At 60.0% G+C, this 110,729-nt stretch carries 114 protein-coding genes, 3 tRNA genes and 3 pseudogenes (1 of these 120 running past the window's edge); 68 read left to right on the top strand and 52 right to left on the bottom strand.

All coding sequences use genetic code 11. The annotated features are described in order from the left end of the window. The 3 genes from ppnN to NR126_RS19440 form a co-directional block, all read right to left on the bottom strand. A protein-coding gene (ppnN, locus tag NR126_RS19450) for a nucleotide 5'-monophosphate nucleosidase PpnN (RefSeq protein ID WP_027620695.1) crosses the window boundary here: on the bottom strand, positions 1-1,126 show its 5' portion. It extends 248 nt beyond the left edge of the window; 1,126 of the gene's 1,374 nt are visible here — the first part of the coding sequence; its start codon is at positions 1,124-1,126; its stop codon lies off the left edge, out of view. Between the two features lie 123 nt (positions 1,127-1,249). After that, the gene (locus NR126_RS19445; protein ID WP_027620694.1) at positions 1,250-1,651 is read right to left on the bottom strand and encodes a hypothetical protein; all 402 of its coding nucleotides are present in this window, start codon (positions 1,649-1,651) and stop codon (positions 1,250-1,252) included. 52 nt (positions 1,652-1,703) lie between these two features. Beyond that, complete coding sequence (locus tag NR126_RS19440) at positions 1,704-2,417, bottom strand: murein L,D-transpeptidase catalytic domain family protein (RefSeq protein ID WP_027620693.1); 714 nt, start codon at positions 2,415-2,417, stop codon at positions 1,704-1,706. A 145-nt stretch (positions 2,418-2,562) separates the two neighbouring features. Here NR126_RS19440 and NR126_RS19435 point away from each other — a divergent pair, with 145 nt between their 5' ends. After that, the gene (locus NR126_RS19435) at positions 2,563-4,134 is read left to right on the top strand and encodes a murein L,D-transpeptidase (RefSeq protein WP_027620692.1); all 1,572 of its coding nucleotides are present in this window, start codon (positions 2,563-2,565) and stop codon (positions 4,132-4,134) included. Positions 4,135-4,140: 6 nt separating this feature from the next. Here the strand turns inward: NR126_RS19435 and pcsA are convergent, their stop codons facing one another. Next, positions 4,141-4,860 (bottom strand): phosphatidylcholine synthase, encoded by a 720-nt coding sequence (gene pcsA / locus NR126_RS19430; protein WP_027620691.1) that lies wholly within the window; start codon positions 4,858-4,860, stop codon positions 4,141-4,143. Positions 4,861-5,101: 241 nt separating this feature from the next. Here pcsA and NR126_RS19425 point away from each other — a divergent pair, with 241 nt between their 5' ends. The 4 genes from NR126_RS19425 (at position 5,102) to NR126_RS19410 (ending at position 7,796) form a co-directional block, all read left to right on the top strand. Beyond that, positions 5,102-5,800 carry an AzlC family ABC transporter permease gene (locus NR126_RS19425; protein ID WP_027620690.1) on the top strand — a complete coding sequence of 233 codons (699 nt, stop codon included), beginning with the start codon at positions 5,102-5,104 and terminating at the stop codon, positions 5,798-5,800. Further along, on the top strand, positions 5,800-6,111 hold the full coding sequence (locus NR126_RS19420) for an AzlD domain-containing protein (RefSeq protein WP_177327289.1): 312 nt from the start codon (positions 5,800-5,802) through the stop codon (positions 6,109-6,111). Before NR126_RS19425 ends, NR126_RS19420 begins: the two co-directional genes overlap by 1 nt. 85 nt (positions 6,112-6,196) lie before the next feature. Continuing rightward, the gene (locus NR126_RS19415; protein ID WP_256830868.1) at positions 6,197-6,904 is read left to right on the top strand and encodes a tellurite resistance TerB family protein; all 708 of its coding nucleotides are present in this window, start codon (positions 6,197-6,199) and stop codon (positions 6,902-6,904) included. Between the two features lie 106 nt (positions 6,905-7,010). Continuing rightward, the gene (locus NR126_RS19410; RefSeq protein WP_027620687.1) at positions 7,011-7,796 is read left to right on the top strand and encodes a sulfite exporter TauE/SafE family protein; all 786 of its coding nucleotides are present in this window, start codon (positions 7,011-7,013) and stop codon (positions 7,794-7,796) included. Between the two features lie 43 nt (positions 7,797-7,839). Here the strand turns inward: NR126_RS19410 and NR126_RS19405 are convergent, their stop codons facing one another. Continuing rightward, positions 7,840-8,886 (bottom strand): methyltransferase domain-containing protein, encoded by a 1,047-nt coding sequence (locus tag NR126_RS19405; RefSeq protein ID WP_105754747.1) that lies wholly within the window; start codon positions 8,884-8,886, stop codon positions 7,840-7,842. A gap of 488 nt (positions 8,887-9,374) precedes the next feature. On the opposite strand from NR126_RS19405, the gene NR126_RS19400 reads away from it, so the two are divergent. Beyond that, positions 9,375-9,911: a DUF4174 domain-containing protein gene (locus NR126_RS19400; protein ID WP_105754767.1), complete on the top strand. Its 537-nt coding sequence runs from the start codon at positions 9,375-9,377 to the stop codon at positions 9,909-9,911. A 198-nt stretch (positions 9,912-10,109) separates the two neighbouring features. Here NR126_RS19400 and NR126_RS19395 read toward each other — a convergent pair whose 3' ends face one another. The 3 genes from NR126_RS19395 to NR126_RS19385 are packed head-to-tail and all read right to left on the bottom strand — an operon-like array spanning position 10,110 to position 12,712. After that, complete coding sequence (locus tag NR126_RS19395; RefSeq protein WP_256830867.1) at positions 10,110-11,291, bottom strand: acetyl-CoA C-acetyltransferase; 1,182 nt, start codon at positions 11,289-11,291, stop codon at positions 10,110-10,112. A 26-nt stretch (positions 11,292-11,317) separates the two neighbouring features. Next, positions 11,318-11,977 (bottom strand): CoA transferase subunit B, encoded by a 660-nt coding sequence (locus NR126_RS19390; RefSeq protein ID WP_027620682.1) that lies wholly within the window; start codon positions 11,975-11,977, stop codon positions 11,318-11,320. A 36-nt stretch (positions 11,978-12,013) separates the two neighbouring features. Beyond that, entirely contained in the window at positions 12,014-12,712 is a 699-nt protein-coding gene (locus NR126_RS19385; RefSeq protein ID WP_027620681.1) for a CoA transferase subunit A, read from the bottom strand. Between the two features lie 150 nt (positions 12,713-12,862). Between NR126_RS19385 and NR126_RS19380 the strand changes: the two genes are divergently transcribed. Beyond that, positions 12,863-13,750 carry a LysR family transcriptional regulator gene (locus NR126_RS19380; RefSeq protein ID WP_027620680.1) on the top strand — a complete coding sequence of 296 codons (888 nt, stop codon included), beginning with the start codon at positions 12,863-12,865 and terminating at the stop codon, positions 13,748-13,750. Positions 13,751-13,901: 151 nt separating this feature from the next. Here NR126_RS19380 and astA read toward each other — a convergent pair whose 3' ends face one another. Next, positions 13,902-14,945, bottom strand: a complete 1,044-nt coding sequence (gene astA, locus NR126_RS19375) for an arginine N-succinyltransferase (protein ID WP_051550596.1) — start codon at positions 14,943-14,945, stop codon at positions 13,902-13,904. Then, on the bottom strand, positions 14,942-15,958 hold the full coding sequence (locus NR126_RS19370) for an arginine N-succinyltransferase (protein ID WP_256830866.1): 1,017 nt from the start codon (positions 15,956-15,958) through the stop codon (positions 14,942-14,944). The genes astA and NR126_RS19370 overlap by 4 nt, the downstream gene beginning before the upstream one ends. A gap of 197 nt (positions 15,959-16,155) precedes the next feature. Between NR126_RS19370 and NR126_RS19365 the strand changes: the two genes are divergently transcribed. Both NR126_RS19365 and cobF read left to right on the top strand, forming a co-directional pair. After that, complete coding sequence (locus NR126_RS19365; RefSeq protein WP_256830865.1) at positions 16,156-16,737, top strand: histidine phosphatase family protein; 582 nt, start codon at positions 16,156-16,158, stop codon at positions 16,735-16,737. A gap of 2 nt (positions 16,738-16,739) precedes the next feature. After that, a complete protein-coding gene (gene cobF, locus NR126_RS19360; RefSeq protein ID WP_256830864.1) occupies positions 16,740-17,507 on the top strand; it encodes a precorrin-6A synthase (deacetylating) in 768 nt (255 codons plus the stop codon). 12 nt (positions 17,508-17,519) lie between these two features. Here the strand turns inward: cobF and NR126_RS19355 are convergent, their stop codons facing one another. Both NR126_RS19355 and xthA read right to left on the bottom strand, forming a co-directional pair. Next, complete coding sequence (locus NR126_RS19355) at positions 17,520-18,857, bottom strand: substrate-binding domain-containing protein (protein WP_105754743.1); 1,338 nt, start codon at positions 18,855-18,857, stop codon at positions 17,520-17,522. A gap of 94 nt (positions 18,858-18,951) precedes the next feature. Then, positions 18,952-19,764 carry an exodeoxyribonuclease III gene (gene xthA / locus NR126_RS19350; protein ID WP_027620675.1) on the bottom strand — a complete coding sequence of 271 codons (813 nt, stop codon included), beginning with the start codon at positions 19,762-19,764 and terminating at the stop codon, positions 18,952-18,954. Between the two features lie 230 nt (positions 19,765-19,994). Between xthA and NR126_RS19345 the strand changes: the two genes are divergently transcribed. The 7 genes from NR126_RS19345 (at position 19,995) to NR126_RS19315 (ending at position 31,103) form a co-directional block, all read left to right on the top strand. Further along, entirely contained in the window at positions 19,995-20,645 is a 651-nt protein-coding gene (locus tag NR126_RS19345; protein WP_027620673.1) for an N-acetyltransferase, read from the top strand. A gap of 65 nt (positions 20,646-20,710) precedes the next feature. Further along, entirely contained in the window at positions 20,711-22,438 is a 1,728-nt protein-coding gene (locus NR126_RS19340; RefSeq protein WP_027620672.1) for an autotransporter assembly complex family protein, read from the top strand. Further along, complete coding sequence (locus NR126_RS19335) at positions 22,435-26,106, top strand: translocation/assembly module TamB domain-containing protein (RefSeq protein WP_256830862.1); 3,672 nt, start codon at positions 22,435-22,437, stop codon at positions 26,104-26,106. The genes NR126_RS19340 and NR126_RS19335 overlap by 4 nt, the downstream gene beginning before the upstream one ends. A 248-nt stretch (positions 26,107-26,354) precedes the next feature. Then, a complete protein-coding gene (locus NR126_RS19330) occupies positions 26,355-26,828 on the top strand; it encodes a MarR family winged helix-turn-helix transcriptional regulator (RefSeq protein WP_105754742.1) in 474 nt (157 codons plus the stop codon). Beyond that, positions 26,825-28,294, top strand: coding sequence for an efflux transporter outer membrane subunit (locus tag NR126_RS19325; RefSeq protein WP_256830861.1), 1,470 nt, complete (start codon positions 26,825-26,827; stop codon positions 28,292-28,294). The genes NR126_RS19330 and NR126_RS19325 overlap by 4 nt, the downstream gene beginning before the upstream one ends. Before the next feature lie 10 nt (positions 28,295-28,304). After that, positions 28,305-29,507 (top strand): HlyD family efflux transporter periplasmic adaptor subunit, encoded by a 1,203-nt coding sequence (locus NR126_RS19320; protein ID WP_027620668.1) that lies wholly within the window; start codon positions 28,305-28,307, stop codon positions 29,505-29,507. Between the two features lie 66 nt (positions 29,508-29,573). After that, the gene (locus NR126_RS19315) at positions 29,574-31,103 is read left to right on the top strand and encodes a DHA2 family efflux MFS transporter permease subunit (RefSeq protein ID WP_027620667.1); all 1,530 of its coding nucleotides are present in this window, start codon (positions 29,574-29,576) and stop codon (positions 31,101-31,103) included. A gap of 3 nt (positions 31,104-31,106) precedes the next feature. Here the strand turns inward: NR126_RS19315 and NR126_RS19310 are convergent, their stop codons facing one another. Further along, positions 31,107-31,535 carry an N-acetyltransferase gene (locus NR126_RS19310; RefSeq protein ID WP_027620666.1) on the bottom strand — a complete coding sequence of 143 codons (429 nt, stop codon included), beginning with the start codon at positions 31,533-31,535 and terminating at the stop codon, positions 31,107-31,109. 319 nt (positions 31,536-31,854) lie between these two features. On the opposite strand from NR126_RS19310, the gene NR126_RS19305 reads away from it, so the two are divergent. Further along, a complete protein-coding gene (locus NR126_RS19305; RefSeq protein WP_105754740.1) occupies positions 31,855-32,046 on the top strand; it encodes an SPOR domain-containing protein in 192 nt (63 codons plus the stop codon). Positions 32,047-32,082: 36 nt separating this feature from the next. Here the strand turns inward: NR126_RS19305 and NR126_RS19300 are convergent, their stop codons facing one another. After that, positions 32,083-32,283, bottom strand: a complete 201-nt coding sequence (locus NR126_RS19300) for a hypothetical protein (RefSeq protein ID WP_027620664.1) — start codon at positions 32,281-32,283, stop codon at positions 32,083-32,085. 94 nt (positions 32,284-32,377) lie between these two features. Beyond that, positions 32,378-33,091, bottom strand: a complete 714-nt coding sequence (locus NR126_RS19295) for an SOS response-associated peptidase family protein (RefSeq protein ID WP_033866419.1) — start codon at positions 33,089-33,091, stop codon at positions 32,378-32,380. A gap of 145 nt (positions 33,092-33,236) precedes the next feature. Between NR126_RS19295 and NR126_RS19290 the strand changes: the two genes are divergently transcribed. Together NR126_RS19290 and NR126_RS19285 are read left to right on the top strand one after the other, a co-directional pair. Continuing rightward, entirely contained in the window at positions 33,237-33,686 is a 450-nt protein-coding gene (locus tag NR126_RS19290; protein ID WP_027620663.1) for a GNAT family N-acetyltransferase, read from the top strand. A gap of 44 nt (positions 33,687-33,730) precedes the next feature. Further along, positions 33,731-34,027, top strand: coding sequence for a hypothetical protein (locus tag NR126_RS19285; RefSeq protein ID WP_256830860.1), 297 nt, complete (start codon positions 33,731-33,733; stop codon positions 34,025-34,027). 94 nt (positions 34,028-34,121) lie between these two features. On the opposite strand, the gene NR126_RS19280 is transcribed toward NR126_RS19285, so the two are convergent. The 4 genes from NR126_RS19280 to NR126_RS19265 all read right to left on the bottom strand — a co-directional run bounded on the left by NR126_RS19280 (position 34,122) and on the right by NR126_RS19265 (position 37,070). After that, the gene (locus NR126_RS19280; RefSeq protein WP_027620661.1) at positions 34,122-34,487 is read right to left on the bottom strand and encodes a hypothetical protein; all 366 of its coding nucleotides are present in this window, start codon (positions 34,485-34,487) and stop codon (positions 34,122-34,124) included. Continuing rightward, a complete protein-coding gene (locus tag NR126_RS19275; protein ID WP_105754738.1) occupies positions 34,484-34,846 on the bottom strand; it encodes a P-II family nitrogen regulator in 363 nt (120 codons plus the stop codon). Before NR126_RS19275 ends, NR126_RS19280 begins: the two co-directional genes overlap by 4 nt. Then, positions 34,843-36,627: a DUF1538 domain-containing protein gene (locus tag NR126_RS19270; protein WP_256830859.1), complete on the bottom strand. Its 1,785-nt coding sequence runs from the start codon at positions 36,625-36,627 to the stop codon at positions 34,843-34,845. Before NR126_RS19270 ends, NR126_RS19275 begins: the two co-directional genes overlap by 4 nt. 355 nt (positions 36,628-36,982) lie before the next feature. Next, positions 36,983-37,070 (bottom strand) — tRNA-Ser (locus NR126_RS19265). Between the two features lie 124 nt (positions 37,071-37,194). Here NR126_RS19265 and NR126_RS19260 point away from each other — a divergent pair. Beyond that, a complete protein-coding gene (locus NR126_RS19260; RefSeq protein ID WP_027620659.1) occupies positions 37,195-37,866 on the top strand; it encodes a Bax inhibitor-1/YccA family protein in 672 nt (223 codons plus the stop codon). 59 nt (positions 37,867-37,925) lie between these two features. Here NR126_RS19260 and NR126_RS19255 read toward each other — a convergent pair whose 3' ends face one another. Beyond that, complete coding sequence (locus NR126_RS19255; RefSeq protein WP_027620658.1) at positions 37,926-38,363, bottom strand: Lrp/AsnC family transcriptional regulator; 438 nt, start codon at positions 38,361-38,363, stop codon at positions 37,926-37,928. Positions 38,364-38,495: 132 nt separating this feature from the next. Between NR126_RS19255 and NR126_RS19250 the strand changes: the two genes are divergently transcribed. Further along, positions 38,496-39,389 (top strand): DMT family transporter, encoded by an 894-nt coding sequence (locus NR126_RS19250; RefSeq protein WP_027620657.1) that lies wholly within the window; start codon positions 38,496-38,498, stop codon positions 39,387-39,389. Between the two features lie 7 nt (positions 39,390-39,396). On the opposite strand, the gene NR126_RS19245 is transcribed toward NR126_RS19250, so the two are convergent. After that, on the bottom strand, positions 39,397-40,473 hold the full coding sequence (locus NR126_RS19245; protein WP_177327285.1) for an FUSC family protein: 1,077 nt from the start codon (positions 40,471-40,473) through the stop codon (positions 39,397-39,399). 30 nt (positions 40,474-40,503) lie between these two features. Continuing rightward, complete coding sequence (locus NR126_RS19240) at positions 40,504-42,129, bottom strand: NADP-dependent glyceraldehyde-3-phosphate dehydrogenase (RefSeq protein ID WP_027620655.1); 1,626 nt, start codon at positions 42,127-42,129, stop codon at positions 40,504-40,506. A 333-nt stretch (positions 42,130-42,462) separates the two neighbouring features. On the opposite strand from NR126_RS19240, the gene NR126_RS19235 reads away from it, so the two are divergent. The 3 genes from NR126_RS19235 to NR126_RS19225 all read left to right on the top strand — a co-directional run bounded on the left by NR126_RS19235 (position 42,463) and on the right by NR126_RS19225 (position 45,545). After that, on the top strand, positions 42,463-42,849 hold the full coding sequence (locus NR126_RS19235; RefSeq protein ID WP_033866417.1) for a cytochrome c5 family protein: 387 nt from the start codon (positions 42,463-42,465) through the stop codon (positions 42,847-42,849). Between the two features lie 84 nt (positions 42,850-42,933). Next, complete coding sequence (locus NR126_RS19230; protein WP_256830888.1) at positions 42,934-44,262, top strand: D-arabinono-1,4-lactone oxidase; 1,329 nt, start codon at positions 42,934-42,936, stop codon at positions 44,260-44,262. A 74-nt stretch (positions 44,263-44,336) separates the two neighbouring features. Next, on the top strand, positions 44,337-45,545 hold the full coding sequence (locus tag NR126_RS19225; protein WP_256830883.1) for a DSD1 family PLP-dependent enzyme: 1,209 nt from the start codon (positions 44,337-44,339) through the stop codon (positions 45,543-45,545). Between the two features lie 39 nt (positions 45,546-45,584). Here the strand turns inward: NR126_RS19225 and NR126_RS19220 are convergent, their stop codons facing one another. Continuing rightward, on the bottom strand, positions 45,585-46,868 hold the full coding sequence (locus NR126_RS19220; RefSeq protein WP_256830858.1) for an FAD-binding oxidoreductase: 1,284 nt from the start codon (positions 46,866-46,868) through the stop codon (positions 45,585-45,587). Positions 46,869-47,052: 184 nt separating this feature from the next. Between NR126_RS19220 and NR126_RS19215 the strand changes: the two genes are divergently transcribed. Beyond that, positions 47,053-47,129, top strand: a tRNA-Val gene (locus NR126_RS19215). A 198-nt stretch (positions 47,130-47,327) separates the two neighbouring features. Here the strand turns inward: NR126_RS19215 and NR126_RS19210 are convergent. Both NR126_RS19210 and NR126_RS19205 read right to left on the bottom strand, forming a co-directional pair. Continuing rightward, complete coding sequence (locus tag NR126_RS19210) at positions 47,328-47,540, bottom strand: hypothetical protein (protein ID WP_051550593.1); 213 nt, start codon at positions 47,538-47,540, stop codon at positions 47,328-47,330. A gap of 43 nt (positions 47,541-47,583) precedes the next feature. Next, complete coding sequence (locus NR126_RS19205) at positions 47,584-48,345, bottom strand: SDR family NAD(P)-dependent oxidoreductase (RefSeq protein ID WP_256830855.1); 762 nt, start codon at positions 48,343-48,345, stop codon at positions 47,584-47,586. A gap of 325 nt (positions 48,346-48,670) precedes the next feature. On the opposite strand from NR126_RS19205, the gene NR126_RS19200 reads away from it, so the two are divergent. Continuing rightward, positions 48,671-48,922, top strand: coding sequence for a hypothetical protein (locus NR126_RS19200; protein ID WP_027620623.1), 252 nt, complete (start codon positions 48,671-48,673; stop codon positions 48,920-48,922). Positions 48,923-48,955: 33 nt separating this feature from the next. Then, complete coding sequence (locus tag NR126_RS19195; RefSeq protein ID WP_051550592.1) at positions 48,956-50,158, top strand: GGDEF domain-containing protein; 1,203 nt, start codon at positions 48,956-48,958, stop codon at positions 50,156-50,158. Here NR126_RS19195 and NR126_RS19190 read toward each other — a convergent pair. The 6 genes from NR126_RS19190 to NR126_RS19165 all read right to left on the bottom strand — a co-directional run bounded on the left by NR126_RS19190 (position 50,152) and on the right by NR126_RS19165 (position 55,277). After that, positions 50,152-50,673, bottom strand: coding sequence for a hypothetical protein (locus NR126_RS19190; RefSeq protein WP_027620622.1), 522 nt, complete (start codon positions 50,671-50,673; stop codon positions 50,152-50,154). The genes NR126_RS19195 and NR126_RS19190 overlap by 7 nt on opposite strands. A gap of 89 nt (positions 50,674-50,762) precedes the next feature. Beyond that, positions 50,763-51,284 carry a methylamine dehydrogenase light chain gene (locus NR126_RS19185; protein WP_027620621.1) on the bottom strand — a complete coding sequence of 174 codons (522 nt, stop codon included), beginning with the start codon at positions 51,282-51,284 and terminating at the stop codon, positions 50,763-50,765. Between the two features lie 18 nt (positions 51,285-51,302). After that, a complete protein-coding gene (gene mauD, locus NR126_RS19180) occupies positions 51,303-51,923 on the bottom strand; it encodes a methylamine dehydrogenase accessory protein MauD (protein WP_027620620.1) in 621 nt (206 codons plus the stop codon). 5 nt (positions 51,924-51,928) lie between these two features. Continuing rightward, positions 51,929-52,468, bottom strand: a complete 540-nt coding sequence (locus tag NR126_RS19175) for a MauE/DoxX family redox-associated membrane protein (RefSeq protein ID WP_027620619.1) — start codon at positions 52,466-52,468, stop codon at positions 51,929-51,931. Between the two features lie 11 nt (positions 52,469-52,479). Continuing rightward, entirely contained in the window at positions 52,480-53,628 is a 1,149-nt protein-coding gene (locus tag NR126_RS19170; RefSeq protein ID WP_256830853.1) for an amine dehydrogenase large subunit, read from the bottom strand. A gap of 167 nt (positions 53,629-53,795) precedes the next feature. Beyond that, positions 53,796-55,277, bottom strand: coding sequence for a sensor histidine kinase (locus NR126_RS19165; RefSeq protein WP_027620617.1), 1,482 nt, complete (start codon positions 55,275-55,277; stop codon positions 53,796-53,798). Between the two features lie 364 nt (positions 55,278-55,641). Between NR126_RS19165 and NR126_RS19155 the strand changes: the two genes are divergently transcribed. From NR126_RS19155 to feaR, 9 genes are all read left to right on the top strand, one after another. Then, entirely contained in the window at positions 55,642-56,811 is a 1,170-nt protein-coding gene (locus NR126_RS19155; protein ID WP_105754730.1) for an acyl-CoA dehydrogenase family protein, read from the top strand. Positions 56,812-56,840: 29 nt separating this feature from the next. Further along, positions 56,841-57,212: a hypothetical protein gene (locus NR126_RS19150; protein ID WP_027620615.1), complete on the top strand. Its 372-nt coding sequence runs from the start codon at positions 56,841-56,843 to the stop codon at positions 57,210-57,212. Positions 57,213-57,215: 3 nt separating this feature from the next. Beyond that, on the top strand, positions 57,216-57,686 hold the full coding sequence (locus NR126_RS19145) for a nuclear transport factor 2 family protein (protein ID WP_027620614.1): 471 nt from the start codon (positions 57,216-57,218) through the stop codon (positions 57,684-57,686). Continuing rightward, positions 57,683-58,804, top strand: coding sequence for an amidase (locus NR126_RS19140; protein ID WP_256830852.1), 1,122 nt, complete (start codon positions 57,683-57,685; stop codon positions 58,802-58,804). The genes NR126_RS19145 and NR126_RS19140 overlap by 4 nt, the downstream gene beginning before the upstream one ends. A 48-nt stretch (positions 58,805-58,852) precedes the next feature. Next, positions 58,853-60,136, top strand: coding sequence for a Rieske 2Fe-2S domain-containing protein (locus NR126_RS19135; RefSeq protein ID WP_027620612.1), 1,284 nt, complete (start codon positions 58,853-58,855; stop codon positions 60,134-60,136). Beyond that, on the top strand, positions 60,133-60,633 hold the full coding sequence (locus tag NR126_RS19130; RefSeq protein WP_256830851.1) for an aromatic-ring-hydroxylating dioxygenase subunit beta: 501 nt from the start codon (positions 60,133-60,135) through the stop codon (positions 60,631-60,633). Before NR126_RS19135 ends, NR126_RS19130 begins: the two co-directional genes overlap by 4 nt. Before the next feature lie 10 nt (positions 60,634-60,643). After that, the gene (locus NR126_RS19125; protein ID WP_027620610.1) at positions 60,644-61,384 is read left to right on the top strand and encodes an SDR family NAD(P)-dependent oxidoreductase; all 741 of its coding nucleotides are present in this window, start codon (positions 60,644-60,646) and stop codon (positions 61,382-61,384) included. 96 nt (positions 61,385-61,480) lie between these two features. Then, entirely contained in the window at positions 61,481-62,431 is a 951-nt protein-coding gene (locus NR126_RS19120; protein ID WP_027620609.1) for a PDR/VanB family oxidoreductase, read from the top strand. 151 nt (positions 62,432-62,582) lie between these two features. Continuing rightward, positions 62,583-63,503, top strand: coding sequence for a transcriptional regulator FeaR (gene feaR / locus NR126_RS19115; RefSeq protein WP_027620608.1), 921 nt, complete (start codon positions 62,583-62,585; stop codon positions 63,501-63,503). 164 nt (positions 63,504-63,667) lie between these two features. Here feaR and NR126_RS19110 read toward each other — a convergent pair whose 3' ends face one another. Then, positions 63,668-64,297 (bottom strand): response regulator transcription factor, encoded by a 630-nt coding sequence (locus NR126_RS19110; protein WP_027620607.1) that lies wholly within the window; start codon positions 64,295-64,297, stop codon positions 63,668-63,670. A 259-nt stretch (positions 64,298-64,556) separates the two neighbouring features. On the opposite strand from NR126_RS19110, the gene hpaC reads away from it, so the two are divergent. Continuing rightward, positions 64,557-65,069 (top strand): 4-hydroxyphenylacetate 3-monooxygenase, reductase component, encoded by a 513-nt coding sequence (gene hpaC, locus NR126_RS19105; protein ID WP_027620606.1) that lies wholly within the window; start codon positions 64,557-64,559, stop codon positions 65,067-65,069. 193 nt (positions 65,070-65,262) lie between these two features. On the opposite strand, the gene NR126_RS19100 is transcribed toward hpaC, so the two are convergent. From NR126_RS19100 to NR126_RS19080, 6 genes and pseudogenes are all read right to left on the bottom strand, one after another. Next, on the bottom strand, positions 65,263-66,279 hold the full coding sequence (locus NR126_RS19100) for a phosphotransferase enzyme family protein (protein ID WP_105754726.1): 1,017 nt from the start codon (positions 66,277-66,279) through the stop codon (positions 65,263-65,265). 9 nt (positions 66,280-66,288) lie between these two features. Continuing rightward, complete coding sequence (locus NR126_RS19095) at positions 66,289-67,569, bottom strand: aspartate aminotransferase family protein (RefSeq protein ID WP_256830882.1); 1,281 nt, start codon at positions 67,567-67,569, stop codon at positions 66,289-66,291. Continuing rightward, complete coding sequence (locus NR126_RS19090) at positions 67,562-68,881, bottom strand: amino acid permease (protein WP_105754725.1); 1,320 nt, start codon at positions 68,879-68,881, stop codon at positions 67,562-67,564. Before NR126_RS19090 ends, NR126_RS19095 begins: the two co-directional genes overlap by 8 nt. A 227-nt stretch (positions 68,882-69,108) precedes the next feature. Further along, a pseudogene (locus NR126_RS29015) lies at positions 69,109-69,708 on the bottom strand (methyl-accepting chemotaxis protein); the annotation flags it as partial. A gap of 255 nt (positions 69,709-69,963) precedes the next feature. After that, a pseudogene (locus NR126_RS29010) lies at positions 69,964-71,016 on the bottom strand (HAMP domain-containing protein); the annotation flags it as partial. A gap of 272 nt (positions 71,017-71,288) precedes the next feature. Then, positions 71,289-72,611, bottom strand: a complete 1,323-nt coding sequence (locus NR126_RS19080; RefSeq protein WP_027620601.1) for a hypothetical protein — start codon at positions 72,609-72,611, stop codon at positions 71,289-71,291. A gap of 904 nt (positions 72,612-73,515) precedes the next feature. On the opposite strand from NR126_RS19080, the gene NR126_RS19075 reads away from it, so the two are divergent. From NR126_RS19075 to NR126_RS19045, 7 genes are all read left to right on the top strand, one after another. Further along, complete coding sequence (locus NR126_RS19075; protein ID WP_256830847.1) at positions 73,516-74,358, top strand: McbB family protein; 843 nt, start codon at positions 73,516-73,518, stop codon at positions 74,356-74,358. Then, a complete protein-coding gene (locus NR126_RS19070; protein WP_256830846.1) occupies positions 74,355-75,158 on the top strand; it encodes a SagB/ThcOx family dehydrogenase in 804 nt (267 codons plus the stop codon). The genes NR126_RS19075 and NR126_RS19070 overlap by 4 nt, the downstream gene beginning before the upstream one ends. Then, the gene (locus NR126_RS19065; RefSeq protein ID WP_256830845.1) at positions 75,145-76,344 is read left to right on the top strand and encodes a YcaO-like family protein; all 1,200 of its coding nucleotides are present in this window, start codon (positions 75,145-75,147) and stop codon (positions 76,342-76,344) included. The genes NR126_RS19070 and NR126_RS19065 overlap by 14 nt, the downstream gene beginning before the upstream one ends. Before the next feature lie 44 nt (positions 76,345-76,388). Then, positions 76,389-77,099 carry an ABC transporter permease gene (locus NR126_RS19060; protein ID WP_256830844.1) on the top strand — a complete coding sequence of 237 codons (711 nt, stop codon included), beginning with the start codon at positions 76,389-76,391 and terminating at the stop codon, positions 77,097-77,099. Next, a complete protein-coding gene (locus NR126_RS19055) occupies positions 77,099-77,836 on the top strand; it encodes an AAA family ATPase (RefSeq protein WP_105754719.1) in 738 nt (245 codons plus the stop codon). Before NR126_RS19060 ends, NR126_RS19055 begins: the two co-directional genes overlap by 1 nt. A gap of 217 nt (positions 77,837-78,053) precedes the next feature. Next, entirely contained in the window at positions 78,054-78,443 is a 390-nt protein-coding gene (locus NR126_RS19050; protein WP_256830843.1) for a cytochrome c family protein, read from the top strand. Between the two features lie 37 nt (positions 78,444-78,480). Then, a complete protein-coding gene (locus NR126_RS19045; RefSeq protein ID WP_027620598.1) occupies positions 78,481-79,971 on the top strand; it encodes an aldehyde dehydrogenase family protein in 1,491 nt (496 codons plus the stop codon). Positions 79,972-79,992: 21 nt separating this feature from the next. On the opposite strand, the gene NR126_RS19040 is transcribed toward NR126_RS19045, so the two are convergent. Both NR126_RS19040 and NR126_RS19035 read right to left on the bottom strand, forming a co-directional pair. Continuing rightward, a complete protein-coding gene (locus tag NR126_RS19040; RefSeq protein WP_256830842.1) occupies positions 79,993-82,368 on the bottom strand; it encodes a DUF3772 domain-containing protein in 2,376 nt (791 codons plus the stop codon). Positions 82,369-82,626: 258 nt separating this feature from the next. Next, positions 82,627-83,679 carry a hypothetical protein gene (locus tag NR126_RS19035; protein WP_256830841.1) on the bottom strand — a complete coding sequence of 351 codons (1,053 nt, stop codon included), beginning with the start codon at positions 83,677-83,679 and terminating at the stop codon, positions 82,627-82,629. Between the two features lie 347 nt (positions 83,680-84,026). Between NR126_RS19035 and NR126_RS19030 the strand changes: the two genes are divergently transcribed. Further along, entirely contained in the window at positions 84,027-84,212 is a 186-nt protein-coding gene (locus NR126_RS19030) for a hypothetical protein (protein WP_027620595.1), read from the top strand. Positions 84,213-84,378: 166 nt separating this feature from the next. Next, positions 84,379-84,630, top strand: a complete 252-nt coding sequence (locus NR126_RS19025; protein ID WP_105754714.1) for a Pathogenicity locus — start codon at positions 84,379-84,381, stop codon at positions 84,628-84,630. Here NR126_RS19025 and gltS read toward each other — a convergent pair. After that, entirely contained in the window at positions 84,625-85,839 is a 1,215-nt protein-coding gene (gltS, locus tag NR126_RS19020) for a sodium/glutamate symporter (RefSeq protein ID WP_027620593.1), read from the bottom strand. The genes NR126_RS19025 and gltS overlap by 6 nt on opposite strands. A gap of 142 nt (positions 85,840-85,981) precedes the next feature. After that, positions 85,982-86,524, bottom strand: coding sequence for a hypothetical protein (locus tag NR126_RS19015; RefSeq protein WP_256830839.1), 543 nt, complete (start codon positions 86,522-86,524; stop codon positions 85,982-85,984). 268 nt (positions 86,525-86,792) lie between these two features. Here NR126_RS19015 and ppk2 point away from each other — a divergent pair, with 268 nt between their 5' ends. Continuing rightward, positions 86,793-87,614 (top strand): polyphosphate kinase 2, encoded by an 822-nt coding sequence (ppk2, locus tag NR126_RS19010; protein WP_105754712.1) that lies wholly within the window; start codon positions 86,793-86,795, stop codon positions 87,612-87,614. A gap of 356 nt (positions 87,615-87,970) precedes the next feature. On the opposite strand, the gene NR126_RS19005 is transcribed toward ppk2, so the two are convergent. Both NR126_RS19005 and NR126_RS19000 read right to left on the bottom strand, forming a co-directional pair. Further along, positions 87,971-88,210 (bottom strand): hypothetical protein, encoded by a 240-nt coding sequence (locus NR126_RS19005; RefSeq protein WP_033866411.1) that lies wholly within the window; start codon positions 88,208-88,210, stop codon positions 87,971-87,973. Between the two features lie 60 nt (positions 88,211-88,270). Beyond that, positions 88,271-88,483 (bottom strand): hypothetical protein, encoded by a 213-nt coding sequence (locus tag NR126_RS19000; RefSeq protein ID WP_146118219.1) that lies wholly within the window; start codon positions 88,481-88,483, stop codon positions 88,271-88,273. Positions 88,484-88,768: 285 nt separating this feature from the next. Between NR126_RS19000 and NR126_RS18995 the strand changes: the two genes are divergently transcribed. Beyond that, positions 88,769-89,224: a DUF2214 family protein gene (locus NR126_RS18995; RefSeq protein ID WP_027620590.1), complete on the top strand. Its 456-nt coding sequence runs from the start codon at positions 88,769-88,771 to the stop codon at positions 89,222-89,224. A gap of 194 nt (positions 89,225-89,418) precedes the next feature. Here NR126_RS18995 and csrA read toward each other — a convergent pair whose 3' ends face one another. Continuing rightward, complete coding sequence (gene csrA, locus NR126_RS18990) at positions 89,419-89,610, bottom strand: carbon storage regulator CsrA (protein WP_008028241.1); 192 nt, start codon at positions 89,608-89,610, stop codon at positions 89,419-89,421. A 246-nt stretch (positions 89,611-89,856) separates the two neighbouring features. Between csrA and NR126_RS18985 the strand changes: the two genes are divergently transcribed. Further along, complete coding sequence (locus tag NR126_RS18985; RefSeq protein WP_105754711.1) at positions 89,857-90,222, top strand: penicillin-binding protein activator LpoB; 366 nt, start codon at positions 89,857-89,859, stop codon at positions 90,220-90,222. 95 nt (positions 90,223-90,317) lie between these two features. Here NR126_RS18985 and NR126_RS18980 read toward each other — a convergent pair whose 3' ends face one another. The 3 genes from NR126_RS18980 to NR126_RS18970 all read right to left on the bottom strand — a co-directional run bounded on the left by NR126_RS18980 (position 90,318) and on the right by NR126_RS18970 (position 92,575). Then, positions 90,318-91,007, bottom strand: a complete 690-nt coding sequence (locus NR126_RS18980) for an endonuclease (protein WP_027620588.1) — start codon at positions 91,005-91,007, stop codon at positions 90,318-90,320. Positions 91,008-91,011: 4 nt separating this feature from the next. Further along, positions 91,012-91,293 carry a DUF1654 domain-containing protein gene (locus NR126_RS18975; RefSeq protein WP_306218920.1) on the bottom strand — a complete coding sequence of 94 codons (282 nt, stop codon included), beginning with the start codon at positions 91,291-91,293 and terminating at the stop codon, positions 91,012-91,014. Between the two features lie 193 nt (positions 91,294-91,486). Further along, positions 91,487-92,575 carry an asparaginase gene (locus NR126_RS18970; RefSeq protein ID WP_027620586.1) on the bottom strand — a complete coding sequence of 363 codons (1,089 nt, stop codon included), beginning with the start codon at positions 92,573-92,575 and terminating at the stop codon, positions 91,487-91,489. A gap of 347 nt (positions 92,576-92,922) precedes the next feature. Here NR126_RS18970 and NR126_RS18965 point away from each other — a divergent pair, with 347 nt between their 5' ends. The 8 genes from NR126_RS18965 to NR126_RS18930 all read left to right on the top strand — a co-directional run bounded on the left by NR126_RS18965 (position 92,923) and on the right by NR126_RS18930 (position 100,549). Continuing rightward, positions 92,923-93,357, top strand: coding sequence for a hypothetical protein (locus NR126_RS18965; protein ID WP_027620585.1), 435 nt, complete (start codon positions 92,923-92,925; stop codon positions 93,355-93,357). A gap of 220 nt (positions 93,358-93,577) precedes the next feature. After that, complete coding sequence (locus NR126_RS18960; RefSeq protein WP_027620584.1) at positions 93,578-94,534, top strand: sugar ABC transporter substrate-binding protein; 957 nt, start codon at positions 93,578-93,580, stop codon at positions 94,532-94,534. Between the two features lie 57 nt (positions 94,535-94,591). Continuing rightward, positions 94,592-96,145, top strand: coding sequence for a sugar ABC transporter ATP-binding protein (locus tag NR126_RS18955; protein ID WP_027620583.1), 1,554 nt, complete (start codon positions 94,592-94,594; stop codon positions 96,143-96,145). Beyond that, a complete protein-coding gene (locus tag NR126_RS18950; protein WP_027620582.1) occupies positions 96,142-97,119 on the top strand; it encodes an ABC transporter permease in 978 nt (325 codons plus the stop codon). Before NR126_RS18955 ends, NR126_RS18950 begins: the two co-directional genes overlap by 4 nt. A 3-nt stretch (positions 97,120-97,122) precedes the next feature. Continuing rightward, positions 97,123-98,142, top strand: a complete 1,020-nt coding sequence (locus NR126_RS18945) for a LacI family DNA-binding transcriptional regulator (protein ID WP_027620581.1) — start codon at positions 97,123-97,125, stop codon at positions 98,140-98,142. A 23-nt stretch (positions 98,143-98,165) separates the two neighbouring features. Further along, entirely contained in the window at positions 98,166-99,083 is a 918-nt protein-coding gene (gene rbsK, locus NR126_RS18940; RefSeq protein WP_027620580.1) for a ribokinase, read from the top strand. Further along, positions 99,080-99,484 carry a D-ribose pyranase gene (gene rbsD / locus NR126_RS18935; protein ID WP_027620579.1) on the top strand — a complete coding sequence of 135 codons (405 nt, stop codon included), beginning with the start codon at positions 99,080-99,082 and terminating at the stop codon, positions 99,482-99,484. The genes rbsK and rbsD overlap by 4 nt, the downstream gene beginning before the upstream one ends. Positions 99,485-99,520: 36 nt before the next feature. Beyond that, positions 99,521-100,549, top strand: coding sequence for a nucleoside hydrolase (locus NR126_RS18930; RefSeq protein WP_027620578.1), 1,029 nt, complete (start codon positions 99,521-99,523; stop codon positions 100,547-100,549). 8 nt (positions 100,550-100,557) lie between these two features. Here the strand turns inward: NR126_RS18930 and NR126_RS18925 are convergent, their stop codons facing one another. After that, entirely contained in the window at positions 100,558-100,770 is a 213-nt protein-coding gene (locus NR126_RS18925) for a hypothetical protein (RefSeq protein WP_256830838.1), read from the bottom strand. 132 nt (positions 100,771-100,902) lie between these two features. On the opposite strand from NR126_RS18925, the gene NR126_RS18920 reads away from it, so the two are divergent. Then, positions 100,903-101,208 (top strand): hypothetical protein, encoded by a 306-nt coding sequence (locus tag NR126_RS18920; RefSeq protein WP_027620576.1) that lies wholly within the window; start codon positions 100,903-100,905, stop codon positions 101,206-101,208. A 170-nt stretch (positions 101,209-101,378) separates the two neighbouring features. Then, positions 101,379-101,693, top strand: a complete 315-nt coding sequence (locus NR126_RS18915) for an I78 family peptidase inhibitor (RefSeq protein WP_027620575.1) — start codon at positions 101,379-101,381, stop codon at positions 101,691-101,693. A 71-nt stretch (positions 101,694-101,764) separates the two neighbouring features. On the opposite strand, the gene NR126_RS18910 is transcribed toward NR126_RS18915, so the two are convergent. Next, the gene (locus NR126_RS18910) at positions 101,765-101,977 is read right to left on the bottom strand and encodes a cold-shock protein (protein ID WP_003179963.1); all 213 of its coding nucleotides are present in this window, start codon (positions 101,975-101,977) and stop codon (positions 101,765-101,767) included. 292 nt (positions 101,978-102,269) lie between these two features. Further along, entirely contained in the window at positions 102,270-102,569 is a 300-nt protein-coding gene (locus NR126_RS18905; RefSeq protein ID WP_027620574.1) for a hypothetical protein, read from the bottom strand. A 384-nt stretch (positions 102,570-102,953) separates the two neighbouring features. On the opposite strand from NR126_RS18905, the gene thrS reads away from it, so the two are divergent. The 9 genes from thrS to NR126_RS18860 all read left to right on the top strand — a co-directional run bounded on the left by thrS (position 102,954) and on the right by NR126_RS18860 (position 110,406). Continuing rightward, positions 102,954-104,876, top strand: coding sequence for a threonine--tRNA ligase (gene thrS / locus NR126_RS18900; protein ID WP_027620573.1), 1,923 nt, complete (start codon positions 102,954-102,956; stop codon positions 104,874-104,876). Then, the gene (gene infC, locus NR126_RS18895; RefSeq protein WP_170947229.1) at positions 104,876-105,427 is read left to right on the top strand and encodes a translation initiation factor IF-3; all 552 of its coding nucleotides are present in this window, start codon (positions 104,876-104,878) and stop codon (positions 105,425-105,427) included. The genes thrS and infC overlap by 1 nt, the downstream gene beginning before the upstream one ends. A gap of 60 nt (positions 105,428-105,487) precedes the next feature. Further along, complete coding sequence (gene rpmI, locus NR126_RS18890) at positions 105,488-105,682, top strand: 50S ribosomal protein L35 (RefSeq protein WP_027620572.1); 195 nt, start codon at positions 105,488-105,490, stop codon at positions 105,680-105,682. Positions 105,683-105,710: 28 nt separating this feature from the next. Further along, complete coding sequence (rplT, locus tag NR126_RS18885) at positions 105,711-106,067, top strand: 50S ribosomal protein L20 (RefSeq protein WP_027620571.1); 357 nt, start codon at positions 105,711-105,713, stop codon at positions 106,065-106,067. Between the two features lie 109 nt (positions 106,068-106,176). Further along, entirely contained in the window at positions 106,177-107,193 is a 1,017-nt protein-coding gene (pheS, locus tag NR126_RS18880) for a phenylalanine--tRNA ligase subunit alpha (RefSeq protein WP_027620570.1), read from the top strand. A 26-nt stretch (positions 107,194-107,219) separates the two neighbouring features. Further along, a complete protein-coding gene (pheT, locus tag NR126_RS18875; RefSeq protein ID WP_027620569.1) occupies positions 107,220-109,598 on the top strand; it encodes a phenylalanine--tRNA ligase subunit beta in 2,379 nt (792 codons plus the stop codon). A gap of 3 nt (positions 109,599-109,601) precedes the next feature. Beyond that, on the top strand, positions 109,602-109,904 hold the full coding sequence (gene ihfA / locus NR126_RS18870) for an integration host factor subunit alpha (RefSeq protein WP_002553164.1): 303 nt from the start codon (positions 109,602-109,604) through the stop codon (positions 109,902-109,904). Beyond that, positions 109,885-110,241 (top strand): MerR family transcriptional regulator, encoded by a 357-nt coding sequence (locus NR126_RS18865; protein ID WP_027620568.1) that lies wholly within the window; start codon positions 109,885-109,887, stop codon positions 110,239-110,241. The genes ihfA and NR126_RS18865 overlap by 20 nt, the downstream gene beginning before the upstream one ends. Positions 110,242-110,329: 88 nt before the next feature. Further along, positions 110,330-110,406, top strand: a tRNA-Pro gene (locus NR126_RS18860). Positions 110,407-110,576: 170 nt separating this feature from the next. On the opposite strand, the pseudogene NR126_RS18855 reads toward NR126_RS18860, so the two are convergent. Then, positions 110,577-110,729 (bottom strand): annotated as a pseudogene (locus NR126_RS18855) (amino acid ABC transporter substrate-binding protein); the annotation flags it as partial.

Below are 110,729 nucleotides of genomic sequence, written 5' to 3'. Positions count from 1 at the left end.
GCAGGCTTGCCATGTTTTCGTGGGTCGGATCGAATGGACGCTGGAAGCCCTCGTCGATCTTCAGCAGCCAGTTGAAGTGGAATGCGTCGTTGCGCTCGCGGCGGAACTGCTTGACCGCCTTGAGCCCGGCGACCATCTGCCGGGCCACTTGGGCCGGGTCGTCGATGATGATCTCGTAGTGTTTTTGCGCTTCCTCGCCCAATGTCGCGCCGATGAACATGTGCAATTGCTGCAGGTAGGGCTCGGCACTGCGCGGACCGGTCAACACCACCGGGAACGGCAGGTCACGGTTGTCCGGGTGCATGAGGATCCCCAGCAGGTAGAGGAACTCTTCGGCAGTACCGGCGCCGCCCGGGAAGATGATGATGCCGTGGCCGACACGGACGAAGGCTTCCAGGCGCTTCTCGATGTCCGGCAGGATCACCAGCTCGTTGACGATCGGGTTGGGTGCCTCGGCGGCAATGATTCCCGGTTCCGTCAGGCCCAGGTAGCGGCCGTTGGTGATGCGCTGCTTGGCGTGGGAGATGGTCGCGCCCTTCATCGGGCCTTTCATCACGCCAGGGCCGCAACCGGTGCAGACGTCGAGACTGCGCAGTCCCAGTTCGTGGCCGACTTTCTTGGTGTATTGGTACTCCTCGGAGCTGATCGAGTGACCGCCCCAGCACACCACGATCTTCGGTTCGACGCCCGGGCGCAAGGTGCGTGCGTTGCGCAGCAAGTGGAACACGTAGTCGCTGATACCCTGGGAGTTGCTCAGGTCGATGCGCTGGCTGTCCAGCTCGTTCTCGGTGTAGACGATGTCGCGCAGGGCGCTGAACAGCATCTCGCGGGTGCTGGCGATCATTTCACCGTCGACGAAGGCGTCGGCCGGTGCGTTCAGCAGTTCCAGGCGTACGCCGCGGTCCTGCTGGTGAATGCGGATTTCGAAGTCGCGGTAGGCTTCGAGGATGGTTTTGGCGTTGTCGACGTGGGCGCCGGTATTGAGGATGGCCAGGGCGCACTGGCGAAAAAGAGAGTAGATGCTGCCTGTACCCGCGGCGCTCAGCTGTTGGACTTCGCGTTGGGACAGTGTTTCCAGGCTGCCTTTCGGGCTCACCGATGCATTGATTACTTGTCTTGCTGTCATTCTAAATTCCCTGAGAACGATGATCGCGAGCCTGCTGGGCTCAATAACATCAGGATAGTCAGCGCCGAAGCGATCGTGCTGCGCCATCTTCCAGACGCACGCGCATGAATGCAAATCTGCGCGTCATGCGTCGCGCAGCAAGTCGTGGGCATTGAGCAGCTCGTAGGCGATTTGCGGGTGGTTTTCCAGGCCTCGGCGAATCGCTGCGGGAATCGCTTGGCGGGTTTTGCGGCACAGTCCCGGCTGGTCCAGCAAGCGGATGCCGATGCCGCGCATGCTCTTCACTTCGTGGAAACTGGGGGTGATTTCCACGCCTATGCCCAATTGCTCGCGCATGCGTTGTTGCAGGTGCTCGAGGTCGCTCAGACTCTTGAGATTTTCCAGGCGTTCGAGCAGGCGCTTTTCCTCCTGGCGGGTCAGGTAGAGGATGCGCGGGTCGGCGCCGGGCAGTTCGAGTAACGACTCGCGTCCGCAATCACAGGCGCCGGGGGGGCAGGGTTGGCGTATCGGCAAGGAAGCAGTCATGCCTTTGAGCATAGCCAGCGCGGGGCGCTTTTGCTTGCCTTGCCGGGTGAATCTAGCCTTTGTTGGCGCTGAGGATGCTGGCCACCTGGCGCGGCTGGCAGTTGAGATAAGGCGAGGATTTCAGCCAGCGCTGGTCCGGATACCAGGAAAACATGAACTGACCGTCCTTGAGCTTGTCGATTACCTGGCGCGCCACCTGTGGACGTACTGCCGGGCAACCCTGGCTGCGGCCAATTCGGCCCTGGCGTTCGCTCCACAACGGATTCACATAGTCGGCGGCATGGATCACGATCGCCCGGTCACGCGCCAGATCGTTGAAGCCGGGTTCCAGGCCATCCATGCGTAACGAATAGCCGTGGGCGCCCTGATAGCTTTCCTGGGTGCGGAACAGGCCCAGGCTGGACTGGTAGCTGCCCACGCGGTTGGAGAATTGGGTGGCAAAGTTTTCCCCGGACATTTGCCCGTGGGCCACCAGGTCGCGCAGCACCAGGGATTTTTTACGCAGGTCGAAGATCCACAAGCGGCGTGCGGTAGAAGGTTGCGAATAATCGATGACGGCCAGGTGCTCGGCGCGCTGTGCACCGCCGTTGACGGCACATTGCATGGCGCTCAGGGCGCTTTTTAACGCTTGGGGATTGAGTTCCGGGGCTGCGTGGGCGAGGCTGTTGTACAACGCCTGATTGCTGGTGCTGGCGGCGAATGCTGGAGCGCTGATGGCGCCCAGAGTGGTCAGGGCCAGGCAAAGCCGGCGCAAAAGGGTAAGCATGCGTAGAGAGTCCTCAATACTATCGTTGGCTCCCGACTTCCTGTCGCCCCCCGGCCACCCCGATATGGGCTAGCCTGAAGGCTTGCCGCAGCGGGTGCAGAGGTCGACCGTCAAATCGTGACGGCCATGGATTGGAGTAAAGCAGTTGTTCAAAAAGCACGCATATTACTTGAGCCTTTACCTGCTCGCAGTGCCATTGGTCGCGACTGCCCAGAATGAGCTGGCGGATCATGCCAGCCCTTTGCCATTGGCGGCCAGCCAGGTACAGGTCGATTGCCCCGGCCTCAAGCTGCGCCCGGATGCCTCGGCGCAGGCCTTGCTGCAAGCGTTTTACCAGCAGCAGGACAATCTTCCGGTGTGGACCGACGAGGCGCGTGTCAAGGCATTGCTCGGGCAATTCCAGTTGCTGGTCGATGACGGCCTCGATCCCGAACGCTACCGCTTGCCGCCAGCCGATCCGGTGGGCGGGCCGCTGTGCAGCGACATCGGCATCAGCCTGCGTTACCTGCAAGCGCTGCGTGAACTGCGCTATGGCCGCCTGCAGCAAAGCCGCTTCGAGCCGCTTTGGCACGCACAGCCACCGGCGCTGGATCGCAATGCCGAGCTACTGGCGATTGCCAGCCCTGGCCTGCATGACCTGGCAGCCGCCTTCGACGCCGCGCGCCCGCACCTGGAGCAATACCGCAGCCTGCGCCAGGTCTACGCCGGGCAACGCCAGCAACAGCTGCCTCACTGGCCGTTGCTGCCGGACGGCCCGCTGTTGCGTCCAGGCATGCAGGACGCGCGGGTTCCCGTCCTGGCCCAGCGCCTGCTCAATGAAGGCTACCTGACAAATCTGCCAGCCAAGGTCGGCACCGAGTACAACGCGCAACTGACCAGCGCGGTGAAAAGCTTCCAGCTTGACCATTCGCTGCAAGCCGATGGGGTGATCGGCGCCGGCACCCTGGCCGAGCTGAACATCAGTCCAACAATGCGTCGCGAGCAACTGCGGATCAACCTCGAACGCTTCCGCTGGATGGCCCCGGACATGGAACCCGATGGCCTGCTGGTAAATATCGCCGCCGCGCAACTGACGGTGCTGCAGGGCGGCGTACCGGTGTGGCAAACGCGTACCCAGGTCGGGCGCGCCGAGCGGCAAACCCCGCTGCTCAAGTCCCACGTCACGCGTCTGACCCTGAACCCGACCTGGACCATACCGCCGACCATCATGCGCGAAGACAAGCTGCCGCAGATTCGCCGAGACCAGTCCTACCTCAGTCGAGGCGACCTGCAGGTGCTGGACCGCAACGGCAACCCGCTGTCGGCCGACGAGGTCGATTGGGACAATCCCGGCAACATCCTCCTGCGCCAGAGCGCCGGGCCGCGCAATCCGCTGGGGCAGATGGCGGTGCGGTTTCCCAACCCATTCTCGGTGTACCTGCACGATACGCCCAGCCAGGCGCTGTTCCAGAAAGGTCCACGGGCGTTCAGTTCAGGTTGCGTGCGGGTCGAACACGCCTTGCAGCTGCGCGACATGCTGGTGAGTCCGGCGGAACGGGTGCGCACCGACGAGCTGTTGGCCACCGGTCGCACCCATGAATTCCGCTTGTCGGCGCCGGTGCCGATCCTGCTCGGTTACTGGACGGTGCAGGCCGACAGCCATGGGCGCTTGCTGTATGCCCCGGACATCTACAGTCGCGACCCGGTGCTGCTCAATGCACTGGGCATCACCTTGTAGGCGCAATCAACGGCGGTGCTGGTCGAAAGCTTCGGCGAGGGTGCGCCAGATGCAGATCCCGAGGAAGTAGGCCGACATCGCCAGCCACAATCCCATCACCCAGGGATTCAGGCCCGGATGGCCGAGCACCAGTGACAGGCTGCAGAGCAGCCAGATGGCGGTGACGGCGATATTAATCGGCATGAAGCGGCGCACGCGAAACGGGTGGAGGAATTTCATCCGGGTCACTGTGAGCAACGCCAAGGCAATGATACTCAACAGGGTGACCCAGGCAGACGGGGCAATGATGTACAGGCTCAGGGCGACCACGTTCCAGGCAGCGGGGAAACCGACGAAGTAGTTGTCCTTGCTCTTCATGTTGACGTTGCAGAAGCAATACAGCGATGACACCAGGATCACCGAAGTCATCAGCAGCGGGGTGTAGGCGGGCAGGTCGATATAGCGGTAGATGAACAGCGCCGGGATGAACACGTAGGTCAGGTAGTCGATTACCAGGTCCAGCACCGAGCCATCGAACTGCGGCAGCACCGTCGACACATTGACCTTGCGCGCCAGCGAGCCATCCACGCCGTCGACGATTAGCGCCACGCCAAGCCACAGCAGGCAAGCCTTGGGCTGGTTGTCGAACAATGCCAGGGTGGCGAGGAACGCGGTGACCACGCCGGTCGCGGTGAAACCATGGGCACCCCAGGCTTTGAGCGTGGCCATGTGTCGAGTCGAGATCAAGGGCGTTCTCCAGCAAATGAAACGGACCAGCAACGAGCGCTAACCCGAGGTGGGTTGAACGTATCGACCGGAAGCTGCACGAGAAGGTTCACCGGGCGAGGTCTGCGGCGACCTCGCTGTTCCAGTAAAAATAGTTCATCTGCCGAGGGGCCGCCTTGCTGTGCAAGTGCGCAAGATCGTACAAGACAGCCGACAAGCGGGCTGGCACATTCAGTTCCCCTTTTTCCTGTTGTAGAACCCTATGTCCGAGACTCTTTTGCCGCGCAGTGCGTTCCTGCGCGGTGCCGCGGCGGTGATGCCGCTGTCCCTGGCGACGGCACCCTGGGGCCTGCTCGCCGGTTCCATGGCTATCGAAGCCAACCTGACCCCCCTGCAGGGCCAGGGCCTGTCGAGTATCGTCTTCGCCGGCGCGGCGCAATTGGTGGCAATCGGCATGCTCAAGGGCGGGGCGGGGATTTTTTCGATCCTGCTGACCACCTTGCTCCTGACTTCCCAGCATTTGCTGTACGGCATGAGCATGCGCCCGGTGGTGGCGCCGTTGCCGGGGCGCTGGCGGGTCGGCCTGGGCTTTTTGCTCACCGATGAGCTGTTTGCCCTGACCAGTCAGTTCGACCGTCAGCAGTTCAATCGCTGGTATGCCTTGGGCGTCGGGCTGACGTTCTACGTGGCGTGGAACCTGTTCACCCTCGCGGGCATCGTCCTCGGCAGCAGCATTCCCGGGCTTGAGCACCTGGGGCTGGACTTCTCGATTGCCGCGACCTTTATCGCCTTGATCACCCCGGTGGTGCGCAACATCCCGACGGTGGTCTGTGTCGCGGTGTCGCTGTTTTTCTCGGTGCTGTTCCACTACTGGCAGCTCGGCTCGGGACTGGTCCTGGCCGGGTTGCTGGGCATGAGCGCCGGGTTTATCTGCAACAAGTTTTCCGGAGAGCGCACATGATGGTCTGGGCAGTCATTGTCGGCATGGGTTTGCTGGTGTTCCTCAACCGCTACGTGTTTCTCGAACCGCGCCTGCCGGTACGCCTGAGCAGTAACGCGCGGCAGTTTCTCGGCTTCGCCGTACCGGGCATGCTGACGGCGATTTGTGGGCCGATCGTGTTCATGCCCGACCAGCAGTTGAACCTGCAGTGGGATAACCCCTACCTGCTCAGCTCGCTGGTCGCCATCGGCCTGGTGCTCTACACCCGCAGTACCCTGATCAGCATGCTGCTGAGCATGGCGTTCTTTTTTCTCCTGCGCTGGTGGTGGTAGGACGTCAGCCCGACGGTCATGGCGTAATTACCCGGCGGGTCTATCGTTGCCTGACTGAACAACGGCTATCGAGGAGGATTCCGCCATGAATACCAGTGATCTGCTGGAACAATTGCTTCGGGCTGGCCAAGGCTCGCCGACGCCACAAGGCGCTGGGCAGGGCGGCCTCGGCGACTTGGGCGGTCTGCTCGGTGGCCTGCTGGGTGGTGGCGCGGGCGGAGCCGGTGCGGGTGCGGGTGGTCTCGGAGGTTTGCTCGGTGGGCTGTTAGGCGGGTCTGGGGGCGGTATGCCGCAGCAGGGGCGCTCCAGCGGTACCAATTATGCCGCGCTCGCCTCCCTGGGAATGATGGCGTTCCAAGCGTACCAGGCCTGGCAGCGCAATCAGGCCTCGGCCCCGCAACAGGCGCCGCAGACGGTCGACCAGTTGCTTGCCGGCCCCGAAATCGAAGCCCATAGCCACGCAGTGTTGCGCGCGCTGATCGCCGCCGCCAAGGCCGATGGGCGTATCGATGAGCAGGAAAGGCAGATGATCAGTGCCGAGATCGGCCGTCATACCGATGATCCCGATCTGCAGCAATGGCTCGACGATGAAGTCGCCAAACCGCTGGATGCGAACGAAGTGGCCCAGTCCGCCACCGATCCGGCAATTGCTGCTGAAATGTACCTGGCCAGCGTGATGCTGGTGGATGATCAACAGGACGCTGAGCGCGCGTATCTCGATGAACTAGCCGCCGCGCTGAAAATCGATGGGCAATTGCAGCTGCATTTGGAGGAACAGGCTAGGGGCGGCTGAATGATCAGTTATAAAGTCAGATCACATTGGTATAAGTGGTTATAAGAAATATCGCTATCCTGCCTGCCAGTTTTTGCTCGTTACGCTGGCTCTGTAAGGTATGGCAATGGAATTCGGTAATTTGGGTTTTGTGGTTGCAGGCTTGGTTGTCGGATTCATTGTTGGCATGACCGGGATTGGCGGCGGTTCGTTAATGACGCCGATCCTGCTGTGGTTCGGCATCAACCCGGCTACAGCGGTCGGCACCGATTTGCTGTACGCGGCGATCACCAAATCCGGTGGGGTGCTGGTTCATCAGAAGAACCGCAACATCGACTGGAAGATCACCGGCTGGCTGACGGCCGGTAGCGTGCCGGCGGTGGCCGTGACGTTGCTGTTCCTCAAGTACATCGATAACGATGCCCAGGCCACCAACGCGATCATCAAGCAGGCCTTGGGTTTCGTCTTGCTGCTCACCGCGCTGGCGATTCTATTCAAGAAGCAACTGCTGGCCTTTGCCAGCAAACATGCTGGTGATCATTACCACCTGAGCGATCGCAAACTCAATTCGCTGACCGTGGCCACCGGCGCCGTGCTCGGCGTGATGGTGGCGCTGACTTCGATTGGCGCTGGCGCCCTGGGCACCGTGGCGTTGTTTCTGCTCTATCCGTTCCTGGTCACCAAGCGTCTTGTAGGCACCGAAATTGCCCACGCCGTTCCACTGACACTGGTGGCCGGCCTGGGCCATGCCAGCATGGGCAACATGGACTGGCATCTGCTGGGCTTCCTGCTGATGGGCTCATTGCCCGGCATCTACATCGGCAGCCACCTGACCGGTAAAGTCTCCGACGGCGTGCTGCGTCCTTGCCTGGCGGCGATGCTGTTGTTCATTGGTTACAAGTTGGCGTTCTGATTTGCCCACAGGGCCGGACAGTGTCCGGCCCATTCCTTGGCGCCTACTTGCGCGCCTCCAGAATCAAGTTGAAAGGTGTCTCGGCAGCACGCCGAAAATGCCCGAAGCCGGCCTCGCTGAACACCTCACGCAAACGCGCTTCTCCCGCCTGTGCACCGAGTCCCAGACCCACCTCCTGTGACAGCGAATTGGGTGTGCAGATGAAGGTCGAGGCGGCGTAGAACAGGCGCCCGACCGGGGTGCTGTTGTGCTCCAGTTGGTCGTTGGCATAAGGCTCGACCAACAGCACCGTGCCGTCCGGCTTGAGGGATTGATAGGCGTGTCTGGCGGCGCCTACCGGGTCGCCCATGTCGTGCAGGCAGTCGAAATAACACACCAGATCGTAGTCATTGCCCGGGTAGTTTTTCGCGCTGCCCTCGAAGAATTTCACGCGCTCGGCCACGCCACCTTCTGCGGCGCGTTGGTTGGCAGTGCTAATGGAGGGGGCGTGGTAGTCGAAGCCGACGAAGGTGGAGGCGGGGAAGGCCTTGGCCATGACCACGGTCGACGCGCCGTGGCCGCAGCCGATATCCGCTACCTTGGCGCCGGCCTGCAGTTTTTCGACCACGCCGTCCAGTGCCGGCAGCCACTCGGCCACCAGGTGCGCCCGGTAGCCGGGCCGGAAGAAGCGTTCGGTGCCGCTGAACATGCAGTGATGATGATCGCCCCAGGCCAGCGCGCCATTGCCGCGCATCGCCGCTACCAGTTTGTCCTTGTCGTGGTACAGCGCGGCGATCACTCCAGCACCGCCGGCGACGTACACGGGTGAGTCTTCGAGTGCCAGCGCCATAGCTTGCTCCTCGGGCAAACGGAACAGCCCGTCGCTGTGCTCCATGTAGCCCGAGGCGGCATGGGCGCTGAGCCATTCGCGCAGCAGTCGGGCATTGCAGCCGGTCTTGGCGGCCAGCGCCTCGGGGGTGATCGGCTGGCTGTCGGCCATGGCTCGGTACAGGCCCAGTTCTTCACCGAGGATCACGTTGGCGAGCATCGCTGCGCCGCCCATGTCGGTCACCAGCTTGCCCATAAAATCATGCAGTTTGCCTTCGTCCATAACCGCGCCTCCTGAAAGGGCCAGCGCAGGGCGGTACGGTCGCTCGGGCGGTGGTCGGATAGATGATCGGAACGCTCGGACAGGAACGCGCCGCACGCGAATGCCCGGGCATAAACCATGTCCGGGCGGTTTGGACGCGAAGTCGTCGTCCTGCAGGTATGTCACTGTGGGGCAGGGCCCCACAGGACGCTTACGAAGTGGCCATTGGTTCCAGCGTCGTGAACGTGGTAATGGGCAGGCACGCTACTGACGGACGCGGATTTGGCTACGTCCCCCTACTGGGAACTCTGTGAGTGTAGTTGTCATTTCGCGCGCGTGTATGGCCGTTTGTCTTGCCCGGCACGAGGCTCAATGCACGACGCGAGCAGGTGGCGAATCAGGCCCGCTGACCTAAGCTTGGCAACATGGTGATTGAAATTTCCGACAACAAAACTGGATCTTTCGCCTTGATGCGCAATCATAAGCGTCGATATCACAAGGAGATGCGCATGCTCATTCGGTCACTGACCCTCGCTACTCTGCTCGCTGTCGTCGGCCCCGTACTGGCTGCAGACAGCGACTCGCCACTGGCCCAGGAACGCGGCAAGACCCGCCCACTTATTGTCATCGCGCCGAGCAGCGCCGACCCGACGCTGGTCAGCCTGAAAAAGTCCCTGGATGAGCCGGACAACAAAAAAGCCGTTCAGGAACGCAGCATAGTGTTGTTCACCGTGGTCGGGTTGACGGGCCAGCGGGACGGCAAGGACATGGGCACGCAAGACACCATGGCGTTGATTCGTCAGCTGAAGCTTGGGGCCAGCAAGGACACTAACGTGGTGCTGGTCGGCAAGGATGGCGAGAAAAAACCCTTGCTTGAAGGTCCAATCGTAGCGAAGACGATATTCGACACCATCGACCAGTTGCCGGCCGCTGAAAAAGAAGTCGCGCCTCCTGCACCGCCTGTAGCCGAAACACCGCCGGCCAAAGGCGCCAAGGCCTCTAAACCGGTCAAACCGGCGAAGCCACCACAGCCGCTGGATGATTGATTGGCCTTCGCAACGACACAAAACCTGTGGGAGCCAGCCTGCTGGCGATGGGGTCATCAGCAGCACAGCATCAACTTCATCGCACGACCCATCAACAGACAAAAAAACACCCGACGCAACCAAAGTCGCGCCGGGTGGGGTGTCAGTCAGCGCGCGGATATCGTGGGTCCGTTCGCTGACCTTGATGCTCAGGTGTAATCAGGTTCTTTCAATGGCCAGTGCCACGCCCTGACCGCCACCAATACACAGGGTGGCCAGGCCTTTCTTGGCGTCACGCTTGATCATTTCGTGCAGCAACGACACCAGCACTCGGCAGCCCGAGGCGCCGATGGGGTGGCCGAGGGCGATGGCGCCGCCGTTGACGTTGACCTTGCTCGCGTCCCATTTCAGCTCTTTACCCACCGCCAGTGACTGCGCGGCGAAGGCCTCGTTGGCTTCGATCAGGTCCAGTTGCTCCAGGCTCCAGCCGGCCTTGTCGAGGCAGCGGCGGGTTGCCGATACCGGGCCGATGCCCATGATCGCCGGGTCGACGCCGGCGTTGGCGTAGGCGGCGATTTTCGCCAGCACCGGCAGGCCGAGTTGTTTGGCTTTTTCGGCACTCATCAGCAGCACGGCCGCTGCTCCGTCGTTGAGCGAAGAAGCGTTGCCAGCGGTGACGCTGCCGTCCTTCTTGAATGCCGGCTTGAGTTTGGCCAGGGACGTTGCCGTGGTTTCTGCGCGAGGCTGTTCGTCGACGGCGAAGGTCAGTGGATCGCCCTTGCGCTGAGGAATCAGAATCGGCGTGATTTCATCAGCGAAGCGCCCGGCTTCGATGGCGGCCGTGGCTTTTTGCTGGGAGGCGGCGGCGAAGGCATCCTGGTCCTCACGGCTCAGGGTGTACTTGTCCACCAGGTTCTCGGCGGTGATGCCCATGTGGTAGTCGTTGAACGCGTCCCACAGGCCGTCGGTGATCATGCTGTCGATCATCTTCGCATGGCCCATGCGCAGGCCGGTGCGGGCGGCCGGCAACACGTACGGGGCCAGGCTCATGTTCTCCATGCCGCCGGCGATGATCACCTCGGCATCGCCGCAGCGAATCGCCTGGGCGCCCAGGTGCAGGGCCTTGAGGCCCGAGCCGCAGACCTTGTTCAGGGTCATGGCCGGTACGGCATGGGGCAGGCCGGCGAGAATCGCCGCCTGGCGCGCCGGGTTCTGCCCCGAGCCTGCAGTCAGCACCTGGCCGAGCAGCACCTCATCCACCTGCGCCGGATCCAGACCGGTCTGGGCCAGTAGTTGGCGAATAACCGCAGCACCGAGTTCCGGCGCCGGGATGTTCGCCAGCGAACCCTGGAAGCTGCCAATGGCGGTACGGGTAGCGGCGACAATCACGACTTCTTGCATCGAATTTCTCCTCAGCGGCAGGCAGTTCAGGCGAACTGCATTTCCGGCACGTGTTCGGGAACGATCAGTTTACCGGCGGTCTTGCTGACAATCTCCTCGACGCTGACGCCTGGCGCGCGTTCCTTGAGGATGAACGCGCCGTTTTCGATTTCCAGGTAAGCGAGGTCGGTCAGCACACGCTTGATGCAGTTGGCGCCCGTCAGCGGCAGGCTGCACTGGTCCAGCAGCTTGGACTCGCCGTCCTTGGAGGCGTGGGTCATGATCACGATAATGTTTTCGGCACCGGCCACCAGGTCCATGGCGCCGCCCATGCCCTTGACCAGTTTGCCGGGGATCATCCACGAAGCGATGTTGCCTTGCACATCCACTTCGAAGGCGCCCAGCACGGTCAGATCGACGTGCCCGCCGCGAATCATCGCGAAGGATTCGGCCGAGGAGAAGATCGACGCGCCGGTGCGCGCAGTCACGGTTTGTTTGCCGGCGTTGATCATGTCGGCATCAATGGTTTCTTCGGTAGGAAACGGTCCCATGCCCAGCAGGCCGTTTTCCGATTGCAGCATGACTTCCATGCCTTCGGGAATGTAGTTGGCAACCAGGGTCGGAATGCCGATACCCAGGTTCACGTAGAAGCCGTCCTGCATTTCACGGGCGACGCGTTGAGCCATTTGTTCGCGGGAAAGTGCCATTGTTGTTATTCCTTCATTCGGTCCGGGGGCAGGGGATCACTTGCGTACGGTGCGTTGTTCGATGCGTTTTTCGAACGTGCCGCAGATGATCCGGTCGACGTAGATGCCAGGGGTGTGGATCTGCGTTGGGTCCAGCTCGCCGGGTTCGACGATTTCTTCGACTTCGACCACGGTGATCTTGCCGGCGGTGGCGGCCAGCGGGTTGAAGTTCTGCGCGGTGTGGCGATAGATCACGTTACCGAAGTGGTCGGCTTTCCAGCCTTTGACGATGGCGAAGTCGCCGGTGATGGACTCTTCCATCAGGTATTTGCGGCCGTTGAATTCACGCACTTCCTTGCCTTCGGCAACCGGGGTGCCGACGCCGGTGGCGGTGAAGAACGCCGGGATGCCGGCGCCGCCCGCGCGCATTTTTTCGGCGAGGGTGCCTTGCGGGGTCAGGATGACTTCGATTTCGCCCTTGAGCAGTTGCTCTTCGAACAGCTTGTTCTCGCCGACGTAAGAGGCCACCACTTTGCTGATCTGCCGATCGGTCAGCAGCACGCCGAGACCGAAGCCGTCGACGCCGCAGTTGTTGGAAACCACGGTCAGGTCACGGGTGCCCTTGCGCTTGATCTCGGCGATCAGGTTTTCCGGAATGCCGCACAGGCCGAAGCCACCGGCGATCACGGTCATGCCGTCTTCAAGCCCGGCCAGGGCCTCTTCATAGGAACTCACGCGCTTGTCGAAACCTGCCATATGCACCTCTTTTATTCTTTGTGGGCGGCTGGCTAGCCGAATGGGGAGCAGTGTTGCGCTGTTGGATATATTTGTTAAATTGATTTTTAGATTTTATTAATTTGAAAATCTCATTAATTGTCCGGGACCCCGAACTGGAGCCTAGCCCGTATGACCGTCAAGCAGATCCGTGCATTTCTCGCCGTGGCGCAAAGCCTCAGCTTTGCCGTGGCTTGTGAGCGCCTGCACCTGTCGCAATCGGCCCTGAGCCTGACGATCAAGGCCCTTGAAGAGAGCCTCGGCGGACGCCTGTTCAGCCGCACCACCCGCAACGTCGCCCTGACCGCGGAAGGTGAGTCGCTGCTGCCGCTGGCCCGTCGGCTGATCGCCGATTGGGACAACGCCGAGGACGAAATGCGCCAGCGTTTCACCTTGCAACGCGGCCGCGTGACGCTGGCGGCGATGCCCTCGTTCGCCGGCAACCTGCTGCCGCCGATCCTCAAGACCTTCCGCGCGCGGTACCCGAAAGTCAACGTCACGGTTCACGACGTGATCAATGAACAGGTGCTGGAAATGGTCCGCGACAGTCAGGTCGAACTGGGGGTGGCGTTCGAGCCCATGCAGAGTTCGTCACTGCAATTCACCGCGCTCTACCTCGATCGCTTCGTCGCCGTCGTGCCCAGCGATTCAGCGCTGGCGGGGTTGGCCGAAATCGACTGGCAGACCTTGTTGGAGCAGCCCTTTATCACCTTGCAGCGGCCGTCCACGGTGCGGGTGATGCTGGAGGATCACTTGCAGCTGCGCCAGACCCGATTACCGGTGGCCTTCGAGAGCCATCAACTGGCGACAGTCGGGCGTATGGTCGCCAGCGGCCTCGGTGTCAGCGCCGTGCCAGCACTGTGCGCCGGGCAAATGCGCGAACTGGGGGCACACTGCATTCCTCTCAGTGAATCGGTGGAGCGCGCCATTGGTGTGCTGACCAAGCCGGGTCACGAGTTGTCGGCGGCGGCGCAGGCCTTGTTCGAAATTCTCAGGGATGGGGTGCGGCAGCCGGCGTAATTGGCCGACGTTCAGGATTGGAAATAAAAACCACAGTCCGTTTGACCGCCCGTCTTTTTCCCGGATGACCTGCGCTTTTTCACAAAATTCTCACAATTGGAGGCGCACATTGAACACACAAAAGGATTTGACCCCATAGACATCAAGCCCGTCAGACGCGGGCTTTTTGTTGTCTGTCAGAAACCTCTGGCGTCTGCACGCAAACCTCGCGCTGTTCAAAAAGCGGCACTGCACGCACCTGGCTGCCCGGTTGTAATTGCAGGCGCTTGGCCGTCAGGCGGTCGACCTCAAGGCTCTGGCCATTGCGCCGGGCGTGCGCGACGGTGACTCGACAACTCTCCAGGCGCCGGTTGTAAATTAACCAGGGCAATCTCGCCATCCCATCTCGCAGGCCGATCTCCATGCTCAGCGTCAGGCTGTCGCGCACCGCACGAATCTGTGGGATGGCGGCTTCAATCACCGGCCCCGCATCGAAAATATCCACGTAACCCTGGTGGCTGAAGCCCTCGGCGCAGAGGATCCGGCGGGCCGGCTCAGCCTGTTCGTGGGCGGTACCCATCACCGCCCGCGCCTGTTCGGTGAGCAGACAGGTGTACAGCGGCTGGCGCGGCAGCAATTCGGCAATCAGGGCTTTGCTGCCCAGGCCGGAGAGGTGATCGGCATGGCTGAAGTCACGCTTGAAAAAGTGTCGACCCAAGCTGTCCCAGAACGGTGAACAACCGTATTCATCGGCGCTGCCACGCAACTCGGCAATCAGCTTTTCGCCGAACAGTTGCGGGTATTCGGCGACGAACAGCAAGCGTGCCACCGACAGCAGTCGGCCGTTATGGCCCTGGCGTTGGTCGGGACGCAGAAACAACGAGCAGACTTCCGATTGCCCGGTCATTTCGTTGCTCAGGAACAGCGTCTGAATGTGCCGTTCCATTCCTACCCGATAGTTGTACCAGGGCTCGCGTAGCCCTACGGCACCGCCGAGGGCGCTGACGCCGATCACTTGCTGGTCGTCATCTTCAAGTACAAACAGGTAGTCGGCATCCGCCCGCTCCACCTGACCGGCGAAGGTGCGTTGCGCCCAACGGATGCGGTGGGCCAGTCGCGCGTCATTGGCCGGCAGGCTGGTGAAGCCGGGGCCGGCGCGTCGGGCCAGGGTCATCAGCGCTGGCAGATCGCTGCCTTGCACCGGGCGAACGATCACAGGGCAATCAGCCGCAGCGGGCTGCCGTCTTTCAGTTGCAGCGCGTTCAGGGTGGCTGCGTCGAGGACGATGGGCTGGCCGGCGCTGCAGTCCAGTTCAACGAGCATGGCGCGGTAATCAGCCAGCCGGTCATTACTGACCAGATAAGGCGTCTGGCCACGCTGCGGGCTGCCCAGTTGGGCGCTGACGACGCGGCTTCGGGCAATCGAGCGGATGTTCGGTGTGCGCGCAATCAGGGTCGGCCCGGCGTCGAACAGGTCGACGTAGCTGTGGATTTCAAAGCCTTCGCCTTCAAGGATGGCGCAGGCCGCCTGGTCATTAGGATGGACTCGGCCGATACAGGCTTGGGCCTGCGGAGGCAGCATTGGTACGTAGATCGGGTAGTGCGGCATCATTTCCGCCAGCAAGGTGCGGTCCTGGGTACCGCGCAGATGTTCGGCCTCGGCGTAGGTCAGGTTGAAAAAATGGCTGCCCAGCGCGTCCCAGAACGGCGACTGGCCCAGCGCGTCGCTGTAGCCGACGATTTCGCTGAGTACCGCGTCGGAAAAGCGCTGCGGGTGGGCGGCGATAAACAGCAGGCGCGCCCGCGACAGCAATTGGGCGAAGGCACTGCGCGCCAGTTCGTGGTCGATGTGGAAGCCGCGCAGAAGCGTGTGCGGACTCAAGTCCTGACACAGTGACAGCGCTGGCACCCCATTGTGAATGTTGAGTTCCCGCGAGGCACTGACGAAAGGGCGATTGCGCAAGCTGTAAAAGGGTTGCGTATGGCCGGCAGTGGCGACGATTTCCGCACAGCCGAGCAGGCGCTGGTGTTGCGGGTCTTCGAGCACGAAACAGTAAATTTCCCCGCCATTTTCCTGCACGTCATTGCTGAAGGACGCAACCGAATCAAGAATTTTCTGGTGCAGGCAATCTCTGTCGTCGGGCAGGGACGAGACCCCGACCAGGCTGTCGCGCGCCAGTTGCTGCAGTTGGGACAAGTCGGCCAGCGCGACCGGGCGTAGGACCAGCATGGAGATACTCCTGTATCGAAACAAATACCTGGTAGAGGGCACCAGGGACGACTATCACTGTCGATTTCCACGCGTTGCAGTTGCAGCGACCAAACTCCGTTGGCCGTGCGCCATAGTAGTTGAACAACACCTGACGGCGCAGCACTATGCTAGCCGTTCGGCGAGTTTTTCCTGTCCCTGCCCAAGAGTAATTCCGCGTGCTGGTAACCCGATTGACCCTGATTTGTCACGCCCGCACCGTCGCGCAGAAACTGGCGCGGTTTCCCCTCGACGAGCCTCTGGAAACCGATTGGCAGGCCGCAAGGGGCAGTCGTGCAAAGGCCTTCAAGCGGGCCCCGCAGTTGCTCGGTGGCGGTGAAACACGAATCCGCCAAACCGGCGAATTGTTCGGCGGCGAGCTGCTTCATGTACCGGCCCTGGATGAATACGATTACGGACGCTGGCACGGCAAGCGTATCGATGACTTGCAGCGGGATGAACCCGAAGCGTTGCACGCCTGGTTCAGCGACCCCGACGCCACACCCCACGACGGTGAATCGCTGGGCCAGTTGCGCCAGCGGGTCGGACACTGGCTCGACAGCCTTGGCGGCAGCCCCGGCCATTTTCTGGCGATCACCCATCCGCTGGTGATTCGCGCGGCGCTGATGCACGTCTTGCAGTGTCCACCTTCGGCATTTCAAATGATCGATATCGAGCCGCTGTCCGCCACCGAACTGCGCCACAACGGTCGCTGGCGCTTACGCCTGATGGACAGCGGCGAGCCCGCCGAGGAGTTATAGGCATGAAGCGACTGTTGGTGATCGGCATCGGCGCCGGCGACCCTGACTACCTGACGATGCAGGCGATCAAGGCGCTGAACCGGGTCGATGTGTTCTTCCTGATGGACAAGGGACCGAGCAAGGACAGCCTGATCGACCTGCGCCGGGAGATCTGCCAGCGCTACATCACTGAGCCCGGCTATCGCTTTGTCGAAGCGCAAAGCCCGGAGCGGGTTCGCGGTGATGTCGACTATCAAACCAGCGTTTCGGCACTCAACCGCGACAAGCAGCAGACCTTCGAGCGGCTGATCAGCGAAGAAATGGCCGACAACGAATGCGCGGCTTTTCTGGTCTGGGGGGATCCTGGGCTGTACGACAGCACCTTACGCATTCTCCAGGCGATTCTTGACGGTGGTCGCTGCACCTTCGAAATCGAGGTGATCCCCGGCATCAGCAGCATCCAGGCGTTGGCGGCGCAGCACCAGGTGGCCTTGAATCGCATTGGTCGATCCGTCGAAATCACCACCGGGCGCCGGCTGGCGGCGGGGCAGGCGAGTGATGCCGACAGCCTGGTGGTGATGCTTGATGCCGAGGACGCTTACCATCAGTTTGCCGATCAGGAGCAGTACATTTATTGGGGGGCTTACCTGGGTACCCCGGATGAAATCCTCATCGCCGGCAAGCTCAAGGACGTGGCCGATGAAATCGAACGGGTGAGGAAAGCTGCGCGGCAGGAACATGGCTGGATCATGGACATTTACCTGATCCGCAAGCCAGACTCGACGCCGTGACCGGTCAGCCTCTCAGTAAACCCAGACCTCGACCCGGCGGTTTTTGATCCGGCCTTCATCGTCACTGTTGGCGGCCACCGGCATCTCGGCGCCGAAGCCACGGATCTCGCGAAACACCACGCCACCTTTCACCAGCTCGCGCCGCACAGCCATGGCCCGCAGCTTCGACAGCAAGGCCGCGCGTTGAGGATCGGCCTTGGCATCGCCAAAGCCCACCAACGTTACCTGGCGGTCGAGCTTGCGGTGTTGCTGCAAGTAGTCGAGGACTCGTGACAGATCCTCGCGGGCCTTGTTGTCGAGGCTGGCGCTGCCTTCCTCGAAACGAAAATTAACCGTCAGCCGCTGCGCTTGGGCACTGAGCGCCTGATAGCCCTCTGGCATCTGCTGGCTCGGCGTAACGCTCATGGCCTGTACGGTCTGTGCAACAAATCCATTGGCTGCGACTGTCGCCTGGCCTTGCGGGCTTTGCGCAAATTGCACCAGGGCTTGCGCCCAGGGATTGTCGTTGCCGGGCGGCAGGTACAGGTAGAGGCGCCGTGATAGCGGATAGTCTTCGGTGGCAATCAGGCGGGTTAGCGGCAGCATCGGTTGCGCGGCGCCGTCGGCAATCGCCACGGCTTTGGCCTGGCGCACGTAGGGCAGGCCGATGAAGCCGATACCCTGGCGGTCCTGGCTGACGGCGTCAGACAGTTGCTCGCTGGACTCGAAGCGCCGGGCGCTGCTGGCCAGGGTTTTGCCACGGGTTTTCAGCACCAGTTCCCTGAAGGTGTCGAAGGTGCCGGATTGGTCATCCCGCGCATACAGGTGGATCGCGCCGCCGATCCCGCCGAGTTGTTCCCAGGTGCTGATGTCGCCACTGAAAATTCGCGCCAGTTGCTCGGTGTTGAGTTGGTTCAGGGGATTTTGCGGGTGCAGGATGATCGCCAGGCCGTCGATGGCGATCACTTGTTCGGCGCCCGCGCTGTTCAGGTCGCCGAGGGTGTCGAGGTCCACCAGTTCACTGTCCTTGATCGGTCGCGACGAGGCGGCGAGGTCGGCTTTGGCGTTTTTCAGGGCGGTGAAGCCGGTGCTTGAGCCATGGGCGGCAATTTCGATGACCACCGGCTGACCTTCGGCGGTCTGGCCGATGACCTGCTGCTCGTTGGCATTGCCCCCGGGTACGCTGTGCACCTTGAGCAAACCTTGCTCAAGCATCAGGCCCTTGGCCAGCGCCGGCCCCAGCGCCGCGCCTATGGTGTTGGAGCCCTGGATGCGCAGTACGGTGCCGTCGACGGGAATGGGCAATGGCGTGGCCAGGGCGGGCACGGCCAATGAGCTGCATAGCAGCAGTGAGCAAATGAAGCGCAACATGGGCCGGCACCTTGGCGGGCAATGAAGGTGCCGGGACCATAAGACATTCAGGTTACTGAAATATGACGGTTTACCCGTGACTCGCCGCGTCGGATCAGCTCAGTTCCAGCCAGATCGGTGCGTGATCCGAGGGTTTTTCCAGGCCACGCAGCTCATAGTCGACGCCGGCATCCTTGATTCGCGGCAGCAAGGCCTTGGACGTGAGGATCAGGTCGATGCGCAGGCCGCGCTTGGGCTCGTCCTCGAAGCCTCGGCTGCGGTAGTCGAACCAGCTGAAGCGATCGGCGACGTCCGGGTTGAGATGGCGGAAGCTGTCTACCAGGCCCCAGTTCTTCAAGCGTTCCATCCACTCGCGTTCTTCCGGCAGGAAGCTGCACTTGCCGGTTTTCAGCCAGCGTTTCATGTTGTCGGGGCCGATGCCGATGTCGCAGTCCTGGGGGGAAATGTTGACGTCGCCCATCACCACCAGCGGCTGGTCGTTGCTGAACTGGCTTTCCAGGAGGTTCTGCAAATCGCTGTAGAAGCGCGCTTTGGCCGGGAACTTGGTCGGGTGGTCGCGGCTTTCGCCCTGTGGGAAATAGCCGTTCATGATGGTGATCGGGGTGCCGTCGGCATCGGCAAACGTGCCCCAGATGAAACGCCGCTGGGCGTCTTCTTCATCGCTGGCGAAACCTTTATGGATCGCCAGCGGCTCTTGGCGAGACAGCATGGCCACACCGTAATGGCCTTTCTGCCCGTGGTAGTACACGTGATAGCCCAGCGCCTGGACTTCGGCCAACGGGAACTGGTCGTCATGGACTTTGGTTTCCTGCAGGCCGATGACATCCGGTTGATGCTTCTCGATCAGTGCCGCCAGTTGATGAGGGCGGGCGCGCAGGCCATTGATGTTGAACGAGACGATCTTCATGGTCGGCAGTCCTGGCAAAACTGCGATGCTAGCCGACATGGGGGGCGGGGGCCAGTGGTGGGTGCTTACCGGCAGAGGCTACAGGTTCTCTACCCGGCCTCAAGGTGCCCCACATGGCAGCCCCCCCAATGCCCTGCTAATGTTTCCGGGCATGGGAACGATTACTGCATTGCCGGGTTCGTACCAACAAGAGCGGGCCCTTTGAGCCGCGCCAGGGGAGATCAACCGTCATGCCCGAAACCTCGACTGCCACCGCCGACATCCATCGGCTCGACAGCGGCTACTCGCGCGAAGCGCGTTCCTTGCTCTACCAGGCCTATCGCCACGAGCCGACGTTCAAGTTCCTGTTCGAAGCCGAGCGGCCCGGCTATGAACAGCGCGTACGGGCCACGGTGCGCGAGCTGGTCAAGCAACACTTCCTGCAGGATCTGCCGGCCATCGGCCTGCTGGTTAACGACCGACTGATCGGCATCGCCCTGATTGCGCCACCGCAGCGCCGCCTGGGGATTACCGAAAGCTGGGCCTGGCGCCTGCGCATGGTGCTCAGTACCGGTTTGCGCTGCACCCGGCGCTACCTCGAGTACCACGCCGCCGTTGCTGCCTGCGTGCCCTCGGACTCAGTGCATGTCCTGCCATTGTTGGGTATTCACCCGCAATTCCAGGGTCAGCATTACGGCGAGCAGTTGCTGCAAGCGGTACACAACTGGTGCGCTGTGGACGAGCATTCCCAGGGGGTGGTGCTCGACACCGGCAACCCGCGTTACCTGGCGTTCTACCAGCGTCAGGGTTACGAGGAGATCGGTGAGGTGGCGGTTGGGCCGGTGCGTGAGCACGTTTTTTTTCACGCCAATCCGCAGGTGTTACATAGCGCAACGGGATAACGCCGAACTTTTCTTCGGATTGTTCGCTCTATCACGCTCCTACGCTCGTGATAGCATCCGCGACTATGAAGTTTCCAGGAAGATTTACCAGTGGCGTGCTCGTGCTCATCAGCAGCGCAGCCGCTCTGGCTCAAAGTGAATTGGACGTCAGGATCAAACCGTCCAACGACGAGCTAAAGGCCAATATCGAGGGCTATATCGGCGACCTCGGAGACCGCGATGAAGAAGCGCTGTTGCGTTTCAGTCGCGGTGCCGAGGAGCAGGCGCGCAAGGCTGCCCAAGCCCTGGGTTATTACCAGCCGCAAATAGAAAGTACGGTCAAGGACGGCAAGTCGCCGCGCCTGGTGCTGAACATCGACCCCGGCGAACCGGTGCGCCTGCGCAACGTCAATATTCGTGTCACAGGGCCGGCGGCCTCCCTCAAATCCTTTCGCATTCCCCAGAGCAGCGTGCTCATGCCCGGCGCTGTCCTCAACCACGGTCATTACGACGATGCCAAGCGGCTGATCCAGAATCAGGCTTCGCGCTTTGGCTTCTTCAGCGGCCGGTTTACCAGCCAGAAACTCTCGGTCGACCCGCGCGCCGGTGTCGCCGACATCGACCTGGTGTACGACAGCGGTCCGCGCTATGCGCTGGGCAAGGTCAGTTTTACCGGCGATACGCCGTTTGACGACGATCTTCTGCAGCGCATGGTGCCGTTCAAGAGCGGCGCACCCTACGATTCCGAGTTGATCGCCGAACTCAACCAGGCGCTGCAATCGAGCGGCTATTTCGAGTCGGTGCGGGTCGATGCAGTGCCCACCAGTGCTGCCAACGACGTGATCCCGGTCGCGGTCACCCTGGATACCCGCAAGCCGCGGACCATGGGCCTGGGCCTCGGCTACTCCACCGACGTCGGGCCGCGGGTCAAGGCCAACTGGACGCGCCACTGGGTCAATCCCGAAGGCCACAGTTATGGCTGGGAGGCGGAACTGTCGGCGCCACGGCAGAACGTCGGCCTGTGGTACGACGTACCGCTGGATCCACCGCTCACTGACAAGCTGCGCTTCGCCGGCGGCTATCAATATGAAGAACTGGCCAACACCGACAGCCTGAGCAAGCTGCTGACCCTCGGTCCGGAATGGCACAGCAAGCTGCCCAGCGGCTGGCAGCGAGTGATCTCGCTCAAGTGGCAGCACGAGGAATATCGCCTGGGCGACGATTCGGGGATCAGTAACCTGCTGATGCCGGGCGTCAGCTACGCCTACCTGCGCAGCGATAATCGCATCGACCCGCACAACGGCTATCGCCTGCAATTCGACACCAAGGTGGCCAAGGAAGGGCTGGGTTCGGACAACAACCTGTTGTACGGCACGGCGCTGGTCAAGGGGCTGACCACAGTGCTGGATAACCATCGGTTCCTGGCGCGGGCGCAGATCGGCGGCTCGGCCACCAATGGCTATAAATCGATTCCGCCGTCGTTGCGCTTCTTTGCCGGTGGCGACCAGAGCGTGCGTGGCTACGACTACCAGAGCCTGTCCCCGGAAAACTCCGAGGGCGATCGTATCGGTGGTCGCTACATGGTCTCCGGCAGCGTTGAGTACCAGTACTCGGTGGCCGAAAAATGGCGCGTGGCGACCTTTGTCGATCAGGGCAACTCGTTCAACGATTTCGAACTGCCGAACCTCAAGACCGGGGTTGGTGTGGGAGTGCGCTGGGTTTCCCCGGTCGGCCCGATCCGTCTTGACCTGGCTCATGCGCTGGATGATCCCGGCGGAATTCGTCTGCACTTTTCCATGGGGCCTGAGCTGTGACGCGTGCTGTGAAAATAACCCTGCTGGCGCTGGTTGCGCTGGTAGCCGTGGTGGTGTTGAGCGTTGGCGCCTTGTTGGGGACCGAGGCTGGTAGCCGCTGGGCGCTGAACCAGGTGCCGGGCCTCAGCGTAGAGAATTTCCAGGGCCGCCTGGCCGGCCAATGGAGCGCCGATCATCTGCTGTGGCAGCAGGGCGGCGACCGGGTCGAGCTGGTCAAGCCGTTGCTGGCCTGGTCACCTTTGTGCCTGACGCGCATGACGCTGTGCATCGAACAACTGAAAGCCGAGCAGGTGATCCTGCAGTTCGCTCCGAGCGAGACGCCAAGCAGCGGCCCGATCAGCCTGCCTGAACTGAAATTGCCACTGGCCATCGAGCTGGGTGAAGTGCAAATCGGCAGCCTGCGCCTGGATGGCAGCGAGCAACTCAAGGACTTGCAACTGGCCGCACACTGGACCGCACAGGGCTTGCAGATCGAATCCCTGCACCTGCAACGGGACGACCTCAAGCTGGAGTTGTCCGGGCTGCTGCAACCCACCGGCAACTGGCCCCTCAGCGCCAACGGCCTGCTGACGTTGCCAGCACCGGGTGAACAGCCGTGGGCGCTGGCATTGAAGGTCGACGGCGACCTGCTGAAAACCCTCAACCTGACGGCCGACAGCAGCGGTTACCTGCAAGGGCGCCTCACTGGCGAACTGCAACCACTGGTAGACAATCTGCCGGCCACAGTGCGCATCACCGCCGATGGCTTCAAGGCCAGCGCCGACCTGCCGGACACTCTGCAACTCAATCAGCTCGAACTCACCGGCAATGGCGACCTGAAAAACGGCTATCAACTGCTCGGCAAGGCCAGCTTGCCGGCCGAAGACGGGCCGGTCGCCTTATCGCTGCAAGGCAAGGTCGACGCCAAAGGCGCGCAGATCGCTGCTTTCGACCTGACGGCCAATGACAAACAGAACCTCAAACTCAGCGGCCAGCTCGACTGGTCCGAGGGCCTGAGTGCCGATGCGAAGATCGACTGGCTGGACTTCCCCTGGCATCGCCTGTACCCGCTGATCGATGAGCCCGAAGTGGCGCTGCGCAGTTTCAATGGCGAAGTGTCATACCGCGACGGCAATTACCTGGGCAACTTCAAAGCCGCGCTGGACGGTCCCGCCGGTGCGTTCAGCCTGAGCAGCCCATTCAGTGGCGACCTCGGTCAGATCTTCCTCCCGCAGTTCAAGCTGGAAGCCGGGCAGGGCAAGGCCGAAGGTCATGTGAAGGTGCAATTTGCCGACGGCATTGCCTGGGACACCGCCCTCGACCTGTCGGCGATCAATCCGGCGTACTGGCTGGCGGAACTACCGGGGACTCTCGCTGGCCCGCTGCGCAGCAAGGGTGAGATGAAAAACGAGCGCCTGAGCCTCAACGCCGACCTCGATCTCAAGGGCAAGCTGCGTGGTCAGCCGGCGGTGTTGCAAGCCAAGGCCGACGGAGCCGGCGAGCGCTGGAACCTCAACGCCCTGCAAATCCGCCTCGGTGACAACCGCATCGATGGCAGCGGCAGCCTGCAGGACAAACTCAGCGGCCAGATCGACATCAAGGCCCCGCGTCTCGGCCAGCTGTGGCCGCAACTGCGCGGGCAACTCAATGGTCGGGTCGATGTTGCCGGCACGCTGCATGCGCCTCAGGGCAAGGTCAATTTGCAGGGTGTGCAATTGGCGTTCGACGACAATCGCCTGAAAAGCCTCAATCTCGATGCCACTCTCGACAGTGCGCAGCGGGCGAAGATCGAGCTCAAGGGCAGTGGTATCGAAGTCGGCGACAACGCTCTGGGCACCTTGACCGCCAGCGGTGAGGGCACGCTGAAGAACCAGAAGCTGCAACTGGACCTGCAAGGCCCATTGCTGCAACTGGCCTTGGGCCTGGATGGCAGCCTCGACCAGGGTAACTGGCGCGGGCGCCTGGCCAGTGGTGACATCAAGGCCGGTGGCCAGGATTGGCAACTGCAAGGTCCGGCAAAAATTGAGCGGTTGGCCGACGGCAAGCTGACCTTCGGCGCGCACTGCTGGATGTCCGGTGCGGCCAGTTTGTGTGGCGAGGATCAGCGCTTGATGCCCGAGCCGAAACTGCGTTACCACCTCAAGCAATTCCCCATCGACAGCCTGGCGCAATGGCTGCCCAAGGATTTCGCCTGGCAGGGCAAGCTCAACGCCGATGTGCAACTGGACTTGCCGGCCAGCGGCCCGAAAGGCCAGGTGCTGGTGGATGCCAGCGGCGGCACCTTGCGTATCAAGGAGAAAGACCAGTGGCTGGACTTCCCGTATCAGACCCTGAAACTCAGCAGTACCCTCAACCCCAAGCGCATCGACAGCCAGCTGGAATTTGTCGGCGGCAAGCTCGGCGAACTGATGGTCCAGGCGCAGATCAACCCGCTGCCGAAAAACAAACCCCTGAGCGGCTCGTTCCGCCTCAGTGGCTTGGACCTGTCGGTGGCGCGGCCATTTGTACCGATGGTGGAGAAACTCTCCGGCCACTTGAACGGCAGCGGCACCTTGTCCGGTGGACTGTTGGCACCGCAGGTCAACGGCAACTTGAACCTGGTCGACGGTGAAGTTTCCGGGCCGCAACTGCCGACACGTGTCGAAGCCTTGCAATTGCAGGCACAGATTGCGGGTGAGAGCGTGCAGCTCAACGGCGGCTGGAAAAGCGGCAAGACCGGGCAGGGCCGCCTGGACGGTCACGTCGCCTGGGGCCAGGCGCTGGTGGTGGACCTGAATCTCAAGGGCGCGCAGTTGCCGGTCAACGTTGAACCTTACGCGGCTCTGGAAGTAGCACCGGACCTGAAGATTTCGATCAAGGAAGACAAGCTGGCGATCACCGGCAAGGTGCTGGTGCCCAAGGGCGAGATCACCGTGCGCGAACTGCCGCCGTCGACGGTCAAAGTCTCCGATGACACGGTGATCGTCGGTCACCAGACCGAGGAGGGTAAGCCACCGATGGCGATGGCCATGGACATCGAAGTGATCGTAGGCGAAGACAAACTGAGCTTTGCCGGATTTGGTCTCACGGCCAATCTGCAGGGCCATGTGCACATCGGCGACAACATGGACACCCGTGGCGAGTTGTGGCTCAACGACGGTCGCTACCGTGCCTACGGCCAGCGCCTGACGGTACGCCGTGCACGTCTGCTGTTCGCCGGGCCGATCGACCAGCCGTACCTCGACATCGAGGCCGTCCGCCAGACCGACGATGTGATTGCCGGGATCCGTCTGAGCGGCAGCGCCGAGCAGCCGACGACGCAGATCTTCTCCGAGCCGGCGATGAGCCAGGAGCAGGCGTTGTCCTACCTGGTGCTTGGGCGTCCGCTCAGTACCAACGGTGAAGACAACAACATGCTGGCGCAGGCCGCCCTGGGCCTGGGCCTGATGGGCAGTTCCGACCTGACCGGCAGCCTGGCGAAAAACCTCGGAATCCAGGACTTCCAGCTCGACACCGAAGGCAGCGGCACCACCACCAGCGTGGTCGCCAGCGGCGATATCACCGAGAAGCTCAGCTTGCGTTATGGGGTCGGGGTCTTCGAGCCGGCCAACACTATTGCCTTGCGCTACAAACTGAGTAAGAAGGTCTACCTGGAGGCTGCCAGCGGCATCGCCAGTTCCCTGGACATCTTCTACAAGCGCGACTTCTAACGGCTTTTTTAGGAGCGAGCCTGCTCGCGAAAAACCTCAACGATAACGTGCGTGTGTTGAGTGCGCGCAACCCCAACGGGCCCGGGTTTAACGGAACTTCCTTCCATTGAACCCGCGCCCGTTGTCGTTTTGCCGTGGGCGATTTCCAGTTAATTGCAAAGCCTGCTAACTAATTTATTTGACATTCACTGCCTAGGCAGTAACATCTGGACATATATTCACTGCCTAGGCAGCTATCGAGTCGCCAGATGAAACATTTCTCGCCGGACAACTTTCAAAATTGCCACCTCGGCCTGCTGCTCGGGCGCGCGGCCCTGCTCAAGGACCGGATCATCGACACCCACATGGAACCCCACGGCATCACCGCCGCGCAGTTCAAGGTGATGATCATCATTGCCCAGTTTGGCGTCGACACCCCGGCCGAGCTGTGCCGCCACCTGTCCCTGGACAGCGGCTCGATGACCCGCATGCTCGACCGCCTGGAGCAGAAGGACCTGTTGCTGCGCAAGCGCTGCGCGGATGACCGCCGCCTGGTGCGTCTGGCCTTGACCGAAGAAGGCCAGGCGCTGGCCGACAAGTTGCCGGAGATCGGCGTCAACGCCATGAACCAGTTGGCCGGCGCCCTCGACAGCGAGGAGTTGCAGACCCTGGAAGCGATCCTGAAGAAAATTCTCTTGGCCGCCGGCGATCCCATCACCGTGCTGCGGGTAGGTGATCAATGAGCATGACGACGCGGCTTGGTCTGGTGCTGATGGCCATGAGCCTGGCCGGCTGCGCCAACTACAGCGGCTTGAACACCGAAGGTGTGAGCCTGCAGGCGCAATCGCTGCAGGCCGGGCACTCCCTGAATGGCGTGGCCCTGTCACCGGCGGCCTGGCCGAAAAGCGACTGGTGGACCAGCCTTGGCGATCCGCAGCTCGACGGTCTGATTCGTGAAGCCCTGCGCGACAGCCCGGACATGCAGATCGCCAGCGCCCGTGCCAATCAGGCCAGCGCTGCCGCCGGTGCCGCGGATGCCGCGCGGATGCCGACCCTGGATGCCAGCGCCGGAATTCGCCGTGAGCGACTGGCGCAGTACCAGGATCCGACTCTGCAAGGTGATCGATACGACACCATGCGCAGCCTCGGCGCCACGTTCAATTACACCTTCGATTTGTGGGGCGGCCAGCGCGACGCCTGGGAAGCTGCATTGGGCCAGGCCCGCGCGGCGCAGATTGACCAGCAGGCCGCGCAGTTGACCCTGGCCGCCGATGTCGCCCGCGCCTACAGCAATTTGGGCCAGGCCTATATCGTTCATGACCTGGCCAGCGAAGACCTCAAGCGCACTCAGCAGTTACTCAGCCTGAGCCAGCGCCGGCTGAGTTCGGGTATCGACAGCCTCTACCAGTACCAGCAAAACCAGAGCCTCGAAGCCAGCTCCCAGGCGTCTTTGATCGATGCCGAGAAAAACCTGCAGAGCGCAAAAATTGCCCTCGCGGTGTTGCTGGGTAAAGGCCCGGATCGCGGCAACGAAATTGCCCGGCCGAACATCCTGCAAGCCAGTGCCGTGGCCCTGCCGTCGGTGCTGCCTGCCGAGTTGCTCGGCCGTCGCCCGGATCTGGTGGCGGCGCGCTGGCGGGTCGAGGCGGCGAGCAAAAGTATCGAGGCGGGCAAGACCACTTTTTATCCCAACCTCAACCTCAGCGCGGCAGCCGGTTTCGAGTCGCTGATGGGCAACGCGGTGTTTGGCTCGACCTCGCGCTTCCTTAATGTCGCGCCGACCATTTCCCTGCCGATCTTCGACGGCGGCCGCCTGCGCGCCGACCTCGACGCCAAGGACGCCGATTACGACCTGGCGGTGGCGCAATACAACAAGAGCCTGGTCAAGGCCCTCGGTGATGTCAGCGACAGCATTTCCCAGTTGCGTGATGTCGGTCGGCAGATCGCCGCGCAGCAGCACGCCACGGACATTGCCCAAGCGTCCTACAACACCGTGCTCGAGCGCTACGGCTCAGGGGTCGGCAACTACCTGGACGTGCTGAGCATCGAGCAGCAGTTGCTCGGCGCGCAACGTCAGCTGGCCAATCTGAACGCCGAGCAGATCGATCTGTCGATTCAATTGATGCAGGCCCTGGGTGGCGGATTCCAGAGCGACAACCTGGCCGTGGCCAGCCCATCTCCGGCGCCCGCCACGCGCACCCATCATTAAGGTATTGGTCATGGCCAACGTGCAGAACACCCCGATAACAGAAAATACCCCCGACACGGGCAATCCCGGCAAACGCAAGTTGATGCTGACCCTGCTGGCGATCCTGGTGATCGTCGCGAGCCTCGGCGTCTGGGGCTGGCATCACTTCTACGGCCGTTGGAACGAGAGCACCGACGACGCCTACGTCAACGGCAACGTGGTGGAAATCACCCCGCTGGTGACTGGCACGGTGGTGAGCATTGGCGCCGACGATGGCGACTTGGTGCAGGAGGGCCAGGTGCTGGTCAACTTCGACCCCAATGACGCCGAGGTCGGGTTGCAGAGTGCCCAGGCCAACCTCGCGCGTACAGTGCGCCAGGTGCGTGGCCTGTACAGCAACGTTGATGGCATGAAAGCTCAGGTCAACGCGCAGAAAGCCGAAGTGCAGAAAGCTCAGGAAAACTTCAATCGTCGGAAAAATCTCGCCGCCGGTGGGGCAATTTCCCAGGAAGAACTGTCCCATGCCCGCGATGACCTGACCTCGGCGCAAAACGCCCTGGCCAACGCCCAGCAACAGTTCAAGACCAGCAGTGCGCTGGTCGACGACACTGAAGTCTCGTCGCACCCGGACGTCCAGGCCGCCGCTGCGCAGTTGCGCCAGGCTTACCTGAACAATGCCCGCAGCACCTTGATCGCACCGGTCACTGGTTATGTCGCCAAGCGCACCGTGCAACTGGGCCAGCGCGTCCAGCCAGGCACCGCGTTGATGGCGGTGATTCCGCTGGATCAGTTGTGGATCGACGCCAACTTCAAGGAAACCCAACTGCGTGACATGCGCATCGGCCAGCCGGTGGACATCGAGGCCGACCTGTATGGCAGCTCCGTGAAGTACAGCGGCACCATCGACAGCCTCGGCGCCGGTACCGGCAGCGCCTTCGCCCTGTTGCCGGCGCAAAACGCCACCGGCAACTGGATCAAGATCGTTCAGCGGGTGCCGGTGCGCATCCACATCAACGCCGAGCAACTGGCCAAGCATCCATTGCGGGTCGGCCTGTCGACCCTGGTCAATGTCGACCTGCGCGACCAGAGTGGCCCGGTACTGGCCCAGCAGCCACCGCAAAAGGCCAGCTTCAGCACCACCATCTATGACCGCCAGTTGGCGGATGCCGACGCAATGATCGCCCGGCTGATCCATGACAACAGTTCAGCCCTGAGCAAAACCGCCCAGCGTTGAGTTCGCCAATCCGCTCGTTGCGCCGTGCAAGCGGCGCAACGCTCGCCTCGTTCCCAAGGATTTGCGATGAGTAACAACGCCTCATTCACGCCACCCAGCCTGGTGCTCAGCACCATCGGCCTGTCGCTGGCGACCTTCATGCAAGTGCTCGACACCACCATCGCCAACGTCGCCCTGCCGACCATCTCCGGCAACCTGGGAGTGAGTTCGGAGCAGGGCACCTGGGTGATCACTTCATTTGCCGTGAGCAACGCGATTGCCTTGCCGCTCACCGGCTGGCTGAGCCGGCGCTTCGGCGAGGTGAAACTGTTCCTTTGGGCGACCATGCTCTTTGTGCTGGCCTCGTTCCTCTGTGGGATTTCCACCTCGATGCCGGAGCTGATCGGTTTCCGGGTGCTCCAGGGCCTGGTGGCCGGGCCGCTGTATCCGATGACCCAGACCCTGCTGATTGCCGTCTATCCACCGGCCAGGCGCGGAATGGCCCTGGCGTTGCTGGCGATGGTCACGGTGGTGGCGCCGATTGCCGGGCCGATTCTCGGCGGCTGGATCACCGACAGCTACAGTTGGCCGTGGATCTTCTTTATTAACGTACCCATCGGCATCTTCGCAGTGATGGTGGTCAAGCAACAGCTCAAGGCGCGTCCGGTTGAGACCAGTCGCCAGCCGATGGACTATGTAGGACTGATCAGCTTGATCGTCGGCGTCGGCGCGCTGCAAATCATCCTAGACAAAGGCAACGACCTGGACTGGTTCGAGTCGAACTTCATCCTGATCGGCGCGGCGATTTCGGTGATTGCCCTGGCGGTGTTTGTGATCTGGGAAATGACCGACCGCCATCCGGTGGTCAATCTGCGGCTGTTTGCTTACCGTAACTTCCGCATCGGCACCATTGTGCTGGTGTTGGGATACGCGGGGTTCTTCGGCATCAACCTGATCCTGCCGCAATGGCTGCAGACCCAGATGGGCTATACCGCGACCTGGGCCGGGCTGGCGGTGGCGCCGATTGGGATTCTGCCGGTGTTGATGTCGCCTTTTGTCGGCAAGTACGCGCACAAGATCGACCTGCGCCTGCTCGCCGGCCTGGCGTTCCTGGCGATTGGCTTGAGTTGCTTTATGCGCGCCGGATTCACCAACGAGGTCGACTTCCAGCACGTGGCGTTGGTGCAGCTGTTCATGGGCATTGGCGTAGCGCTGTTCTTCATGCCGACCTTGAGCATCCTGATGTCCGACCTGCCGCCCCATCAGATTGCCGATGGCGCCGGCCTGGCGACGTTCCTGCGGACCCTGGGCGGCAGCTTCGCGGCGTCGCTGACCACCTGGATCTGGATCCGCCGGGCCGACCAGCATCACGCTTACCTGAGCGAAAGCATCAGCACCTACGAGCCGGCCACCCGCGACGCCCTCAACAGCCTGGGCGGCGCCGGCACCCCGGCCTACGCCCAGCTCGATCACGTGCTGACCAGCCAGGCCTACATGCTGTCCACCGTGGATTACTTCACGCTATTGGGCTGGGGCTTTGTTGGCCTGATCCTGCTGGTATGGCTGGCCAAGCCACCGTTTGCGGCGAAGGCTGGGCCAGAGGCGAGCGGTCATTAACGATCAATCAGTCAGGCGCTTCTGCATGAAGAAGCGCCTGCTGCCGCGCGGATAGTCGGCAATCTGCCCAACCTCGACAAACCCCAGCTTGCTGTAGAACGCTGGTGCCTGGAACTCGAAGGTGTCGAGGTACATGCCGATGCAGCCCTTTTCCCGCGCCAGCTCTTCGGCCATGTGCATCAGGCGCGCGCCAATGCCCTGGCCGCGCAATTGTGGCTGCACCGATAGCAGGTCAATGAACAGCCATTCATAGAACAGCTTGCCATACAGCCCGCCGAGCACTTCGTCGCTGTCTTCGCCGCGCACCAGCAGGGCGATTTCCTGATAGTGGCCATCACCGGCATTGGCGATGTTGTGGGCGCGCAGGGGAGCGAGGACGGCCTGGTATTCCTCGGGTTGCGGGTCTTCGGTGAAATCGATGCGCAGCGGCATGGGCGACGTCCTTGTGTCGACTGAGGGGATTCGCCAGATTAACCCATGGGTCGGGGTTTCGCAGAAACGCGGGCAAAAAAAAGCCCGCGCGGGGAGTGCGGGCTAAATGTTCCTTGAATGAGCGGTGTGACTATAAAGGTCCTGTCGCAGCGGCACAGTGAAGGATTTGTCATGTGCCGTTCGTCCATCTGTGCGCACTTTGGCCCGGCCATTGGATCAAAACGACGAGGCCCAGCAGACCGTTCAACCCTCGGAGAATCGCTCGGTGTTTGGCGGGTGTAAGTTGAGTCTGGGCTTAACGTCTTCGACGGAGGTGGCTATGAGTATTGCGATGTTGAGCAAAATGCATATGAACGGCTATGACGTAGTGAGCGTGAACAGCGGCCCGTGGCGGGTCTGCACCCCGCATGACCGCTACGGCACCTTTGCTACCCGGGAAGAGGCGCTGGCGTTTGCCGCCTCCCTGCCAGGCTACAAGGCCAGGCGCCTGGGGGCCGTTAACAAGCAGTAGCGCAGAGGCTGAAGGCGAGGGCGCGAGGCGCTCTCGCTACAGCCGGTCTTGACCGCCGGGTACGCGTCGGTCGGCGCCCGCCGGGTTGCCGCTGTCGAACAGTCGGCGTTCCGTCAGCACATTGTCCAGTGCCTGGCGATCGCTGGGGACCAGTTGGTGACGTCGCTCCTTGAGTTCCAGCAAGATTGAATTGGACCAGTGACGATAGGTCTGTTCAGCCAGTTGAATCGGATTCATCTTCGTCTCCCAGACCGGATGTTTCAGCACGGGGCGGGGTGCGTCGCCGCGCTCAGGCTAGTCGAGAAAACCTCCGCTTGCCAGGTACAGGCGCTCAGCCGTGGGGCCTTTCGTCGCCGCGCAGAATTTTACCGATCGGCACAATCAGTTCCGGCTCCTGATGGCGTACGTTGCCGACGGCGCTGTCGACCTTGAACCATTCGAAGGTGTCGGACGGCTCCCCCTCATGCAACACCATTTGCTCGGCACGCTCCTTGGGCATGCTGAGGTTCAGCCATTCGCGCGCCAGCTCCGGCGACAGCACCACGGGGCGGCGATCATGCACATCCAGTAGGCCGCCCTCACTGTCGGCGGTGATGATCACGAAACCGTCATCGGCTCGCGGATCGCGCCCCCCCGCCGGATATTGACCAATGGCCGCACAGAGGGCAGGCGCGCGATTGCGGCGGCGGATCAGGTAGGGCTGTTTGTTCGGGCCACCTTCGTAGACCCACTCGAACCAGTTGTCGACGGCGACGATGGCGCGGTGCGGCCAAACGGCGCGGAAGAATGGACCGTGGGCGACTTTTTCCACTCGGGCGTTGATCGGCAGCGAGCGGTCGGTGGACCAGTGCGGGCGCCAGCCCCAGCGCACCCGATCGGCATGCAGGGTCTCGCCTTCGAGGTGGATCAGGGCGACCGCAGTGGTCGGCGCGACGTTGTAATACCCCAGCGGTTCATCACCCACGCTGTTGGCCAGGGCATTGGGCATGCCCAGGGCCGCGACAAAATCGTGAATGCCTCGATACTGTGAAAGTCTCCCGCACATCGGAAAGCCCTCCGCTGGAGCCCTCAGCTTAGTTCACGGACACCCGCACATTTTCGTATCCGCTTACAGATCACTAACAATCGGGGTATTTATTCGCTCGCCCGTGGCTTTCTACAATGCCCGTTGATCTTCGGGAGCTGGAATGATGAGTGTGTCGCTGCGTATGGCTACAGTCGATGATATCGAGAGTCTGTTCGAGATACGCACTTCAGTGGCGCAGAACCACCTGAGCCGCAAGCAGATGGATGAGTTGGGCATCACCCCGCAGGTCCTGCGCTCGGCAATCAACGAAGGGCCGTGCATCTGGCTCGCCGAAGTCGATCGGCAACCGGTGGCCTTTTCGATGATCGATCGCGCCGAAGGCGAGGTATTTGCCATGTTCGTGCGTCCTGAGCATGAGAAATGCGGGCTTGGCCGCTTACTGATGGACGCCGCCGAAGCCGAGCTGTTCAAGACCCATGAACGGATTGTCCTGGTCACTGACGGCCGCCCGGAGATCAGGGCCAATGGCTTTTATCAGCGTCTGGGCTGGACGGTGGTCGAGCGAATCGATGCCCGGGATGTGCGGTATGAGAAGCGCAGGCCATTGTTGTAACGCGTCTTGAGCCCTGCCCATTTCTATCAGGGGGCATCACCTGGATGTTGGCGCATCTGCTCCTCCACCTGACGACAGGCTTTGGCAATGATGCTGCGCGCCATTGGCGAGGCAACGGCGGACGCCTGGTCCTGGCAAATGGCAATATCGGCCATGACATCGGTCTCGGCCTTATCCTCGGAATCGCTGAAAACCAGGTAGGCCGCCAGCGCAACAGCGGCGGCTACGGCGAGCCTGATCAGCCAGCGTTTTCCCTTTGGTCGCAGATCGGCGTGGCAGTGCTTGCAGCGAATCGCGGCGGCCTTGATGCTCTCCGCGCAAAACGGGCAGAGCGTGTCTGATGTTTGCAACGTGATGATTTCCTTATCAAAAAATACAACATGAGCGCTAGCGCAACATGATGGCAGAAATCATCGCTCTTGCGGAAGTCGACGCTTAATCCTGTTCCAGTGCCACTCCCGTCGGCATCGATAACGGTGTCGCGAAATTCAACGCAACCATGTACACGGACCCACCGCCTGGTCCGCTCAGCCCGGCGTGTTCACAGATGAACTCGAAGACTGCTTCGGACTGGGCTGCGTCCACTACCACATTGACCACTCGGGAAAGCACGGCTTCCGGTACCTGGTTGCGCGCTGCCTTGGCGGCCTGTAGCACGCCCACGCCACGGCAACTCACGCTGTCTGCACGGGTGATGCCATGGACTTCGCGTAACAGACGCAACAACCTGCGCTCGCTGCCATCGTCGGGCAGCACGCAGGTGATCAGTTTGGCCGCGCCGCCCGGTATGCCGGCGGTCACGAGGTTTTACCTTGTACGAGCAGTTCACGGGGAATGTAGGTGGCGACTTTTTCCACCGGCGTGGCGTAGATCATGCCTGCCCCGGGGACATGCAATTTGGCGGCGTGATAGATGGCCTCGAGTACCGCGTCCTGGTAGTCGGCGGCGACCAGCAGGCTGACCACTTCCTTTTCCGCATCAATGGCGATACTGAGCAGGCCGAGTCGCTCGCGGGGGCCCAGACCGTGAGCGTGGTAGACAATGGCGCCCGGTGCGCCCATGCCCTGGGCGGCGCTAATCACCAGGTCCGCGCGGCCGACCGCGACGATGCAGGTGATCAGGGCAACGTCGGTCAAATAGGTAATGCCTTCGGTGCTCATTGTGCTTCTCCCGTGCCCATTAATTGATTCGCTGGCTGCCCGATGGCGGCCTTTTCCTGTTTCCACGCGCGAAAACGTGCCCACTGCCCGAGCAGCATGACGGTGATCACCGGACCAACCGAGGCCATGCACAGAATGCCGAAACCCTCCACCGCGTTGGTCGCGTTGCCCAGCCCCAGGCCCATGGCCAGGACGAGCGGCACGGTGATCGGTCCCGTCGTAACCCCCGCGCTGTCCCAGGCCACGTTGACGAATTCTTCGCTGGAGAAAACCGTCAGCAGCACCGCGAGCAGATAGGGCGGTATCACCAGCCACACCAGCGGCAGGTCGAACACCAGCTTGGCCACACCCACGGCGATACCACTGGCCACGCCTATGGAGACGGCACGGATCAGGCTGCGCTTGCGGATAAAGCCGTTGGTCAGGGTTTCAGCGGTGACGCCCAGTGCATTCAGCGCAGGCTCGGCGACCGTCGCGCCGTAGCCAAGCACCCAGGCAAAGCCCAGGGCCAGGACCAGGCCCACCTGATACAGATAAAGCGGCGACTCATCGACCCCCGGCGTCTGCATGAACGCCGCCGGAATCAGTGACCCGGCACTCCCGCCCAGTTTCGACAGGCCGTAGGTCAACCCGAGGTTGAACACGCACATGCCCGCCACGGCCAGGGCGATCCCGAGGAAAATCTCACGGCGTCGCGGCAGGCTTTGGCGCAGCAGCAGCTTCAGCACGATGAGCAAAAAGATCACCAGGGGCACGATGGCGCGTATGCCGGAGATAATTTCCAGACCGGGGCTGACTTCGTGCCATTGCGCAACCGTCTGGGTGGCGCCGCTGGCAGCTTGCGCGGCGGCGATGATCTCGGCAGGTGAGGAAACGGACGCTACATACAAGCCCAGTAGCATCACCCCGATCACCGGAAACAACGAGGCCAGGGTCACGATGCCGAATCCGGACAACCCGGAGCCGCCCTTGCCGGCGGCCGCCGCAATGCCAATGCCCAGTGCCAGCACCAGTGGCACGGTGACCGGCCCGGTGGTGACCGCCCCCGCGTCCCAGGCCAGACCAATCACCTTGGCCAGCTCAGGGTCGCTGTGCATGTACACCGTTAGCAGCAACACCGGCGCCAGGGACAAATAGATCAACGGCTTCAGGCTCCAGCCGTAGAGGAATCGCAGCGTGCCGATCACCGCGGCGAGGCCGACGCAGACGCCGACCACCAGGATCAGTTCGCTGGTCCACTGGTTGAGCAGCGCCCACAGGTAGGGCGCGCGCTCGGCAGAAACGTTCTGTCCGGCGGCACGCAGCGCACCGATTGCGGGTTCGGCGAAGGTCACGCCGATGCCCAACAGCAGGGTCACCAGCAGTACTACCGGCAGTGATAATCGGCGTGGAAGGTTGTTGCCTATGACTTCGCCGAAGGGCATCAGGCCGAGTTTCAAGCCCTCCATAAACAGCATCAGCCCGACAATCACCGCGAACAATCCACCCGTTACCAGCCAGGCGTCCTCGACCAATTGGCGCAGGATGATGACCTGGAACAATGCCAGGTACAGGGCCAGGGGCACCACGGCGCGAAATTGCTCCATGAAGCGGGAATTGAGATAGGGCTTGAGAATCGCGACGACCTCACCGGCGTGCAGCTTTACCGCTTTATGCGGCGGGGCCTGCCAGCGGCCATCGGCACCGCGAACCGGTGCCGAAACCAGATCGCGCATGGGAATCTCGCGGCGACCGGAGCCAATCTTGTGCAGGTAATCGGCGTAGCGAATGGGTTCTTTCATGGGGGCGGGTGCTCAGGTGGATCTACCGATGGACGACCTGAAGGCGGTCTCTCACTGTCGCGGCGTTAGCTGGAAACTCAAGTCGCAGCCAGCCGGGGGCAGTGTAGTTGGCACTTGGCGGGTCGGATGCTGAGTTTTGTCAGTGGATTGGTAGACGTGTGGCGGGGCGGGGGCCAGGGACCGGCTATGGGCTTACGGCGCTGGGTAAGGAACTCTCGGAGTCGTACCTGCCTTTGTACCGGCTTCGCCAAGAAGAGGTCTGAATCATTGAGCCATGGATGAGGTCTGATGGCCGTTCTGGCCAAACCCCAGAAACGACAAAGCCCTGAATAATCAGGGCTTTGTCGTATAAATGTGGCGGAAGCGTAGAGATTCGAACTCTAGGATAGTTGCCCATCGACGGTTTTCAAGACCGTTGCCTTAAACCACTCGGCCACGCTTCCAAACTGCTTTGCGGGCGCCATAATACCCGAATGAAACACACTGTCAAACTCTCTGCATAGCTTGTTACAGAGCGTCTGTTATGATCTTTGCGTCTGAACGTTTCAAAACTACAGGAGTGTCGCCATGCGCGAACAGGATTACGCAGTTAACAACAGCGTGCAGGTCGAGCAGCTAGAGGTTAGCCGCGTCCTGCGCAACACTTATGGCTTGCTGGCCCTTACCCTGGCTTTCAGTGGTGTGATGGCCTTTGTCGCTCAACAGATGCGCGTTGGGTACCCGAATATCTTCGTGGTGCTGATCGGCTTCTACGGGCTGTTCTTCCTTACCAACAAACTCCGTGATTCGGCCTGGGGCTTGGTATCTGCTTTTGCCCTGACCGGTTTCATGGGTTTCCTGCTGGGCCCGATCCTCAACCGTTACCTGGGCATGCAGGGCGGCGCTGAAGTGGTCAGCTCGGCCTTTGCGATGACCGCCCTGGTGTTCGGCGGCCTGTCGGCCTATGTACTGATCACTCGCAAGGACATGAGCTTCCTCGGTGGTTTCATTACCGCCGGTTTCTTCGTCCTGCTGGGCGCGGTGCTGGCGAGCATGTTCTTCCAGATCAGCGGTCTGCAACTGGCGATCAGCGCGGGCTTCGTGCTGTTTTCCTCGGTCTGCATCCTGTTCCAGACCAGCGCCATTATCCATGGCGGCGAGCGCAACTACATCATGGCGACCATCAGCCTGTATGTATCGATCTACAACCTGTTCATCAGCTTGTTGCAGCTGTTCGGCATCATGGGTCGCGACGACTGATCGGATCGCCCTGAAATGAAAAAACCCGCCTCGCAGCGGGTTTTTTTGTGGCCGGCTGCTCAGGCCATCGGCGGCAGGCGGCGTTTGACCGGCGTCTTCTTGACGATGGCGGTGTTGGTCTCGGCGTAGCTGTTGAGGCGGTCGAGCAGGGTGTCGAGCTGCTCCATCGAGCGCACGTGGAGCCGCGCGATGAAGCAGTCATCGCCGGTGACCTTGTCGCACTCGGTGAACTCGGGGATGGCCTGGATCTGCCGTTCGACGTTCTGTAACTGCCCGGGCAGCGGGCGGATGCGCACGATGGCCTGCAGTTGATAACCGAAGCACTTGGGGTCGATCTCTACCGTATAGCCCTTGAGCACACCGCGCTCTTCCAGGCGACGCAGGCGCTCGGCGACGCTGGGAGAAGACAGGCCGCTGATCTGCGCCAGGGCCTTGAGCGAGCGCCGCGAGTCTTCCATGAGTGCGGCAATCAGCATTTGATCGATATCGTCAGTCATCTGAACCTCGGTAAGGCAAAAAAGCTGATATGCCTTTATAAAAAAGGTGAACCCGCAGTTTAGCCTGCATTTGGCCATGGAGCAGCCGGTGCCTGGATGAGCATACTGTGGGCTCACTTCGAGGATTCGATCATGGACAACACCTTACGTCGCGGCTCGCTGGAAATGACTGCCGCCATGCTGATTTCCGGGACCATTGGCTGGTTCGTGCTGGTCTCGGGCCAGCCGGTGCTGGACGTGGTGTTCTGGCGCTGCGTGTTCGGTGCCGCGACCTTGCTGCTGATCTGCGCGGTGTTCGGCTTCCTGCGTCCGGGGATCCTGAGTCGCACCACCTTTTTGCTCGCCGTACTCAGTGGCGTGGCCATTGTCGGCAACTGGGTGCTGCTGTTTGCCTCCTATTCCCGGGCCTCGATTGCCATCGGCACGGCGGTGTACAACGTTCAGCCGTTTATGCTGGTCGGGCTGGCGGCGATCTTTCTCGGCGAGAAAATTACCGCGCAGAAGCTGTTCTGGCTTGGGGTTTCGTTTCTCGGCATGCTGGCGATCGTCAGCGCCCATGGCCAGCAGGGCGAGGGTGGCGGCCAGTACCTGCTGGGGATTGCCCTGGCTCTTGGCGCAGCCTTGTTGTATGCCTTTGCCGCGTTGATCATCAAGCGCCTGACCGGCACGCCACCGCATTTGATTGCGCTGATTCAGGTGTGCACCGGGGTGCTGTTGCTGGCGCCCTGGGCCAACTGGTCGCCCTTGCCGCAACAATCGGGCGCATGGGCCAGCCTGCTGACCCTGGGGATCGTCCACACCGGTGTGATGTATGTCCTGCTTTACGGGGCGATCCAGAAACTGCCGACGGCCCTGACCGGCGCCCTGTCATTTATCTACCCGATTGCAGCCATTTTCGTTGACTGGTTCGCCTTTGGTCATCGCCTGGAGTTGCTGCAGTGGGTCGGCGTGGTCGCCATTCTGCTGGCTGCGGCGGGGATGCAGCAAGGCTGGGGCAGCGGAGCACGCAAGGCGGTCACGCAATGACCGGCATTCAGATCTTCCAGTCCGGCGCCGACTTTACCAGGCGTCCAGCCATGTCGTTGAGGTTGTTGGCCAACTGCCGGGTCAGCAGTCGATAGCCGTCGAGGGCGCTGTACACCGGCGTATCCATCGCGCTCGCCAAGGGCGGTTGCTCGACGCTGCGCTGCAGACGCTCGGTCGAGCCCGACTGCAGGGCGCGGGCCATGCCGATCAACAAGCGGCGAATCTCCCGGTGTTCGGCTTTCAACGCCAGTTGCATCTGCGCCAGCGCCTGTTCATCACGGGGATCGGGGCGAGTGTTGGCGAGGATCTCCAGGGTGCTGACGCTCAGGCGCAAGTTGCGTTGCAGGGCGTCGAGCTGGGTCATGGAGATGCGCACCTCCTTGGACACCGATGGCATCAGCGAGCGCAGTTGCACCATCGCCCCATTGAGGCCGCCGAGCAGCTTGAGGTAGTGATCGTCGGTCACCGATTGGCCGCTGATGATGCGGCTGTAGAGGCTCGCGCAGTCACGCAAGGCGCCGGCCAGTTTGTAGCGCCAGGAGTACACCGCGTACAGCGGCAGGGCGAAAGAGAACGCCAGGGCCAGGACGATGCCGATCAGGATGTCGACCGTGCGCCACAGGCCGTCGGTGACCACGTTGTCACCATGGCCGGCGACGATAAATACGGTAATCGCCGAGAGCAACGCGGTGTATCCGCCTTTGCCAATGGCGTGGTAAGAGAAAAACCCGCACACCACCGACATGCAAAAGTAGGTCAGCCACGGCAGTCCGAGCCAGGCCTGCTGCAGCACCAGTAGCAGGCCCACACCGGCACCGATCAGGGTGCCAAGGGCGCGCTCCGCGGCCTTTTTGCCGATGTTGCCGTGATGCTGCAGGCCGCCGATGACCACCAGCATGGTCACCGAGGCCCATTCACCATGAGGCAAGTTGATCCCGGTGGTCAGCAGGATAGTTGCCAGCAATCCCAGCGAGACCCTTACCGCGTGGATCACCCGGGCGTTGCGATAACGCCGGTAAGGGTCGAGCACGGGCCGCAACAAGCGCCGCAGCAAGGGTGGCAAGCGGGACGATAGGGCAGTCATCGGCTGGGCATTGGGTCCTTTGGGGCTGATTTAGAAAATGTAGTCGGTTGTCAGGAAGCTCGACTCCCGGCCGCGGATGATGTCGCTGATCAAATCCTTGTTGCGCTCCTGGAACTTGGTCGCCACCAGCGTGCGAATCGAGAAAGTACGCAAGGCATCATGCACCGACAAAGTACCTTCGGCCGAATTTTTCCGTCCATTGAACGGGAAGGTGTCCGGACCGCGCTGGCACTGGGCATTGATGTTGATGCGCCCGACCTGGTTGGCAAAGGTGTCGACCAGTTTTCCCACTTCGGCAGGGTTGGTGCCGAACAGGCTTAACTGCTGTCCGAAGTCTGACTCAAGTACGTAGTCAATCACCGTATCCAGATCACGATAAGGCACGATTGGCACCACCGGGCCAAATTGTTCTTCCTGATAGACGCGCATCTCGGTCGTTACCGGGTACAGCACGGCCGGATAAAAGAACGAGCCGCGGGCCTGGCCGCCGTTGGCATTGATCACCTTGGCGCCTTTACGCACGGCGTCGTCTACCAGTGCATGCAGGTAATCGACCTTGCCTGACTCCGGGAGCGGGGTCAGTGCCACGCCGTTTTCCCACGGCATGCCGGGCTTGAGGGTGGCGAGCTTGTGGTTGAATTTGTCGATGAACGCGTCGACCACATCCTCATGCACGAAGAGGATTTTCAATGCTGTGCAGCGCTGGCCGTTGAACGACAGCGAGCCGGTCACAGCTTCGTTGACCGCGTTGTCGAGATCGACCTCAGGCAGGACGATGCCGGGGTTCTTCGCATCCAGGCCCAGGGCGGCGCGCAGGCGATGGGGCTTGGGGTGGAGTTTTTTCAGGTCGCTGGCGGCCTTGTTGGTGCCGATAAAAGCAAAGATGTCGATCTTGCCACTGGCCATCAGTGCGCTGACGGTTTCGCGGCCGCTGCCGTAGATGACGTTGATTACCCCGGCCGGGAAGCTGTCGCGGAACGCCTCCAGCAGCGGCCGGATCAACAGCACGCCGAGCTTGGCCGGCTTGAACACTACGGTGTTGCCCATGATCAGCGCCGGAATCAGGGTGGTGAAGGTCTCATTCAACGGATAGTTGTAAGGTCCCATGCACAGCGCGACGCCCAGCGGTACGCGGCGGATCTGGCCGAGGGTGTCCTGCTCCAGTTCAAAACGGCTGGAACGACGGTCGAGTTCTTTGAGGGCGTTGATGGTGTCGACGATGTAATCGCAGGTGCGATCGAACTCTTTCTCGGAATCCTTGAGGTTCTTGCCGATTTCCCACATCAGCAGTTTGACCACCGCCTCGCGCTGTTCGCGCATGCGCGCCAGGAACGTTTCGACGTGCTGGATTCGCTCCGCCACGCGCATGGTCGGCCAACTGCCCTGGCCGCGATCGTAGGCGCGTACGGCGGCGTCGAGGGCGGTCAGCGCCGTCTCCGCATCCAACAGTGGCGTGCTGCCCAGGATCACTTGCTCATCGACGCCGTCGACGTCCAGGTACACCGGGCTGCGCACGGTGGCCAGCGGGCCGTTCCAGGTGCGCAGGGTGCCGTCGACCAAATAGTCGCGTTGCTCAAAGGGTTTGCCCGGACGGTACTGTTCAGGAATATCGCTGAGGGCCGGAAACAGTGTGCTGAGGATACTTTCGGTGCTCATGGGCTACCCCGTACTGAAGATGGGTGACGCAAAGTCGTTGGGCTATTGTGCAGGCGAACAATCACTGTATCGGTTATACGCCTTGAACCCGGTTTTTTACCAGAATGACCCGCTGAAGCGCAGGCTAGAGGGGTTGTGCTGAAAGTGTGTCGAGCAAGCGTAGTCCAAATCCCGGGCTGGCGATGTAACAAACAGTCACATCCAAGCCAGCATGACTGGCCTTCAAAGCCCCCCTTGATGACCCACAATGACCTCAACCGGCGGCAGTGACTGGCTTAGTGTTGAGCTTCAGCCGTCATCACCGCCTAGGCGTCGAAACCAGTGGGGAACATCATGGGCAGAGCGTTTCGAGCTGCACCGCAGCGATCATCCGCCAAGTGGCTGTTGCTGCTCCTGGTCGCCGTGCTGGGCGCCTGTGGCGAGGAGCCGAAAAGTACCGACACGCGTGCGCAGGCTGCCAGTGCCGTGCCCGCCGACACTGCACTGGCACGCACCTACGACAGCAGCTGCAAGCTGTGCCACGCCAACCCGGCCTCGGGGGCGCCGATGACCGGCGACCTGGCCGCGTGGAAACCGCGTATTGAGCAGGGCGCCGACACCCTGCTGGACCACACGATCAATGGCCACAACGGCATGCCGCCGATGGGCATGTGCATGCAGTGTTCCGAGGAGGATTTCCTCGCGTTGATCAGCTTCATGTCCGGCCAACAATTCCAATAAGTCTCACAGCCAGGATGGATGATGATGGACCTCACGCGACGTCAGCTTTTACAGCGTGCCAGTATCGTCGGGGCGCTCACGGTCTTGAGCGGCAACCCGGTGCTGGCCCAACTGGTGCGTGCGCCCCGATTGATTCCCTGGCGCAACTGGTCGGGCGCCCAGAGCTGCCTGCCCGAGGCGCGACTGGCGCCCAAGGATCTGGATGAACTGGTGCAGGTTATTGGCAGCGCACCGGGCAAGATTCGCCCGGTAGGATCGGCGCATTCCTTCAGCGCCTTGGTGCCCACCGATGGCACGCTGTTGTCGCTGAGCAATTTCAGTGGCCTGCTCAGTCACGATGCCGCCACTCTGCAGGCCGAGTTTGGCGCTGGCACACCGATGTCGCACATGGGACAAGCGTTGAAAGAAGTCGGCCAGGGTCTGAACAATATGGCCGACATCGATTACCAGACCCTGGCGGGTGCTATCTCCACCTCGACCCACGGCACCGGCAAGAATTTCCAGTCCTATTCCGCTTATGTGGCGGGCCTGCAATTGGTCACGGCCAGCGGCCAGGTGCTCGATTGCGACAGCCAGCATCATCCCGAGGTGTTCAACGCCGCTCGGGTGTCATTGGGTGCTCTGGGCATTGTCACCAGGGTGCGCATGCAAAATCGCCCGGCGTACCGCTTACGCGAGCACCAATGGATCGCCAAGACCGAGGAACTGCTGGAAGACGTGGAGAAGAACACCCGCGAAAACCAGCACTGGGAAATGCTGGTGGTGACCCATTCCGACTACGCCCTGTCAATGGCCCTCAACGAAACCACCGACCCGGCCACGCCGCCGGTCAGTCCTGACGAGGAGGGCGGCAACGAGTTCGTCAATCTGATCGAGAAGTTCGACAAGTACGTCAGTGATTTCCCTGACACCCGTCGCACTTTGCTCAACAGCCTGCGACATATCGCTGACTTCGAGGATCGAGTAGGGGATTCCTACGATATCTACGCCAACGTGCGAACGGTGCGATTCAACGAAATGGAATATTCCGTGCCTGCTGAACATGGCCCCGCGTGCCTGCGCGAGATCATCAAGCTGATCACCGACAAGGACCTGCGCACCTGGTTTCCGATCGAGTACCGCTACGTCAAAGCCGACGACATTGCCTTGAGCATGTTCGAGGGCCGCGACAGCTGTTCAATCTCGGTGCACCAGCACTACCAGATGGACCATCACAATTTCTTTGCCGCCATCGAGCCGATCTTCTGGAAGTACGCCGGTCGCCCGCACTGGGGCAAATTGCATAGTCTGAATGCGCGCAACCTGCAGGTGTTGTACCCGCGCTGGCAGGAATTCCGTGAGGTACGCCAGGCGCTGGACCCCGAGGGCAAGCTCCTCAACGCCCATCTGTCATCGATCCTGGGAGTGAGCTGATGGCCCTTAATCGCAGGCATTTCATCGGCGGCGTCGTGGGCGTTGGTGCATTGCTGGTTGGCGTCGGTGCGCTGTTGCGTCCAGGGAATCGGGGCGCCGCCTATACCGATTACTTCCGCACCTTGAATCAAGAACTGAAATACCACGGACCGATGCGTCCGGTGCTGCTGATCGACCTCGATCGGCTCGATCACAACATCGATGTGGTCATGCAATCGGTGCAGCGTGGCGGCAAGCACCTGCGGCTGGTGGAGAAATCCCTGCCAGCACCGGGACTGTTGGCCTACATCTGTAAGCGTGCCGGCACACAGCGTTTGATGTCGTTTCATCAGCCGTTTCTAAACCACGATGCGCTGACGTTCCCACAGTCCGACATCCTGCTGGGCAAGCCCCTACCGGTGCGTTCCGCCGAGTTGTTCTATAAGACCCACAAAGGGCCGTTCGATCCCGCGCGACAGTTGCAGTGGCTGCTCGATACGCCGGCACATCTGCAGCAATACCTGGCGCTGGCTCAAGGCCTGAGCACGCGGTTGCGGATCAATATTGAACTGGATGTTGGTCTGCACCGTGGAGGCGTGGCCGACAACGCAACCCTGGGCCAGATGCTCGGTTTGATCCGCGCCAACCCGCAGCACCTGGAGTTTGCCGGTTTCATGGGTTACGACCCCTTTGTCGGCATGGGCGTGCCGGGCATCCTCGGTAGCGCCGACGAGTTGTTTGCCAAGGTCATGCAGCAGTACAACAACGCCGTGGACTTCACCCGGCAGCAGTTCGCCGACCTGTGGCGCGCCGACCTCACGCTCAACACTGCCGGCAGTCCGAGCTATCGCATACATGAAAAGGAATCGCTGAGCAGCGAGGTGTCGGTGGGGACGGCCATGCTCAAGCCGACGCATTATGATCTGCCATCGCTGACCGAGCATGTGCCGGCAGCCTGGATCGCCACGCCGGTGTTGAAGCGTACCGGCGCGGTGCGAATTCCGGCACTGGACGGTAAGTCGAAGCTGTTTTCCTGGTGGGACGCCAACCAGCGCGAGACCTACTTCATCTATGGCGGTAACTGGATGGCCGAATACGAATCGCCAGCCGGCTTGCAGAGCAACGGCCTGTACGGACGCAGTTCCAATCAGGAAATGGTCAATGGATCGAGCGCAGTCGGCCTGGAAGTGGACGACCAGGTGTTCCTGCGACCGATGCAGACTGAGTCGGTGTTGCTGCAGTTCGGTGATTTACTGGGCGTGCGCGGCGGCAAGATCGTCGAGAGTTGGCCGGTTTATAGCTGATACACCGGGCAGCCTTTACAGGCTGCCTGCTCCACTCAATCAAAAACCAAACTTGTCCCGCAACCCGTAATACCAAGCCCCCAACGCCGCAAACGGCGTCCGCAGCAGTTGCCCGCCAGGGAAGGGGTAGTGCGGCAGATCGGCAAAGGCATCAAAGCGTTCGGCCTGACCACGCAAGGCTTCGGCCAGCACCTTGCCCGCCAGGTGGGTGTAAGTCACGCCATGGCCGCTGCAACCCTGGGAATAGTAGATGTTGTCACCCAGGCGCCCGACTTGCGGCAAGCGCGACAAGGTCAGCAGGAAATTGCCAGTCCAGGCGTATTCGATCTTCACGTCCTTGAGGTGCGGGAAGGCCTTGAGCATTTTCGGCCGAATGATCGCTTCGATGTTCGCTGGATCCCGCGCGCCGTACACCACGCCGCCACCGAAAACCAGGCGTTTGTCGGCGGTGAGGCGGTAGTAGTCGAGCAAGTAGTTGCAGTCCTCGACGCAGTAATCCTGTGGTAACAGGCTGTTGGCCAGGGCATCGCCCAGAGGCTCGGTGGTAATCACTTGGGTCCCACATGGCATGGACTTGGCCGCCAGCTCGGGGACCAGATTACCCAGGTAGGCGTTGCCGGCGACTATGATGAATTTGGCCCGCACCTTGCCGCCCGGGGTATGCACCACCGGATTGGCGCCGCGCTCGATGCGCACCGCCGGCGACTGTTCATAAATAGTGCCGCCCAGTGATTCGACGGCCGCCGCTTCACCCAAGGCCAGATTGAGCGGATGGATATGCCCGCCACTCATGTCCAGCATGCCGCCGACATACTGCTCGCAGGCGACCACATCACGGATGCGCTGTTGGTCCAGAAGCTCAAGCTGAGTATGACCAAAACGCTCCCAAAGACGCTTCTGCGCTTCCAGATGCGCCATCTGCTTGCTGGTGATCGCGGCGAACACACCGCCATCCTTCAAATCGCACTGAATCTGATAACGCGCCACCCGTTCGCGAATGATCCGCCCGCCCTCAAACGCCATCTGCCCGAGCAACTGCGCCTGCTTGGGCCCGACGCTGCGCTCGATAACATCAATGTCACGGCTGTAGCTATTAACGATCTGCCCGCCATTACGCCCCGAAGCGCCGAACCCCACCCTGGCCGCCTCCAGCACTGTCACTCGAAAACCGTTCTCCAGCAGAAACAGGGCACTGGACAACCCGGTATAACCGGCGCCAATCACACAGACGTCGGTTTCCACATCGTCCTGCAGGGAAGGGCGCGACGGGGCAGGGTTGGCCGACGCGGCATAATAGGATTGCGGATAAGGAGTGTTCGCCATTCCTGCAGCCTCTGTTGAATATATTTTACGAGTGCACTGATCCTACCCGAGTTAAAAACCCACGACCAGTCAGCGGAATTCCAGGTTTGTCGGGCCGAAATTAAATATTTTGCATATTCATAGGGTTAGCTGAAAAAAAGGTGTTGACACCCCTCCGGAATTCCGTAGAATGCCGCCTCACAGCAGGCACGTAGCTCAGTTGGTTAGAGCACCACCTTGACATGGTGGGGGTCGTTGGTTCGAGTCCAATCGCGCCTACCAAACAAAATCCGCTCTGCTGGGCGGTCTAGAAGGGCTCACCGAAAGGTGGGCCCTTTTTTGTTGTCTTGGATTCCTACAGAACGTTCACAAAATATCGGGTTCGTTCACACTGGGTAATGTGAACGCCGATATCAGTTCATTTTCGGATCGGATTTTGCTTTGGGTTGGCTGTGGTGGGGCGGGTGTTGAAGGTTGTGATCAGCCTTGCGATTGCTTGACCGCAATGTCTCGGATGGTTTGGATATTCTGATGAATTGCCGAGAGTACAAACCACACTCCAGAGCCTAGGCAGCCTACAGCGAAGCCAATCAGGGCGCCGATGTACTCGTAGTTGCCCTTCATTGCGAAATACCCCACAACCGTTGCAACGATGATTCCTGCCCAGGCGAAGAAATTCACTACGGTAATCACAATGTCTTTCGTTGTCTTTGCTTCCTGCGTGGTTAGAGTCGGTCTACGTCAAATTCAATCCGCCGTCAGACAGGAGTATCTCGCCAGTTAAGTAGTCAGAGTCAACCAACATTGCGACCGCTTTCGCGATGTCGTCTGGGCTAGCGGCCTTTCGCATAGGTGCGCGAACTCGCCATAACTCCTGCGCCTCTGTCCACTCTGCGGTCAGAGGCGTGTCGACCAAGCCAGGCGCCACAGCGTTTACGCGAATGTCCGGCCCGAGCGACACCGCAAGCAAGCGGGTCATGTGATTGAGAGCAGCTTTGCTCACCGCGTAGGGAATGGATGCGCCCTTGGGGCGGACACCGGCATGTGAACTGATGTTTACGACGCAACCTGCTCGGCGGTAACGGGCGGCATCGCGCAATGCCGACTCGGCCAATGCGACTAGATGGAACGGCGCCACGACATTAATCTCGTTAAGCTCGTGCCACACATCCGAAGTGGCAGAGGCAAGGTCGCTGTGCGGAATAACTCTGCTGATGCCGGCGTTATTGACCAATACATCGAGCTGCCCCCACGCGGCGATCGCCTCTTTTATGAGCCTGACTCTGTCGGCTTCGATAGCAAGATCAGCTTGAACGTAAATAGCTCGCTTCATTTCGGCAGCCATAGCGCGTCCCGTATCAGCAGAACTTCGCGAATGCAGGATCACCGCATAGCCTGCCTGGCTTAATACACGAGCGATGGCTGCGCCGATACCGGAAGTGGATCCTGTAATCAGCGCAACACGTAGTGTGTTATCTGTTGTCGGATGGGAACTCATGCTGAACTCGAGTTAGTTGCTAAAGAGCCACTACCGTACCACCAAGCGGGCAAAGTCGGCGTCTGGCCATCTTGATGACCGGGCGATGGGCTAGTGTTTCGTCATCGTCTCGTCCGCATGCCCCATCAGCGCTTGGATGTATTTACGTTCAATCCGCCGCACCGCCTGCCTTTTCTGGCGTCAAAAAATACGCCCCCGCATCCACTACGAAGTACTGTCTGCACTAATGGCATTCTGATATTTTAACATCGCCAACCTCCGGTACAGCCCCCGTAAAGCTGGCCAGAAAAGACTCATGCCCCACACTACAATCAGGGACGTTGCGATGAATAATGGTCAGAAGATCCTGCTGGAAAGGACGCTGTTTGTGTTGGGGGCCATGGGCGTGGGGATGTTCTGCCTGATCATGGGCAACGCGCTATTTCAGGTAGCGATCAGCGCGGACATCGATCTGTCGCGGGTCATTTACGAAATGTTCGACTACCGCGAGGCCGCGTTCCTCGTCTGGCCGCCGCTGACGGCCGGTTTGTTCTGCCTGTGGCTGAGATCTTTCAGTCAGGCGAGCCGAATGGCCTAACCTGAGGTGAATGCCAGCGCCCGGTGAAGTCCGATGATTGCCCATACCCCCACGCTGTTTGCCTGCGTCGCGCTAGTGGCGACGATCATGGCGTTCTGTCTGATTCTGGTGGGTCAGTTCAACCGGGGTGACGGTTTGCTGACCATCGGTTTCGGTTTGCTCGCCCATGCCCTGGCCTACGTCGGCTACACCTTCTACGGACATGCACCGCTGTGGTTTACCTACGGCCTGGCCAACAGTCTGCTGGCCCTCGCGCTGGCCTGTTATGGCGCCAGTGTGTTCCGCATTGTCGAGCTGCCGGTGCCCTGGTGGCGGGTGTTCGCGCCGCCGGCGGTGATGTTGCTGGCAATGATCAGCCTGATCGATACCCTTGAGCCGCGCATGCTCGCCGCCACATTGGTGTTGATGCTGCAGTGCAGCCTGATCATCCATTGGACACTGCGCTACGTGCCGGCCCAGGGTCGGGCGCGCATGCTATTGATCATCGGTTCGAGCATCAGCCTGATTGGTCTGGGCATGCGCGTTGTCGCGGTGCTCGGCGGTGGCGCTGCCGAGATGCGCTATGACGTGAGCAACCTCAAGCAGACCCTCTCGGTCAGTATCGGCACCTTCACCGCGATGATGATTTCCCTCGGCTTGGTGCTGATGGCCAAAGAGCGCAGCGAATCGTTGTTGCAGCACCTGGCCCTGCGCGATGTGTTGACCGGCATTCTTAACCGCCGAGCGATCATTGAGCAATTCGCCAAGGAAGTGGAGCGTTCGCGTCGCGAAGAATCGTGCCTGGCGGTGGCGATGATCGACATCGACCACTTCAAGCAAATCAACGATGAGTACGGTCACCTGGCGGGCGATGAGGTGATTTGCCACTGCGTCAATCATCTGACCCGACGCCTGCGCAAGTCCGACAGCATTGGTCGCTATGGCGGCGAGGAGTTTTTGCTGTTGTTGCCCTGCGCCAATGCCGAAGGCGCCATGAGCGTCCTTGACGACCTGCGTGCCTCATTGGCCGAGCACCCGGCACAGTATGATCAGGCAAGCATCCCGGTGCGCATCAGTATCGGTGTGTGCTGCGGCATACCGGCTGCCGGCGACAGCCCGGCGAGCTTGTTGGCCAGGGCCGACGCGGCGCTGTACGAGGCCAAGGAGCTGGGGCGTAATTCGGTGCGGCTGGCGTCGGCAACCGGCGCCGCGAGTGAAGCCCCGGTTGCCGTCGCGCCGGTACACCAGCCTCAGTAATTCATCCCGTCATCAATCGCGATGCCTTGCGCGCGCATGGCCTTGATCAACTCGCTGCGGGTGCCCGGCAGGTTGAGCATGGTCTGGGCACGCAGCTGGGTGACTTCTTCAGCCGTGTACGGCTGGTAATTCGCCGGGCGACTGCTGCCGGCCATGCCGTCTTCACGCATCAGCCAGTTGAGCAGGTCGGCCAGTTGCGCGTTGTCCAGTGCCGATTGGGACATGCCCGGCACACGTACGAGAAACTCGCGCCCACCCGGTACTTTCAGGAAGTTGCCGACAAAACCTTTCATCCGCGGCGTGTCGTTGGCGGCTGAACCGCTGCCGTCGCCCAGATGGCAGCCGGCGCATTGCAACTGGTAGTTCACGCCGACGCTGTAGCCCGCCTGGGCGATCGGGGTTTGCGGCGCTTCGTTGCCCGGTGCATGGCGCTGGCCCGGGACGGGGATGGCGCGGGCGAAGGCGGTTGGGGCGCTCAGGGAGCAGATCAGCGCGATGAGGAGCAATTTACTCATGACAAACCCCAGGTCTGTGTAGCCAATAAAAAACAATGCAGGACTGAAAAAAAAGCCGGGAGCAGGCGCTCCCGGCGAAACGAGCAGGTTTAAACGGCGACGCCGCGGATGATCGAGACGGTGCAGTGGTAGATGTGGGATTTGGCGGCCAGGCACCAGTTCACATCGTTGTTGTTGAACGGGCGGTAGGCCGGTTCTTCACTGTCGTTGCGGGTGCAGGCGCACTGGGCGCAGCTTTGCTTACCACAGCAGTCGTTGTAGGAAATGATGTAGTCCTTGCCGTCGGCCGGGTTGCGGCAGGTGCCGATCCAGGTCACTTGCGAGGCTTCGGTGCCAGGTGGGCAGGACGTCACCGAACCGCCGCAGCAGCTGCACAGGAAACCGTCGATGGAGCAGTAGCGCCAGTAGTCGCAGCTGTTCGGATCACCTGGGTCACCGGCTTTCGGGTCGGTGGCGGCCAGCGCCTTGCTGGTGCGATCCAGTGGCAGCAGCAGGGGCAGGGCGGCACCGGCGACCATCAGCGAGCCCATGCGCGACAGCAATTTGCGCCGCGAGGTGGTGTCGGCGACACGGCGGGTGGAGCGCTCAAACAACAGATCCAGCAGTTTCATAAAGGTCTCCCTGCCTTATCAGTGGCTATGGCCGTGGCCGTGGTCATGGTCGTGGGGCTGCGCGTTGAGGTACTGCTGCAGGGTGGCGTGTTTCAGGTGCTCGACCTCGAACAGGCTGTCCAGGTGCTCGCGGGAGTTGACCAGGCCTTTGGCGCGCAGGGTGCCGGCCTTGTCGATCAGCGCGGCGTACGGCAGTTTGCCGATCTGATACGTCATGCCGACTTCCGGGCCGACCACGTAGGTGGCGTCTTCGAGTTTGTGCTCGCGGATCAGCGCTTGCTGGGCGTCCATGTCGCCATCGCTGACGAACACCACGTCGAGGGTGCCAGCCTGTTCCTTGGCGATAGACTTGATCGCCGGCAGCAGCGACTTGCAGATCGGGCAGGTCGGCGAGAGGAAGAACAACAGTTGCGATTTCTCGCCGGCATAACCGAAGTTCACCGGGCGGCCCTTGCGGTCGCTGGCAGTGATTTGCGGTGCCTGTTCATTGACCGCCACGCCTTTGTCGACCATCAGCGCGCCGGCTGGCGCCAGGCGTCCATGGAGGACACCGATCTGACGAACCAGGCCCATGACGACGAACGCCACGGCCACCAATAAAACCCAGAGCAGAATGTTGGAAACGATCAAGCCTTCCATTTTGATTACCTACCAATCAATTTGAGCAGAAGAGGGGAGTTCGCCAGCAAGCCATCGGCGGCGGCGTAGATCAGCAGCGCGACAGCGGCAGCGGCGAGGGTCACGAAACCGTCGAACAGGGTCAGGTCGCGGGCCACCGGTGCCACGCTGGCCAGCAACGCCAGGGCCACCAGCGCGCTGTTGCGCGCCAGCAACACCGGACGCAATGGCTGGGCCTGGTCAGGCCCGGCGCAACCGCAGTCGATGTCGGCACGACCGCGCCACAGGTTGATACCGATGGCGGCGGCGTACAGCGCCAGCAAGCCAGCCGCCGCGAGTGCGGCCCAGCTACGGCTTACCGGCACCAGCAGGGCGAAGGCAATGCCCAGCTCCACTACCGGAACCAGGCGTGCACTTGGACGCACCAGCGCCTGGGGCAGCAGTTGGTAATCCGCCAGTTGCCGGGCGAAGCGTGCCGGTGCACGGACCTTGTGGGTCGCGGCACTGGCCAGCAACACCGCGATGGCGATGGCGCTGGCAATGATGAAGATCGGATCGATGTGCATGGCCGAACCTCTTAGTAGCTCATGACTTGAGTCGCGGTTTTTGCGACCTTGGCCATGCTGCCAGTGTGTGTGTTGGTCTTCAGGTCAAAGATCTGCAGACCGCCTTCCACGTCGGCGCCGAGCAGCAGCGGTTTGTCGTCGCCAGTGGCTTGCATGCTCCATACCGGAACCGGCGCTTCCAGGGTGCCGACCTTTTTGTGGGTCTTGAGATCGAACGCCCAGATCAGCGTGCTCGGGTCTTCCCATTTCATTGGTTCGTGGGCGTCGTGCATCAGCACGTACAGACGATCCAGCTTAGGCGCCACGGCCATCAGCTGCCAGCCGCCCGGGGCCCAGCCGGCCTTCTTCTCTTCCTCGGACACCAGCGACCAGGACGGCAGAATCTTCGGTGCATCACCGGCGAAATCCACCGGGCGCACAGTGCCGGTCGTGGTGGTGAAGTAGTAGGTGTCGCCGACGTTGACCGCGCGCTCCACCAGTCTTTCTGCGTTCGGGTCGAAGAACGGCGTGCGGCTGCGGGCGGTTTCCTGGCCCTGGTCGTTGAGGGTCACCACCTGCAGGCTGCCGTCGCCGCACAGCGAGGCGAAGCGGCGGTTGCCCACCGGGTAGTTGAGCACGCAGCCGGGGATCGCGATTTCCGTCGCCACTGCCTTGGCCTGGGTATCGACCACAGTCACCGAGGTCGACGGGGTGAAGTTGTAGACGTAGACGAACTTGTCGTCGCCGCTGGTCTTCAGGCCGTAGCGTTGGGTCAGCGACTCGGCGCGCTTGTTCGGGATCAGCACTTCCCAGGCCGGCGACAGGGTCGAGCTGTCCCAGGCGGTCAGCACGTCGGTGCGCACGCCACGGGTGCCACGGGAATACCAGATGTCGGCGCTGTAGAGGGTTTTCTTGTCATGACTCAAGGCCGATGGCGCGGCGAAACCGGTCGGCACCATGCCCAGCACGCGTTTCTGGTCCGGGTCGACCACGGTCACGCGGCCCGCGACGAAGCTTTCGAACTCGACATCGACCACGAACGCGCGGTGCGCTTCCGGGGGAAATGCCAGCACAGTCTGGCCAATGGTGTCCGGCGGCAGATCAGCGCGGGCACTGTTCAAACCGAGTACAAGCAGGCTCAGGCCTAGCGCTGACTGTACGGAGATCCTGTTTGTTCGCATAAGGGGAACTTCCTGAATTGTTGGTAACGCGGATCGCGGGTGCTTTGGCAGATTTTCACGGTTTGATTCTAGTCCGCGCCGCCGGCGGGAGAATTGCCCTGCCTGCCAAGTGTTTGTGTGTCTGTGCCAGTGTCATCAAACCGGCATAAGCGCCTGACAGGACGGGCTCAGCGCGGGGCTGAAAGCGGCAGGGAGAAGCTGAACACCGCGCCGCACGGCTCGAGGTTTTGCGCCCAGATATCGCCCCGATGACGGCCGATGATGTTCTTGCACAGCGCCAGGCCGATGCCGTTGCCGCTGACCTTGGACGAGAAAAAGCCGTCGAACAGCTTCTCCTGCGCCTGGGCCTGGATGCCTCGGCCACTGTCTTCGATTCGCACCAATGCCACGCCCTGGTCCTGGCTGGCATGGATACGCAACAGCCGCCGTTCGATTGGCAGGTCGGCCATTTCTTCGATGGCGTTGAAGGCCAGGTTGAGGATGACCTGGCCGATCAGCACTTTTTCGCAACTGACCCGCAGCGGCGTGGGCGAGGGGACGATTTCCACGCGGACCCGGCTCGGGTCGGCACGCAGGCTGATGAAGTACTGGGTTTCGCCCAGCAGCTCATTGAGGTCGACCTGCTCCTCGCTCTGCTCCAGCTTGACCACGTAGTCGCGCACGCTCTTGATGATCACCGAGGCATGCTCGATTTGCCGTACGGCGCTCTGTAAACCCCAGGTGACGCCCTGGTCGGTGGCGGCGCTGGCGCCCAGGCGAATCACCGCACCTTCGATAAAGTTGCGGGTCGCGGCCAGTGGCTGACTGAGTTCGTGGGCAATCGCCACCGCCATTTCGCCCATGGCGTTGTAGCGCGCCAGGTATTCGAGTTTTTGTTCACTGAGGCGCCGTGCTTCTTCGGCCTGCACCTGCTCGGTGACGTCGCGGAACAGCAGCAGGTGGCCGGCCAGGTCGTCCTCGATTTCGATATAGCGGCAGGTCGCGTCATGCCAGCGCCATTCACCGTCGCGCCGTTGCACCCGATAGTGCACGGCGAAGGGGGCGTGTTCCGGCGACACATTGCTCAGTTGCTGCAGCAGGCGTTGGCGCGAAGTCTCGTCGCACCAGGCGAGGAAGTTTTCGCCCAATAGATGCTGTTCTTCGCCGTGGAGCAGGTGGGCGCCGGAGTCGCTGATAAAACGGATATCACCCTGCGGCCCGAGCACCGCCACGCCCTCGGCCAGATCCTGCATAAAAGCCTTGAGCCGGCTTTCGAAGCGCTTGAGGTCGCGCTTGACCTTGTCTTCTTTGGAGATGTCGCGGAATTGCACCATCAGCACATCGCGGCCGTCCAGGTGGACCAGGGTCGCCACCGCCTCGGACAGAATCTCCACGCCCTGCTTGGAGCGATAGCACCACTCGATGGCACGTTGCCCGGTGCGTGCGGCGCCTTCCAGCCAGCGCAGGCCAACGGAGCGCCGGTACTTCGGCGCGTCGCGGGTCATGTCCGGGGCTTTCAGCGGGGTCAGTTCTTCCAGAGTAAAGCCCAGCGCCGCCAGGGCCGCAGCGTTGGCCCAGAGGATCTCCTTGGTGTGCGCGTCATGAAGAATGATGCACAGCGGCATGGCTTCGATCAGCGCATAAAAGTCGTTCGGTTTTGGCAAATACATCGCGCAGCCCTTCGCAGCAGCGGGTTCCGGCCGAGTGTGGCCCAAGTATGGCGTTTTATACCCGCTCGCGCATGGGGATGCGCTCAGAGGTAACCGCTGTCGCACTAGGGGTTTTCTTTAGGTGGGGGGCTGCACGCACCAATAGTTGGGCGTGGGCGGGGTTTTTACACTGGACCGCAATGCAAGGGTATCCGCACCTGCCGTGACTTTTGACCTGTAGGAGCGAGCCTGCTCGCGATGATCGTCAACGATAACGCGTCCTGTCTGATTGGACGCGCCGTCTGGAGGTTTTTCGCGAGCAGGCTCGCTCCTACAGGGAACGGCGCAGAGCCCTCTAACAATAAGCACAACGGAGAATTCGCCCATGCTGCGCTCAGCTGTCGTCCTACAAGATCCGGTTTCCGATCCGGTCGAGCCGATGCTCGACAGTCAGTTGTTTCAGCAGGTGCTGGCCGAGGTGCGTGAGCGTCGTGAAGAGTTCGACGCCCTGTCCCATGTGCCTCGGGACATGATCGAGCGCTTCAAGCAGGTCGGCATCTACCGTGCTGCCACGCCGAAATGCTTCGGCGGCGACGCCCTGGCGCCGGGCCTGTTCCTGCAGATGATCGAACGCATCTCCGAAGCCGACGGCTCGGCCGGTTGGGTCGCCAGCTTCGGCAGCGCCGGTGTCTACCTGGCTGCATTGCCCCCGGAAACCCTCGCCGAACTCTACGCCGACAGCCCGGACCTGGTATTCGCCGGCGGCCTGTTCCCGCTGCAGCCGGCGCAGGTGGTCGAAGGCGGCTGGCAGGTCAACGGCACCTGGAAATTCGCCAGCGGCTGCAAGGGCGCGGACTTGCTCGGTGTCGGCATTGGCGCCAGCGCCGCCGGTGGCAAGCCTCGCACCGCAGTGTTCCCGGCCAGCCAGGTCGAGATCATCGAAAACTGGGACGTGGTCGGCCTCAAAGGCACCGGCAGCCATGACCTGCGCGTCAGCGAACAATTCGTCGAAGACCGCTGGACCTTCATTCGTGGCGGCGCTGCGACCATCGACGAGCCGCTGTTCCGCTACCCCTCGATTGCCTACGCCGCGCAAGTACTGGCCGTGGTCAACCTCGGCCTGGCCCGCGCCGCCCTCGACGAAATCAGCCGCATGGCCAACGGCGGCGGCATCACCGGCGCGCCGAAACTGGCTGACCGTGCCTACGTGCGCATCGAAGTCGCCAAGGCCGAAGCCACCCTCAGCGCCGCACGCTCGTTCTTCTACGGTGCGACCGAACAGGTGTGGAACTCGATTTTGGCCGGCAATCCGGTCACCGCAGAGCAGACCAGCCTGCTGCGTCTGTCAGCGATTCACGTGTCCCAGGCCGGCGCTGCCGTGGTGCAGAGCGCCTACAGCTTGGCCGGGACCACCGCGATTTACCTGCGCCATCCGCTGCAACGCTACCTGCGCGATTCGATGGTGGTGACCCAGCACGCCTTCCTCAGTGAAGGCCTTTACGACGGCGCCGGCTCGGTGTTCCTCGGCGTCCAGCCGTTCCCGGGCTACATCTGATTTTTCTCACTCATTCAAGGATCACTGTCATGTCCCAAGCTACCCAGGAACCGTTGCGCGTCGTCTTCTGCATCGGCATCACCCAGAACTTTTTCGACCTGCCCACCGGCGAAGGCCTGAGCGTCTGGAAAGGCTTCAGCAAAATGATGGGCGACCTCGGCGCGATGCCTGGCATCACCGTGCTCGGCGCCATGGATGACGACCGCCTGATGGTCGGCCCGTCCACCACCTCGCCCTGGACCGTGTACATCATGGCCGACGTCGACTGCCACCAGACGGTGATCGACGCCTGCAACCTGTTCCGCACCACGCCGGTCAACGAATACAGCCTGTGGCGCTACGCCAAGGTCGAAGCGCGCATCGGCCGTCCGCTGACCATCCCTGACGCGGCCAAGGTGTAAGCCATGAACGAGGCCTTGCTGCAGCGTCTGGCGACGCTCGAAGGGGAAAGTGCAGTGCGCCGCCTGATGGCGCGCTACATGGACCTGTGCGATGTGCCGCGGGCGCCGGTCGAGGCCCGCGACCTGGCACAACTGTTCACCGAGGACGCGATCTGGGAAGGCCTCGGCACCCAGACCGCGCAGACCTTCGGCCAGCACCGTGGACGCGAGGCGATCGCGGCGTTCGTTGCGGGTTACCTGCCGCCGTCCGATCACTTCCAGCTGAACCTGCATTACCTCACCAGCGAGTCGATTGTGGTCGACGGCGAAGGCGCGCAGGGGCAGTGGATCATGCAGCAGATTTCCACCTACGCCGATGGCCGCAACGAGCTGTTCGGCACCCGGTTGAACATTGATTTTCGCTGCGTCAACGGTACTTGGCTGATCGCCCATTTCCGCACCCAGCGCCTGTTGAACCTGGAGCTGCGCCCATGAGTACCTTCATCAGCGAATTCCTCCTCGGTGGCAACGGCAAGCGCGTGGCGATCAAGGACTCGATCGATATTGCCGGACACCCGACCCGTTCCGGTAGCCGCGCGTTTGCCGAGGCTGCCCCGGCTATCAAGAACGCCGAAGTCGTCGACGCGATCCTCGACGCTGGCTGGCAGATTGTCGGCAAGACCAACCTGCACGAACTGGCGTTCGGCGTCACCGGGATCAACGACTGGACCGGCACCCCGATCAACCCTCAAGCCCCTGACCGGGTGCCCGGTGGTTCCTCCAGCGGCTCGGCCGCGGCGGTTGCCGCAGGCCTGGCGGACATCGCCATTGGCACCGACACCGGTGGTTCGGTGCGCGTGCCGGCGGCGTGCTGCGGGGTTGCCGGTTTGAAGCCGACTTATGGGCGGGTCAGCCGGGTCGGTGCTCACCCATTGGAATCGAGCCTCGATTGCGTCGGGCCGTTCGCCAGATCCATGGACGATCTGATCGCCGCGATGCAGGTGATCTGCCCGGGCTTCAACGTGCAAGGCCTGCCCGGCGATGGCGCCAAAGTCGGTTTTCTCGACGTTGCTTGCGACGCCCATTTGCAAGCCAGCCTCGGTGCCGCTGCGGACCGTGCCGGATGGCGGCGCAGCCACCTGCAGTTGAGCGAATTCGAAGCGGCATTCGTCGCCGGGCTGACGGTGATCAATTTTGAAAACTGGGCCGCGTTCGGTCACCTGACCGGCAAGGGCCTGATCGGTGCCGACGTCGAAACCCGTTTGCTGGCGGCCAGCCGTACCTCGCGTCAGGACCTGGCCGAAGCCGAAGCCGTACGTGCGCGCTTCACCCGGCAAGTGGATGAGGCGCTTGAAGATTTTGCCGTATTGCTCTTGCCAACACTGCCCAGCCTGCCGCCGACCGTCAGCGACGCCCGCGCCGGCAGCAAGGCTGTAGCCGGCATGACGCCGCTGGTGCGGCCGTTCAATTTGAGCGGTCACCCGGCACTGACGGTGCCGGTGGAACTGGACTGCGGCGGGCTGAAAGTCGGCCTGCAGATCGTCGGGCGCAAGGGGCAGGACGAACAGGTCTGCGCCTTCGGTGCGCAACTGCAACAGAGCATGCTCGGTTAGCCCCCGGGATCAACACTCATCATAAAAACAAGCCATGAGGAGAACCGCATGAGCATTCATGAATACCCGCTGATCGCGACGTCGAGAAGCCCCGAACAGCTGGTCCAGCACGACCGCGTCGACGTTTCGCTGTACAACGATCCGGCGCTCTTTGAAGCCGAGCTGGAAAAGATTTTCTACCGCACCTGGGTGTGGGTTGCCCACGAAAGCGAAGTGCGTAACAGCGGCGACTTCAAGACCGCGACCATCGGCCGTCGTCCGGTGATCGTGGTGCGCGATAAAAAGAACAACATCAATGTTCTGGAAAACCGCTGCCGTCATCGTGGCGCCACCGTGTGCGAGAAGCACAAGGGCAATGCCACCGGTTTCACCTGCCCGTACCACAGTTGGTCCTATGGCCTGGACGGCAAGCTGCGCGCGCTGCCGTATCCGGACGGCTATGAAGGCATCCTCGAAAAGTCCGAACTGCCGCTGACCAGCCTGCGCGTCGAAAGCTACGCCGGCATGATCTTCGCCAGCTACAACGACGAGATCGAGCCGCTGGAAGATTTCCTCGGTGGTGCCAGGCACTGGATGGACCTGTTCATGAAGCAGGGCGCCGGCTACCCGATCAAGACCCAGGGCGAACACAAGTTCAGCTTCAAGGGCAACTGGAAGATCCAGCTGGAAAACACCACCGACGGTTATCACTTCCCGATCGTGCACAAGTCGTTCATGTCGTCGGTGGATGAAGAGACCTCGGAAATGCTCTCGTTCATGACCGACGAACAAGCCGTGACCCACTCCCTGGGCAACGGCCATAGCGTGATGGTGATGGTCCCGGAACACGTCGACCTCGATCACGACGACGGCACCGAGCAGTTGCAGGAGCGCTTTGCCCACGTCACCGAAGAGCTGTCGAAAAGCATGCCGGCCGATCAGGTGCGGCGCATCGTGCGCTCCCTGCACGGCGCCGGGTTCAACTTGAACCTGTTCCCCAACGTGGCGATGTCGATGTCGTTCTTCCGTGTGCTGCGCCCGGTGTCGGTCACCGAAACCGAGATCCGTCACGTTGCCCTGGGCATGGACGGCGGCCCGGAAATCGCCAACCGCGAACGCATGCGCATCCACGAACACTTCCAGGGCCCGTTCGGTTTCGGCAGCCCTGACGACGCCGAAGCCTGGGACCGCGTGCAGCGCGGCTCGTATGCCGGCGTCGACGCGCCGATCCTGGTCAACCGTGGCCTGAATCGGGAAATCACCGCTGAGAACGGCGACAAAGTCAGCCACGCCACCGACGAAGGCGGCATGCGCGGTGCCTACGACATGTGGAAAAGGATGATGAGCCAATGAGCAATCACGACACCTTGAACGGTTTCACCGGCCCGCTGGCCCAGGCCATCGAATTCATCTGGCGCGAAGCCGAGCTGCTCGATCACAAGCGCTACGCCGAGTGGGCGACCCTGTGGAGCGACAGCGGTAAATACATCATTCCGATCGACCCCGACACCGAAGATTTCGAGGCGACCCTCAACTACGCCTACGACGATGCGCGCATGCGTGACTTGCGCATCGAACGCCTGACCGCCGGTTACTCGCCGTCGGCGGTAGACGCGGCGAAAACCATCCGCACAGTCTCGCGTTTCCGCCTGGTGGAAGCCGCTGGCGATATCGTCGAAGTCAACTCGGCGCAGGTGCTGTACGCCTACAAACGTGGGGTGCACACGCCGTTCGTGGCCGACCTCAACCACCGCATCCGTTTCACCGATGGCGTGCCGTTGCTGGAGCGCAAAGTGGTACGGCTGATCAACTCCACCGACAGCCTGAGCGCGCTCGGCTTCCTGCTGTGAGGACACCATCATGAGTCGAGTCGCATTGATCACCGGCGCCTCCCGCGGATTGGGCGAGTGCATCGCCCGCCGCTTGCACGCAGCGGGTTATCGCGTCGGCCTGGCCGATGTGCGCGTCGATGGCGTGCAGCAACTGGCTGCCGAGCTGGACAGCAGCGGCGCCACGGCTGTCGCTATCGAGTTGGATGTGCGCAACAAGGCGGACTTTCAACGTGCCCGCGACCTGCTCAGCGAACGCTGGGGCGGCACCGACATTCTGGTGAACAACGCCGGCGTGTCGAAGGTGGCAGCGCTGATGGAGATCACTCCGGAAGAGTTCGACGAGTCGATGGCGATCAACCTGCGCGGCACGTTTGTCGCCTGCCAGGTGTTTGGCGCGCATTTCGCCGAGCGTGGCTTCGGGCGCATCGTCAACATCGCCTCCCTGGCCGGGCAGAACGGCGGCACCGCCACCGGCGCACATTACGCGGCGGCCAAGGGCGGCGTGGCGACCCTGACCAAAGTCTTCGCCCGCGAACTGGCGCCGCAAGGCGTGACCGTCAACAGCATCTCGCCCGGTCCGCAAGACTTGCCGGTGGTTCGTGAATCGGTAGCGCCGGAGCGCCTGGAACAGATCTTGAAAATGATCCCGACCGGCTCCCTCGGTAATCCCGAGTTCATCGCCGACAGCGTGCTGCTGCTGATCGCCGATAACGCGACCTCGGTGACGGGCGCGTGCCTGGACGTCAACGGCGGCTTGTTCATGCGCTGATCCCCGTTAACTCAGGAACACGGCCCTCTGTGGGAGCGAGCAGGCTCGCTCCCACAGAGGGTCACAGACAAAAAACAAAACGATTCAGGTGACGCAATGATGAAGGTGAAGATCGAAAGGATCGTCGACGAAGCGCTGGATATCCGTTCCTTTCGCCTCGTGCGCAGTGACGGCCAGCCGCTCGACACCTATGAGCCGGGTGCCCACGTCGACCTGACCGGTCCGACCGGGGTGACCCGCCAGTATTCGCTGTGCAGTCCGCCGCAGGACCGCCGCGCCTACCTGGTAGCGGTGAAAAAAGAAGCGCAATCGCGTGGCGGTTCCCTGGCCTTGCACGAGCAGGTGCAGGAAGGCATGGAGCTGGAGATGGGCGCGCCACGCAACCTGTTCCGCCTTGATGAAAGCGCTCTCGAGCATGTGCTGTTCGCGGCCGGAATCGGCGTCACGCCGCTGCTGAGCATGGCCTATCGACTGGCGCAAAGCGGTCAGTCCTATCGCCTGCATTACTTCGCCCGCTCGGCGCAGTACGCAGCCTTTGCCGAACTGTTGGCCAGCGAGTTTGCCAACCACGTCGAGTTCCACTACGGCATCGAGCCGGCCGACCTGGATGGCGCCCTGAGCGCCTGCCTGGACCGCGCCAGTCTCGCCGCCCACGTTTACACCTGTGGCCCGGCGCCGTTCATGAACAAAGTGGTGGAAGTGGCCGCGCGCACACGTAGCGACGACGCGATTCACCTCGAACACTTCGCCGCCGACCCGGCCGCCAACAGTGCGCCAGCCGGGACTTTCGAGGTGGAGCTGGCCAGTTCCGGGGTGGTCCTGCAAGTGCCAGCCAACAGCAGTCTGGTCGATGTGCTGCAAGCCCACGGCTGCGACATCGACACCGAGTGCCGCGAAGGCATCTGCGGCACTTGCATCGTCGACGTGCTCGACGGCGTGCCGGAGCATCGCGACAACTGCCTGTCGAACAAGGAGAAGGCCTCCAACAAGCAGATCTGCGCCTGTGTTTCCCGGGCACTTTCCGCTCGTCTGGTATTGGATATCTAATTCAGGGAAGGCTGGAAAGCCAACGCCGGAGCCTGTTGAATAGGCGCCCGGCGGCCATCGAGGGAGGCGATGGCCAGAGCAATAACCGTGTGACCGAACCGCTCGCTGAAGCGGTCGACAATAACAACAAAAGACCTGAGGCCTTGCGATCATGATTACAGCATCGACGGTGCGCAATGAGGCGTTCGAAAGTTGGTTGAGCCAGGTGAACCAGGCCTGTGGGCGTTTCGATGCCCGGGCGCTGGACAGTGATTTCTACGGCGAACTGACGGAATTTCACAGCGGTGCGATCAACCTCAGCGTGGTCGATATGGCCCACGTGCACCTGTACCGCACCAGCAAGGACGTCAGCACCAGCAGCGACGGCCACTACTATGCGGTGTTCCAGATGCGCGGCAGTTCGCAGTTGGAGCAGGGCGACAACCGCGCCTTGCTCGGCTGTGGCGACATCGCCCTGATCGACGCCAGCCGGCCCAGCGATATGATCTATCACGAGGATTCGCGCCAGCTATCGCTGATCCTGCCGCGCCAGGTGCTCGAACGTGGCTCCCACTTGAACAGCGTCAACTGCGCCACGCGCCTGTCGGCCAGCACCCCGCTGGCAGCCCTGGCCAACAAGCTGGTGCTCGATACCTGCCAACAGGAAGGCCTGGAAATGCAGGAAAGCGAGGCGGTGCTGGATGCCCTTGCCAGCCTGTTGTTACCGGGCATCAGCGCCCGCGACAGCGCTGCCGACCCGCACGAACGGCAGTTCCGCAAGATCATCGCGTTCATTGATGCCCATCTAGGTGACGAAGAGTTGTGCCCGGAACTGATTGCCCGTGAAGTGGGGGTGTCTGTGCGCGGTCTGTACCGGATGTTCTCCAAGCGCGGCCTGGTGGTGGCGCAGTACATCAAGCATCGGCGCCTGGATTTCTGCGCGGAAAACCTGCGCAGTGCCGACGGCGAGCAGAAACTCTCGGCGCTGTGTTATGCCTGGGGGTTCTCGGATTCCAGCTATTTCTCGTCGGCGTTCAAATCGCGCTTCGGCGTGTCGCCGGGGGCTTATCGCAAGCGCTATAGCCAGGGTTGAAGGTGAGGCTACTGGCCCCTTTGCGAGCAGCGGAGCGCCGCCCGGGCTGCTCCCACACTGGATCTCCTGAGAACACAAATCCTGTGTGCAACGAGAACCCCTGTGGGAGCAGCCCGGGCGGCGCTCCGCTGCTCGCGAAGGGGACCTTAAGGCCCCCAAAAAACTCAATGCCTCCCCGGCTCCTCAACCGGCAAATGCAGCACCTCGCGCACCAGCATGGCGATGCTGCTCACGCCCATCTTTTCCTTGATCTTGGTCCGGTGCACATCAACTGTCTTGACGCTGATGTCCAGCTCGCGGGCGATGACTTTGCTGGCCTTGCCATCGATCACCAGCATCAATACCTCACGCTCACGGGCGGTCAGCAGTGCCAGCTTGCCTTGCATGTGCTGACGCTGCGCCTGATCGGCCTGGGCGTGCACGGCGGTCTTCAGCGCGGTCTGGATGCGGTCGATCATCTGCTGCGGGTTGTAGGGCTTCTCGACGAAATCCAGCGCGCCGTTTTTCATCGCTGCCACCGACATCGGAATGTCGCCATGGGCCGAGACGAAGATGGTCGGCAGGCTGCTGCCACGCTGGTTGAGGATTTCCTGCAGCTGGAAGCCGCTGGTTTCCGGCATGCGCACGTCGAGCACCAGGCAGGCGGGCTGCTTGGGGTCGTATTGGTTGAGGAACTCTTCGGCGCCGGCAAAGCACTGCGCCTGGACACTGACGGACTCGAGCAACCAGGCCAGCGAAGTGCGCAGGTCTTTGTCGTCATCAACGATATAAACAATCGGTTTGCGGGTTTCCATCGGGACGGCCACGGTGTTTTCTATTTATTGTTGTCGTCTGCGGGCACGCGCAGCGAGCGTTGGCTGATCTAGTGCAGCCAGTCAGCAGAATAACCGCTGTCAGCGGCCCATGCGATAAAGAAACCACCTAGTCGACTAGCGGAAAGCCAACCCTGGCATGGGATTCGTCAGAATGGTCGCGCCGTGGCCATCGCCGTAGTCTTGTTCCATCACCTACGGGCCGCAAGACAGCGGCTCTCCTGAGAGGAGGGGCATCGACATGGCCAACTTGAGCCAGCAGCAAATCGACTTCCGCAACGCCATGGCGCAACTGCCCGCGGCGGTGAACATCATCACCACCAATGGCCCTGGCGGACGCTGTGGCATTACTGCCAGCGCGGTGTGTTCGGTCACCGACTCGCCGCCCACGGTGTTGGTCTGCGTCAACCGCAACAGCGCCACCCACGACGTGTTCCGCACCAACGGCCATCTGTGCGTCAACGTGCTGTGCGGCGAACAGGAAGAGCTGGCTCGGCACTTTGCCGGGATGACTCAGGTGCCAATGGCCGAGCGCTTTGCCTGGGACCTGTGGGACGACGGCGCCAGCGACGTGCCGGTGCTGCGTGACGCGCTGGTGCAGCTCGAAGGGCGGATCAGCGAGTGCAAGGAAGTTGGTTCGCACTCGGTGATGTTCGTCGAACTGACCAAAGTCGGCGTGCGCGAACCGCGCGACAGCCTGGTGTACTTCAACCGCCTGTTCCACCGCTTGGAGCATGCCGGGGCGCATTGCTGAGAGCGTCAAGCCCGCTCCCACAGGGAATTCTGTGCGGCACAGATCCATTGTGGGAGCGAGCCTGCTCGCGATGAGGCCGTTACATTCAATATCGCTGTCGCCTGACACTCCGCCATCGCGAGCAGGCTCGCTCCTACAGTTGAATGCCTGTGTGGCCGACATTGTGGGAGCGAGATTGCCCGATATCGATGGATCAAACCCGCAAATATTCCCGCGCCAACCGGCACGCCCGGTCAATCAGCATCGGTGCCATTTCAATCGCCGTCGGCGTGCCCTGGCGGGTGTGAATCCAGCCCAGGTAGGTGGTGCCGCGCAGCATCAGGAACAGCGCCAGGGTCTGGCGGTCGGCCGCGGTCAGTGGCTTGACCGCATGGTAACCGTCGAGGAGCGCCGCCTTGATCTGCTCATAACGCGGATCGTCGAGGCAGAAGTACAGTGCGGTTGCCAGCTCGAACATGTGCCAGCCAAAGCCGGCATCGTCGAAGTCGATCAGGCGCAGGCGCGGGCCTTCGATCAGCAGGTTTTCCGGGACCAGGTCGGCGTGGATCATGCCGAAATTGCCCAGGTGCCGACCGTACTGGCGCAAGTCCCGACGCGCCGCGCGCCGAGCCTCTTGCAGTAAATCGCGTTGCTCGGCGCTGAGTTGCCCCAGCTCCCAGAAACGCCCCCAGAACGGGTTGGCGCCGATCAAGCCTTCTTCGTCCCAGGCATGCCGAACAAACTCGTCCGGCTGCTGCCATTGCGCCGAGTGCAGGTGAATACGCGCCGCCAGTGCCCCGGCTTCGTTGAACAGGAAATTGATTTCGGTCTCGGCCTGCACGCCGTTTTCCGAGGTGCCGGCGGTGGCGCCCGGTAGCCAGGCGAGCATGTCGATGTGGCGTGATTCGCCAATGGCCTGGTGGGTGACTTCGATCAAATGGCTCTGGTTCTGGGCGCGAATGATCTGCGGCACGGTGATGCCGGCGCCCGCCAACGCGTCCATCCACAACAACTCGGAGCGCAACGCCGCGGCGCAGTGATAACCGTTGCGATGAATGCGCAGGGCGACGCGCTGACCGTCGTCGCGGCGCGCCGAGAACACCGCGTTCTCGCGGAACTTCACCAGCTCGATCTCGGCGAATTCGCCGTCCCAGTGTTGCAGGGCGTGGCGGGCCAGATCGTGCAGATGGGCGACTTGCTGGTCATGGGGCAGGGTGTGGAATGCAGTCATGGGCGGGCCTCAAATCGCGCTGAGCGCGTTATCCAGGGTGCTGACGAACAGGTCGGCGTGCTCGCGGCCGAACACCAGCGGCGGACGCAGTTTGAGAATGTTGTCGCCGGCGCCGATCTTGCTGATTAGCACGCCGTTGTCGCGCATGTCGTTGACCACCTTGCGTGCCTCCAGCCCGGCCGGTTCCTTGCTGTGGTCATCGCGCACCAACTCCATGGCAAAGAACAGCCCCTTGCCACGCACGTCGCCGATGATCGAGTGCTTCTGCGCCATGGACTGCAGGCGTTGCTGCACATAGCCGCCGACACTTTGGGCGTTGTGCAGCAGTTGTTGCTGTTCGATCACATCCAGAACCGCCATGCCGACCGCAGCCGCCACCGGTGAGCCGCCGAAGGTGTTGAAGTACATGGCGTGACGGCCAAACGACTCGACCAGCGCCTTGTGGGTGATCAGGCCGGCCAGTGGGTAACCGTTACCCATGGGTTTGCCCAGGGTGACGATGTCCGGCACCACGCCATGGGCCTGATGCCCCCACAGGTGATCGCCGGTGCGGCCGAAACCGGATTGCACTTCATCGGCGATAAACAGCCCGCCGGCTGCGCGGATCAGCGCTGCGGCCTTGTTGACGAAGCTGGCCGGGACCCTCGGCAATCCTTCGTTGGCGAACAGAGTGTCGATCAGCAGCGCGGCGGGGCGGATGCCTTGGGCCTGCAGCGAAGCAATGGCGGCGGCGATGTTCGCGGTGTACTGCTCGGCCAGTTGTTCCTCAGTGGTGCCGGCCGGCGCCCGGTACAGGCACGGGATCGGCACGGCGCGGGCGTGGGCGGCGAAGGGTTCCGGCGAGGGCAGGGCAGTAGTGACTTCGGCCAGCGAGGCCGAGTTGCCGTGGTAGTTGTAGTCGCTGACGATAATCCCCGTGCCGCCGCTGGCAAAGCGTGCCAGGCGCAGGGCCAGTTCGTTGGCTTCGCTGCCGGTGCAGGTGAACATCGCAGTGTCCAGCGGCTCGTCGAATGTGGCGGTCAGGCGCTCGGCGTAACGCACCACTTGCTCGTCGAGGTAGCGGGTGTGGATGTTCAGGGTCGTCGCCTGGCGATGCATGGCCTCGACCACGTGGGGGTTGCAGTGACCCACGCAGGGCACGTTGTTGTAGACGTCGAGGTAGCGTCGGCCGTCGACGTCGAATAGCCACACGCCCTCACCGCGCACCAGGTGCAGGGGCTTGTCGTAGAACAGCGGCGAGGCGCTGCCCAGCACGCGATGGCGGCGTTGCAGCAAAGTCGGTTCAGGCAGCATGATCGGGGGTCTCCAGGGCAGCGGTTGGCGCACGGTTGCGCAACAGGAAATTGAGGATGCACAGGCTGAACATCGCGGCGAGGGCGATCAGCATTTTGAAATCGAGTTGGAAGCAGGCGGCGATCACCACCAGGGTCAGGGCCAGGCCGAACCACGCAACCAGCTTGCCGCCGGGCAAGATGAAGGGCCGTTCAAGCTCGGGTTGATTGCGCTTGATGTGCAGGTAGGCGGCGAAAATCAGCAGGTAGCAGACGTTGAGCAGCAGCACCACGGCGAGCATCACGGTGGCCGGGTCGACCGCCGACAGCGGCAGGCCGATGGTGCCGATCAGCAACAGCGCCGGGTACGGCGTGCCGCGTTGGCCGGTCTTGCCCAGCCACTGCGGGAACAGACCGTCGCGGGCCATGGCGAACACTTGCCGGGAGGCGGCGTAGACCAGTGAAAAGAATGTGGCGATCAAACCGAACACTGCGCCGCAGCCAATCACTTTGGCCAGCCACGAGTCATCGCCGAACGCGCTGTTGCCGGACATCGCGGCGTACAGCGGATCGCCCGCCGAACCCACCAGCTCGACACCGCCGGCACCCGGGGCGCAAACCAACACCACCAGCGCAGTCACCAGCAAGGTGCCGATCGCCGCGAGAATGCCTCGTGGCATGCTGCGCCCAGGGTTGTGCGCCTCTTCGGCGGCGGAACCGGTTTGCTCGACGGTGATGAACAGCCAGATCGCAAACGGCACGCAGGCGAAGATGCCGCCGAGGCTGACCGGGGTGGCGACGTTGGCCGGCAAGCTCAGCAAGTTGCGCAGTTCGACATGGGGCGCCATGGCCACGCCGAAGGTCAGCAGGGCGACGACCGCGATCACCCCGGCAATGAAGGTCAGGCCCATGGCCTCGCCGACGCCACGCATGTGAATACCGAGGATCACCGCAAACAGGGCGATTTTCACCGGCCAGCCGCCGAGGCCGAAGATCGATTCGGTGTAGGCGCAGATGAAGGTTGCCGCAGCGCCGGTGCCGATGGTCAGCGCCAATGCGCAGGCGACGCCCACCAGGTAACCCACGAACGGTCCAAACGCACTCTGCGCATAGACGAATACCCCGCCGGCACTGGGCAAGGCCGTGGAAAGTTCGGCCACGCACAACGCCAGTCCGCCGCAGAGCAAGGCCATCAATAAGGTGGCGATCAGCATGTTCATCCAGCCGCCGGCCATCAGGCCAAAGTTCCAGCCGGAAAACTGCCCAGCCACCACCAACGCAATTCCGAGGCCGGCAATCTTTGGCCAGCCCAACGCACTTTTCTTGAGCACAAACGTCTCCCGCAACCCGAAGGTCGATTTGTTGTTTTTTGATGGGCAAAGAAGGGTTCAGCGCCCTCGGGTGGAGGGCTGTCTGGATACTACGTCGAGGGTGCGGCGCGGGTTGTTAGCGTGCGTGCCAGGTGGTTGGTTGTGGGTGCCAGGATTGGAAGGCTTATCGGCACGGTGCACCGCGGCGGTGGCTGTGAGCCTGACACACCGCCACCGTCGGTAATGCTTCAAATCCGAAAATTTCCCACCAACTGATTCATCCGCCCGGCCTGTTGTTCCAGCTCGCTACAGGCGCGCAACGTCGCTTGCAGGTTCTCCACCCCCTGCCGGTTGAGGGTGTTGATCTGGATGATGTCAACATTCAGCGCCTCGACCACCGCCGTCTGCTCCTCGGTCGCAGCAGCCACCGACTGATTGACGTTGTCGATCTCGCCGATGCGCTGGGTGACGCTGCCCAGGCGCGTGCCCGCGAGGTTGGCGATGTTCACGCTTTCTTCGCTGTGCTGCTGGCTCTCGGTCATGGTCGCGACCGATTGCTGTGCGCCGATCTGCAAGGCCTCGATCATCTGCTGAATCTCCAGCGCCGAGGTTTGGGTGCGTCCGGCCAGGCTGCGCACTTCGTCGGCGACCACCGCAAAGCCACGGCCGGCTTCCCCGGCCCGCGCGGCTTCGATCGCGGCGTTGAGCGCCAGCAGATTGGTCTGCTGGGAGATGCCCTTGATCACTTCGAGGATCTGCCCGATGTCCACGGTCTTGTCATTGAGTACCTCGATGTTGGCGCACGAAGCGCTGATCTTGCCCGATAACTCGTGCATCACCTCGATGGTGCGCTGCACCACCTGGCGTCCGTCCTCGGCTTGTTGGCGCGCGTTGGATGCCTGATGGGAGGCGTCGCAGGCATTGCGCGCAATCTCCTGGGCCGCGGCGCCCAACTGATTGATCGCGGCGGCGACGCTGCTGGTGCGGCTGGACTGATCATCGAAATTCTCCAGCGACGAGTTCGACGCTTGCAGCACCCGCTGCGCTCCGGCTTTGACGCCCTGGGCCGCCGATGACACTTCGCGCATCGACTGATGAATACGTTCGACAAAACGATTGAAGGCCGTCGCCAACTGACCAATTTCATCCCGCGATTGCACGTGCAGACGGCGGGTCAGGTCGCCTTCGCCGAGAGAGATGTCCTCCATCACCCGCGTCAGCTCTTGCAGGGGGCGAGTGATGCGCTGCGCGGTGTAGCCGATCAACAAGAGGCCGAGCAACGCCGAACCGCCGCCCAACAGCAACTCGAGTCCGGTGCTTTTCACCGCTTGATCGTCGAGGGCGGTGCGCAAGCTGATGACCGGCGCCAGCAAGACGCTCTGCGGCACACCCACCAGCACACCCCATGGCGCAGCCCCTGGAATCGGCGCCAAAGGTTCCAGCACCTTGATCTGTTGGGCATCGACCAGCACGGTCGCTTGACCCTGACGCAGGCTTTCCTGCAGTTCGCGATTGTCCATCGTCTGACCAAGACGGCTGGCGTCCTGGCTGTTGGCGGAAATCACCCCGCGTGGGCTGATGATGCTGATTTGGCCGTTGCCGTCGAACAACTGCCGGGCGCTGGCCTCGGTGTTCTGTTGCAGCGCGGCGAGGTTGATGTCGAGGCCGACCACGGCGATCACCTTGCCGTTTTCCAGCAGAGGGAAGGCAATGCTGGTCACCAGCTTGCGAGTGCCCGAGGCTTCGTCAAAATACGGCTCCAGCACACAGGCCTGACGGCTGTCGCGAGCGCAGGTGTAGAACGCGTTGTAAGGGGCGCCGCTGGGACCGGGCGCGGTGTTGGCGAGCAGGCCTTCGTCGCCGATCACCGCTTGCAGTTCCCCGGGTTTGCCTTGTACCCAGTACAGGGCAAAGCGTCCGGTTTCGTTGCTGCCCAGTTCGGCCTGACCAGCAAAGCCAGCATCGCCGCCATCGAGGGCGTCGGCCTCGAAAATGACATAAAGCCCGAGCAGGTCGGGCTTGTCGATCAAGGCTTGGTGCAACTGGCTACTCAGCTCCTGGCGCAGTTGCGCGCGGTCCAGGCGGCCCTGCTGTTGCAGTTGTCGCAGGTACAGCAGATAGCGGGACAGGCCCTGGCCGTATTCGTGGGTCTGCATGAAGGTGCGTTGCACGTGCATGGCTTGCACGTTGCCCAGCGCCTGCATGTGCTCCCGGGCGGCCTTGGCCAGCATCTCGCTGCTGGCCGTGGCCACCTGCTGGCTGCTCTGGTGAGTCTGGTACAGCGACAAGCCCATCAGCAATGCCACCACCAGCATCAGGCAGAGCCCGGCGAGGAGGGTGATCTTGCGACGGATCGTCAGAAGGTTGAGGCGCATGGCAAATCCCTTTTTGCACGGGGGCAACGGCCGCGCCGCCGCCCCGGCGGCCGTTAGAAACCAGTGACGAACAGCAGTTGGCCGTAGACGTTCTGGTTGTTGTTACCCAGTTGCGTGCCGCCGTTGTCGAAGCTCTTGTCCGGCTGGTAGAAGCCCACCAGCGGCATCACAGTCAAGTGGTCGTTGACGTGCCATTCGGCATACAGGTCGACTTCGTGGCCGTCGGTGTTGCCCAGGTTGCGGTCGATAGTGTCGTAGTTGAAGTACAGCGCACCGAGGTTGAGATTCTCCAGCGGCGAGACTTTCAGGCCAACGTTCTGGATCCGCGAATTGTTGTTGAATGGCCCGGCGTAGTTGCCTGCCACTTCGCCCTGGAACCAGGTGCCGTAGCCACGGCTCATGCCGTAGAACAGGGTGTCGTAGTTTTCCGAGAAGCGGCTGTAGCGGTAGCTGACATACGGCGTCCAGGGCGCGGCGGAGAAGGTCCAGCCGGCTTCCAGGTACCAGGCGTCTTCGTTGCTGGCGTGGGGCTTGTCCTGCTCGGCATATTCGCCGGAGAGGAACAGGTCCTTGACCCCGGCATTGCCGGTGGCGCGCAGGCTGTAGGTCTGCATGCCGTCGCGTTCCAGTTGCAGCGGCGAGGCGTACTGTTCGTCGATGTCGGTGGTCTTGATGTAGGTCAGGCCCACGGTGCCGGCTTCGGCCACGTGCTCCAGGGTGCCGGCGTACATTTCTGTCATGGCCTGGGCGCGGTTGTTGGATTTGAGCCACATCAGGTCGCTGCGCCAGCCTTCCTTGCCACCGAGGCGCAACACGGCGGTTTCGTCGAACGCCTTGCGTGCCGCCAGGTAGTACGAACCGCCACGGTTGAACTCTCCATCGGCCAAGCCCTTGCCGATGTTCAGGGCGTCGCCATTGATCAGGAAGCCGTCACCGATCGCGATGTTCTGGCGACCGAAGGACAGGTCGACACCGTCCTTGCCCAATGGCGCGAACAGCTCGTCCGAGCGCCAGCCGAGGTAAGCGTCTTCAAACTTGGTGGTACGCTCCGAGCCATCGCTGAAGCCAGCCGCATCGCCGTCACCCCAGGTGCCGGAACTCAGCAGGTTGGCGGCGCCGTAACCGGTGCCCGCACCCGCCAGGCCCTTGTCGAAACTCAAACCGTACTTGATGTAGCCCTCGCGCCACGACGAGGAACCTTCGCTGAGGCGGCCGGATGGGGCGTAGTTTTCCTGGCTGTGGAAGATCCCGAACGCTGCTTCGAGGGTGGCGTTCAAATGACCGTCGTCGTTGCCGTACAGCTCATAGGCATTGGCCTGGCCGGCACCGATCAACAGCGCGAGGGTCGAGAGACGAAACAGGGGAGACTTGAGCATGGTGAGGCATCCGTTCTTATTCTTGAGCGTGGGTTTGCGGTCTTTTTAGATACTAAGGCGCGACTTTTCCCTGCCCTTGTCCCTGTTTGCCAATTAGTTGGTTGTGCATGCCAGATTTCGATCCGCGCCTGCTTCGTGTCCCTTATGACGCCTTCGTTGTCCGGCGAGAAGCTCGAGTAGAGGAGATCTTTTTCAATATTTCAGCTGCCACCTTAGTGAATTTTCAAAGGTGAGAGGCTCGTCTGCGGGGCGGAACGTGGGGCGAGTTCCAACGTACCGTTCGTCGCAAAACTAAATATCTATAAGGTTTAGTTGAGAGCTCAGTGAGCAATCATGGAAGAAGCTTCCTACAAATTCCTACATTTGAGTGGCATAAAAAACATCGTTTTGTTTAGTTCTACTGCTGATTTTATTTTTTATTTCAAGCGTTTCGAAATAACTTATGAAATGCGTAAATTTTCGATACGGACAAGGCCCAAAGTACTTCCGTAATTGTTGTAGGGGTTGGCCTTTTGAGGTGGAAGACGTTTCCTACAGTTTGAAAATTAAAAATTGCAGGCAGCTTAAAGTTTCACTAAAAAAGAAAGTGTCACTTATTTCGAGTGGCTATTTCTCTAAACAGAAGGTGATTTCTAATGAATAGCGAATGTCTTGGAGAGGTTCTTTATCTGGGTGATGAGTTTGATTTTGGTTCAGGTACTCACGTCGCCGGCGGCTCCGGAAGTCAAGGTGGATGCGGTGGTAGCGGTGGGTGCGGAGGTGGAGGGGGGTTGTAAGGGCGGTAGTGGGGGCAGCGGCGGTAGTGGAGGTAACTCAATAGATAATCAAACCTCTGATAATCGTTAATATTTACTGCGTATGGCTTCTCTGGTGTCGACCAGAGAAGCTGCGCAAAGGGGTACATATGCTGACTTTGCCGAGTTATGAAATACTTAATTTTAACGCGGATAGCTTGGTGGTATCCAAGTGTGGCGTGTCTAGAGTCTCTTCACCACCTTTACTGGCGGTACTTGCCAAGTTGAAGAGCTATAAGGTGATTTCAAAAGTTGAGCTCGAAGAAATTCTCTCGGAATATGGACTGAATCCGATCGTTGCGTTCGATTTTTTGGAAAAGGTCATTCCCATAAAAGAAAGTTACGATCGGTTGTACTTTGAGGGAAGTGTAATCGCCCATGATTGGGGCGATTGCGGAGATCTGGAAAAGTTACTGAGAAGTGAAGTGCATGAAAGTTTGGATGTGTGCACTATAAATGGTTTGTCTCGGGGGAAGCTTGCAGGTAAAAGAAATTACATAGTTATTATGTGCATGAATTATAATTATGAGTGTATTAAAGATGTTTATTTTGATTTGGCAAGGATTGCGCCTGAAAGCGCGATCAGTGTTTGTTATCGTGCGGGAAATGCATATTGCATAAGTCAGCCTTATATGCCTGTGGTTGGTAATCCATGTCATTTTTGTAGTGTGGATAGAGTATTGAATTACGAGGCTTACCATCGGAGTGAAAACTCTTGGTCGAAGCTTTTAAAATTTTGCATGGACAAGCACATTGCTGTTCCGAGTGAGTCGCTTAGTGCGTTGCAGCGAGCAATGATTATCGGTGCGGTTGTCAAGAAGGTAAGGTGGGTGGCCGGCAACGCCGAGGGGTGGCGGTATCAAGATACTTATATCGATTTGAATGGGGACTTCGTCAAGGAGGTGACGACGTCTCACTGGTATATGTGTGATTGCTTGAGGGGGCAGAAATGAAGCATATACCCCATGACTATTATTTAAAGTTCATGAGCTCGATGGTGCATGAGGAGGTTCTTGATTTTCATTCGAAAGGCAATTACACCATACATGACGCATTCAAGCATGTCAGTCGATTGCATAATATAAACGACAAATCACTTTCGATACTAACCGGGAATGAGCTGAGGCTTTATCCAGATCTTGATTTGACGTTTCCCATTCGGTCTACCTTTGACTCCAATTCAGACATTGCCAGGAGCGAGTCGTGCGATACGTTTTCCAGTCGCAGTTTGAGTTTTTCTTTGCTGGAGAGTTTGGTTGCTCCGGTATTGACTAACAGAGTGGATAGTTTTAAGCGGGGATATCCAAGCGGTGGGGCGCTATATCCCGTAGAAGTATTCATTTGTTCCCTGGTTGACAACGAGGAAAGCTGGCCGTGTCCTGAAAAGGTTTTGCATTTGCTGCCAAATTCTCGTGCGTTTGAGGTCATGCAGGGGACGGAGAATGTGCAGTATATAAAAGAGGCGATCTTGTCATTTTCTGGTCAGGTCGGGCAGCCTCCTGTCGCTATCATCTATGCGGTTTACATACCTAAAACATTATTTAAATACAAGTATCGAGGTTACAGGCTGGCGTTGATGGAGGTTGGGTCTATTTACATGTTGATAGAGCTTCAGGCAAAGAAACTCGGTTTGGGTTGTAGGCTTTGGTCGGCATATACCGACACTATGTTGTGTAAAGCTATAGGTCTTAATCCAGCGCTGTTCTTCCCAGTGTGCGTACACTTTGTTGGTGAGTGCCATGATTCTCTATAATTCTAGCCGTTTTTCCACGTTACCCGGCGCAATGGTTTTCCAGTCATCCTGTTTGTTGTCTTTCCCATCTTCTGTTGAGGTCGGGGACCTTTGGTTGAATGGTGGATGCGGAATAGGAAATGGGTCTTCATCCATAAAGGCTGGACTGGGGGAGTACTTTGAACGGCGTCATTTTTACATGGAGGTTAATGCTGATGTGCGGGGAACTCTAAGTTACTCACTTACAAGTGAGGAGGTTGAGGGGTTCGTAGGTGCATTCTCTCAAACGAATGAGTCAGGGCTGAAAAAGAGCGAGATTTTTGGTCATGTTTTTAATTTAACAAGGGCCTATCGGGCTTCAAACTTCACTGAGTGCCATATTCCAACTGCTTGTGTTTCTCTGAACTACAACAATATCGAAAGCGAAAATTTTATTTATCCACTTAGAGACACGTGTGGTTGCAGTTTTCATTGGCGTTTTAGTGATGCCATTTTTGGCGCGTTGAAGGAATGTCTGGAAAGGCAGTTTTTGGCTAAGTTTTGGCTAACGAAAGAGTGCGTGCGAATTGTTCCGATTCCTGAGGCCAAAGCGAGTCTGAAAGAAAGTGGCTCTTCCGCGCTACTTGAGGCGCTTGATAAGTCAGGTGAGGTCACGATCATCGACATTTCAGATTATGGTTTCCCAGGTGTGTGCTTGTTGACCGTGTATGGCCAAAAAAACATCGGGCGTCATGTCCAGTATTGTGCGGGGATGTCGTATGCAAAGAATCAGCTAGAAGCTATGGAAAAATCACTCTATGAATTGTGGCAAACGTACAGATTTGTTGATTTATTCCATGCTACAAAAGGGCGCATGGAGGATATAGAAGATTCGTATCTGAGGTATTTTTTGAGTTGTAATAGTTATTCGGTTTACGAGGAGATCATTGATGTTAAGAAAAAAAGCGAGTGTTCGTCTGTCTCTTCAGATGGTTTTGATTGGTGCGGTCTTTTAGGGGTGTTGAAGGCGAGGAATATTGATGGTTATTTTTACGTCAACTCAACAGATATAAGTGGTGAGCTATATTTTTTCTGCAAGTTTGTTTCTCCTGATATGTTTTTGCATATGAATAATTCGGAGGGCATAAACCTGGTTAATAAATACTCGAGAAGTTTTACAGGTGAAATAATTGATTTGCGAAGAAGAGTTATGGTGCCATTTCCATGAAGAGGTGAAATGTTATGAGGTGTAAGATAATAAGGTATTTGACGTTGGCTGCATTGTTTGTTAAGGAGCAGTTGAAAGAGCCCGTTGCCATCTTTTGGATGATAATTTCTCCTGCTGCAATTTTTTACTTGCTTTCTTATTCTGGGGGAGGTTTGGTTAGCTCTGAAGGAAGCTATCTGAAAAGTACCGCTTGGTTTTATGCGCATATTTCTTCGAATGTTGCGTTTTTTGGATTTGCTTTTTACATCATAGGTAGAAGGGAGAGCGGCTTTATAAGGTCGTTTGTTTACGCGTCAGGCGCTAAGTTTGCGTTCATGCTGGCGCAGTTTTTCGCCTGCTCTTTAATATCCCTGATATATTGTACGGTTTTTTATGCGCTAACATGCTTTCAATTTGGCGGCTTCAAGTTATTTGAATTGTTGATGGTTTTGCCGAGGTTTTACACGTCTTACATTTTTTTCTGTGTGCCGGGAATTTTGTTGAGTTTGATGCCTATGAGCTTTCAGAACTCTAGCACGCTTTTCTCGATGATCTCATTCGCGATGCTTGTGTTTAGTGTCCTTGGTATGCGTAATGCTGGTCATGATTTAGGGATGATGGATTTTCTGAATCCATTATACTTTGTAAGTGGACTTATGGAGTCGGGTTTTCATTATAATTATGGGTTTGCCTTATTGGCTTTGTTATTGTTTGTCGCTGTGTTTTTGCTTGCGCTAAGGTTTTTAAGAGTGAATCCAGTGTGGAGTCGGTACTGATGAATATTTTGTGTGCGCGATCACTTTGTTTCAAGTACGAAGATAAAATGATATTTGACGACGCGGGGATTGACGTCGACGCAGGGATGATTACTGGGCTTTTAGGGCCGAATGGATCTGGAAAAACTACTTTTTTTGATATCGTTTGCGGACTGAATAAGGTCGGGGTAGATCAATTATCCAATAAGGCATCAAAGCAGGTTTATTTGTCGCAGATGCTCACCGTGCCACCGGTGTTCAGGATGTTTGATGTTTTTAGAATGATATCACTGCTTAGTTCGTCGGTTCCCATCTCGCAGACGCAGGCATTGACAAAGCTGGCTGCATGGAGTCCTGAAATCGTTGATCGCTACAAGGAGATTTGGTTAAAAAAATCTTCTATCTGTAGCTATGGAGAGAAACGGTGGTTTTTTACTTTGTCATTGTTATCAGTGGGGGCGGATTTGATAATACTGGATGAGCCAACCGCCGGAGTTGATCCGGAATTCAGATACTACATTTGGAAGTGTCTGCGTGGAGCTGCCAAGGAGGGAGCCGCAATTTTGATTTCATCTCATAATATCGATGAGGTTGCAATCAATTGTGACCGATTTTACATGATCAGTAGACGCAAGTTTTTCTCGTTTAGTTCGGGTAAAGAATTCATCAATTTCTACGATTCAACCTCGCTCGACGAAGCTTTCATTCGTGCGGCTGCCGCTACCCCTCTTGTGGATGAACCTATTCAGCAAAGGTGAAAAGGGGGGCGTGAGGAAAGGTGGGTGTTTCGATGCTGTGAAACTGATGAAGTCCGTTTTTGGCACAAGCACCAACATAACTGGCACGCAGGGCAAAACCTGTGCGCTGCCGAGCGCCGACAATCGGTCTCAACCTGCCGAAGCGCCATGGCCTCGGCAATTTTTGTGTTGGTGTTCGTCAGTCGACGAGCGCGCGGATTTTCAAGGTTGTTTTCCTATGTTCACCCCACTGCGTTTGTCCCTGATCGGTTTGCTCTCTTTCACCCTGGCCCAGGCCGTATCCGCGTCTGAGTGCGCCACCGACACCAGCCACGGTGCGAAGGTTTTTGCCGCCGAGTGCGGGGTCTGCCACGCGGTGAGCAAAGGCACCACGGGAATGATGGGGCCGAACCTGGCGGGAGTGTACGGGCGCAAGTCCGGCTCGCTGGCCGGCTTCAGTTATTCCCAGGCCATGCGCGACAAAGACGTGACCTGGCAAGCCGAGACCATCACCCAACTGATTACCCAGCCCCAGGCCTTCGTGCCGGGCACCTACATGCCCTACATGGGCCTGGCTTCGGCCGATGATCGTCAGGCGGTGGCGTGCTTCCTCAAGGAACAGCACTAAACAGCCGGATTTCCCCCCTTCGAAATACAGGTGATTTATGAGCAACGTTGAAATCCTGCCCCAGGTAGCTGCCTTCCTCGCCCGCCAGCATGGCTGCTTCATCGATGGCCAATGGGTGTTGGCCGAGGGCGAACGCATTGCCGTGGTCAACCCGGCGACCGGTCAAACCCTGTGCGAAACCCTCGACGCGCCGCTGGAACTGGTGGAGCGTGCGGTGCAGTCTTCGCACAAGGCTTTCAAGTCAGCGGTGTGGTCGGGCCTGCGTCCGGCGGACCGTGAACGCATCCTGCTGAACTTCACTCGCCTGGTCGAAGCACACGCCGAGGAACTGGCGCAGCTGGAAACCCTGAGCCAGGGCAAGTCGATCAATATGGCCCGGGCGCTGGACCTCAACGCCACCGTGGAATTCATGCGCTACATGTCCGGCTGGGCGACCAAGATCGAGGGGCAGACCTTCGATGTGTCGATCCCGCTGCCGCCTGGCGCCAAATTCACTGCGTTCACCAAGCGTGAGCCGGTGGGTGTGGTGGTCGGTATCGTGCCGTGGAACTTCCCGCTGCTGATCGCCGCCTGGAAACTGATGCCGGCGCTGGCCACCGGTTGCACAGTGATCATCAAGCCGGCGATGGAAACCCCGCTGACCGCCATGCGTCTGGCCGAGCTGGCGCTGGAAGCGGGTATTCCGGCCGGCGTGTTCAACGTGGTCACCGGTGGCGGCGCCTCAGTCGGTGGCGTGCTGACCGCACACCCATTGGTCAGCAAGGTATCGTTCACCGGCTCGACGGCCGTGGGCAAAAGCGTCGGTGTCGCCTGCATGGCCAACATGACGCGCTTCTCCCTGGAGCTGGGCGGCAAGAACCCAATGATCGTGCTGGCCGACGCCAATATCGAAAAGGCCGTGCAGGGCGCGATCCTCGGCGGCCTGCTCAACAACGGTCAGGTCTGTGCAGCGGCCTCGCGCTTCTACGTGCACCGCTCGATTCACGATCAGTTCGTCGACGCCCTGGCGGCGGCGGTTGCAGCCATGCCGATTGGCGCCGGGATGAATGGCGACGCGGCGATCAACCCGCTGGTGTCGCGCAAGCAGCAGCAAAGCGTACTCAAGCACATCGAACTGGCACGCAGCGAAGGTGCGCGGGTGGTGACTGGTGGTGAGTTGCTTGAAGGGGATGGCTTCTTCGTGCAGCCGACCATCCTCGCCGACATCGACCACAGCATGGCCGTGGCCCGAGAAGAAGTGTTCGGCCCGGTGCTCGGTGTGATGCCGTTCGACGACGAAGACGCGGTGATCGCGCTGGCCAACGACAATCGTTACGGCCTGGCCGCCAGCCTGTGGACCAACGACCTGGGCAAGGCGATGAACCTGGTGCCGCGTATCGAGGCCGGCACCGTGTGGGTCAATGCCCATGTGCTGCTCGACCCGGCCATGCCGTTCGGTGGCGTCAAGCAATCGGGCATGGGTCGCGAGTTCGGCCGTGCAGTGATCGAGGCCTACACCGAGCTCAAGTCGGTGTGCATCGCCCATTAATGATGGCGCCTGCCGGGTAGATTACCCGGCAGGTTTCGCCAGTTGAATCCCCGCCGCCCCCAGGCGCTTGAGAATTTCAAACAGCAACTGGCTCTTGATCGAGCCCACCGTGCGCGGGCTGGCGACATAGCCGGTGACGGTCAGGGTGATGCCTTCCGGCTTGAGCTGGCTGAAACGCACGTAGGGCGCCGGTTTCTCCAGAATGCTTTCGTGCTCGGTGTAGGCGTCATACAGCAGGTTTTGCACTTGCTCCGGGTCGATGTCCAACGGCAACAACAGTTCCAGACTGACCACCCCCTGGGCACTGCCGCCCAGGGTGACGTTGCGCAGGTTCTGCGAGATCAGCTGTGAATTGGGCACGATGACGATGGAGCGATCGGAGAGCTGGATTTCCGTAGCTCGGACGTTGATCCGACGGATGTCGCCCTCGACCCCGCTGATGCTGATCAAATCTCCCACCTTCACCGGGCGCTCGGTCAACAGGATCAGGCCGGAGATGAAGTTCTTGACGATCTCCTGCAGGCCGAAGCCGATACCTACCGACAGGGCGCTGACGATCCACGCCAGATTGGTCCACTGAATGCCCAGCGACGACAGCGTCAGCAGCACCACCAGGGCATAGCCGAGGTTGGCGAACAGAGTACTGAGGGAGGCGCACATGCCGGGGTCCATCTCGGTTTTTGGAAGGAACTCGTTGTCCAGCCAGCGGCGTAAGGTGCGGATCAGGTAAATGCCGATCACCAGGGTGAGGAACGCTCGCAGCAAGCTGTCCGGGACAATGTTCAGCTTGCGCAAACCCTCGCCACCGAGGATCGACAGGGTGTTGCTCACCAGTTGCCCGAGGGTGGTACCGACGCCACCGACGAACAGTGCTATCACCGCAATCAGCAGCAGGACTGCACGACCGCCGCCGGACAACACCGTGCAGATTTGCTCCAGGCGCGGATTGCCGATGCCGAGTACTTGCTTGAGGGTCTTTCCCGCCGAGTTTTTCGGGGAGAACACATATTCGCAAGTGTCGACGTGCAGTTGCGTCAGCAGATAAAAACCGGCGGAGATGATGAACACCCAGACCAGCTCGTAAGTGATAAACCGGGCCATCGTCACGTAGCCGATCAACAAGGCCAGCAGTGACACGACCACGGCGATGCCGGTGAAGGTGTAGATCAGCCCGGCGAAGGTGGTCACGCTCTCTGCCGCCACCCCAGCCAGCGCCTGCGCCCGGCGTACTTTGCTGACCTTCAGCAGCAGTGAGCCGATCACCAGCGCCACCACCAGAGAAACGATGCCTCGACCGAACGTCACCACGTCGCCACTCATGCCGGTCACATTGCTCATTTGCACCAGAGTGACCAGCACCAACAGCACGCCGGCAAGCACTCGGGCGTAGGGGGCCATGGCCATTGCGACTTCATCGGAGATGTCGGGCAAGCGCCATGACGGGTGTTTGATTGACAGCAGTGCCCGGCTCAATCCGGTGATCAGCACACAGGTGTAGGCGAGTTTTTCCAGGTACTGAGTCAGCTCCGCTATTTGCGGCGGGTAGGGCACCTGGCGCGTGGCGGCGTAGTGCAACAGTTGCAGGGCGGCACTGGCGGTGAGGAGAGTCGCCAGTACCGAGGCCAGGGCCAGGGAGCTACGGCGCAAGCGGCCTTCGGGCATCCGGTAAATGCACAGCCATGCCAATCCGCGCCCGGCCAGTCTGCGCCCCAGGGTCCAGACGGCCAGTGCCAGCGCCAGTAAAGTCAGGGTCAGCAGGCGCTGGCCGGGTTGCCAGACGGCCGCGTGAGTGATTCCAAGTTGCTGCATGAGGGTGACGAAGCGTTCGTAGTCACTGGCTGGAAAGTCGAATAACGGCGCCCAGAACCCCGGATTGAGAATGCTGCTGGTCTGCTGCGTGACCTCGACTTCCAGCAGGCTGCGGCGGATGCCGGCGATTTGCGGAATCAACTCGGCGGCACTTTTTCTCAGCACGTCGAGGGTTTTCAGATTGTTGTCGATCTTGTCCTTCTGCTCGCCCAGGGAATCACGTTGTGTGCTGATGGCGGAGGTCAGGGTCGGGTTTTCGTCCAGGGGCACCGGTCCCAGCACGTTGAGTTGAGCTTGCAATTGGGCCTGCGCCGGCAGCAGCGTAGTGGTCAGGCGGTCGATGTCCTGGATCAGGGTTTGAGCCTGGTCTTGCGCGCTTTCCAGCTGGGTGTAGTTGTTGGCCTGGGACACCTGCTGCTTGAGGCTGTTGAGCTGGCTCTGCAGGGTTTGCAGGTCGGCCTCGGGCAGGCTGGCGGTGGAAATGACCGAGGTCAGGGTATCGGACATCGGCGCCGCCGACAGCCCGGTGACATTCCCCGCCATGAGCGTGAAGGTGATGTAAATCAGCAACTTCATGGCATTGCGCATGGGCGTGCTCGACTGATTGTGGCGGCATCTGGCTAATCAGGTTAGGCCATGGCGCACGTCATCGAGGGATTTTTGCCGGGTAGAGCTGGTCTGAAGTTCACAAGGCCGATTTGCGGTGTGAGCTAGCAGTAGATTCACCGCATCGCCGCGATGGGGGCCGCCCGCAACACTGCATCAACTTCTATCGCGGGCAAGCCCGCTCCCACAGAGGCAGAACCCGCGATGTACGCGCAAACTGTGGGGGCGGGCTCCTGCAATTCAGATACCTGCCGGTACTGCTTGAGGGGCGACGGCCGGCTGCGCAACCGCTGCCGCTGTGGCCCGCGCGCTGTGCTTGCGCTCTGCTTCCTGGTAAAGACGGTTGAGTTCATCCCGGCCCTTGTTGATCAGCGCCCGGTGCAACGGCTCTACGCTGCGGACCACATACTGGTGCATGGCAACCAGACTGAGGAACAACACGATGATCGCAGTCAGGTAAGCGCTGCCTTGGGCGCCGCTCTGCCAGAACTGTGAGAACGCGTAAATGGTCAGGAGGTAGGCGATGCAACCACCGTAAGTGAACACCGCTTCAATCCTGTTGCTGCCCGGGACGATCGCTTTGACATACAGGCCTTCACCGCCTTTCATGCGAAATTTCCCCCACCAGGACAGCGGGGACACCAGTGCGAACAGGGGAAAACATACCCAGCCCAACAACACCATGGCGGTGGCCATGACGATCGAAACCAGGATGTTGGTGCTCGCTGGTGGAACCGAGAAAACCTGGTTGGTCGAGAAGTTGATGTCGAGCAGACTGCGGCCCTTGTAGCTCATCGTCCCGAGGATGTGACCGGGGCGCGCTTGCAGGCTGCCGCTGCCGGAGTAATTGACGTCGACCTCATTGTTCAAGTCATGCAGCCAGGTGTTGTGAGTGACCACCAGTTCGTGTGAGGTCTGGGTATCCAGATGGCCGAACGCATTTTGCGTCACGCGGGTGTCGGAGAACACGGTGCTGGATGTTCGTGTGTCCAGAACACGACCCACCAGCAGATACATATCGGACGGGTCGTCGCGACCGAACAGTTCGGTCTTGAGGCTGCCGTTACGCTTGAAGATTGCGTAGGAAACACCACCGGCAATCGCTGCGACGATGACGATCTGAAAGAAAGAAGGAAGGATGAAGTAGGAAATGGAATCCAGCAGGCCGAAGTCCGATTGGTACTTGATGCCAATCATCATCAACGCAGCAACACCGGCGAATCCGAGTGGGGAACGGCGCTTGTAGGCCTGGAAGGCCCCTGCGGCGCACAGCAGAAATATCAGAAAACTCACTTGTCAGCCTCGCAATCATGGGAAATTACAACAAGGTCAGCCTTGACCTCGCGCATAAGATAACCATCCATTGCACATCCGGCTATATCAAAGTGCCACTATTCAAAATCTATTTAAATCAAAGACTAACGAATGCGAAGGATTATTTTCCTGGCGCGCGGTGCGGCAACGCACGATCCACTTGAACCTTCCGCTGCCGCTGCCGCTGCACCTCTACCGGGATATACCTATCGGAGAGGGTCATGAGCAGTGCAGAAAGAGAAAGCGCGCTGGAGGCCTGTCGTCAGTTGTTTGTGTCACCACAGGTACAGTTCGATGCCGCAGCGCAAAACGAGGAATGACTGCGCATGGCAGACAAATGCCAGCGCAGCGGGTTGATCAGCGTGGGCGAAAGGAACGAGCTGATTGTCGAAGCAACCCGGCATTACGCGAACGCGGTGGAAGCCATGGCCATGGATGGTGAGTCGTATGCGGATTCGGCGCGCTACGTCGTGTCGGCGCGAGTGCTTGAGAGCGGGCTGTTCTGCAGGTAGCAGTTCACGGGTTTTGCTCCCGATTCCCGAGGCTGATCTGTCTGGGTGTCATGGCGTGGCTTGAGCCGGTATTTCGCGTGCCATTACCATGATTGCGGCGTAACCAGTATGGACGATAGGATCCGCACCGACGAAACCGTCATTTTCCAGGGAAGAAGGAGTATTCATGGGCTTTTCAACGGAAGAAAAACAGCAGTTGTTGAGCGTCAAGGGCGTTGGCCCGACTGTGGTCAGCAGACTGGAACAGATGGGCTTCGCCACCCTCGCGCAACTCGCCGAGGCCAACGCGCTGGACATCGTGACCCAGGCCTCGGCGATCGTCGGCTCGACCTGCTGGAAGAACAGCCCCCAGGCCAGGGCCGCAATTCAGGCAGCGATTGCCAAGGCCCGTGAAGTCGTGAGCAACCCGGCTCTATAGCCCGCTGAACATGCCGATGATCACGGCATTCACCAGGTCAATGAAGAAACCGCACACCAGCGGCACGATCAGGAAGGCCTGGTGTGCCGCGCCGTATTTCTGCGTGACGGTGGTCATGTTGACGATGGCTGTGGCGGTAGAGCCCAGGGTAATCCCGCCAAAGCCTGAGGCGATCACGCTGGCTTCATAATCTCGGCCCATGCAGCGGAACACTACGAAGTAGGTGTAGAGCACCGTCAGCAACACTTGCAGGGTCAGGGTGCTGAGGATGAACAGCAGTGCGCCGCTGAGTTGCCACAGTTGCAGCCCCATCAGCGCCATGGTCAGGAACATCCCCAGGCAGATATCGGAGATCAGCGCCAGGCCGAGGCTGGCGCCGCTCCAGGTTTTCAGGCGCTGCTCACCGACCACGGCAAGCACGATGTGGTGAATGACAATGCCGGCGAACAGGCAACTGACGAACTTCGGCAGGGTGATCCCGGCATCCACCAGCAGCAGGTTGAGCCCGTAACCGAGCATCAGTGTCAGGTTGAGCCACATCCACGCCCAGAGCACGTCGTAATAGTCCAGCGCCTTGCCCGGTTGCTGTTCCATCTTGCCGACTTCCAGCGCCGTATCCATGGACCCCGTCAGTTGATGACGGCGGATCAGTTGGTTGGCGATCGGGCCGCCGATCACGCACGCGGCAATCAGGCCGACTGTATTACTGGCAATCCCCAATTCATGGGCATTGCTGATCCCAAGTTTTTCCACGAACAGCGGTGCCCAGGCCAGCGCCGTCCCGACCCCACCGGTCAGGGAGATCGAGCCGACCATCAGGCCAGCCTTCGGGTCCAGTCCGAATGCCTCGGCCATGCCCATGCCCAGGGAGTTTTGCAGGACGATGAAGACGCTGGCGAGCAATAGCAGGATCAGCAGCGGACGACCGCCCTTGATCAGTTGGCGTACATCCGATTTCAGGCCGATACCGGCAAAGAAGTACAGCAACAGGATGTCGCGAACCTGCAGGTCGAACTCGACCTGGATATTCAGCCCGAAATACAGGATGGACGTCACCGCGGCACAGACAAAACCACCGACTACCGATTCGGGAATGCAGTACTGGCGTAGAACGGTGATGCGCTGGACCAGGGTCTTGCCGAGGAACAGCAGGAGAATGGCGAGGGTAAAGCTGACGAGACCGTGAACCTGGAAAAGCTGGGAGGTCATCAGGGCCTTCCTTGAATATCAAACAGGCATTATCAGGATTGGGCCATCCAGAGTTCAGACATAAGTCAATGAATGGTGAGTCGAGCATAGCAGCCGGATCGACGGGTTCCAGCTGCCGGCACTCGCTGACGAGCCCTTGTGCTCAGTCCCGGCAACGGTGCGCGATAGTGCGCAGCATGCGCCGGCGAATCATCCCGCTGACAGGGCGGATCAGGTACCAGTAAGGCCTGAAGCTGCGCAGCGCAGTGGCGTCGAGACAGTATACGCGGGTCTGCGTGGTGACTCGGGTCAGGCCTGAATCCAGCGGCTCGCAGGCAAAACCTACCACCAGCTTGACACTGCCAGGCTCCGCAAAGGCGGCGAACGCCCGAGCGTCGGCGATCACCGATTGGCCAAAATCAGCCTGCCACAGCTTGCCTGCCAAACCGTATGCCACGCCCCGGTCAGCGACCTGTTCGAGCAGGGTGAAGTTGTCCATGCCAAATGCCGCAGCGGGCGGTCTATCGGCCTTGCCCATCAAGCGCATGGGCAATTCGCGCAGCGTGATTGCGGCCCTGAAAAATCGCTCGTCTTCGGGGCGGTAAGCCAGTACCTGGGCCATCACCCTGGCCGGTTCGGCTTTTATATCCAGTGAATGGGTTTCACTGAACTGGTAGTCCGGCAGGTGAATATCGTTGAGTCGCATCCTTGCTGTTCCTCATGGCTGAGGGTGCAACCATACACCAGGCGGGGGAGATCCTCACAGACGGACCTTACGGCTCATGATTCGCTGATCTACATCACCCGTGAGCGTCCGCTGGTCTTCTACACTCTTTCCTGGGAAGTGACCTGTGCGCCAGAGCCGGCGCGGTCCGGGCGCTCGCACGATCGCACAACGAAATGTGTTTTTGACACTAGACTCAGATGACATTTTTCCGCCCTGGAAATGACTCTTTAATGGTGAGGCCCTGGATATGGCAAAAGACAGTAAAAAAGCTTCAAAAGCGAAATCTGTTGAACCCGAGAAGCTGAAGAACAAGCAGTACCTCGAAGAGCTGCACCACCTGCATGTCGAACTGGTGAAGTTGCAGGAATGGGTCAAAGCCAAGGGCGTCAAAGTCTGTGTGGTCTTCGAGGGGCGCGATGGCGCCGGCAAAGGCGGAACCATCAAGGCGCTGACCGAACGAGTCAGCCCGCGAGTGTTTCGCGTGGTCGCCCTGCCAGCCCCGACCGAGCGCGAAAAGAGTCAGATGTACATGCAACGTTACCTGGCGCACATGCCGGCGTCGGGCGAGGTGGTGATCTTCGATCGCAGTTGGTACAACCGGGCGGGCGTCGAGCGGGTGATGGGCTTCTGCAAGAAAGAGCAGGTGGAACGTTTTCTCGAACTGGCACCGATGTTTGAGCGCACCATCGTCGAATCAGGGGTGATCCTGCTCAAGTACTGGCTGGAAGTTAGCGAAGAGGAACAGACCCGACGCCTCGCTTCGCGTATTACTGACGGTCGCAAGATCTGGAAGCTCACCGACATGGACCTCAAGTCCTACAGCCGTTGGTATGACTACTCGCGCGCCCGTGACGATATGTTTATGGCGACCGACACCGAGCATGCCCCGTGGCGGGTAGCCGACTCCAACGACAAGCGCAGGGCGCGCCTGAACATCATCACCGACCTGCTCAGTCGCATCCCGTATAAGGAAGTGCCGCGTGAGAAGGTGGCCTTGCCAAAGCGGCAGAAGCCCGCGGGCTATCGCCAGCCGGATTATCCGATCAATCGCGTTGCCGAGAAGTTCTGAGGCTCGGGCGCCACACATTGAGGCCGGATGACGGTTATCGTCATCCGGCCTTTTGCATTTGGCAGGCTCACCCCACCTGTAAATCGCGAGTGCCGCGATAAACCGCTCCATGCATCTGGCATCAACCTTGCTCCATCCCTGTAGCGACTCATGTTGACCCTGCAACTGAAGGGCAGACGGCTGATCCAGGAGGTGTTAAATGATGCAGTGGAGCACCCGCAGATTCTTGGCGACCTTTGTTATTACGTGCCTTCTGGTCAACTGGATGATTGTTGAGGTGGCCCCTTGGCTGGTCAGATTTCTCGACTTGCCGCTGTGCCTTTAATGGGGGGATTCCCCAAAGGTGGTGCCGTTCGCTAGGCCTTGTTCAGATGCAGATGGGTGTCGAGGATACTCTGCAGCCGTTCGGTGTTGAGCCTCTGGCACTCGTCCTCGGCGTCCTGGCGGCTCGGGTAGGTGGGCGCCAGGCGTTGCTTGTCCTGATTGTCGTAAAGATTGAATTGGATCGGCGCGGTTTTGCAGTAGAAGCGACCGCCTTCACGCACCGTCTCTGTCTCGACTGGAATTGCCGGAACCACAACAAAACGTGGATTCATGTTCGCCCCCGGTGACATTAAGACAGTAAGCCTAAGGAATAGTGGCTACTTGCCTTCAGATCAAGGGCTGCGCATGGAAATCCGATGAGGTGTCGTTTTATCAACCGTGCCCCCCAGGTCTTTTTTTTCTGGCGGCGTGGTGGTCTCGGGGGAGGAAAGTGGGGGCGCAGGCACGTCTTCATCGTTACGCAAATGGCGATGCCAGCCATACAAGGCCATGCCCAGCGTAACAATGACAATGACTGCAAAAGCGATAGCAGCGTAGGTAATCACGTGTGTTGCGAATCCTTGCAGAGCGATTGTTACAGCTTAGATTCGATACGCGTAGAGGTATGTAGGATCAGTCTGCAATTGCACCGCTCTGATAAGCGGTTATGCCGGTAATCCTGTCGAGCGATGGGTCTGGGGAAGAAGGAGCCAAATCCCTTTGGCCTGCTGGATTTTGTACGAATGCTATGACGAATCTGTGACAGGTCTATACGGCGGCGGGCGAACCGCCGGGATATGAACTACACCTTTCTGGACCTCGGCGACGGGTTTCAAATAGGGAGTTATCCAATGCTTGCCCACTGGTTTCTCGCGGCAATACACCTGCTGGCCTATGGATTGGCGTTATGGGCGGTGTTGTCCCGTGCTACGGCCCTGCGCCAGGTCACCGCGAATGGCGAGGGTGCCAGGCGTGTATTGCTGGCGGACAACCTTTGGGGGATATCAGCGATTATTCTGCTGGTGAGCGGTGGCTTCAGGGCGTTTGGCGGGTACGAGAAGGGCACGGACTATTACCTGCATCAGCCACTTTTCCACCTGAAAATGACCTTGTTCGTGGTCATCCTGGTACTGGAGATCGCGCCAATGGTCACGCTGGTCAAATGGCGGATTGCCTTGGCGCGCAAGACTGCACTGAATGTCAGGCGCACGGGTTTATACGCGCGTGTCTGTCATATTGAAGCGCTGTTTTTGGTCTTGATGGTCGTGGCCGCATCCGGCATGGCACGTGGCGTGACATTCGGTTGAAGGGCAGTAGGAGCAGCCGATTTCGACCCTGAAAATGAGAATCGCCTGACATCGTCGAGCGGGACATTCCGTTAGTATCGACATCTTGTTGCGGCGGCCCGCTGGGGACTCAAGAGCGCGGGGCAAGACTTCCAGAATCTTTAGCCAGCCTTGGCCATGCAGCAGCAGGCTGGCTACTGATCACTGTTCGAGGCTCAGCTTTGCGGCTTGTCCGGGGCAGTCAAGCCTGCCTGGATGCGCTGGTAGATTTCTTCTCGATGCACCGCAACGTCTTTCGGGGCATTGATGCCAATTCTGACCTGCTGGCCGCTAACGCCCAGTATGGTGATCGTAATGTCGTCACCGATGTTTATGCTTTCACCGACTTTGCGGGTGAGTATCAGCATGATCTTCTCCTTGATAGCTTTGTAAGGCACCTGACTCGTGTGCAGATGTCGGTCATACGTATAGATTAGTGCGAAGTGTCACGGTTTGGGTGCATCTTTGTGACGCGCAGACGCCGCATTAATTCCCGGGGTGCGACTATACAGAGGCTTCAAGCATCATTCTCGCTGTTTTATGCCCTGTTTGCCTGGGTTGAGAATCATTTTTGAGTGATAAGATCTCTTCCTTTGGTATTGCGAGGAAAAACTGTGCGCAGAATGATGTGGGTGATCGCGGTATTGGTCCTGGCCGGCTGCGGTGAGCGAGACCAGCAAGCGTCGAAAAAGCCTCAGGCTCCGGTGGTTTCTACTCAGAATGAAGCTGCTGCACCGCAATGGGATGTGTTGGTACAAGGTTCGACTCCGCAAGCTGTCAGCGATCTCGCCGGGTGGTTGATCGAGCATAGCTTTGTTTCGTACGTAGTCACGCGCGAGGGCAAACAACAGGTTCTGGTCGGCCCGTTCAACTCCCGGGCCGAGGCCGAGGCCAAACAGGCAGCTGTGTCCGCTGCGCTGGTCAAGGCGAAGAAACAGAACATCGAAACCCTGGTTATCGAGCACAGCAACGCAGAGTAATTTTTCGTGAGCGTTGCGGCGGCCTGGCATGGGTAGAGAGGGTGGACTGCAAACGTAAAAGGCCCGGTGCCATGCACCGGGCCTTTTTTCATCACTTAGCCGCACATCTTCATGTCGACGGGTCCGACAAACTCATTGGCGCGTCCCATGACGCACGCGACCTTCTGGTTGCGTTGCTGCTCCCAGGCTTGTACCGGGTAGGTTTTGTTCCAGGCTTCGTACAGTTGCCGGTCCTGCTTCGAAAGGCGCAAGCCGTATTGCTTGCTCATATAGAAGTATGTGCGGGCGATCATCCCCCGAATGGAGGGGCGGGGCATGACCTTCTTGGCCTTGAAATCTACCTGGGTCAGGCATGAACCATACTGGCCGCTTTGCTCTGGCAGCCAGCCAAAGCTGAAGTTGCTGCGATCTCCGTTGACCTCGCCAATACTCGGCACCAGGTTGTGCAGGTCCGCTTCCGCACGCTGGTAGGTAGGGTCGTTGCGGGTGCAGTTTTTTCGACCACCGTCCTGCCAGCATTGACGCTGGTGCCCGATTTGCCAGGCCGGAACGATGTGCTCCCACTCGATCCGTGCTGCCCGGTTGGCGTTTTTGCGCGGCACGTAACCACACGCCTTGAGGTCAACCCGATTTCCGGTGTACTTGCAGCCGCAATAAAACTCGGTGGACTGCGGTGCGTAGAGTTTCCAGGCAACTTTCTTGGCTTCGGTAAAGGTGCGGGGGGCCTGCGCATTGGCGCTGACCGCCACCAGGAGCATCAGCAAAGCAAAAAAACGAACAATCATTGACTCAGTCTTCCTTCGGCACGACCCAGAAAATCTGTACGCCACCGTCGTCGCGGTAGGCGAGGGTAACGTTGTCGTTTTCAGCTATTTCTTCCAGCAGGCGTTCCCAATCCTCCACGGGTTCGTCCGGGAGTCGGAAGATCAAGGCCGCCTTGGCTTTTTGCGCGTTCGGCGAATTGATGATTTTCTGAACGCGTAAGCCGAGCCTTTCATAGGCGCCTGGAGGGGTGCTGTTTGCTGCAGAAGTCGTGGCCACGGAGGAGTCCTTATTAAGCTGTACGTGCATACAGTATTTAACTGTAAGCATTTTCGCAACTGCTTAAAATTCAAGAGAATCCTGTGACCTTGATTTTTGGCTTTTAGTGCATGGGGGAGGAAGTTTTTTTGCGGGGCAGGAGGTTTGCTGCGATGGCACCAGCCGCCGGAAACGGCGGATGGTACGGGTAAGCGTCCGACCCGGGCGGGTCGGACGGCATCCATCAGTATTCCCAGAACATCCGCTGCAGTTCCTTGCTATCCGAGGTCTTGGTCAGGGCGACCATGGCCAGGATGCGAGCTTTTTGCGGGTTCAAGTCGTGGGCAACCACCCAGTCGTATTTGTCGTCAGGCTGTTCTGCGTTGCGCAGTACGAAACCACCGGCGTTGACGTGGGAAGAACGAATGATCTGCACGCCGTCTTTACGCAGGGCTTGCAAGGCAGGCACGACGCGCGAAGACACCGAACCATTGCCGGTGCCGGCGTGGATGATCGCTTTGGCGCCGGATTGTGCCAGGGCCTTGTAGGCGGTATCGCTGACGTTACCGTAGGAGTAGGCGATTTCGACGTCTGGCAGGCTCTTGATGGTCTTGATGTCGAACTCGGAATCCATGGTGTGACGCTTGGCAGGCAAGCGGAACCAGTAGGATTTGCCTTCAACGACCATGCCCATCGGGCCCCATGGGCTCTTGAATGCTTCGGTCTTGATGTTGACCATCTTGCTGACATCGCGACCCGACTGGATCTCGTCGTTCATGGTCACCAGTACGCCTTTGCCGCGTGCGTCCTTGCTGCCGGCTACCGCCACGGCGTTGTACAGGTTGAGCATGCCGTCAGCCGACATGGCAGTGCCCGGACGCATCGAGCCGACGACCACGATTGGCTTGTCGGTCTTTTCCACCAGATTGAGGAAGTAAGCGGTTTCTTCCAGGGTATCGGTACCGTGGGTGATGACGATGCCATCGACATCCTTGCTGTCGGCTAGCTCGGCCACGCGGCGGCCCAGTTGCAGCAGGTTTTCGTTGGTGATGCTCTCTGAGGCGATTTGCATGACCTGCTCGCCGCGGACGTTGGCCACCTGGCTCAACTCCGGTACGCCGGCGATCAGTTGTTCGATACCGACCTTAGCGGCTTGATAGGTTGCGCTGTTGGCGGCGCTGGCGCCCGCGCCAGCAATGGTACCGCCGGTGGCCAGGATGACCACATTCGCCAGCTTTTGCTCGGCGGCGACTTCTTTTGCCTGCAGTGCAGTCGGGAGCAACAGCAGAAGGGCCAAGGCGCCCGGAACAAGGGTATTGAACGCAGATTTCATTATTTTCTCTCTAGTGGTGATGACGGTGCTGATGCAGGTTCATCTAGATCCCCCTGGCGATCTGAATGCCGGGGGTAGCGGGTTAGAGCAGGATCTGTACCAGAGGTAACTAAATATTTTTGTTATTATAAGTTATTGAAAAATAACGATAAAAATTATGATGGTGACGTCGCTGTAACCAAGTGCGTCCGGAAATCCGATCATCTCGCCTGAATACGTTCGGTTGTCCGAAATTTCCTACATTGATTTGAGGCTCTTCCTACGCGACGGCTGGGTTCTCTTTCGCTCAAGAAGCGCTCCCCGCAGCCGATATTTTTTCAAGGATCATATTTTCAAGGACTTCACAGATGAGTTTGACGGTTGGCTTCAACTCCGGCGGAGCGATCAGTTTTAACGATAGACCTTTGTCCGTTGCGCAGGCGTCAGGAACTGCGGCGGACGCGGTTTCGGCGGATGATGAAGAGGGCGCTGGCACAACCGTTTCCGGCGCTCAACTGCAGCCCAAGGCAAGTGCAGCCAGCGAATCGTCCAGCGGTGACATCACCGTCGAGACCCTGGTCAAGCGCATGAAAGAGTTGCAGAAGTTGCTGGAAAAACAACAGCAGCAACTGGCTGCTGCCCAGGCTGCTACCTATCCGAACCCTGAAACCAAAGCCAGTGTGGTAGCGGCTCTCCAGGCGCAAATTGCCACCACCAACTCGGCGCTACTGCAAGTGGCGGCGGCGTTGATGAAAGCGGTGGGCAATGCTTCGTCGGGTGCAGTGGTCAACACCACGGCTTGATTGGTAGAGGACCGAGCGCCGATCGGCCAGGAATGCGAAACGGGACACACACCAGGCGTTGACAAATCGGCGGGCAGTTTCCATAGTTCGGGTTACGCAAACGTTTGCGCGCTCATTCTGATGACTTGATTTCGACGGTGAGGCACCTTCGGTTACGTCTGTCATTGTTCAAGCCTGCGCCAGGCGTTGCTCACAATAATCATAAGAACGGAGTGAACCCATGAAGCTGCCATTTGCTGGACGTCTTCTTGCTGTCGCCATCCTGGCTGCCGCCGCAACCTCCTTGCCCCTTTCTTCGGCATTCGCCGACACCCCGGAAAAACCCAAGGTCGCCCTGGTCATGAAATCCCTGGCCAACGAGTTCTTCCTGACCATGGAAGATGGCGCCAAGGCTTACCAGAAAGAACATCCGGCTGACTTCGAGCTGATATCCAACGGCATCAAGGACGAAACCGATACCGCCAACCAAATTCGCATCGTCGAACAGATGATCGTCTCCAAGGTCAACGCGCTGGTGATTGCCCCCGCCGACTCGAAAGCCATGGTGCCGGTGATCAAGAAGGCCGTAGATGCCGGCATCACCGTGATCAACATCGATAACCAACTCGACCCGGATGTGCTCAAGAGCAAGAACATCAGCGTGCCGTTTGTAGGTCCTGACAACCGCAAGGGCGCGCGCCTGGTCGGTGAATACCTGGCCAAGCAACTCAAGGCCGGCGATGAAGTGGGCATCATTGAAGGGGTTTCCACCACCACCAATGCCCAGGCCCGTACCGCAGGCTTCAAGGATGCAATGGAGGCTGCGCAGATCAAGGTGGTGTCCTTGCAATCCGGCGACTGGGAAATCAACAAGGGCAACCAGGTAGCCGCCTCGATGCTCAGCGAATACCCGAACATCAAGGCCCTGCTGGCAGGTAACGACAGCATGGCCGTCGGCGCCGTTTCGGCGGTGCGTGCAGCGGGCAAGGCTGGCAAGGTCCAGGTGGTGGGCTACGACAATATCAATGCCATCAAGCCAATGCTCAAGGACGGTCGTGTCCTGGCCACCGCCGACCAGTTCGCCGCGAAGCAGGCCGTGTTCGGCATCGAGACCGCGCTGAAAATGCTCAAGGGCGAAAAGGTCGACAGCGGCGTCAATGGTGTAATCGAAACACCGGTCGAGCTGGTCACCCAGTAACCCTGTCGGCGACGCAATGGCGCTCGTCCGTACGGGCGAGCGCACGGAGATTCTCTTATGTCAGAGCCTGCCTCGAACCCGGTGCTTTCGGTCAGCGGTGTCGGCAAAACCTATGCGCAACCGGTATTGACCGGCATTGACCTGACGCTGATGCGCGGTGAAGTGCTGGCGTTGACCGGTGAAAACGGCGCGGGCAAAAGTACCCTGTCGAAGATCATCGGCGGCTTGGTCACGCCCACCACCGGCCATATGCAATTTCAGGGGCAGGCTTACTGCCCCGGCAGTCGAACCCAGGCTGAAGCGCTGGGGATTCGCATGGTTATGCAGGAACTCAATTTGCTGCCGACCCTGTCAGTCGCGGAGAACCTGTTCCTCGATAACCTGCCGAGCAAGGGTGGCTGGATCAGCCGCAAGCAGCTGCGCAAGGCGGCAATCGAAGCCATGGCGCAAGTCGGCCTCGATGCCATCGATCCGGACACGCTGGTAAGCGAGCTGGGGATCGGCCATCAGCAAATGGTGGAAATCGCCCGCAACCTGATCGGCGATTGCCATGTGCTGATTCTCGATGAGCCCACGGCAATGCTGACGGCGCGTGAAGTGGAGATGCTGTTTGACCAGATCACCCGCCTGCAGGCCCGCGGCGTATCGATTGTTTACATCTCCCATCGTCTCGAAGAACTGGCGCGAGTGGCCCAGCGCATTGCGGTACTGCGCGACGGTCATCTGGTCTGCGTCGAACCCATGGCCAACTACAACAGTGAACAATTGGTCAACCTGATGGTGGGCCGCGAGCTGGGCGAACACATCGACCTGGGGCCTCGGCAGATCGGTGCGACGGCATTGACAGTGAGCGGGCTGACGCGCTCGGACAAGGTCTGCGACGTTTCCTTTGCCGTGCGCAGTGGTGAGATTTTCGGTATTTCCGGCTTGATCGGCGCAGGACGCACGGAACTGCTGCGTCTGATTTTCGGCGCCGACGCCGCCGACTCCGGCACGGTTGCCCTGGGTTCGCCGGCCCGGGTGGTGAGTATCCGTTCGCCGGCCGATGCCGTGGGGCAGGGCATTGCGTTGATTACCGAAGACCGCAAAGGCGAAGGCCTGCTGCTAACCCAGTCGATCAGTACCAACATCGCCCTGGGCAACATGGCGGAGATTTCCAGTGCCGGCATCGTCAACTCGGGTGACGAGATCGCGCTGGCACAACGGCAAATTGATGCCATGCGTATTCGCAGCTCCAGTCCGACCCAGCTGGTGTCCGAGCTGTCGGGTGGCAACCAGCAGAAAGTGGTGATCGGCCGCTGGCTGGAGCGCGACTGTTCGGTGCTGATGTTCGATGAACCGACCCGAGGAATCGACGTCGGCGCCAAGTTCGATATTTACGCCTTGCTCGGCGAATTGACTCGGCAAGGCAAGGCGCTGGTGGTGGTGTCCAGTGATCTGCGGGAACTGATGTTGATCTGTGACCGGATCGGCGTGTTATCGGCCGGGCGCCTGGTCGAGACGTTCGAGCGTGATAACTGGAGCCAGGATGAATTGCTTGCCGCCGCTTTTGCCGGCTACCAAAAACGTGATGCGTTGCTCGATGCAGCAGCGCCTGGGGAGCTTCGATGAAAACTGCTGTGTCTGCTGGCAAACGTAGTGGCAACTTTTATGGCCTGGGCAGTTACCTGGGCCTGGCGGGGGCCTTGCTGGCAATGATTGCGCTGTTCTCGGTACTGAGCAGCCATTTTCTTTCCTACGAGACGTTCAGCACGCTGGCCAACCAGATCCCCGACTTGATGGTGTTGGCGGTGGGCATGACCTTTGTGTTGATTATCGGCGGCATCGATCTGTCGGTCGGCTCGGTGCTCGCGCTCGCGGCGTCGACGGTCAGCGTGGCGATCCTGGGGTGGGGCTGGAGCGTGCTGCCGGCCGCATTGCTGGGTATGGCGGCCGCGGCGTTGGCCGGGACCATTACCGGCTCGATCACGGTGGCCTGGCGCATTCCGTCATTCATCGTGTCGCTGGGGGTGCTGGAAATGGCCCGAGGCGTGGCGTACCAGATGACCGGCTCGCGTACGGCCTACATCGGCGATGCCTTCGCCTGGTTGTCCAACCCGATTGCCTTTGGCATTTCGCCGTCGTTCATCATTGCGCTGCTGATCATTTTTATCGCTCAGGCGGTGCTGACTCGTACTGTGTTCGGTCGCTACCTGATCGGCATTGGTACCAACGAAGAGGCGGTACGTCTGGCAGGTATCAATCCAAAACCCTACAAGGTCCTGGTGTTCAGTCTGATGGGGCTGCTGGCCGGCGTTGCCGCGCTGTTCCAGATCTCGCGCCTGGAGGCGGCCGACCCCAACGCGGGTTCCGGCCTGGAGCTGCAAGTGATCGCGGCGGTGGTCATCGGCGGAACCAGCCTGATGGGAGGGCGTGGCTCGGTGATCAGTACCTTCTTCGGCGTGCTGATCATTTCCGTGCTGGCGGCCGGGTTGGCGCAAATCGGCGCCACCGAGCCGACCAAGCGCATCATCACCGGCGCGGTGATCGTGATCGCTGTGGTCCTCGATACCTATCGCAGTCAACGCGCGCGTCGTCGGAGCTGAATCATGGCGACGATCAAGGATGTGGCGGCACTCGCGGGTATTTCCTACACCACGGTGTCGCATGTACTGAACAAAACTCGACCGGTAAGTGACGAGGTGCGGATCAAAGTCGAGGCGGCGATTCAGCGCCTGGACTACGTGCCCAGTGCGGTGGCGCGTTCACTGAAAGCCAAGACCACCGCGACCATCGGCCTGCTGGTGCCCAACAGTCTCAACCCGTACTTTGCCGAACTGGCGCGCGGTATCGAGGATTACTGCGAGCGGAACGGCTATTGCGTGATCCTCTGCAACTCCGACGATAACCCGGACAAGCAACGCAGTTACCTGCGGGTTCTCCTGGAGAAACGCATCGACGGCCTGATCGTCGCCTCGGCAGGTGGCGACAGCGGTCTGGCCCAGGGCTTGGCCGGTGTGCGCACGCCCATGGTCATCGTCGACCGTGGCCTGGAAGGGCTGGATGCCGACCTGGTACGGATCGACCACGAGTATGGCGCTTACCTGGCCACCCGGCACCTGCTGGAACTCGGCCATCGGGATATCGCCTGTATCGGCGGACCGGCGCACACCAGCGTGGCGCAGATGCGCCTGGCCGGTTTCTGCCGGGCGTTGAAGGAGGCTGCGGTCAAAGTGCCGAGCGCCCGCATGCTCGAAAGCGACTTTACCAGTCCCGGTGGTTACCAGGCGGCTGCCACTTTGCTCGAGAAGAATCCGCCGAGCGCGATCTTCGCCGGCAACGACATGATGGGCATCGGCGTGTTGCGGGCGGCTGCCGAGCGCAATATCCGAGTGCCGAGCGAGCTGTCGGTGATCGGCTTCGACGATATTCAGATGAGCCGCTATGTCTACCCGGCACTGACTACCGTCGGCCAGTCGATCCTGCAACTGGGGGAAATGGCCGCGCAAGCGTTGTTGCGCCGCATCGCCAGCCCGCAATTGGCGACCGGGCAACGGATCGTCACGCCCGACATTGTGTTGCGTGAGTCGACCGCGCCGTTGTCCGGCGTCTTTGATCAGTACCGCTGAAACGACTTGATGAGTAACGATGTATGTCAGCAAAAGTAGCAGTAGTAGGCAGTTTGAATATGGATTTGGTGACCCGGGCGCCGCGTCTGCCGGTGGGCGGGGAAACCCTGATTGGCCATTCCTTTGCCACGGTCTCAGGCGGCAAGGGTGCCAACCAGGCAGTTGCCGCGGCCCGTCTCGGGGCGCAGGTATCGATGCTCGGCTGTGTCGGCAGCGACGCCTATGGCGCCGAGTTGCGTGACGCGCTGCTGGTCGAGGGCATTGATTGCCAGGCGGTCAGCCGTGTCGAGGGTGCGAGTGGTGTGGCGTTGATTGTGGTCGATGACCAAAGCCAGAACGCAATCGTGATTGTTGCCGGTGCCAACGGTGCGCTGACACCGACCCTGATCGATCAGTTCGATCCGGTGCTGCAGGCGGCACAGGTGGTCATCTGTCAGTTGGAAGTGCCTGACGCCACGGTGGGACATGTCCTGCAGCGCGCGCGGGAGTTGGGCAAGACCGTCATACTCAATCCGGCCCCGGCCAGTCGACCGCTGCCAGCCCACTGGTACGCTTGCATCGATTACCTGATCCCCAATGAAAGCGAAGCCTCGGCGTTGAGCGGTTTACCCGTGGACTCCCGGGAGACTGCCGAAACGGCCGCGAGCCGCTTGATTGCAATGGGCACGGGCAAGGTGATCATCACCCTTGGTGCTCAGGGGGCACTGTTTGCCGATGGCCACGGCTTCACACATTTCCCGGCGCCCAAGGTCAAGGCGGTCGACACCACGGCGGCTGGCGACACCTTTGTCGGTGGCTTCGCTGCGGCGCTGGCGGCGGGCAAAAGCGAGGCTGAGGCGATTGGTTTCGGCCAGATCGCGGCGGCGTTGTCGGTGACCCGTGCCGGCGCCCAACCTTCGATTCCGACGCTGTCCGACGTCCAGGCCTTCAAACCCTCATGAAAAAGACTCCACTGCTTAACATTGCCTTGTCGCGTCTAATCGCCTCGCTCGGTCATGGCGATGTGCTGGTAATCGGTGACGCCGGTTTACCCGTGCCGCCTGGCGTCGAGTTGATCGACCTGGCCCTGACTCAGGGCATTCCCGACTTCATCAGCACCCTGAACGTGGTGCTCAGCGAGATGCAGGTGGAAAGCCATGTGCTCGCCGACGAAATCCTGCAAGCCCGTCCCGCACCGTTACAGGCGCTCGAACAGCTGTCAGTCCAGGGGGCGATCGGCCAGCGGCGGTTACTCAGCCATGAGGCATTCAAGCAACTCAGCCGGCAGGCACGAGCGATTGTTCGTACGGGCGAGTGTCAGCCGTACTGCAACATCGCCCTGATCGCCGGAGTGACCTTCTAACTCGGATTCGCTTCACTCATGCACAAGGAACGCGCCATGCAACGCTATGCTCAACGACTGTGCCTTTCACTCCGGAGCCTGCTGCTTTTGACTCTGCTAACCGCTACCGGCGCCCACGCGGCGCAAAAAATCGAACTGATCATCGACACGGACCCGGGGGCGGACGACGTCGTGGCGTTGCTGTTCGCCCTGGCATCGCCAGAGGAGTTGAACATTCGCGCCCTGACCGCGGTGGCGGGCAATGTGCGCCTGGACAAGACGTCGCGAAATGCGCGTCTGGCCCGGGAGTGGGCAGGGCGCGAGGAGGTGCCGGTCTATGCTGGCGCGCCTAAACCGCTCATGCGCACGCCCATCTATGCCGAGGATATCCATGGCATGGAAGGTCTGTCCGGCGTGTCGGTGCATGAGCCCAAGGCCGGGCTGGCAGCGGGCAACGCCGTCAACTACCTGATCGACACCTTGCGTGCCGCCGAGCCCCACAGCATCACCATTGCCATGCTCGGACCGCAGACCAACCTGGCGCTGGCGTTGATCCAGGCGCCGGACATCACCCAGGGCATCAAGGAAGTGGTGATCATGGGCGGGGCGCACTTCAATGGCGGCAACATCACCCCGGTCGCCGAGTTCAACCTGTTCGCCGACCCGCAGGCCGCCGAAGTGGTGCTCAAGAGCGGGGTCAAGCTCACCTACCTGCCGCTGGACGTGACCCACAAGATCCTCACCAGCGAGGCGCGCCTCAAGCAGATCGCGGCCTTGAACAACCGCGCCAGCAAACTGGTGGGGGGCATTCTTAACGAGTACGTCAAAGGCGACATGGAGCACTACGGCTTACCTGGTGGACCGGTGCATGACGCCACGGTCATCGCCTATCTGCTCAAGCCTGAGCTGTTCAGTGGTCGTGAGGTCAATGTGGTGATCGACAGTCGTGAAGGGCCAACCTTCGGCCAGACCATCGTCGATTGGTACGATGGCCTCAAGGCGCCGAAAAATGCGTTCTGGGTCGAGAGTGGCGATGCGCAGGGCTTTTTCGATCTGCTGACCGAGCGCCTCGCCCGCCTGAAGTAAGTTGCACCTCAGGCCCGTTCGGACGCTGGGGCCAGCTTCTGCCCTAGTGGGTATTTTTCGAGAATTTGCGCAATAAAGGTATGGGCTGCTTCGGCGCCAAGGGCCTTGACGAGCAGGTCGATGCTGAGGAGCGCAAGTTCTTCCGGGCTGCCAGGGCTGTAGGAACTATGGCCCTGTGGCCAATTAACTTTGATGGCGGCTTCGATGCTTACGCTGTTCATGGTGATGCTCGTGAAGTAGGAAAGGTCTGAGTGTCGAGTTAACCATTTTGTGCCGCGTTTGGCACTCCGACTTAGGCAGCAACGCAGGGCTATGCGACACTTGGTCTTTGATCAACGTTCAGGAACCTGGTTGTGCAGATCGATTTGAACACGCCTGACGGCCTGACTCTCGAGGCCGTTCGCCAATTGCTGGCTTCTGCCAGCGATGATGAACACACCCAGCTGCGGGTGACCAAGGGCGGTATTGCCTACATTTCGTCAGGGGTGGTGGGCGGTACCGACATTGACCACCTACTATTTCGCCTGGAAACCTGGGCAAAAGGATCCGGCTATGTCGGACGAGTCGCTGCCAGTGATGAAGTCTGGGTCATGCAGATCTTCAACGCGCTAAAAGAAAACTGGCCCAATCCTCCCTACGATTACATTGATGTTTACTGAGTGCTGTTCATATTCAGTCACGATTGTGCGCTGAACAGGGCCGGGAGGCTCAGGCAAACTTGCGCGTTCGACGTCCGGGAGGGCAAGGTGATGGCCGCTACCCTGAACCAAACGTCTCGACGATGGTCGGTTGTTGCACGAATTCAGCTTAATTATTGAAAGGAGGCGTCATGCCTTGGAAGCTCGCGTCATTGGGTACTGTGCTGGCGGTTGCCATGTTGGCCGGTTGCACCGCCACGTCTGAATCGGCCAAGGGCCCTGTCGCAGCCGAGGCTGGCAGCGGTCGCTGTGACGCAACGGCGGCCGAGTTCACCCTGGGCAAGAAGGCTTCGCCGCAATTGCTCGAAGAGGCCCGCACCCGCTCCGGCTCGCAAAGCGCAAGGATCCTGCGGCCGAACGACATGATCACCCTGGAATACCGCTCCGATCGCCTGAACCTGAATACCGACGCCAACCTGGTGATCAACCGGGTCAACTGCGGCTGATCGCAGCAGGTTTTGTATCGCCCATAAAAAACCCCGTCACTTGGACGGGGTTTTTTTAGTGCGCCGAGAAATTACTCTGGGCGAACCTGTGCAGCTTGCATACCCTTTTGGCCTTTCTCAGCCACGAAGGAAACGGTTTGGCCTTCTTTCAGGCTTTTGAAACCGTCGCTTTCGATAGCTTTGAAGTGTACGAACAGGTCGTCACCGCCACCTTGAGGAGTGATGAAGCCGAAGCCTTTTTCATCGTTGAACCATTTAACGGTGCCGGTTTGGCGATTAGACATGGTGTATCTCCAAGAAACATATATTTTCAGTAGTACTGTGCTGCTCAGGCCAACTGGGCACACCCGGGTATCATAGTCGAAATGTTCGACTTGGCACCCCCCCGACAGCACTGTTTGCCAGACAGTTGCGCATTCTTTCCGCTTTGAAACGGCTGGAGGCCCCGGTTTACAAGGGTTTCAGTCGAAAACAAAAGCCATAAAAAAAGCTGAAAAAGCTGTCTGAAATGTAGTTTTTGGCAGTTTTTTCGCCGGTTTCGGTAGGTTGGGGCGGAAAAACTGCCTGGAAAAATCGTTATCGCTGGGCCTTGCAGGAGGCAATCGCCGCTTGGGCTTTCTGAACCAGTTCAGGCGACGGAGCTTGCTCTTTGCTCATGAGTTGCTTGATTTCGTCGGTGGAAAACTTTTTATCCAGTTCGTTTGCGCCGCACGCGCAATGCTTGTCGGCATTAGCTTTGCCAATGGTTTTTTCGGCGGCGCCGCTGCAATCCTTCATGAAGTCAGCGCGCATCCCGGCAGGCCATGCCGCATGAGCACTCAACGGCAACAACATGGCCAATGGCGCGGCCAAGGCGAAAAGTCTCGTAAGACGCATGAGAAAACTCCTGAGGGTCAGTTAAGTGTCGCGATTCTCAGGGCATTTGATGCGCTTCGTACACCTCAAGTTCAGTTTTGCCCGGTATTTGCCCTGAATTCCCTTACCGCGCAACGTGTGCGCAGCGGTGACCGTTCATCTGTGCTAGGATTCCCCGCTTGGATATTTTCAGGCCCTGGATGATCTGTTCTCCGGCGCGGTCAATGTCCGAATAACCCTGATTTGATCTCCAGTCACTCTGGTTCGGTTCCCGGTTGGCCGCAAGGCTCCTGCCGCTGTAAGGCAGGCGTTCATCATTGAATGGCCTGGACTGAGTCGCGTACTGGCTGCTCATCCCAACCCACGTGACCTTTGGTAGGGGTCACCACTAGGAGAGGAGGCGCCATGCCCACTATTACTCTTCCCGACGGCAGTCAACGTTCGTTCGATCATCCGGTATCCGTAGCCGAAGTCGCCGCCTCCATTGGCGCCGGCCTGGCCAAGGCCACCGTGGCCGGCAAGGTCAACGGCAAGCTGGTCGATGCCTGCGATGTCATCGATAGCGACGCTACGCTGCAAATCATTACGCCCAAAGACGAAGAGGGGCTGGAAATCATTCGCCACTCTTGCGCGCACCTGATTGGCCACGCGGTCAAACAGCTGTACCCAACGGCGAAAATGGTGATCGGTCCGGTCATTGAAGAAGGCTTCTATTACGACATCGCCTACGAGCGTCCTTTCACTCCGGACGACCTGGCCGCCATCGAACAGCGCATGCACCTGCTGATCGAAAAAGATTACGACGTCATCAAGAAAGTCACTCCGCGTGCTGAAGTGATCGATGTGTTCTCCCAGCGCGGCGAAGATTACAAGCTGCGCCTGGTCGAGGACATGCCGAGCGAACAGGCCATGGGCCTGTATTACCACGAAGAATATGTCGACATGTGCCGCGGTCCGCACGTGCCGAATACCCGTTTCCTGAAGTCCTTCAAGCTGACCAAGCTCTCCGGCGCCTACTGGCGCGGTGATGCCAAGAATGAGCAGCTGCAGCGCGTCTACGGCACCGCCTGGGCCGACAAGAAGCAACTGGCGGCTTACATCCAGCGTATCGAAGAAGCTGAAAAGCGCGACCATCGCAAGATCGGCAAGCGTCTTGGCCTGTTCCATACCCAGGAAGAAGCCCCGGGCATGGTGTTCTGGCACCCGAACGGCTGGACCCTGTACCAGGTACTCGAGCAGTACATGCGCAAGGTACAGCGTGAAAACGGCTACCTGGAGATCAAGACGCCGCAAGTGGTTGACCGTAGCCTGTGGGAGAAATCCGGGCACTGGGCCAACTACGCCGACAACATGTTCACCACTGAGTCGGAAAGCCGCGACTACGCCATCAAGCCGATGAACTGCCCGTGCCACGTGCAGGTGTTCAACCAGGGCTTGAAGAGCTACCGCGAACTGCCGATGCGTCTGGCCGAGTTTGGTGCCTGCCACCGTAACGAGCCGTCGGGTGCCCTGCACGGCATTATGCGCGTCCGTGCCTTTACCCAGGACGATGCCCACATCTTCTGCACCGAAGAGCAGATGCAGGCCGAATCCGCTGCGTTTATCAAGCTGACCATGGATGTCTACGCCGACTTTGGCTTTAAAGACATCGAGATGAAGCTGTCCACTCGTCCGGAAAAACGCGTTGGTTCCGACGAATTGTGGGATCGCGCCGAATCGGCACTGGCCGCAGCGCTAGACAGTGCGGGCCTTGCGTACGATCTGCAGCCGGGCGAGGGTGCTTTCTACGGTCCGAAGATCGAGTTCTCGCTAAAAGATTGCCTTGGTCGTGTCTGGCAATGTGGTACCTTGCAGCTCGATTTTAACCTGCCAATCCGTCTGGGAGCCGAATACGTCTCCGAAGACAACAGTCGCAAGCACCCGGTCATGCTGCACCGGGCGATCCTCGGATCCTTCGAGCGTTTCGTCGGCATCCTGATCGAGCACTACGAGGGCGCGTTCCCCGCATGGCTGGCTCCGACCCAGGCAGTGATCATGAATATCACTGATAAACAGGCAGATTTTGCGGCTGAGGTTGAAAAAACTCTCAACCAAAGCGGTTTTCGTGCCAAGTCTGACTTGAGAAATGAAAAGATCGGCTTTAAAATCCGCGAGCATACTTTGCTCAAGGTTCCTTATCTCTTGGTTATCGGAGATCGGGAAGTCGAGATGCAGACTGTCGCTGTGCGTACTCGTGAAGGTGCTGACCTGGGCTCGATGCCCGTCGCCCAGTTCGCTGAGTTTCTCGCGCAAGCGGTTTCCCGGCGTGGTCGCCCAGATTCGGAGTAATTATTATTAAGCGTGAAATGAGACAAGATAAACGAGCTGCACCGAAAGCCCCGATCAACGAGAATATCTCGGCACGCGAGGTTCGGTTAATTGGGGCTGAAGGTGAGCAGCTTGGGATTGTGTCAATTGAAGACGCGCTTCTTAAGGCTGAAGAAGCCAAGCTCGATTTGGTGGAAATTTCCGCCGATGCAGTACCTCCTGTTTGCAAGCTGATGGACTACGGCAAATCGATCTTCGAAAAGAAGAAGCAGGTTGCCGCGGCCAAGAAAAATCAGAAGCAGATCCAGGTTAAAGAAATCAAGTTTCGTCCAGGGACGGAGGAAGGGGATTACCAGGTAAAACTGCGCAACCTGGTACGTTTCCTGAGTGACGGGGACAGGGCCAAGGTATCCTTGCGATTCCGCGGCCGTGAGATGGCCCACCAGGAGCTGGGGATGGAACTCCTCAAGCGGGTTGAAGCTGACCTGCTCGAGTACGGTTCGGTCGAACAGCATCCTAAGATGGAAGGACGCCAGCTGATCATGGTCATCGCCCCGAAAAAGAAGAAGTAATCAACAGGGCACGGCAGGCCTTCTGATTATGTTTATCAACTGAATGCGGAGTATCCGAACATGCCAAAAATGAAGACCAAAAGTGGTGCTGCTAAGCGGTTTCTGAAAACTGCTAACGGTATCAAGCACAAGCACGCTTTCAAGAGCCACATCCTGACCAAAATGTCGACCAAGCGTAAGCGTCAACTGCGCGGTAGCAGCTTGCTGCACGCGTCTGACGTGGCAAAAGTCGAGCGCATGCTGCGCCTTCGTTAATTTTAGTCAAGAATAGAGGAAGTAACTCATGGCTCGTGTAAAGCGTGGCGTCATTGCCCGTAAGCGTCACAAAAAAATTCTGAAACTTGCTAAAGGCTACTACGGCGCTCGCTCGCGCGTATTCCGTGTTGCCAAGCAAGCGGTAATCAAGGCAGGCCAATACGCCTACCGTGACCGTCGTCAGAAAAAACGTCAGTTCCGCGCTCTGTGGATCGCTCGTATCAACGCTGGTGCTCGTATCAACGGTCTGTCCTACAGCCGTTTCATCGCCGGCCTGAAAAAAGCGTCCATCGAGATCGACCGTAAGGTTCTGGCTGATCTGGCAGTGAACGAAAAAGCGGCGTTTGCTGCGATTGTCGAGAAAGCTAAAGCCATCCTGGCTTAAGTACCCCCGACAGTCACCAGGCCTCACCTCTGTGGGGTCCGGTGTTAAACGTCATAAATAGGGGAAGAGCCTTCAAGCTCTTCCCCTATTTTGTATCTGGAGTCTGTACATGGAAAACCTGGATGCGCTGGTCTCTCAAGCACTAGAGGCTGTGCAAAGCGCTGAAGATATCAATGCCCTGGAGCAAATCCGGGTTCACTACCTTGGTAAAAAAGGTGAATTGACTCAGGTGATGAAGACCCTGGGGAATTTGCCGGCAGAGGAGCGTCCGCAGGTCGGCGCCCTGATCAACGTTGCCAAGGAGCGTGTCACAGAGGTTCTCAATGCGCGCAAGGCGCTGTTTGAAGCGGCCGACCTGGCAGCCAAACTGTCCGCCGAGTCCATTGACGTGACCCTGCCTGGCCGTGGCCAGACCTCCGGTGGTCTGCATCCGGTTACCCGGACTCTGGAACGTATCGAACAATTCTTCACCCATATCGGCTACGGCATCGCCGAAGGCCCTGAGGTCGAAGACGATTACCACAACTTCGAGGCGCTCAACATCCCAGGCCATCACCCGGCCCGGTCGATGCACGACACCTTCTATTTCAATGCGAACATGCTGTTGCGCACCCATACCTCACCGGTACAGGTCCGCACCATGGAATCGCAGCAGCCGCCGATCCGCATCGTCTGCCCAGGCCGTGTGTACCGTAGCGACTCCGATATCACTCACTCCCCGATGTTCCACCAGGTCGAAGGCCTGCTGGTCGACCGCGATATCAATTTCGCCGACCTGAAGGGCACCATCGAGGAGTTCCTGCGGGTGTTCTTTGAAAAAGAACTGGCCGTACGCTTCCGTCCTTCTTATTTCCCGTTCACCGAGCCATCCGCTGAAGTCGATATGGAATGCGTGATGTGCAGCGGTAAAGGCTGCCGTGTCTGCAAGCAGACCGGTTGGCTGGAAGTCATGGGCTGCGGCATGGTTCACCCGAACGTGCTGCGCATGTCCGGCATCGACCCGGAAGAGTTTTCCGGCTTTGCCTTCGGCATGGGCGTTGAGCGTCTGGCCATGCTGCGTTACGGCGTGAACGACTTGCGTCTGTTCTTCGACAACGACTTGCGGTTCCTCGCGCAATTTCGCTAGTCGTAACGAATTCTTAGGAGAGCAGGATGAAATTCAGTGAACAATGGCTGCGTGGCTGGGTAAGCCCGCAGGTAAGTCGCGATGAGCTGGTTGCTCGTCTGTCGATGGCCGGTCTTGAGGTCGATAGCGTTACCCCGGCCGCCGGTGTTTTCAAGGGCGTGGTAGTGGGCGAGGTGCTGAGCACCGAGCAGCACCCGGACGCTGACAAGTTGCGTGTTTGCCAGGTCAGCAATGGCGCGGAAACGTTCCAAGTGGTCTGCGGCGCGCCGAACGTACGCCCGGGCCTGAAAATCCCGTTCGCCATGATCGGTGCCGAACTGCCTGGCGACTTCAAGATCAAGAAGGCCAAGCTGCGTGGCGTCGAGTCCAACGGCATGCTGTGCTCGCAATCCGAGCTGCAGGTGGGTGAGGGCAATGACGGTCTGATGGAGCTGCCGGCCGATGCGCCGGTGGGTGAGGATTTCCGCGTTTACCTGGACCTGGAAGATGCCAGCATCGAGGTTGATCTGACCCCGAACCGTGGCGACTGCCTGTCCCTGGCCGGCCTGGCACGTGAAGTTGGCGCGCTGTATGCCGCGCCTGTCAGCCGTCCGTTGGTAGCTAGCGTGCCGGCCGCCCACGACGAAGTGCGTCCGGTCGAAGTGCTGGCGCCGGCTGCGTGCCCGCGTTATCTGGGCCGGGTGGTTCGCAACGTCGACCTGTCCCGTCCTACGCCGCTGTGGATGGTCGAGCGCTTGCGTCGTGCCGACGTGCGCAGCATCGATGCTGCCGTCGATATCACCAACTACGTGATGTTGGAGCTGGGGCAGCCGTTGCACGCCTTCGATCTTGCCGAAATCAACGGTGGGATTCGCGTGCGCATGGCCGAAGAAGGCGAGAAGCTGGTACTGCTCGACGGTCAGGAGGTCAGCCTGCGTGCCGATACCCTGGTCATCGCCGACCACACCCGTGCCCTGGCAATCGCCGGCATCATGGGCGGCGAGCACAGCGGCGTCAGCGCAACTACGCGCGACGTGTTCCTCGAAAGCGCATTTTTCGACCAGATCGCAGTCGCCGGCAAAGCCCGTTCCTATGGCCTGCATACCGACGCTTCGCACCGCTACGAGCGTGGCGTGGACTGGCAACTGGCCCGTGAAGCCATGGAGCGTGCCACTGGCCTGCTGCTGGAGATCACCGGTGGCGACGCTGGCCCGATCATCGAGACCGTCAGCGAGCAGCACCTGCCATCGATCGCCCCGATCACCCTGCGCGCCCAACGCATCACCCAGATGCTGGGCATGGAAATGGACCCGGCCGAAGTCGAGCGTCTGCTCAGTGCTCTGGGCCTGACCATCTCTGCCGATGGAGAAGGGCAGTGGCGCGTAGAAGTGCCAAGCCATCGCTTCGATATCAGCCTGGAAGTCGATCTGATCGAAGAACTGGCGCGCCTGTATGGCTACAACCGCCTGCCGGTTCGCTACCCGCAAGCTCGCCTGGCACCACAGGCCAAGGCTGAAGCTCGTAGCGAATTGCCTGAATTGCGTCGCCTGCTGGTAGCGCGTGGTTACCAGGAAGCGATCACCTACAGCTTCATCGATCCAAAACAGTCCGAACTGTTCAATCCGGGCGTTGAACCGCTGTTGCTGGCCAACCCAATCTCCAACGACATGGCGGCCATGCGTTCGTCCCTGTGGCCGGGCCTGGTCAAGTCGTTGCAGCACAACTTGAACCGTCAGCAGGATCGCGTCCGTCTGTTCGAGAGCGGCTTGCGTTTTGTCGGTCAACTGGACGGCCTTAAGCAAGAGCCAATGCTGGCTGGCGTGGTGTGCGGCAGCCGTCTGCCGGAAGGCTGGGCGCAGGGTCGTGATGTGGTGGATTTCTTCGACATCAAGGCTGATGTGGAGGCGGTGCTGGGCTTTGCTGGTGCACTGGATTCGTTCACGTTCGTGCCAGGCAAACACCCGGCGCTGCACCCGGGGCAAACTGCGCGCATCGAGCGTGAAGGTCGCGAAGTCGGTTACGTCGGCGCGATTCACCCTGAGCTGTCGAAAACTCTCGGTCTCGACCGTCCGGTGTTCGTCTTCGAGCTGGTATTGAGCGAAGTGGCCTTGGGCAAAATGCCGAAATTCCACGAGTTATCGCGCTTTCCTGAAGTTCGTCGTGACCTCGCACTGCTGGCCGATGCCGGCGTTGCCGCCAGTGCCGTCATGGAAGTAATCCGTGAAAATGCAGGCGAATGGCTGACAGAGCTCAGGCTCTTTGACGTTTATCAGGGTAAAGGCATTGATCCTCATAGAAAAAGCCTTGCCGTTGGCTTGACCTGGCAGCATCCATCGCGCACTCTTAATGACGATGAGGTGAATACCACGACGCAAAACATCCTCACCTCGCTCGAACAAAGGTTGAACGCCACGTTAAGGAAGTGACGTATGGGGGCTCTGACGAAAGCTGAGATGGCGGAACGTCTGTATGAAGAGCTGGGCCTGAACAAACGGGAGGCCAAGGAATTGGTCGAACTGTTTTTTGAAGAAATCAGGCACGCGCTCGAAGACAACGAACAAGTCAAATTGTCCGGTTTCGGCAATTTCGACCTTCGGGACAAACGCCAGCGGCCTGGCCGCAATCCGAAAACGGGGGAAGAAATCCCGATCACGGCTCGCCGTGTGGTCACCTTTCGTCCAGGGCAGAAGTTGAAGGCCCGAGTTGAGGCTTATGCTGGAACCAAGTCATAACGACGAGCTTCCCGTCATCCCAGGCAAACGCTACTTCACCATTGGTGAAGTCAGCGAGCTGTGTGCGGTAAAGCCGCACGTACTGCGCTATTGGGAGCAGGAGTTTCCTCAACTCAACCCCGTCAAACGCCGCGGAAACCGCCGGTATTATCAGCGACAAGACGTGCTGATGATCCGGCAGATCCGCGCGTTGCTTTATGATCAGGGGTTCACCATAGGCGGCGCACGCTTGCGATTGTCCGGTGACGAGGCCAAAGACGACACCACCCAGTACAAGCAAATGATCCGCCAGATGATCTCCGAGCTCGAAGATGTACTGGTGGTCCTCAAGAAATAAAAACTTGCTTTAAATACTTCCAGTTTTCAAAAGCTTGCGATATATTCTTGAGCGTTCTTCGAGAACAGCAACAGGTAACACGCCTAGTCGGGGCGTAGCGCAGTCCGGTAGCGCACTAGCATGGGGTGCTAGGGGTCGAGTGTTCGAATCACTCCGTCCCGACCATATAATTCAAGGGGTTGCGAGATTTTATCTCGCGACCCCTTTTTATTTTTAGGTGTTTTTACCCCTACAAAAGCTCTGGCTCTTGGTGGAATCTTCAGCTGATACAAAGGTCATGGCGCGAGGAGAGTGCCTCGCTGTGTCCTGGTCGCTCGAGCAGAAGGGGACGACCGTTAAAGAGCCTTTTCCGGCGCCGGTTGGTCGTTGGGTTGGGCGATGATTGTTTTGAGTTCTGCGCTCATGGGGAATTTGAGATTCAAGCCTTTGGGAGGGATGGGCTGAGTAAACCATTTATCGTAGATGGCGTTGATTTCGCCCGAGACGAA

It is taken from the genome of Pseudomonas sp. Pse1 (assembly GCF_024519635.1).
In the GTDB taxonomy this organism is placed as follows: domain Bacteria; phylum Pseudomonadota; class Gammaproteobacteria; order Pseudomonadales; family Pseudomonadaceae; genus Aquipseudomonas.
The sequence above is the reverse complement of the archived record's forward strand: the minus strand, read 5'-3'. Positions and strand labels throughout refer to the sequence as shown.

Excerpts from the sequence above, each read along its gene's own strand:
- NR126_RS19445 (WP_027620694.1), bottom strand. The coding sequence starts at position 1,651 with ATGACTGCTTCCTTGCCGATACGCCAACCCTGCCCCCCCGGCGCCTGT.
- NR126_RS19440 (WP_027620693.1), bottom strand. The coding sequence starts at position 2,417 with ATGCTTACCCTTTTGCGCCGGCTTTGCCTGGCCCTGACCACTCTGGGC.
- NR126_RS19425 (WP_027620690.1), top strand. The coding sequence starts at position 5,102 with ATGTCCGAGACTCTTTTGCCGCGCAGTGCGTTCCTGCGCGGTGCCGCG.
- NR126_RS19420 (WP_177327289.1), top strand. The coding sequence starts at position 5,800 with ATGGTCTGGGCAGTCATTGTCGGCATGGGTTTGCTGGTGTTCCTCAAC.
- NR126_RS19415 (WP_256830868.1), top strand. The coding sequence starts at position 6,197 with ATGAATACCAGTGATCTGCTGGAACAATTGCTTCGGGCTGGCCAAGGC.
- NR126_RS19410 (WP_027620687.1), top strand. The coding sequence starts at position 7,011 with ATGGAATTCGGTAATTTGGGTTTTGTGGTTGCAGGCTTGGTTGTCGGA.
- NR126_RS19405 (WP_105754747.1), bottom strand. The coding sequence starts at position 8,886 with ATGGACGAAGGCAAACTGCATGATTTTATGGGCAAGCTGGTGACCGAC.
- NR126_RS19400 (WP_105754767.1), top strand. The coding sequence starts at position 9,375 with ATGCTCATTCGGTCACTGACCCTCGCTACTCTGCTCGCTGTCGTCGGC.
- NR126_RS19395 (WP_256830867.1), bottom strand. The coding sequence starts at position 11,291 with ATGCAAGAAGTCGTGATTGTCGCCGCTACCCGTACCGCCATTGGCAGC.
- NR126_RS19390 (WP_027620682.1), bottom strand. The coding sequence starts at position 11,977 with ATGGCACTTTCCCGCGAACAAATGGCTCAACGCGTCGCCCGTGAAATG.
- NR126_RS19385 (WP_027620681.1), bottom strand. The coding sequence starts at position 12,712 with ATGGCAGGTTTCGACAAGCGCGTGAGTTCCTATGAAGAGGCCCTGGCC.
- NR126_RS19380 (WP_027620680.1), top strand. The coding sequence starts at position 12,863 with ATGACCGTCAAGCAGATCCGTGCATTTCTCGCCGTGGCGCAAAGCCTC.
- NR126_RS19370 (WP_256830866.1), bottom strand. The coding sequence starts at position 15,958 with ATGCTGGTCCTACGCCCGGTCGCGCTGGCCGACTTGTCCCAACTGCAG.
- cobF (WP_256830864.1), top strand. The coding sequence starts at position 16,740 with ATGAAGCGACTGTTGGTGATCGGCATCGGCGCCGGCGACCCTGACTAC.
- NR126_RS19355 (WP_105754743.1), bottom strand. The coding sequence starts at position 18,857 with ATGTTGCGCTTCATTTGCTCACTGCTGCTATGCAGCTCATTGGCCGTG.
- xthA (WP_027620675.1), bottom strand. The coding sequence starts at position 19,764 with ATGAAGATCGTCTCGTTCAACATCAATGGCCTGCGCGCCCGCCCTCAT.
- NR126_RS19345 (WP_027620673.1), top strand. The coding sequence starts at position 19,995 with ATGCCCGAAACCTCGACTGCCACCGCCGACATCCATCGGCTCGACAGC.
- NR126_RS19340 (WP_027620672.1), top strand. The coding sequence starts at position 20,711 with ATGAAGTTTCCAGGAAGATTTACCAGTGGCGTGCTCGTGCTCATCAGC.
- NR126_RS19330 (WP_105754742.1), top strand. The coding sequence starts at position 26,355 with ATGAAACATTTCTCGCCGGACAACTTTCAAAATTGCCACCTCGGCCTG.
- NR126_RS19325 (WP_256830861.1), top strand. The coding sequence starts at position 26,825 with ATGAGCATGACGACGCGGCTTGGTCTGGTGCTGATGGCCATGAGCCTG.
- NR126_RS19320 (WP_027620668.1), top strand. The coding sequence starts at position 28,305 with ATGGCCAACGTGCAGAACACCCCGATAACAGAAAATACCCCCGACACG.
- NR126_RS19315 (WP_027620667.1), top strand. The coding sequence starts at position 29,574 with ATGAGTAACAACGCCTCATTCACGCCACCCAGCCTGGTGCTCAGCACC.
- NR126_RS19310 (WP_027620666.1), bottom strand. The coding sequence starts at position 31,535 with ATGCCGCTGCGCATCGATTTCACCGAAGACCCGCAACCCGAGGAATAC.
- NR126_RS19305 (WP_105754740.1), top strand. The coding sequence starts at position 31,855 with ATGAGTATTGCGATGTTGAGCAAAATGCATATGAACGGCTATGACGTA.
- NR126_RS19300 (WP_027620664.1), bottom strand. The coding sequence starts at position 32,283 with ATGAATCCGATTCAACTGGCTGAACAGACCTATCGTCACTGGTCCAAT.
- NR126_RS19295 (WP_033866419.1), bottom strand. The coding sequence starts at position 33,091 with ATGTGCGGGAGACTTTCACAGTATCGAGGCATTCACGATTTTGTCGCG.
- NR126_RS19290 (WP_027620663.1), top strand. The coding sequence starts at position 33,237 with ATGAGTGTGTCGCTGCGTATGGCTACAGTCGATGATATCGAGAGTCTG.
- NR126_RS19285 (WP_256830860.1), top strand. The coding sequence starts at position 33,731 with ATGTTGGCGCATCTGCTCCTCCACCTGACGACAGGCTTTGGCAATGAT.
- NR126_RS19275 (WP_105754738.1), bottom strand. The coding sequence starts at position 34,846 with ATGAGCACCGAAGGCATTACCTATTTGACCGACGTTGCCCTGATCACC.
- NR126_RS19270 (WP_256830859.1), bottom strand. The coding sequence starts at position 36,627 with ATGAAAGAACCCATTCGCTACGCCGATTACCTGCACAAGATTGGCTCC.
- NR126_RS19260 (WP_027620659.1), top strand. The coding sequence starts at position 37,195 with ATGCGCGAACAGGATTACGCAGTTAACAACAGCGTGCAGGTCGAGCAG.
- NR126_RS19255 (WP_027620658.1), bottom strand. The coding sequence starts at position 38,363 with ATGACTGACGATATCGATCAAATGCTGATTGCCGCACTCATGGAAGAC.
- NR126_RS19250 (WP_027620657.1), top strand. The coding sequence starts at position 38,496 with ATGGACAACACCTTACGTCGCGGCTCGCTGGAAATGACTGCCGCCATG.
- NR126_RS19245 (WP_177327285.1), bottom strand. The coding sequence starts at position 40,473 with ATGACTGCCCTATCGTCCCGCTTGCCACCCTTGCTGCGGCGCTTGTTG.
- NR126_RS19240 (WP_027620655.1), bottom strand. The coding sequence starts at position 42,129 with ATGAGCACCGAAAGTATCCTCAGCACACTGTTTCCGGCCCTCAGCGAT.
- NR126_RS19235 (WP_033866417.1), top strand. The coding sequence starts at position 42,463 with ATGGGCAGAGCGTTTCGAGCTGCACCGCAGCGATCATCCGCCAAGTGG.
- NR126_RS19220 (WP_256830858.1), bottom strand. The coding sequence starts at position 46,868 with ATGGCGAACACTCCTTATCCGCAATCCTATTATGCCGCGTCGGCCAAC.
- NR126_RS19205 (WP_256830855.1), bottom strand. The coding sequence starts at position 48,345 with ATGAGTTCCCATCCGACAACAGATAACACACTACGTGTTGCGCTGATT.
- NR126_RS19200 (WP_027620623.1), top strand. The coding sequence starts at position 48,671 with ATGAATAATGGTCAGAAGATCCTGCTGGAAAGGACGCTGTTTGTGTTG.
- NR126_RS19195 (WP_051550592.1), top strand. The coding sequence starts at position 48,956 with ATGATTGCCCATACCCCCACGCTGTTTGCCTGCGTCGCGCTAGTGGCG.
- NR126_RS19190 (WP_027620622.1), bottom strand. The coding sequence starts at position 50,673 with ATGAGTAAATTGCTCCTCATCGCGCTGATCTGCTCCCTGAGCGCCCCA.
- NR126_RS19185 (WP_027620621.1), bottom strand. The coding sequence starts at position 51,284 with ATGAAACTGCTGGATCTGTTGTTTGAGCGCTCCACCCGCCGTGTCGCC.
- mauD (WP_027620620.1), bottom strand. The coding sequence starts at position 51,923 with ATGGAAGGCTTGATCGTTTCCAACATTCTGCTCTGGGTTTTATTGGTG.
- NR126_RS19175 (WP_027620619.1), bottom strand. The coding sequence starts at position 52,468 with ATGCACATCGATCCGATCTTCATCATTGCCAGCGCCATCGCCATCGCG.
- NR126_RS19170 (WP_256830853.1), bottom strand. The coding sequence starts at position 53,628 with ATGCGAACAAACAGGATCTCCGTACAGTCAGCGCTAGGCCTGAGCCTG.
- NR126_RS19165 (WP_027620617.1), bottom strand. The coding sequence starts at position 55,277 with ATGTATTTGCCAAAACCGAACGACTTTTATGCGCTGATCGAAGCCATG.
- NR126_RS19155 (WP_105754730.1), top strand. The coding sequence starts at position 55,642 with ATGCTGCGCTCAGCTGTCGTCCTACAAGATCCGGTTTCCGATCCGGTC.
- NR126_RS19150 (WP_027620615.1), top strand. The coding sequence starts at position 56,841 with ATGTCCCAAGCTACCCAGGAACCGTTGCGCGTCGTCTTCTGCATCGGC.
- NR126_RS19145 (WP_027620614.1), top strand. The coding sequence starts at position 57,216 with ATGAACGAGGCCTTGCTGCAGCGTCTGGCGACGCTCGAAGGGGAAAGT.
- NR126_RS19140 (WP_256830852.1), top strand. The coding sequence starts at position 57,683 with ATGAGTACCTTCATCAGCGAATTCCTCCTCGGTGGCAACGGCAAGCGC.
- NR126_RS19135 (WP_027620612.1), top strand. The coding sequence starts at position 58,853 with ATGAGCATTCATGAATACCCGCTGATCGCGACGTCGAGAAGCCCCGAA.
- NR126_RS19130 (WP_256830851.1), top strand. The coding sequence starts at position 60,133 with ATGAGCAATCACGACACCTTGAACGGTTTCACCGGCCCGCTGGCCCAG.
- NR126_RS19125 (WP_027620610.1), top strand. The coding sequence starts at position 60,644 with ATGAGTCGAGTCGCATTGATCACCGGCGCCTCCCGCGGATTGGGCGAG.
- NR126_RS19120 (WP_027620609.1), top strand. The coding sequence starts at position 61,481 with ATGATGAAGGTGAAGATCGAAAGGATCGTCGACGAAGCGCTGGATATC.
- feaR (WP_027620608.1), top strand. The coding sequence starts at position 62,583 with ATGATTACAGCATCGACGGTGCGCAATGAGGCGTTCGAAAGTTGGTTG.
- NR126_RS19110 (WP_027620607.1), bottom strand. The coding sequence starts at position 64,297 with ATGGAAACCCGCAAACCGATTGTTTATATCGTTGATGACGACAAAGAC.
- hpaC (WP_027620606.1), top strand. The coding sequence starts at position 64,557 with ATGGCCAACTTGAGCCAGCAGCAAATCGACTTCCGCAACGCCATGGCG.
- NR126_RS19100 (WP_105754726.1), bottom strand. The coding sequence starts at position 66,279 with ATGACTGCATTCCACACCCTGCCCCATGACCAGCAAGTCGCCCATCTG.
- NR126_RS19080 (WP_027620601.1), bottom strand. The coding sequence starts at position 72,611 with ATGCTCAAGTCTCCCCTGTTTCGTCTCTCGACCCTCGCGCTGTTGATC.
- NR126_RS19075 (WP_256830847.1), top strand. The coding sequence starts at position 73,516 with ATGCTGACTTTGCCGAGTTATGAAATACTTAATTTTAACGCGGATAGC.
- NR126_RS19070 (WP_256830846.1), top strand. The coding sequence starts at position 74,355 with ATGAAGCATATACCCCATGACTATTATTTAAAGTTCATGAGCTCGATG.
- NR126_RS19065 (WP_256830845.1), top strand. The coding sequence starts at position 75,145 with ATGATTCTCTATAATTCTAGCCGTTTTTCCACGTTACCCGGCGCAATG.
- NR126_RS19055 (WP_105754719.1), top strand. The coding sequence starts at position 77,099 with ATGAATATTTTGTGTGCGCGATCACTTTGTTTCAAGTACGAAGATAAA.
- NR126_RS19050 (WP_256830843.1), top strand. The coding sequence starts at position 78,054 with ATGTTCACCCCACTGCGTTTGTCCCTGATCGGTTTGCTCTCTTTCACC.
- NR126_RS19045 (WP_027620598.1), top strand. The coding sequence starts at position 78,481 with ATGAGCAACGTTGAAATCCTGCCCCAGGTAGCTGCCTTCCTCGCCCGC.
- NR126_RS19040 (WP_256830842.1), bottom strand. The coding sequence starts at position 82,368 with ATGCGCAATGCCATGAAGTTGCTGATTTACATCACCTTCACGCTCATG.
- NR126_RS19030 (WP_027620595.1), top strand. The coding sequence starts at position 84,027 with ATGGCAGACAAATGCCAGCGCAGCGGGTTGATCAGCGTGGGCGAAAGG.
- NR126_RS19025 (WP_105754714.1), top strand. The coding sequence starts at position 84,379 with ATGGGCTTTTCAACGGAAGAAAAACAGCAGTTGTTGAGCGTCAAGGGC.
- gltS (WP_027620593.1), bottom strand. The coding sequence starts at position 85,839 with ATGACCTCCCAGCTTTTCCAGGTTCACGGTCTCGTCAGCTTTACCCTC.
- NR126_RS19015 (WP_256830839.1), bottom strand. The coding sequence starts at position 86,524 with ATGCGACTCAACGATATTCACCTGCCGGACTACCAGTTCAGTGAAACC.
- ppk2 (WP_105754712.1), top strand. The coding sequence starts at position 86,793 with ATGGCAAAAGACAGTAAAAAAGCTTCAAAAGCGAAATCTGTTGAACCC.
- NR126_RS19005 (WP_033866411.1), bottom strand. The coding sequence starts at position 88,210 with ATGAATCCACGTTTTGTTGTGGTTCCGGCAATTCCAGTCGAGACAGAG.
- NR126_RS18995 (WP_027620590.1), top strand. The coding sequence starts at position 88,769 with ATGCTTGCCCACTGGTTTCTCGCGGCAATACACCTGCTGGCCTATGGA.
- csrA (WP_008028241.1), bottom strand. The coding sequence starts at position 89,610 with ATGCTGATACTCACCCGCAAAGTCGGTGAAAGCATAAACATCGGTGAC.
- NR126_RS18980 (WP_027620588.1), bottom strand. The coding sequence starts at position 91,007 with ATGATTGTTCGTTTTTTTGCTTTGCTGATGCTCCTGGTGGCGGTCAGC.
- NR126_RS18975 (WP_306218920.1), bottom strand. The coding sequence starts at position 91,293 with ATGCACGTACAGCTTAATAAGGACTCCTCCGTGGCCACGACTTCTGCA.
- NR126_RS18970 (WP_027620586.1), bottom strand. The coding sequence starts at position 92,575 with ATGAAATCTGCGTTCAATACCCTTGTTCCGGGCGCCTTGGCCCTTCTG.
- NR126_RS18965 (WP_027620585.1), top strand. The coding sequence starts at position 92,923 with ATGAGTTTGACGGTTGGCTTCAACTCCGGCGGAGCGATCAGTTTTAAC.
- NR126_RS18960 (WP_027620584.1), top strand. The coding sequence starts at position 93,578 with ATGAAGCTGCCATTTGCTGGACGTCTTCTTGCTGTCGCCATCCTGGCT.
- NR126_RS18955 (WP_027620583.1), top strand. The coding sequence starts at position 94,592 with ATGTCAGAGCCTGCCTCGAACCCGGTGCTTTCGGTCAGCGGTGTCGGC.
- NR126_RS18950 (WP_027620582.1), top strand. The coding sequence starts at position 96,142 with ATGAAAACTGCTGTGTCTGCTGGCAAACGTAGTGGCAACTTTTATGGC.
- NR126_RS18945 (WP_027620581.1), top strand. The coding sequence starts at position 97,123 with ATGGCGACGATCAAGGATGTGGCGGCACTCGCGGGTATTTCCTACACC.
- rbsK (WP_027620580.1), top strand. The coding sequence starts at position 98,166 with ATGTCAGCAAAAGTAGCAGTAGTAGGCAGTTTGAATATGGATTTGGTG.
- rbsD (WP_027620579.1), top strand. The coding sequence starts at position 99,080 with ATGAAAAAGACTCCACTGCTTAACATTGCCTTGTCGCGTCTAATCGCC.
- NR126_RS18930 (WP_027620578.1), top strand. The coding sequence starts at position 99,521 with ATGCAACGCTATGCTCAACGACTGTGCCTTTCACTCCGGAGCCTGCTG.
- NR126_RS18925 (WP_256830838.1), bottom strand. The coding sequence starts at position 100,770 with ATGAACAGCGTAAGCATCGAAGCCGCCATCAAAGTTAATTGGCCACAG.
- NR126_RS18915 (WP_027620575.1), top strand. The coding sequence starts at position 101,379 with ATGCCTTGGAAGCTCGCGTCATTGGGTACTGTGCTGGCGGTTGCCATG.
- NR126_RS18910 (WP_003179963.1), bottom strand. The coding sequence starts at position 101,977 with ATGTCTAATCGCCAAACCGGCACCGTTAAATGGTTCAACGATGAAAAA.
- NR126_RS18905 (WP_027620574.1), bottom strand. The coding sequence starts at position 102,569 with ATGCGTCTTACGAGACTTTTCGCCTTGGCCGCGCCATTGGCCATGTTG.
- thrS (WP_027620573.1), top strand. The coding sequence starts at position 102,954 with ATGCCCACTATTACTCTTCCCGACGGCAGTCAACGTTCGTTCGATCAT.
- rpmI (WP_027620572.1), top strand. The coding sequence starts at position 105,488 with ATGCCAAAAATGAAGACCAAAAGTGGTGCTGCTAAGCGGTTTCTGAAA.
- rplT (WP_027620571.1), top strand. The coding sequence starts at position 105,711 with ATGGCTCGTGTAAAGCGTGGCGTCATTGCCCGTAAGCGTCACAAAAAA.
- pheS (WP_027620570.1), top strand. The coding sequence starts at position 106,177 with ATGGAAAACCTGGATGCGCTGGTCTCTCAAGCACTAGAGGCTGTGCAA.
- pheT (WP_027620569.1), top strand. The coding sequence starts at position 107,220 with ATGAAATTCAGTGAACAATGGCTGCGTGGCTGGGTAAGCCCGCAGGTA.
- ihfA (WP_002553164.1), top strand. The coding sequence starts at position 109,602 with ATGGGGGCTCTGACGAAAGCTGAGATGGCGGAACGTCTGTATGAAGAG.
- NR126_RS18865 (WP_027620568.1), top strand. The coding sequence starts at position 109,885 with ATGCTGGAACCAAGTCATAACGACGAGCTTCCCGTCATCCCAGGCAAA.